This is a genomic window from Planococcus shenhongbingii, assembly GCF_030413635.1.
GTDB lineage: Bacteria > Bacillota > Bacilli > Bacillales_A > Planococcaceae > Planococcus > Planococcus shenhongbingii.
Genome location: NZ_CP129235.1, coordinates 1552492 through 1667834, shown reverse-complemented (window position 1 = coordinate 1667834; position 115343 = coordinate 1552492). Strand labels below are relative to the sequence as shown.

General features: G+C 46.6%; 115 protein-coding genes, 1 other RNA gene and 4 other annotated features (1 of these 120 running past the window's edge). Of the genes, 9 read left to right on the top strand and 107 right to left on the bottom strand.

The window, feature by feature from the left end; all coding sequences use genetic code 11:
• Nucleotides 1–759, top strand: partial view of a glycine--tRNA ligase gene (locus tag QWY16_RS08300; RefSeq protein ID WP_300992607.1) — the 3' portion only. 618 nt of this gene lie to the left of the window's left edge; the window shows 759 of its 1377 coding nt (coding positions 619–1377); its start codon lies off the left edge, out of view; its stop codon occupies nt 757–759.
• 194 nt (nt 760–953) lie between these two features.
• Here the strand turns inward: QWY16_RS08300 and recO are convergent, their stop codons facing one another.
• The 21 genes from recO to lepA all read right to left on the bottom strand — a co-directional run bounded on the left by recO (nt 954) and on the right by lepA (nt 22204).
• Nucleotides 954–1748 (bottom strand): DNA repair protein RecO, encoded by a 795-nt coding sequence (gene recO, locus QWY16_RS08295; protein ID WP_300992605.1) that lies wholly within the window; start codon nt 1746–1748, stop codon nt 954–956.
• 12 nt (nt 1749–1760) lie between these two features.
• Nucleotides 1761–2678, bottom strand: coding sequence for a GTPase Era (era, locus tag QWY16_RS08290; protein WP_300992602.1), 918 nt, complete (start codon nt 2676–2678; stop codon nt 1761–1763).
• Nucleotides 2662–3072 carry a cytidine deaminase gene (locus QWY16_RS08285; protein WP_300992600.1) on the bottom strand — a complete coding sequence of 137 codons (411 nt, stop codon included), beginning with the start codon at nt 3070–3072 and terminating at the stop codon, nt 2662–2664. Before QWY16_RS08285 ends, era begins: the two co-directional genes overlap by 17 nt.
• A gap of 19 nt (nt 3073–3091) precedes the next feature.
• Nucleotides 3092–3445, bottom strand: a complete 354-nt coding sequence (locus QWY16_RS08280; protein ID WP_300992598.1) for a diacylglycerol kinase family protein — start codon at nt 3443–3445, stop codon at nt 3092–3094.
• Complete coding sequence (gene ybeY, locus QWY16_RS08275; protein ID WP_300992596.1) at nt 3432–3914, bottom strand: rRNA maturation RNase YbeY; 483 nt, start codon at nt 3912–3914, stop codon at nt 3432–3434. The genes QWY16_RS08280 and ybeY overlap by 14 nt, the downstream gene beginning before the upstream one ends.
• A gap of 15 nt (nt 3915–3929) precedes the next feature.
• Complete coding sequence (locus QWY16_RS08270) at nt 3930–6053, bottom strand: HD family phosphohydrolase (protein ID WP_300992594.1); 2124 nt, start codon at nt 6051–6053, stop codon at nt 3930–3932.
• A gap of 121 nt (nt 6054–6174) precedes the next feature.
• Nucleotides 6175–7134, bottom strand: a complete 960-nt coding sequence (locus tag QWY16_RS08265; protein WP_300992593.1) for a PhoH family protein — start codon at nt 7132–7134, stop codon at nt 6175–6177.
• Nucleotides 7135–7277: 143 nt separating this feature from the next.
• Nucleotides 7278–7715: a YqfB family membrane protein gene (locus QWY16_RS08260; RefSeq protein ID WP_300992591.1), complete on the bottom strand. Its 438-nt coding sequence runs from the start codon at nt 7713–7715 to the stop codon at nt 7278–7280.
• 28 nt (nt 7716–7743) lie between these two features.
• Nucleotides 7744–8730, bottom strand: a complete 987-nt coding sequence (floA, locus tag QWY16_RS08255) for a flotillin-like protein FloA (protein WP_300992589.1) — start codon at nt 8728–8730, stop codon at nt 7744–7746.
• 3 nt (nt 8731–8733) lie between these two features.
• Nucleotides 8734–9720: an NfeD family protein gene (locus tag QWY16_RS08250; RefSeq protein WP_300992587.1), complete on the bottom strand. Its 987-nt coding sequence runs from the start codon at nt 9718–9720 to the stop codon at nt 8734–8736.
• 395 nt (nt 9721–10115) lie between these two features.
• The gene (rpsU, locus tag QWY16_RS08245) at nt 10116–10289 is read right to left on the bottom strand and encodes a 30S ribosomal protein S21 (protein WP_008431605.1); all 174 of its coding nucleotides are present in this window, start codon (nt 10287–10289) and stop codon (nt 10116–10118) included.
• A 95-nt stretch (nt 10290–10384) separates the two neighbouring features.
• Entirely contained in the window at nt 10385–11053 is a 669-nt protein-coding gene (deoC, locus tag QWY16_RS08240; protein ID WP_300992585.1) for a deoxyribose-phosphate aldolase, read from the bottom strand.
• A 30-nt stretch (nt 11054–11083) separates the two neighbouring features.
• A complete protein-coding gene (gene mtaB, locus QWY16_RS08235; protein WP_300992583.1) occupies nt 11084–12418 on the bottom strand; it encodes a tRNA (N(6)-L-threonylcarbamoyladenosine(37)-C(2))-methylthiotransferase MtaB in 1335 nt (444 codons plus the stop codon).
• Nucleotides 12419–12433: 15 nt separating this feature from the next.
• On the bottom strand, nt 12434–13171 hold the full coding sequence (locus QWY16_RS08230; RefSeq protein WP_300992580.1) for a 16S rRNA (uracil(1498)-N(3))-methyltransferase: 738 nt from the start codon (nt 13169–13171) through the stop codon (nt 12434–12436).
• Between the two features lie 12 nt (nt 13172–13183).
• The gene (gene prmA / locus QWY16_RS08225; RefSeq protein WP_300992578.1) at nt 13184–14125 is read right to left on the bottom strand and encodes a 50S ribosomal protein L11 methyltransferase; all 942 of its coding nucleotides are present in this window, start codon (nt 14123–14125) and stop codon (nt 13184–13186) included.
• A 15-nt stretch (nt 14126–14140) separates the two neighbouring features.
• Entirely contained in the window at nt 14141–15262 is a 1122-nt protein-coding gene (gene dnaJ, locus QWY16_RS08220; RefSeq protein WP_300992576.1) for a molecular chaperone DnaJ, read from the bottom strand.
• 293 nt (nt 15263–15555) lie between these two features.
• Nucleotides 15556–17373: a molecular chaperone DnaK gene (gene dnaK, locus QWY16_RS08215; protein ID WP_300992574.1), complete on the bottom strand. Its 1818-nt coding sequence runs from the start codon at nt 17371–17373 to the stop codon at nt 15556–15558.
• 21 nt (nt 17374–17394) lie between these two features.
• A complete protein-coding gene (grpE, locus tag QWY16_RS08210) occupies nt 17395–17982 on the bottom strand; it encodes a nucleotide exchange factor GrpE (RefSeq protein ID WP_300992572.1) in 588 nt (195 codons plus the stop codon).
• A gap of 18 nt (nt 17983–18000) precedes the next feature.
• Nucleotides 18001–19032 carry a heat-inducible transcriptional repressor HrcA gene (hrcA, locus tag QWY16_RS08205; protein WP_300992570.1) on the bottom strand — a complete coding sequence of 344 codons (1032 nt, stop codon included), beginning with the start codon at nt 19030–19032 and terminating at the stop codon, nt 18001–18003.
• A gap of 145 nt (nt 19033–19177) precedes the next feature.
• Entirely contained in the window at nt 19178–20317 is a 1140-nt protein-coding gene (gene hemW / locus QWY16_RS08200; protein ID WP_300992568.1) for a radical SAM family heme chaperone HemW, read from the bottom strand.
• 57 nt (nt 20318–20374) lie between these two features.
• On the bottom strand, nt 20375–22204 hold the full coding sequence (gene lepA, locus QWY16_RS08195; protein ID WP_300992566.1) for a translation elongation factor 4: 1830 nt from the start codon (nt 22202–22204) through the stop codon (nt 20375–20377).
• Nucleotides 22205–22422: 218 nt separating this feature from the next.
• Here lepA and rpsT point away from each other — a divergent pair, with 218 nt between their 5' ends.
• Complete coding sequence (gene rpsT, locus QWY16_RS08190; RefSeq protein WP_300992564.1) at nt 22423–22674, top strand: 30S ribosomal protein S20; 252 nt, start codon at nt 22423–22425, stop codon at nt 22672–22674.
• A gap of 506 nt (nt 22675–23180) precedes the next feature.
• On the opposite strand, the gene holA is transcribed toward rpsT, so the two are convergent.
• Nucleotides 23181–24215, bottom strand: coding sequence for a DNA polymerase III subunit delta (gene holA, locus QWY16_RS08185; protein WP_300992562.1), 1035 nt, complete (start codon nt 24213–24215; stop codon nt 23181–23183).
• Between the two features lie 156 nt (nt 24216–24371).
• Between holA and QWY16_RS08180 the strand changes: the two genes are divergently transcribed.
• Entirely contained in the window at nt 24372–24506 is a 135-nt protein-coding gene (locus QWY16_RS08180) for a YqzM family protein (RefSeq protein WP_036806444.1), read from the top strand.
• Between the two features lie 44 nt (nt 24507–24550).
• On the opposite strand, the gene QWY16_RS08175 is transcribed toward QWY16_RS08180, so the two are convergent.
• The 12 genes from QWY16_RS08175 to QWY16_RS08120 all read right to left on the bottom strand — a co-directional run bounded on the left by QWY16_RS08175 (nt 24551) and on the right by QWY16_RS08120 (nt 34018).
• Nucleotides 24551–26689 (bottom strand): DNA internalization-related competence protein ComEC/Rec2, encoded by a 2139-nt coding sequence (locus QWY16_RS08175; RefSeq protein ID WP_300992560.1) that lies wholly within the window; start codon nt 26687–26689, stop codon nt 24551–24553.
• A 134-nt stretch (nt 26690–26823) separates the two neighbouring features.
• Nucleotides 26824–27396: a ComE operon protein 2 gene (locus QWY16_RS08170; RefSeq protein WP_300992558.1), complete on the bottom strand. Its 573-nt coding sequence runs from the start codon at nt 27394–27396 to the stop codon at nt 26824–26826.
• Nucleotides 27397–27479: 83 nt separating this feature from the next.
• Complete coding sequence (locus tag QWY16_RS08165; protein WP_300992556.1) at nt 27480–28043, bottom strand: helix-hairpin-helix domain-containing protein; 564 nt, start codon at nt 28041–28043, stop codon at nt 27480–27482.
• A gap of 233 nt (nt 28044–28276) precedes the next feature.
• Complete coding sequence (locus QWY16_RS08160; RefSeq protein WP_300992555.1) at nt 28277–29002, bottom strand: class I SAM-dependent DNA methyltransferase; 726 nt, start codon at nt 29000–29002, stop codon at nt 28277–28279.
• Complete coding sequence (gene rsfS / locus QWY16_RS08155; protein WP_300992553.1) at nt 28999–29337, bottom strand: ribosome silencing factor; 339 nt, start codon at nt 29335–29337, stop codon at nt 28999–29001. Before rsfS ends, QWY16_RS08160 begins: the two co-directional genes overlap by 4 nt.
• Nucleotides 29334–29909 carry a bis(5'-nucleosyl)-tetraphosphatase (symmetrical) YqeK gene (gene yqeK / locus QWY16_RS08150; protein WP_300992551.1) on the bottom strand — a complete coding sequence of 192 codons (576 nt, stop codon included), beginning with the start codon at nt 29907–29909 and terminating at the stop codon, nt 29334–29336. The genes rsfS and yqeK overlap by 4 nt, the downstream gene beginning before the upstream one ends.
• On the bottom strand, nt 29887–30465 hold the full coding sequence (locus QWY16_RS08145; protein ID WP_300992549.1) for a nicotinate-nucleotide adenylyltransferase: 579 nt from the start codon (nt 30463–30465) through the stop codon (nt 29887–29889). Before QWY16_RS08145 ends, yqeK begins: the two co-directional genes overlap by 23 nt.
• On the bottom strand, nt 30462–30761 hold the full coding sequence (gene yhbY / locus QWY16_RS08140) for a ribosome assembly RNA-binding protein YhbY (RefSeq protein WP_300992547.1): 300 nt from the start codon (nt 30759–30761) through the stop codon (nt 30462–30464). Before yhbY ends, QWY16_RS08145 begins: the two co-directional genes overlap by 4 nt.
• Entirely contained in the window at nt 30748–31575 is an 828-nt protein-coding gene (gene aroE, locus QWY16_RS08135; protein WP_300992545.1) for a shikimate dehydrogenase, read from the bottom strand. The genes yhbY and aroE overlap by 14 nt, the downstream gene beginning before the upstream one ends.
• Before the next feature lie 10 nt (nt 31576–31585).
• Nucleotides 31586–32689, bottom strand: a complete 1104-nt coding sequence (gene yqeH / locus QWY16_RS08130) for a ribosome biogenesis GTPase YqeH (protein WP_300992543.1) — start codon at nt 32687–32689, stop codon at nt 31586–31588.
• Nucleotides 32686–33207 (bottom strand): YqeG family HAD IIIA-type phosphatase, encoded by a 522-nt coding sequence (locus QWY16_RS08125; protein WP_300992541.1) that lies wholly within the window; start codon nt 33205–33207, stop codon nt 32686–32688. Before QWY16_RS08125 ends, yqeH begins: the two co-directional genes overlap by 4 nt.
• Nucleotides 33208–33244: 37 nt before the next feature.
• On the bottom strand, nt 33245–34018 hold the full coding sequence (locus tag QWY16_RS08120) for a phosphatidylserine decarboxylase (protein ID WP_300992539.1): 774 nt from the start codon (nt 34016–34018) through the stop codon (nt 33245–33247).
• 95 nt (nt 34019–34113) lie between these two features.
• Between QWY16_RS08120 and pssA the strand changes: the two genes are divergently transcribed.
• Nucleotides 34114–34653: a CDP-diacylglycerol--serine O-phosphatidyltransferase gene (gene pssA, locus QWY16_RS08115; RefSeq protein ID WP_300992537.1), complete on the top strand. Its 540-nt coding sequence runs from the start codon at nt 34114–34116 to the stop codon at nt 34651–34653.
• A gap of 36 nt (nt 34654–34689) precedes the next feature.
• On the opposite strand, the gene mtnN is transcribed toward pssA, so the two are convergent.
• The 15 genes from mtnN to cymR all read right to left on the bottom strand — a co-directional run bounded on the left by mtnN (nt 34690) and on the right by cymR (nt 49826).
• Nucleotides 34690–35391, bottom strand: coding sequence for a 5'-methylthioadenosine/S-adenosylhomocysteine nucleosidase (gene mtnN, locus QWY16_RS08110; protein ID WP_300992535.1), 702 nt, complete (start codon nt 35389–35391; stop codon nt 34690–34692).
• 50 nt (nt 35392–35441) lie between these two features.
• A complete protein-coding gene (locus QWY16_RS08105) occupies nt 35442–36152 on the bottom strand; it encodes a YrrS family protein (protein WP_300992533.1) in 711 nt (236 codons plus the stop codon).
• A 130-nt stretch (nt 36153–36282) separates the two neighbouring features.
• Entirely contained in the window at nt 36283–36759 is a 477-nt protein-coding gene (greA, locus tag QWY16_RS08100; protein WP_300992531.1) for a transcription elongation factor GreA, read from the bottom strand.
• Between the two features lie 86 nt (nt 36760–36845).
• Complete coding sequence (gene udk, locus QWY16_RS08095; protein WP_436837170.1) at nt 36846–37469, bottom strand: uridine kinase; 624 nt, start codon at nt 37467–37469, stop codon at nt 36846–36848.
• A gap of 25 nt (nt 37470–37494) precedes the next feature.
• Nucleotides 37495–38115, bottom strand: a complete 621-nt coding sequence (locus tag QWY16_RS08090; RefSeq protein WP_300992529.1) for an O-methyltransferase — start codon at nt 38113–38115, stop codon at nt 37495–37497.
• 278 nt (nt 38116–38393) lie between these two features.
• Entirely contained in the window at nt 38394–39518 is a 1125-nt protein-coding gene (gene mltG, locus QWY16_RS08085; protein WP_300992527.1) for an endolytic transglycosylase MltG, read from the bottom strand.
• A gap of 224 nt (nt 39519–39742) precedes the next feature.
• Entirely contained in the window at nt 39743–40051 is a 309-nt protein-coding gene (locus QWY16_RS08080) for a DUF1292 domain-containing protein (RefSeq protein WP_300992525.1), read from the bottom strand.
• A gap of 13 nt (nt 40052–40064) precedes the next feature.
• Nucleotides 40065–40481 carry a Holliday junction resolvase RuvX gene (ruvX, locus tag QWY16_RS08075; protein WP_300992523.1) on the bottom strand — a complete coding sequence of 139 codons (417 nt, stop codon included), beginning with the start codon at nt 40479–40481 and terminating at the stop codon, nt 40065–40067.
• Nucleotides 40482–40483: 2 nt separating this feature from the next.
• Complete coding sequence (locus QWY16_RS08070; RefSeq protein ID WP_300992522.1) at nt 40484–40750, bottom strand: IreB family regulatory phosphoprotein; 267 nt, start codon at nt 40748–40750, stop codon at nt 40484–40486.
• Between the two features lie 89 nt (nt 40751–40839).
• Nucleotides 40840–43464 carry an alanine--tRNA ligase gene (alaS, locus tag QWY16_RS08065; RefSeq protein WP_300993348.1) on the bottom strand — a complete coding sequence of 875 codons (2625 nt, stop codon included), beginning with the start codon at nt 43462–43464 and terminating at the stop codon, nt 40840–40842.
• Between the two features lie 58 nt (nt 43465–43522).
• Nucleotides 43523–43733, bottom strand: a binding site (T-box leader).
• A 257-nt stretch (nt 43734–43990) separates the two neighbouring features.
• Nucleotides 43991–46432 (bottom strand): SF1B family DNA helicase RecD2, encoded by a 2442-nt coding sequence (recD2, locus tag QWY16_RS08060; protein WP_300992521.1) that lies wholly within the window; start codon nt 46430–46432, stop codon nt 43991–43993.
• Nucleotides 46433–46455: 23 nt separating this feature from the next.
• The gene (locus QWY16_RS08055) at nt 46456–47115 is read right to left on the bottom strand and encodes a tetratricopeptide repeat protein (RefSeq protein ID WP_300993345.1); all 660 of its coding nucleotides are present in this window, start codon (nt 47113–47115) and stop codon (nt 46456–46458) included.
• A 14-nt stretch (nt 47116–47129) separates the two neighbouring features.
• Complete coding sequence (gene mnmA / locus QWY16_RS08050; RefSeq protein ID WP_300992520.1) at nt 47130–48248, bottom strand: tRNA 2-thiouridine(34) synthase MnmA; 1119 nt, start codon at nt 48246–48248, stop codon at nt 47130–47132.
• Between the two features lie 14 nt (nt 48249–48262).
• Nucleotides 48263–49396, bottom strand: coding sequence for a cysteine desulfurase family protein (locus QWY16_RS08045; RefSeq protein ID WP_300992518.1), 1134 nt, complete (start codon nt 49394–49396; stop codon nt 48263–48265).
• Nucleotides 49397–49409: 13 nt separating this feature from the next.
• On the bottom strand, nt 49410–49826 hold the full coding sequence (cymR, locus tag QWY16_RS08040) for a cysteine metabolism transcriptional regulator CymR (protein ID WP_300993342.1): 417 nt from the start codon (nt 49824–49826) through the stop codon (nt 49410–49412).
• A gap of 135 nt (nt 49827–49961) precedes the next feature.
• Here cymR and QWY16_RS08035 point away from each other — a divergent pair, with 135 nt between their 5' ends.
• Nucleotides 49962–51248, top strand: a complete 1287-nt coding sequence (locus QWY16_RS08035; protein WP_300992516.1) for a replication-associated recombination protein A — start codon at nt 49962–49964, stop codon at nt 51246–51248.
• A 276-nt stretch (nt 51249–51524) separates the two neighbouring features.
• Here the strand turns inward: QWY16_RS08035 and QWY16_RS08030 are convergent, their stop codons facing one another.
• The 4 genes from QWY16_RS08030 to hisS form a co-directional block, all read right to left on the bottom strand.
• Nucleotides 51525–52289, bottom strand: a complete 765-nt coding sequence (locus QWY16_RS08030) for a tRNA threonylcarbamoyladenosine dehydratase (protein ID WP_300992514.1) — start codon at nt 52287–52289, stop codon at nt 51525–51527.
• Nucleotides 52290–52396: 107 nt separating this feature from the next.
• Nucleotides 52397–52583: non-coding RNA, 6S RNA (gene ssrS / locus QWY16_RS08025), on the bottom strand.
• 54 nt (nt 52584–52637) lie between these two features.
• Entirely contained in the window at nt 52638–54413 is a 1776-nt protein-coding gene (gene aspS / locus QWY16_RS08020) for an aspartate--tRNA ligase (protein WP_300992512.1), read from the bottom strand.
• A 475-nt stretch (nt 54414–54888) separates the two neighbouring features.
• A complete protein-coding gene (hisS, locus tag QWY16_RS08015) occupies nt 54889–56154 on the bottom strand; it encodes a histidine--tRNA ligase (protein ID WP_300992511.1) in 1266 nt (421 codons plus the stop codon).
• Between the two features lie 53 nt (nt 56155–56207).
• Nucleotides 56208–56454: a binding site (T-box leader), on the bottom strand.
• Nucleotides 56455–56570: 116 nt separating this feature from the next.
• On the opposite strand from hisS, the gene QWY16_RS08010 reads away from it, so the two are divergent.
• Nucleotides 56571–58127 (top strand): N-acetylmuramoyl-L-alanine amidase family protein, encoded by a 1557-nt coding sequence (locus QWY16_RS08010; protein WP_300992510.1) that lies wholly within the window; start codon nt 56571–56573, stop codon nt 58125–58127.
• Between the two features lie 538 nt (nt 58128–58665).
• Here QWY16_RS08010 and dtd read toward each other — a convergent pair.
• The 15 genes from dtd to ruvA form a co-directional block, all read right to left on the bottom strand.
• Nucleotides 58666–59103: a D-aminoacyl-tRNA deacylase gene (gene dtd / locus QWY16_RS08005; protein WP_300992508.1), complete on the bottom strand. Its 438-nt coding sequence runs from the start codon at nt 59101–59103 to the stop codon at nt 58666–58668.
• A 9-nt stretch (nt 59104–59112) separates the two neighbouring features.
• A complete protein-coding gene (locus QWY16_RS08000) occupies nt 59113–61305 on the bottom strand; it encodes a RelA/SpoT family protein (RefSeq protein ID WP_300992506.1) in 2193 nt (730 codons plus the stop codon).
• Nucleotides 61306–61385: 80 nt separating this feature from the next.
• Nucleotides 61386–61910: a type 1 glutamine amidotransferase domain-containing protein gene (locus tag QWY16_RS07995; RefSeq protein ID WP_300992504.1), complete on the bottom strand. Its 525-nt coding sequence runs from the start codon at nt 61908–61910 to the stop codon at nt 61386–61388.
• A 201-nt stretch (nt 61911–62111) separates the two neighbouring features.
• The gene (locus QWY16_RS07990; RefSeq protein ID WP_300992502.1) at nt 62112–63665 is read right to left on the bottom strand and encodes a glycosyl hydrolase family 28-related protein; all 1554 of its coding nucleotides are present in this window, start codon (nt 63663–63665) and stop codon (nt 62112–62114) included.
• A 76-nt stretch (nt 63666–63741) separates the two neighbouring features.
• Nucleotides 63742–64254, bottom strand: a complete 513-nt coding sequence (locus QWY16_RS07985) for an adenine phosphoribosyltransferase (protein ID WP_300992500.1) — start codon at nt 64252–64254, stop codon at nt 63742–63744.
• Nucleotides 64245–66587 carry a single-stranded-DNA-specific exonuclease RecJ gene (gene recJ, locus QWY16_RS07980; RefSeq protein WP_300992498.1) on the bottom strand — a complete coding sequence of 781 codons (2343 nt, stop codon included), beginning with the start codon at nt 66585–66587 and terminating at the stop codon, nt 64245–64247. The genes QWY16_RS07985 and recJ overlap by 10 nt, the downstream gene beginning before the upstream one ends.
• Nucleotides 66588–66673: 86 nt before the next feature.
• Nucleotides 66674–67018, bottom strand: coding sequence for a LapA family protein (locus tag QWY16_RS07975; protein ID WP_300992496.1), 345 nt, complete (start codon nt 67016–67018; stop codon nt 66674–66676).
• Between the two features lie 204 nt (nt 67019–67222).
• Nucleotides 67223–67441, bottom strand: coding sequence for a LapA family protein (locus QWY16_RS07970; RefSeq protein WP_300992494.1), 219 nt, complete (start codon nt 67439–67441; stop codon nt 67223–67225).
• A gap of 105 nt (nt 67442–67546) precedes the next feature.
• Nucleotides 67547–69826 carry a protein translocase subunit SecDF gene (gene secDF, locus QWY16_RS07965; RefSeq protein WP_300992491.1) on the bottom strand — a complete coding sequence of 760 codons (2280 nt, stop codon included), beginning with the start codon at nt 69824–69826 and terminating at the stop codon, nt 67547–67549.
• Nucleotides 69827–69892: 66 nt separating this feature from the next.
• Entirely contained in the window at nt 69893–70213 is a 321-nt protein-coding gene (locus tag QWY16_RS07960) for a post-transcriptional regulator (RefSeq protein WP_300992489.1), read from the bottom strand.
• Nucleotides 70214–70656: 443 nt separating this feature from the next.
• The gene (gene yajC, locus QWY16_RS07955) at nt 70657–70932 is read right to left on the bottom strand and encodes a preprotein translocase subunit YajC (RefSeq protein WP_300992487.1); all 276 of its coding nucleotides are present in this window, start codon (nt 70930–70932) and stop codon (nt 70657–70659) included.
• A gap of 35 nt (nt 70933–70967) precedes the next feature.
• The gene (tgt, locus tag QWY16_RS07950) at nt 70968–72110 is read right to left on the bottom strand and encodes a tRNA guanosine(34) transglycosylase Tgt (protein ID WP_300992484.1); all 1143 of its coding nucleotides are present in this window, start codon (nt 72108–72110) and stop codon (nt 70968–70970) included.
• On the bottom strand, nt 72107–73159 hold the full coding sequence (gene queA / locus QWY16_RS07945; RefSeq protein ID WP_300992482.1) for a tRNA preQ1(34) S-adenosylmethionine ribosyltransferase-isomerase QueA: 1053 nt from the start codon (nt 73157–73159) through the stop codon (nt 72107–72109). The genes tgt and queA overlap by 4 nt, the downstream gene beginning before the upstream one ends.
• Before the next feature lie 25 nt (nt 73160–73184).
• Nucleotides 73185–74183 carry a Holliday junction branch migration DNA helicase RuvB gene (gene ruvB, locus QWY16_RS07940; RefSeq protein ID WP_300992480.1) on the bottom strand — a complete coding sequence of 333 codons (999 nt, stop codon included), beginning with the start codon at nt 74181–74183 and terminating at the stop codon, nt 73185–73187.
• Between the two features lie 19 nt (nt 74184–74202).
• Nucleotides 74203–74799 (bottom strand): Holliday junction branch migration protein RuvA, encoded by a 597-nt coding sequence (ruvA, locus tag QWY16_RS07935; protein ID WP_300992477.1) that lies wholly within the window; start codon nt 74797–74799, stop codon nt 74203–74205.
• Between the two features lie 125 nt (nt 74800–74924).
• Between ruvA and QWY16_RS07930 the strand changes: the two genes are divergently transcribed.
• A complete protein-coding gene (locus tag QWY16_RS07930; RefSeq protein ID WP_300992476.1) occupies nt 74925–75458 on the top strand; it encodes a transcription repressor NadR in 534 nt (177 codons plus the stop codon).
• A 384-nt stretch (nt 75459–75842) separates the two neighbouring features.
• Here QWY16_RS07930 and pheA read toward each other — a convergent pair whose 3' ends face one another.
• The 29 genes from pheA to QWY16_RS07785 form a co-directional block, all read right to left on the bottom strand.
• Complete coding sequence (pheA, locus tag QWY16_RS07925) at nt 75843–76712, bottom strand: prephenate dehydratase (RefSeq protein WP_300992475.1); 870 nt, start codon at nt 76710–76712, stop codon at nt 75843–75845.
• Nucleotides 76713–76728: 16 nt separating this feature from the next.
• Nucleotides 76729–77181: an ACT domain-containing protein gene (locus QWY16_RS07920; protein WP_300992474.1), complete on the bottom strand. Its 453-nt coding sequence runs from the start codon at nt 77179–77181 to the stop codon at nt 76729–76731.
• Between the two features lie 54 nt (nt 77182–77235).
• Nucleotides 77236–78525 carry a GTPase ObgE gene (obgE, locus tag QWY16_RS07915; RefSeq protein WP_300992473.1) on the bottom strand — a complete coding sequence of 430 codons (1290 nt, stop codon included), beginning with the start codon at nt 78523–78525 and terminating at the stop codon, nt 77236–77238.
• Nucleotides 78526–78527: 2 nt separating this feature from the next.
• A complete protein-coding gene (locus QWY16_RS07910; protein WP_300992472.1) occupies nt 78528–79043 on the bottom strand; it encodes a Spo0B domain-containing protein in 516 nt (171 codons plus the stop codon).
• A gap of 341 nt (nt 79044–79384) precedes the next feature.
• Nucleotides 79385–79675 (bottom strand): 50S ribosomal protein L27, encoded by a 291-nt coding sequence (gene rpmA, locus QWY16_RS07905; RefSeq protein WP_204890370.1) that lies wholly within the window; start codon nt 79673–79675, stop codon nt 79385–79387.
• A 13-nt stretch (nt 79676–79688) separates the two neighbouring features.
• A complete protein-coding gene (locus tag QWY16_RS07900; protein WP_300992471.1) occupies nt 79689–80018 on the bottom strand; it encodes a ribosomal-processing cysteine protease Prp in 330 nt (109 codons plus the stop codon).
• 3 nt (nt 80019–80021) lie between these two features.
• A complete protein-coding gene (rplU, locus tag QWY16_RS07895; protein WP_300992469.1) occupies nt 80022–80330 on the bottom strand; it encodes a 50S ribosomal protein L21 in 309 nt (102 codons plus the stop codon).
• A gap of 14 nt (nt 80331–80344) precedes the next feature.
• Nucleotides 80345–80426: a sequence feature (ribosomal protein L21 leader region), on the bottom strand.
• 374 nt (nt 80427–80800) lie between these two features.
• Nucleotides 80801–81604: a septum site-determining protein MinD gene (gene minD, locus QWY16_RS07890; protein ID WP_300992467.1), complete on the bottom strand. Its 804-nt coding sequence runs from the start codon at nt 81602–81604 to the stop codon at nt 80801–80803.
• 1 nt (nt 81605) lies between these two features.
• On the bottom strand, nt 81606–82271 hold the full coding sequence (minC, locus tag QWY16_RS07885; protein ID WP_300992466.1) for a septum site-determining protein MinC: 666 nt from the start codon (nt 82269–82271) through the stop codon (nt 81606–81608).
• Between the two features lie 71 nt (nt 82272–82342).
• A complete protein-coding gene (mreD, locus tag QWY16_RS07880) occupies nt 82343–82885 on the bottom strand; it encodes a rod shape-determining protein MreD (RefSeq protein WP_300992464.1) in 543 nt (180 codons plus the stop codon).
• Complete coding sequence (gene mreC, locus QWY16_RS07875) at nt 82882–83766, bottom strand: rod shape-determining protein MreC (protein ID WP_300992462.1); 885 nt, start codon at nt 83764–83766, stop codon at nt 82882–82884. The genes mreD and mreC overlap by 4 nt, the downstream gene beginning before the upstream one ends.
• A gap of 14 nt (nt 83767–83780) precedes the next feature.
• The gene (locus QWY16_RS07870) at nt 83781–84809 is read right to left on the bottom strand and encodes a rod shape-determining protein (RefSeq protein ID WP_300992460.1); all 1029 of its coding nucleotides are present in this window, start codon (nt 84807–84809) and stop codon (nt 83781–83783) included.
• An 89-nt stretch (nt 84810–84898) separates the two neighbouring features.
• Entirely contained in the window at nt 84899–85591 is a 693-nt protein-coding gene (radC, locus tag QWY16_RS07865; protein WP_300992458.1) for a RadC family protein, read from the bottom strand.
• Complete coding sequence (locus QWY16_RS07860) at nt 85581–86192, bottom strand: Maf family protein (protein ID WP_300992456.1); 612 nt, start codon at nt 86190–86192, stop codon at nt 85581–85583. Before QWY16_RS07860 ends, radC begins: the two co-directional genes overlap by 11 nt.
• 495 nt (nt 86193–86687) lie before the next feature.
• The gene (locus QWY16_RS07855) at nt 86688–87443 is read right to left on the bottom strand and encodes a prepilin peptidase (RefSeq protein WP_300992454.1); all 756 of its coding nucleotides are present in this window, start codon (nt 87441–87443) and stop codon (nt 86688–86690) included.
• Nucleotides 87444–87637: 194 nt separating this feature from the next.
• Nucleotides 87638–88408 carry a pilus assembly protein PilO gene (locus tag QWY16_RS07850; RefSeq protein ID WP_300992452.1) on the bottom strand — a complete coding sequence of 257 codons (771 nt, stop codon included), beginning with the start codon at nt 88406–88408 and terminating at the stop codon, nt 87638–87640.
• Nucleotides 88405–89232 (bottom strand): PilN domain-containing protein, encoded by an 828-nt coding sequence (locus QWY16_RS07845; protein WP_300992450.1) that lies wholly within the window; start codon nt 89230–89232, stop codon nt 88405–88407. The genes QWY16_RS07850 and QWY16_RS07845 overlap by 4 nt, the downstream gene beginning before the upstream one ends.
• Before the next feature lie 3 nt (nt 89233–89235).
• On the bottom strand, nt 89236–90174 hold the full coding sequence (pilM, locus tag QWY16_RS07840; RefSeq protein WP_300992448.1) for a type IV pilus biogenesis protein PilM: 939 nt from the start codon (nt 90172–90174) through the stop codon (nt 89236–89238).
• A gap of 21 nt (nt 90175–90195) precedes the next feature.
• The gene (locus tag QWY16_RS07835; protein ID WP_300992446.1) at nt 90196–90654 is read right to left on the bottom strand and encodes a prepilin-type N-terminal cleavage/methylation domain-containing protein; all 459 of its coding nucleotides are present in this window, start codon (nt 90652–90654) and stop codon (nt 90196–90198) included.
• 133 nt (nt 90655–90787) lie between these two features.
• Nucleotides 90788–91999, bottom strand: coding sequence for a type II secretion system F family protein (locus tag QWY16_RS07830; RefSeq protein WP_300992444.1), 1212 nt, complete (start codon nt 91997–91999; stop codon nt 90788–90790).
• A gap of 1 nt (nt 92000) precedes the next feature.
• Nucleotides 92001–93047, bottom strand: a complete 1047-nt coding sequence (locus QWY16_RS07825) for a type IV pilus twitching motility protein PilT (protein ID WP_300992442.1) — start codon at nt 93045–93047, stop codon at nt 92001–92003.
• A 3-nt stretch (nt 93048–93050) separates the two neighbouring features.
• The gene (locus QWY16_RS07820) at nt 93051–94709 is read right to left on the bottom strand and encodes a GspE/PulE family protein (RefSeq protein ID WP_300992440.1); all 1659 of its coding nucleotides are present in this window, start codon (nt 94707–94709) and stop codon (nt 93051–93053) included.
• Between the two features lie 22 nt (nt 94710–94731).
• Complete coding sequence (locus QWY16_RS07815; protein WP_300992438.1) at nt 94732–96279, bottom strand: VanW family protein; 1548 nt, start codon at nt 96277–96279, stop codon at nt 94732–94734.
• Complete coding sequence (locus tag QWY16_RS07810; protein WP_300992436.1) at nt 96269–96799, bottom strand: hypothetical protein; 531 nt, start codon at nt 96797–96799, stop codon at nt 96269–96271. Before QWY16_RS07810 ends, QWY16_RS07815 begins: the two co-directional genes overlap by 11 nt.
• A 49-nt stretch (nt 96800–96848) precedes the next feature.
• Complete coding sequence (locus tag QWY16_RS07805) at nt 96849–98264, bottom strand: hypothetical protein (protein ID WP_300992434.1); 1416 nt, start codon at nt 98262–98264, stop codon at nt 96849–96851.
• A 13-nt stretch (nt 98265–98277) separates the two neighbouring features.
• Nucleotides 98278–98757, bottom strand: a complete 480-nt coding sequence (locus QWY16_RS07800; RefSeq protein WP_300992432.1) for a prepilin-type N-terminal cleavage/methylation domain-containing protein — start codon at nt 98755–98757, stop codon at nt 98278–98280.
• A 1-nt stretch (nt 98758) separates the two neighbouring features.
• Complete coding sequence (locus tag QWY16_RS07795) at nt 98759–99328, bottom strand: type IV pilus modification PilV family protein (RefSeq protein WP_300992430.1); 570 nt, start codon at nt 99326–99328, stop codon at nt 98759–98761.
• Nucleotides 99329–99551: 223 nt separating this feature from the next.
• Complete coding sequence (locus tag QWY16_RS07790) at nt 99552–101255, bottom strand: sensor domain-containing diguanylate cyclase (RefSeq protein WP_300992428.1); 1704 nt, start codon at nt 101253–101255, stop codon at nt 99552–99554.
• Nucleotides 101256–101302: 47 nt separating this feature from the next.
• A complete protein-coding gene (locus tag QWY16_RS07785; protein WP_300992427.1) occupies nt 101303–102499 on the bottom strand; it encodes a bifunctional folylpolyglutamate synthase/dihydrofolate synthase in 1197 nt (398 codons plus the stop codon).
• A gap of 72 nt (nt 102500–102571) precedes the next feature.
• Between QWY16_RS07785 and QWY16_RS07780 the strand changes: the two genes are divergently transcribed.
• Nucleotides 102572–103435: an ATP-grasp domain-containing protein gene (locus QWY16_RS07780; RefSeq protein ID WP_300992426.1), complete on the top strand. Its 864-nt coding sequence runs from the start codon at nt 102572–102574 to the stop codon at nt 103433–103435.
• The gene (locus QWY16_RS07775; protein ID WP_300992425.1) at nt 103432–104223 is read left to right on the top strand and encodes an ATP-grasp domain-containing protein; all 792 of its coding nucleotides are present in this window, start codon (nt 103432–103434) and stop codon (nt 104221–104223) included. The genes QWY16_RS07780 and QWY16_RS07775 overlap by 4 nt, the downstream gene beginning before the upstream one ends.
• Nucleotides 104224–104484: 261 nt before the next feature.
• On the opposite strand, the gene QWY16_RS07770 is transcribed toward QWY16_RS07775, so the two are convergent.
• The 10 genes from QWY16_RS07770 to ccsA form a co-directional block, all read right to left on the bottom strand.
• A complete protein-coding gene (locus tag QWY16_RS07770; RefSeq protein ID WP_300992424.1) occupies nt 104485–104799 on the bottom strand; it encodes a DMT family transporter in 315 nt (104 codons plus the stop codon).
• Nucleotide 104800: 1 nt separating this feature from the next.
• Nucleotides 104801–105142, bottom strand: a complete 342-nt coding sequence (locus QWY16_RS07765; RefSeq protein ID WP_436837168.1) for a DMT family transporter — start codon at nt 105140–105142, stop codon at nt 104801–104803.
• Nucleotides 105143–105161: 19 nt separating this feature from the next.
• Complete coding sequence (locus tag QWY16_RS07760; RefSeq protein WP_300992423.1) at nt 105162–105743, bottom strand: TetR/AcrR family transcriptional regulator; 582 nt, start codon at nt 105741–105743, stop codon at nt 105162–105164.
• A 151-nt stretch (nt 105744–105894) separates the two neighbouring features.
• A complete protein-coding gene (locus tag QWY16_RS07755; protein ID WP_300992422.1) occupies nt 105895–108546 on the bottom strand; it encodes a valine--tRNA ligase in 2652 nt (883 codons plus the stop codon).
• Nucleotides 108547–108811: 265 nt separating this feature from the next.
• Nucleotides 108812–109033 (bottom strand) — a binding site (T-box leader).
• 22 nt (nt 109034–109055) lie between these two features.
• Nucleotides 109056–110105 (bottom strand): AbrB family transcriptional regulator, encoded by a 1050-nt coding sequence (locus tag QWY16_RS07750; RefSeq protein ID WP_300992421.1) that lies wholly within the window; start codon nt 110103–110105, stop codon nt 109056–109058.
• Nucleotides 110106–110556: 451 nt separating this feature from the next.
• Nucleotides 110557–111843 (bottom strand): glutamate-1-semialdehyde 2,1-aminomutase, encoded by a 1287-nt coding sequence (gene hemL / locus QWY16_RS07745; protein ID WP_300992420.1) that lies wholly within the window; start codon nt 111841–111843, stop codon nt 110557–110559.
• The gene (gene hemB / locus QWY16_RS07740) at nt 111843–112823 is read right to left on the bottom strand and encodes a porphobilinogen synthase (protein WP_300992419.1); all 981 of its coding nucleotides are present in this window, start codon (nt 112821–112823) and stop codon (nt 111843–111845) included. The genes hemL and hemB overlap by 1 nt, the downstream gene beginning before the upstream one ends.
• Before the next feature lie 2 nt (nt 112824–112825).
• On the bottom strand, nt 112826–113521 hold the full coding sequence (locus QWY16_RS07735; RefSeq protein WP_300992417.1) for a uroporphyrinogen-III synthase: 696 nt from the start codon (nt 113519–113521) through the stop codon (nt 112826–112828).
• On the bottom strand, nt 113514–114443 hold the full coding sequence (hemC, locus tag QWY16_RS07730) for a hydroxymethylbilane synthase (RefSeq protein WP_300992415.1): 930 nt from the start codon (nt 114441–114443) through the stop codon (nt 113514–113516). Before hemC ends, QWY16_RS07735 begins: the two co-directional genes overlap by 8 nt.
• A gap of 17 nt (nt 114444–114460) precedes the next feature.
• Nucleotides 114461–115291, bottom strand: coding sequence for a cytochrome c biogenesis protein CcsA (ccsA, locus tag QWY16_RS07725; protein ID WP_300992413.1), 831 nt, complete (start codon nt 115289–115291; stop codon nt 114461–114463).
• Nucleotides 115292–115343 lie beyond the last annotated feature (52 nt).

Here is a 115343-nt window from a genome sequence, read left to right as displayed (position 1 = left end):
CCGGGCAACTTTACGTTCCGGACACGTGAATTCGAACAAATGGAGCTGGAATTCTTCTGCAAACCAGGCGAAGACCTGGAGTGGTACGCTTACTGGCGCGACTTCTGCAAAAACTGGCTGCTTGAGCTGAGTATGACTGAAGATAATATACGCCTTCGTGAACACGATAAAGATGAATTGTCCCATTACTCGAATGCTACAGTGGATATCGAATACAAATTCCCATTCGGCTGGGGCGAGCTTTGGGGCATCGCTGACCGTACGGACTTCGACTTAAAGCGCCATATGGAGCATTCCGGCGAAGATTTCAATTACATCGATCCGATTACAAATGAGCGTTTTGTGCCATATTGCATCGAACCGTCTTTAGGTGCTGACCGTGTAACCCTTGCCTTCTTGGTAGATGCATACAGCGAAGAAGAACTTGAAAACGACGATAAACGCACTGTCATGAGATTCCACCCGGCGCTTGCACCTTATAAAGCGGCCGTGCTTCCATTATCGAAAAAACTGGCTGACGGCGCAACTGAAGTATTTGCTGAACTGTCCAAGCATTTCATGGTGGACTACGATGAATCCCAGTCAATCGGCAAGCGCTACCGCCGCCAGGATGAAATCGGCACGCCGTTCTGCATCACATATGATTTTGATTCCGTAGAAGATGGCCAAGTAACTGTGCGCCACCGTGATTCAATGGAACAAATCCGGATGCCGATCAATGAAGTCCAAGCTTACGTCGCTAAACAGATTGAGTTTTAAATTATAATATAGAAGCCGCAGCATCCAAAGATGCTGCGGCTTTTTCGTTAGGAAAGCTAAAAATTAGTTCCGGACAGTATTTTCCTGATTCCGGACAGTATTTTAGCTCTGGGGACAGTATTTCAATTCAAACGGACAGTATTCTGCATCCTAAGGATAGTAAATGAAATAATTGGAAATAAAAAAAGACCCGCTCAGGTAATTTCATCCTGTTGCGGGTCTTCCACTGTTTTTTTAGGCAAAAATTCAGGTGTTCGTTCCAACTGTTCCAGAAAACCACGCGACTTCAAGCGAATGCCGGCTTGCTCTTCGTAAATCGTCCGGACAATCCCTTTCAGCAGCGTCTTGGATTCCTTTTTCAGCTTTAAGGAGCCAACACGCTCGATCGGCACAAAATAAAATGTGCGGATCAGTTTCACAAGTGCCGGACTCAGCCGGATGATATAGCGGTCGATATGGAAACAGCGGTGGCATAAGAATCCGAGTTCCTGGAATGAGAAAGCAAACTCCCCATCTGTCGCTCCGCAATGTGCGCATTGATGCAATGTCGGGGTCAACCCGGCATTCGGAAGCATTTTCCATTCCACGAACAGCGAAATCGCTTCCGGGTCATAGCCTTCTTCGATGGCATGAAGCGCCTGGAACAGCATTTCATAAACCGACGGCTGTGATTCATCCTGTTCTGTAAGCCGGTCAATCAGTTCGACAATATAACTGGCATAGGCTGTCTTCATAATGTCTTCCCGGATATGCCGGAGCGACTCCAGCGGATCTCCGCTTTGCAGCGTCCCCATGCCTTTGCCTTTGAAAATTGAGTAGCTGCCATGCGTGAACTGCTGCGTCACGGCTGCTAAACGGCTTGAAGGCTTCTTAGCCCCTCTTGCCATGCAAGTGATTTTGCCGGCGTCACGGGTAAATAAAGTGACAATTTTATTGTTTTCCCCGTAGGCCTGCGTCCGGATCACAATACCTTCCAATTGATTCAGCATGAAACCGACTCCTTAATATTCGTCGTCTCTAAAACCGAAATCACGCAAGTGCACTGCTTTGTTGCGCCAATCCTTCTGGACTTTGACCCATAACTCCAAATACACTTTCGAACCTAATAAATTCTCGATATCCGCCCGTGCACGGGAGCCGATTTCTTTCAGCAAAGCGCCTTTTTTGCCAATGACGATTCCTTTTTGGGAATCACGTTCAACCATGATGGTCGCTTGAACGCGGATCATGTCTTTGTTGTCGCTGTCCGGCGCAATCTTTTCGATGACTACGGCAATCGAATGCGGAATTTCTTCCCGTGTCAGATGCAGCGCCTTTTCGCGGATCAACTCGGAAATGATAAAGCGTTCCGGATGATCCGTCACTTGGTCAGCCGGGTAATATTGCGGCCCTTCCGGCAGGTATTCGGTAATTTTGGCAAGCAAGTTTTCTACGTTATTGCCCTGCAATGCCGAAATTGGAATTGCTTCTTTAAAGTCGAATTCATTGCGGTAACCCTCGAGGATTTTCGGCAAATTGTCCGGGTGTACCTGATCAATTTTGTTCAATACCAAAAAGACCGGCACGTCGATGCCTTTCAGCATGTCGAGGACAAAGCGGTCCTGTTTGCCGATGCGGTCATCTGCGCTTGCGACAAACAGCAGTACATCCACTTCGCGGAACGTGTTTTTGGCCACTTTCAGCATAAAGTCCCCCAATTTATGGCGAGGTTCGTTAATGCCTGGGGTATCAATGAAAACCATTTGGCTGTCATTGGTGGTAACGACACCCTGCACTTTGTTTCTGGTTGTTTGCGGCTTATCGCTCATGATGGCGATTTTCTGGCCGACCACTCGGTTTAGAAAGGTCGATTTGCCGACATTCGGGCGGCCGATGATGGAGATAAACCCTGATTTAAAGCCGTTATTTTCTAGCTGCATATTCTAAATCCTCCGTTGAAAACGCACCTGGCAACAGTTCGCTGACTGTAGTTTCCTGGACGTCCCCATTTAAATTTGTTAAGTAAACCGGCATATCCGGCGCACAGAATTCCGCAATTACTTGGCGGCAGGCACCACAAGGTGAAACTGGACCTTTTGTTTCTGCTACGACAGCGAGTGCCGTGAATTTTCTATCGCCTTCTGAAACCGCTTTAAACATTGCTGTCCGCTCTGCGCAGTTTGTCATGGAATAGCCTGCATTTTCAATATTGCAGCCATGGTATACTTTGCCGTCAGCCGTTAGAAGCGCTGCTCCGACCTTGAATTTCGAATAAGGCACATATGCCCGTTCGCGTGCTGTTTTTGCTTCTTCCATCAATTGTTCTTTCTCCATTACGAATCACCTCTGTAAGTTAAAACCATTTTGGTATAAAGATTAGTAATCCAATTATAGCACTTGCAGCGGCAAATACCAAAACGGCACCTGCCGCCATGTCTTTCGCTTCTTTCGCCAGCGGATGGATTTCCGGTGACGCCAGATCCACAACCCGCTCAATTGCAGAGTTCATGACTTCCAAAGCGATCATTCCACCGACCAGTAAAATAATGATGATCCATTCGCCTTTCGACAGCCCGCTCAAGGCACCAGCTATTAAGACCACAAGGGCCGCTAAAAAATGAATCCGCATGTTCTGCTCTTTTTTCCACGACGACCCGATTCCCTGAACTGCAAACTTGAACGAGTTAAAAAATCTACTCGCCTTCATAATTATCCCGGGTAATTCCGAGCGAAGAAAGTATTTCTTCTTGCTTTGCGAACATTTCCTTCTCGTCTTCTTTATTCATATGATCATAACCCAGCAAATGCAAAAATCCATGGACTGCCAAAAAGCCCAGTTCCCGTTCGAATGAATGGCCGTAATCGGCGGCCTGTTCTTTAGTCCTGTCAAGGGAAATGATAATATCGCCGAGCATGCGCGGTTCCAGGGCTCCGACAATTTCAACTTCCCCTTCTCCCATTTCTTCCATTGCAAACGAAATGACATCAGTCGGAACGTCCTTGCCCCGGTATTCTTTATTGATGCCCTGGATGACTTCGTTTGTCACAAACGTTACGGAAACTTCAGCAGCGCCAATGTTTTCAACTTTTGCAGCATGCTGCAATATCTGTTCCACAAATTGCAGCTCTCTGTCACTTAATGTGGCTGTTTCATCCATCAAATCGATCGACATCATCGCAGTTTCCTCCTTTCAACTTGTTTCTTTCGGATATTCAATGCGCGTATGGAAAATGCCATTCAGTGTTTCGCACATGATGTGCTTTACTGTTTTCAGTTCTTTCATCGTTAAATCGCATTCATCAAATTGCCCATCTTTAAGTTTATCTTCTACAATCGCGTCCACCAATTTTTTTATTTTTTCTGAAGTTGGTTCTTTCATGGACCTAACTGCAGCTTCAATGCTGTCTGCTACTGAAATAATGGCAATTTCCTTGGTCTGCGGCTTAGGTCCGCTATACCGGAATGCCGATTCTTCGATATTCGGATCGTTTTCTTTCGCTTTATGATAGAAAAACTTCAAAAGGCTGGTGCCATGATGCTGCGCCGCCACATCCACGATCTCTTTCGGCATTTTGTGCTTTTTCAATAGCTCTGCTCCGTAAGTGCCATGTGCCAAAATAATCGCGCTGCTGGTTTCCACCGGCAATGAGTCATGCGGGTTTGTAATATTGACTTGGTTTTCAATGAAAAACTGCGGCTGCTTTGTCTTCCCGATATCATGGTAATAGCAGCCGACACGGGCAAGCAGGCCGTTCGCGCCGATTGCTTCGCACGAAGCATCTGCCAAGTTTGCAACCATGACGCTGTGATGGTAAGTGCCAGGCGTTTCGGTCAGGATTTTCTTCAATAACGGATGGTTCGGATTGGACAGCTCAATCAGTTTCATGGTTGACAATAGCCCGAATGCCGATTCGAAAAATGGCAGCAGACCGATCGTCATGGCTCCTGACAGTAAACCGGAAATGATAGCCGCCGCAAAATAAAAACTGATTTCCGTCCAGTCATATTGGCTTTGGCCAATCAGCAAGTAAAAGCCGATAAACAATGCGTTAACTACTGCGACAGCCAGACTCGTCTGCAATAGGCGGGTGCGCCGGTCTGCCTGCTCAATCAAGTAAACGCCTGTAAGCCCACCGAATATGATATATAACGCGATATCCATCTGAAGCGTTCCCGCGTTTCCTTCTTGCAACATCATACTCCCAATGGCCCCTGTTAAAAACGTCAAATAAACTGCGGTCCGTTCGTTTAAAAGCATTCGGACAATCATGCCAGCCAAAGCTGTAGGAAAAAGAAAAGCGATCATCACGGCAAAATTACCGCTGACGGCGCTCAACAATTTCATAATCGTCAAGGAAATCGTGAGCACCGCCATTATAACCAACAGCGCTGTTGTTTTTTTCTGTTGAGTAGCGTTCGCCCGGTGAGTGACCACAATAAGAATCCCCAGCACAATCAAGACAAATAACAACAACCCGATAAACGGTTTATAGTCCTGGTGTTCTTCGGTCATTCCCGCCAGTTCGAGCTGCCGGTACACTTCTTTATCAACCACTTGGCCTTCCTGCACCAATACTTGCCCCTGCAAAATCCGTGTCGGTTCCACACTGGCTTTTGCCTGCTCAATCTGTGCTTTAGTCAATGCTTCATTGATCACTTCATTCGGAACAATGCTAAAACGGCCGATGGTGATCATTGCTTGAAGGACAGTAGCAGGAATGTTCTGGTTTTCACGCAATTGCTGTTCGACTTTGCTGCGGATACGTGAAACGTCTTCTTCTCTGATCGGTTCTTTCAATTCTCTTTCCACAATGCCGATTAGAACTTGCTCGACTTGAAGTAAAGTATCTTCAGGCAGCAGCAGCAATGCCTGCAGCATATCATCCGTTAACCTAAGGCCGTTGTCGCTTGTTTCCATCAGCCTTAGATTTTCACGCAGTGTATCCACCATCTTTGGGATATCCGGTTTTTTGTCCGACTTTTTACCTGTCGGTTGTTTAGCCTCAAGGATATATCCGAATAATGAATTGATAACGGCTGACTGGTTTCCAGCTAAGGAATCGTTAAATTGGTAACTTGGCGGAATTTCGGCTGCCACCCGCTGCCTCTCTTCTTCGGTTTTGATGGGATCTTCCACTGTTTTTGCTGATCGGATCGTTTCTTCGGAAAGCTGGAAAAGGCTTATGGAATATGTTTCGCTTTTTACTGAACTGTATAAGAAAGCATAAGCAATGAGGCCGATCAAAAAGATGATTGCCGTAGCCATCACTTTATACCCTGCTTTATCGTAAAGTTGTTTTGCCCGTTTTTGCATAGAAACACCCCACTTCTAGTACTTCTATCATACCAATTGTAAGTGGGTATTTCACGGACAATTACAAATTTATTGAAATTATTTACCAATATTTACAATGCTAATATAAAAAGACCAGCCTTTAAATAGGCTGGTCTTCGTATGCTTCAATAATTTTTGCCACAAGTGGATGGCGGACGACATCGCCGCGTTCCAAGTATTGAAAATGGATTCCGCGGACTTTCTGCAAGATCGTCTCTGTTGCAATCAAACCGGATTCGACTCCGCGCGGCAAATCAATCTGCGTTTTATCTCCTGTAATAATCATTTTTGAACCAAACCCCAGACGTGTCAAAAACATTTTCATTTGCGCTTTTGTTGTGTTCTGCGCTTCATCCAAAATGACAAATGCTTCATCCAGCGTGCGGCCTCTCATATAGGCTAGCGGCGCTATTTCAATGGTTCCGCGCTCTATCAAACGATTTGTCTGTTCCAAGCCCAACACGTCGTGCAGCGCATCGTATAGAGGACGCAGGTAAGGATCTACTTTTTCCTTCAGATCGCCTGGCAGGAACCCTAAGCTTTCGCCTGCTTCCACTGCCGGCCGCGTCAAAATAATTTTCTTCACTTGGCCATTTTTTAAAGCCTGTACAGCCATAACCACCGCTAAATAAGTTTTCCCCGTTCCGGCCGGACCGATTCCGAATACAAGATCTTTGCTTCGTACCGCATGGATATAATGGCGCTGGCCAATTGTTTTTGCACGTATCGCTTTGCCATGGGCATTGCGGGCAACTTCTTCATCATAAAGTTCAGCGAAATATTCAATGGTCCCGGCTCTCGCCATTTCTATTGCAGAAACGATATCGCGCTGATCAATATTGATTCCTTTGCGGATCACTTTCAATATTTGTTCAATCAGCACTTTTCCGACCTGTTTGCCTTCATCTGAGCCAGACAGCCGGATTACATCGCCGCGAGTAATTATTTGAATTTGAAATGCTTCTTCGATCAATGTCATGTGACTATCAGATATCCCGAGCAGCAGCACCGCTTCATTTGGATCTTTCACATGAAGTTCAAGTAATTGGTTTTCTGTCATGTACTCGCTCCTTGGAATCGCATTTTTACTATAAATTCACTGTATCATTAAGTGTGAATAGTTGTAAAACATTTTATATAGGATTTGTTTACATAATAAAATTATTTAAATAAAACCGGTCAGCATGGGCTGACCGGTTCATCTTATCTTCTTGATTTTGGCGGCGACAGAATTTCTGCCAGTATGATCCCCCGTTGGACATCGTTTGCATCAAGCGGCAATAACTCTTCGCTTCCACTTTCTTTTTCTTTCGCTAGAGGCTGTGGGTTATGAGCCGACAATCTGCCTGGAGACATCATTTCTTTTGCTTGTTTCTGCGCTTTTTTGACCGGTGCTTTCTCAGCTGCTTTTTCTACAGCGCGCTTGACCTGCTGAGTGCGTTCCGGGTGGTCGTTCATCTGGGTCTGCAATTCCCCGTAAATTTCTTTCGCGTAATCTTCAGCCCGTTTGAAAGTCCTTTGTCCAGCCTCTCTTCCAGGCACTTTGCGTTTAGCAGGCGCATCGGAATCGCCCGCTCCTTTTTTATTGTTGAAAAAGGCTCCGATTGCCATCACTATTAAACCGAATATGAGAGCTTCCATGCTTAAAACCTCCCTTTACTGCCCGGCATTACTTAACGTCTGCTTTTTCAGTACCTGTACGGGCAATTGAATCTCTCATGCCGGTATCGGATTGGATATTCTTATAGTTCACGTAATCCATGACACCCATATTACCGGAACGAAGGGCTTCTGACAAAGCAAGCGGCACTTCCGCTTCCGCTTCGACTACTTTCGCTCTCATTTCGACCACTTTCGCTTTCATTTCTTGTTCACTTGCCACGGCCATTGCACGGCGTTCTTCCGCTTTCGCCTGAGCAATCTTTTTATCGGCTTCCGCTTGTTCAGTCTGAAGCTCAGCACCAATGTTTTTGCCAATATCCACGTCTGCAATATCGATCGACAAGATTTCAAATGCAGTACCGGAATCCAGCCCTTTCGCCAAAACGGTTTGAGAAATCAAATCCGGATTTTCAAGCACTGTCGCATGGCTTGTACTGGAACCGAGCGTTGAAACGATCCCTTCGCCTACACGGGCAACGATTGTCGCTTCACCAGCACCACCAACCAGACGGTCGATATTGGCCCGAACTGTAATGCGGGCTTTTGCTTTCACTTCAATCCCATTCATTGCCACACCTGCGATAAATGGCGTTTCAATGACTTTCGGATTAACGGACATCTGAACCGCTTCTAATACGTCGCGCCCGGCCAAATCGATTGCCGCTGCGCGTTCAAACGGCAATTCGATGTTTGCCCGGTGTGCAGCAATCAAAGCATTTACTACCCGGTCGACATTACCGCCTGCCAAGTAATGGCTTTCGAGCTGATTAATGGTAACTGTCAATCCCGCTTTTGAAGCCTTGATCAACGGATTGACAATCCGCGACGGAATTACGCGGCGCAGCCGCATTCCAACCAATGTAAAAATACTGACGCGTACGCCAGCCGCCAAAGCGGAAATCCAAAGCGTAATCGGAACAAACGTGAAGAAAATAGCCAATATAACGATGATGGCGATTATTGCAGCGCCTAATCCAAGTGTTTCAATTCCCATTTCTTATTCCTCCCCTTCTTGGTCAATCTCCCGAACAACGATACGAGAACCTTCTACTTTAATGATTTTAACGCTTTTACCAGAATCCACGAAACGGCCATCCGATACGGCATCAATCCGTTCATCATTCAGTTTGATGGTTCCGGATGGGCGCAGCGCAGTTACCGTTACAGCAATCTGCCCCACCAGTTCCGGACGGTTGACAGCCGAGACATAGCCGCTTGCCGTATCCGTGGCATCCGTCAAGATTATCCGTTTGAATAAGTGAAGCCGTTTGCCGAAAAACTTCAATATGATCACCATCCCTGCTGTAGCTACAATTAATGCAATAAGTATTGCTATGGCAGTGGTTTTCAGATTTCCTCCTGCCAAGAGCACGCTTCCGAGTATAGCGGCAAGCCCCAAAAATCCTATTATACCACTCGGCACAAGAAGTTCGGCGGCCAACAAAGCAAAACCGATAATTAACAAGATGATCGATTCATACCCAGCCAGGCCTGCGACCAGATGCCCGTAAAAGAACAATAATAACGAGGAGAGCCCAAGCAGTCCCGGTACCCCAAGGCCCGGTGTGAACATTTCCAATAGCAATCCAAGAGCAGCAATCGACAACAAAACCGGCACGACGAATGGATTGGTTAGAAATCCCGCTAACTTTTCTGAGAAAGTTTCATCGGCATTGACGATTTCAGCTTCTCCGGCTTGATACTCCTGCAAATCACGATTGGCATTGGCCATTGCCAATGCATGCTGCGAATCACCGGAAGAAACGGCATCGTTTTCCATTATCGACGGCCAAGCCCTGTTCGCTTTGTCAGCGGCAGCATTGCCTGCTTGGTCCATTTCGAATATGACGGCTTCCATGTCGGCTGCTTCCGCTTGAATGGGCACTGCATAAACAGGGCTTCCGGCCGCATGGATAGCAGGAATCAGCAGCAAAAATGACAATAGAAAAAGACCAAAAGCCATAAAACCTTTAAGGCTGCGCAAAGGAATCTCTCCTTTCGTTTTACTGTTACTTTATTTACGGATGAATAAGCAAATGGTTTCATAAATACCCGCTCTTTTTATTATAAATGATTTTTTTCCATTACAGAAAGAATGCGCTTACATTTTCGGCAAAGTCTTTTGAGAATTGCTTACCTCTGACACATTTGCCCTTATCGTCCAAGGTCCTATTCATGGTTGAAAATTTGAAGAACCATGACTGTTCTTTTACATTAATAATAGAGAGAGTCACTCTTCCAGTACGTCTTTAAATATTATGCGCTTCGTAAATAATATAGTTATTTTAAGACAATAAAAAACCGGCTGCACGATTTCTCGTACAGCCGGTTTTAGCTGATCGTTCATATTTTTTAAAAGTCGATTTAAAGTAAAGTCAATTAAAATTTACGTTTACGCGCAGCTTCTGATTTCAGTTTGCGTTTTACGCTTGGCTTATCATAATACTCGCGCTTTCTTACCTCTTGCATTGTTCCGGATTTAGAAACAGTGCGTTTGAAGCGGCGAAGAGCATCTTCAATTGATTCGTTTTTACGAACAGTTGTTTTTGTCATCTCTTTTTCCCTCCCTCCGAACACACGTTGAAGCACATAACAACTAGTGTTATATATTAAGAAATTATACCGTATAACCTTCTATAGGTCAACAGTTAATAATCCGTATTTGAAGTTAGCCCCTGCATGATTTGAACACCCGAGCTTGCACCGATGCGAGTAGCTCCCGCTTCGATCATCGCTTCTACATCTTCCAGGCTTCTAACTCCACCGGAAGCTTTCACTCCAAGATCCGGTCCGACTGTTTCGCGCATCAATTTCACATCCGCTACGGTTGCCCCGCCTGTAGAAAATCCTGTTGAAGTCTTGACGAAATCCGCTCCTGCTTCTTTTGAGAGGCGTGAAGCTGTCGCTTTTTCTTCATCAGTCAATAAACTGGTCTCAATGATAACTTTAACAATCGCTTTGCCTTTTGCCGCTTCCACGACTGCCGCAATGTCATTCTTGACCAATTCCATGTCGCCGCTTTTAAGTGCGCCGATATTGATGACCATATCAATTTCGCCAGCGCCTTTGGAAATGGCATCTGTCGTTTCAAATGCTTTTGTTTCTGAAGTCGATGCGCCAAGCGGGAAACCGATGACGGTACAGACTTTTACCGTGCTGTCTTCCAGTTCTTTTGCAGCCGTTGCTACCCATGCAGGATTGACGCAAACAGAAGCGAAGTTGTACTCTGCCGCTTCTTTGCAAAGCTTGGCGATTTGTTCTTTTGTTGATTCAGGTTTCAGTAATGTGTGGTCGATATATGAGGCTAAGTTTGCCATGTAGAAAGCTCCATTCTGATTCTAAGTTTATTAAACGGTCAATTCTTCCATAACCCGGACAAATTGCCCTTCGTTATATGGATATCCCGCTTTGGTGATTTTCACTTTGACGATTTTGCCAATCAACGATTCGTCTCCTGGAATCACGACTTTTAAATAATTATCCGTATAGCCTTCCAGCAGACCGCTGTCTGGATTTTCTTTAAAACATTCTTCTGGAATAATTTCCAGCAATTCTCCTTCAAAATGCGAAGCATATTCTTTTGCCAACTGATCGTTTAAAGCAATCAGCCGGTGAACACGTTCATTTTTAATTTCTTCATCGATTTGGTCTTCCATCCGGGCAGCCGGTGTGCCCGTGCGTTTCGAATAAGGGAAAACATGAAGTTCTGAAAATTTATTGCCATTGATGAAATTGAATGTTTCCATAAACTCGTCTTCCGTTTCTCCAGGAAAGCCAACGATAACGTCTGAAGTGATGGCAAGTTCCGGCAATGCCTTTCGCAGCTGGACAAGCCGGTCCGCGAAAAATTCCATCGTGTATTTCCGTCTCATGCGTTTTAAGACCGTGTTCGATCCGGATTGGATCGGAATATGCAAATGGCGGACGACAATTTTTGAATCGCGCAGCACTGCAATCACTTCATCCGTCAATTGGCTTGCTTCAATGGACGAGATCCGCAGCCGCTTTAGCCCTTTGACTTCCGTCTCCAAATCGCGCAACAGCTGTGCAAGGTTATAGTTTTTCAGGTCTTCCCCGTAACCGCCTGTGTGGATGCCGGTCAGGACGATTTCCAGATAGCCGGCATCGACCAGCTGCTGTGCCTGGCGCACCACTTCTTGCGGGTCACGTGAACGCATAAGGCCGCGGGCCCAGGGAATAATGCAGAATGTGCAAAAATTATTGCAGCCTTCCTGGATCTTCAATGATGCACGCGTGCGGTCAGTGAAAGCCGGCACATCAAGTTCCTCATATATCCGGTTTTTCATGATATTGCCGACCGCATTGATCGGTTTCCGCTCTTCTTTATATTGTTCGATGTACCCAAGCAGTTTGGTGCGGTCCTGGGTGCCCACTACGATGTCGACGCCCGGAATCGCCATGATTTCAGCCGGGGAAGTCTGCGCGTAGCAGCCTGTCACACAAATGACGGCATCGGGATTTTTCCGGACGGCCCGGCGTATGACTTGGCGGCTTTTTTTGTCTCCTGTATTGGTTACAGTGCACGTATTAATGACATAAACATCGGAATGATGATCGAACTCGCCGCGCTCGTAGCCTTGTTCTTTGAACAATTGCCAGATTGCTTCTGTTTCATAATGATTCACTTTACAGCCTAAGGTATGAAACGCCACCGTTGACATAAGTGCCCACCTCTTTCATTCGAATTCATAGGACATTGCAGATAATGCATATAACGGAGCTGTTTCCGTGCGTAAAATTCGTGGCCCAAGAGATGTAAACAGTGCGCCGCTTTCTTTTAACAGTGAAACTTCCACTTCTGAAATTCCGCCTTCCGGGCCGAATACAAGGAGTATCGAGTCTTTATCATACAATGATTTCAATGTTTCGGCAAACCGCTTCCGGCTGCTATCCCGAGCTTCTTCTTCGTAAGCTACAATGACGGCATCAAAGGATCGTGCCGCTTCCATCAGCTGTTTGAACGTATGGATATTATGTATGTACGGGATATGTGTCCGATGTGACTGTTCAGCTGCTTCTTTTGCAATTTTTTGAAGCCGAACCCGTTTCTTTTCACTTTTCGATCCATCCCATTTGACAATTGAACGCTCCGCAGCAAAAGGAATCAAGGCATGCATGCCAAGCTCCGTGGATTTTTGTGCAATCAGTTCCAGCTTGTCGCCTTTTGGCAGCCCGCAAGCAATCGTCACTTGTTTGGGCATTTCAACATCTGCTTCGATTTCGTTGTCGATGTGGACTTCCACATCAAATTCTGCAGACAGAATGGTCGAAAGAAACGCTTTTCCACCTGCCACAACTATCAATTGGTCCCCTTCACTTTGACGCATAACTTTGGCGATGTGCTTCGCATCATCGCCAGTTATGGTCACTTTATGATTTTCGGGTACGTGGCCTTCAATAAAATATCTCTGCATCTCTGCACCCCGTTATTCCGGTTTTTTTGATATGATCGTTACCCAGTCTTCCATCATCATGACATCTTCGACAATAAACCCTGATGTTTCAAGCGCTTGTTTCACATCGTTTTTCTTTGCTGAAATGATGCCTGAAGTAATATAGCGTCCCCCTGGTTTGACTACATTGAACGCATCGTCTGTAAAGGAGATGATGATTTCAGCCAGAATATTGGCTACCACTACATCGCCTGGCTCATCAATCGTATCCAGCAGATTCCCTTGGACTACGTTGATTTTGTCCTGGGCTTTATTCAGTTTGACATTGATGCGGGCAGAACGTACAGCAACTTCATCCAAATCAAGGGCATGGACTTCTTTCGCTCCGAGCAAAGCAGCTCCGATTGCCAATACACCTGATCCAGTCCCTACATCAATCACGCGATGGCCCTGTTTAACCGTTTTTTCCAGCGCTTGAAGGCTCATCACTGTAGTAGGATGGGTACCTGTTCCAAATGCCATGCCTGGATCTAATTCGATGATCAATTCATCGCTTGATACCGGTTTATAAATTTCCCATGTTGGTACAACCGTAAAACGCTGTGAGATTTTAACAGGGTGATAATACTTTTTCCACGCTGTTGCCCATTCTTCTTCGTTCACTTCACTGATCGTCACCACATTGGACCCTATATTGATATCAAATTTCACCAAATTGCTGATGGCCAGTTTAATCGCCTCAACTGTTTCTCCCAAAAAGCTATTGACGGGCAAATAAGCCTTTAAAATAACGCCTTCATTTGGAAAATCATCTGGATCCAGTGCATAAATTTCTCCAAACTGGTCTTCACGTTCTTTCGTCAAATCTTCCGAGTCTTCTATCACAACGCCGCTCGCCCCTGCTTCGTGCAAAATATTCGACACAGGTTCAATCGCTTCGTTTGTCGTACGGACCGCTAGTTCTGACCATTTCATTTAAGACCGGCTCCTTTACTCACCTTTAATTGTTCGTTTAATCTTATCAAACAGCGAACTGCCTTGCTCTTCTGGAATATCTCCACTGATTTCCGCAAATTCACGGAGCAGCTGTTTTTGTTTTTCGTTCAGTTTCGTTGGTGTTTTTACCCGTACGATGATGTGCTGATCGCCCACGCCATAGCCGTGGACATTTTTGACACCTTTTCCTTTCAATCGGAAACGGGCTCCACTCTGAGTTCCGGCTGGTATCTTCAACTTTACTTTACCCGATACAGTAGGAACTTCGATTTCGTCCCCAAGTGCTGCCTGAGCAAAAGTGATCGGCAAGTCCAGATAAATATCGTCGCCTTCACGTTCAAATGTTTTATGCGGTTTTATGCGGAATACTACATATAAATCTCCCGCCGGTCCGCCGTTGACTCCTGGACCGCCTTGTCCGCTGACACGCAATTGCTGGCCATCATCCACTCCTGCCGGAATAGTGACTTTGATTTTTTTGATCTTGCGCACTGTTCCTTCACCGCGGCAAGTTGCACATTTCTCTTCGATGATCTGTCCCGTACCTTGGCAATAATGGCAGGCACGGCGGTTAACCATACGCCCGAATGGCGTATCTTGGGTAACATTCAACTGGCCGGAGCCTTCACAATGCGAACATTTTTTCGGTTTGGTTCCCGGTTTTGCACCTGAGCCATGGCAAGTTCCGCACGTTTCATCTTTCGGAATTTCCACTTCTGCTTCTTTTCCGAAAACTGCATCCAAAAAATCAATGGTCATGGAATATTGGAGATCGTCGCCTTTTCTTGGCGCATTCGGATCACGCCGTCTTGTGCCGCCACCAAAAAACGTGCTGAAAATATCTTCGAATCCGAAACCATCAGCGCCGCCTGCGCCAAAACCGCCAAATCCTTGGTTCGGATCTTGATGGCCGAATTGATCATATTGTGCTCTTTTTTGGTCGTCGCTCAACACTTCGTATGCTTCTTTTACTTCTTGGAATTTCTCTGAAGCATCTGCAGCTTTATTAATATCCGGATGGAATTGTTTTGACAATGTCCGGTATGCTTTCTTAATTTCTTCTTTAGAAGCGGTCTTGGAAACACCCAGCACTTCATAATAATCTCGCTTGTTCATAAGTCACTCTCCCTCTTACAGTCAACTGTAATTGTACACGGTTTAGAATAGGCTTGCAAAGACTCTAAGAAAAGCGGAAGCGCCCATATAGATTCGACGGGCATATGACACTTTGGCGAAGTGGCATGTTTTCAGCCACACAGCCAGCGTAGCTTATGACCCTAGGATCTGGGCGCTGGAGTCTAGACAAAAATCCGCTATTATAAAGCCGTTTAAACCATCCAAATAAAAATCATTTATACGCGGGAAAAAGCCAAAGCATGTTGCTTTGCTTTGACTTTTCCCGGTCTTGCTTATTTATCGTCTTTTACTTCTTCGTATTCAGCGTCTACAATATCATCGCTTCCTGGCGCTCCGCCTTCAGCTCCCTGTTGGGCTGCCGCAGCTTGCTCATAGGCTTTCATTGCCAATCCTTGAAGAATTTCGTTCAATTTATCTTTTTTCTCACGGATTGCATCAATGCTGTCGCTTTCTAGAGCAGCCTTCAATTCATCACGTGCTTCTTCCGCTTGGCGTTTTTCTTCGTCTGTTACAACTTCGCCAAGGTCTTTGATCGTTTTATCTGTTTGAAAGACAGCTTGGTCCGCTTCGTTGCGAAGTTCAACTTCTTCTTTCACTTTCGCATCCGCTTCTGCATTTTCTTCCGCTTCTTTGATCATGCGTTCGATTTCATCTTCAGACAATGATGTGTTGGATTGAATTGTGATTGTCTGTTCTTTTTGTGTTCCAAGGTCTTTCGCTTTAACGCTGACAATACCGTTTTTATCAATATCGAATGTCACTTCGATTTGCGGAATGCCGCGTGGTGCCGGTGGAATATCCGACAATTGGAAACGTCCAAGCGTTTTGTTGGCTGCTGCCATCGGACGCTCTCCTTGAAGTACATGGATGTCTACAGCTGGCTGGTTGTCAGCCGCAGTTGAGAACGTTTGTGATTTTGAAGTCGGGATTGTCGTATTGCGTTCGATCAATTTCGTGAACACGCCGCCCATTGTTTCAATACCAAGAGATAGTGGAGTTACGTCAAGAAGAACAACGTCTTTCACGTCACCAGTCAAGACAGCGCCTTGTACTGCTGCTCCCATTGCTACGACTTCATCCGGGTTAACGCCTTTATGCGGGTCTTTGCCAGTTTCTTTCTTAACTGCATCTTGTACAGCCGGGATGCGAGTTGAACCACCCACTAAAATTACACGGTCAAGTTCAGATGGCGAAATGCCTGCATCTTTGATCGCCTGACGAGTTGGGCCCAATGTACGCTCAACAAGAGAGTGAGTCAATTCATCAAATTTCGCACGAGTCAATGTCACTTCCAAGTGAAGCGGTCCAGCTTCTCCTGCAGTGATGAATGGCAGCGAAATTTGTGTAGAAGCAACGCCTGAAAGGTCTTTTTTCGCTTTTTCAGCAGCATCTTTCAAGCGCTGAGTTGCCATTTTGTCTTTCGACAAGTCAATGCCGTTGTCTTTTTTGAATTCCTGCACCAAGTAATCGATGACAAGCTTATCAAAGTCATCTCCGCCTAGACGGTTGTCGCCGGCAGTTGATTTTACTTCAAATACTCCATCACCAAGTTCAAGGATGGAAACGTCGAACGTACCGCCGCCAAGGTCATAAACAAGGATAGTTTCGTCAGTTTCTGTTTTATCCAGGCCGTATGCAAGTGCAGCTGCAGTCGGCTCGTTAATGATGCGTTCCACTTCAAGTCCCGCGATGCGTCCAGCGTCTTTTGTCGCTTGGCGTTGTGCATCGTTAAAGTATGCAGGAACTGTGATAACCGCTTTCGTTACTTTTTCACCTAAGTATTCTTCAGCATAGCCTTTAAGATATTGAAGGATCATCGCAGAAACTTCCTGAGGCGTATAGTCTTTGCCTTCAGCTGAAACGGTTTCCTGTGTTCCCATAAGGCGTTTAACCGATTGAATTGTATTCGGGTTTGTGATGGATTGGCGTTTTGCAACTTCGCCGACTTGGCGTTCGCCGTTTTTAAATGCAACGACAGAAGGAGTTGTACGGTTGCCTTCTGGATTTGGAATGATTTTTGGTTCGCCGCCTTCTAGAATTGCGACAGCTGAGTTTGTTGTTCCTAAGTCAATACCAATAATTTTGCTCATTTAAATTCCTCCATTACTCAATTATTCGTTAACTTTTACCATTGACGGACGAAGCACTCTGCCTTTTAGGGTATACCCTTTTTGAAGTTCCATTAACACGGAACCCGACTCGGCGTTTTCGTCTTTTTCCTGCATAACTGCCTGATGGAAGTTCGGGTCGAAAGGTTCTCCAAGCGCCTTAACTTCTTCGAGGCCTTCACGTTTAACAGCTTCCAGCAAGTTATTCCGGACCATTTCCAGCCCTTTCAAAATAGAAGCGGCTTCTTCACTTTTCGCTTCAACAGCCAATGCGCGGTCAAAGTTATCCATGACAGGCAATAAATCCGTCAACAGCGACTGGGCACGGAATTTTTCTGCATCTTGTTTGTCTTTTTGAGCGCGGCGCTTGAAATTATCATAATCCGCCATAAGACGAAGATACTTGTTTTGTTCCGCTTCTAATTGCTCCCGGAGCGCAGCCGTTTCATCAACTTGTGCTTCTGCCGCTTCTTCGGACGCTTGCCTTCTGGCAGTTTCTGTTTCAGAATCTGTTTGCGCCTGGAATTCCTCGTCTACTTCCACTTCGCTTACAACATCTTCAGTTTGTTGAGGTTCTTTTTCTTTAGACAAATCTGTTCCTCCTTTATTTCACTTACCCTGGATCATTCGGGTCAATTGTTTCGATAATTCGCCGCTTAGTGTATCCAATAAAGTAACGACACGTTTATAATCCATGCGTTTTGGGCCTACTATAGCGATTGAACCCGTCTGTTCTTCTCCGATATCGTACGAAACGGTGATTACGCTGCAGTCTTCCATTGCAGACAAAGCGTTTTCTGAGCCAATCCGTATATGAAGCCCTTGGCTGCCGACAGGCAAAATCATCGGAATGTGCTTGGATTCTTCCATGACATTCATCAGATCCCTGATTTTGTGAAGATCATGGAAATCAGGCTGTCTCAGGATGTTCAGCTTGCCGCCGTAATAGACATTATCCTCATGAGGGGAAATGACCGCTTTCCGGAAAGTGGAAAACAATTCACCATAACGATTGACATGCTGTTTGAAAACAGTCAACGTTTCTTGTTCCAAGCGCAGATGCAGCTCGTTCAGCGACACACCTACAAGACGGTCATTCAAAATATTGACCATCTTTTCGATATCTGCAGGATCAAGCCCCTCAGGTATCGTGAAGACCCGATTTTCCACATGCCCATTGTCAGTGACGATGATAGCCACTGCGGTATCCATGGTCAACGGGACAATCGACAGTTTTTTTACGGTATGCTTCCGGACATCCGGTCCTAGCAGGATGGACGTATAATTCGTCAGTTCTGACAAAATCATCGCCGACCGTTTGATGATTTCTTCGGTCTCCGCAATTTTATCTTCAAAAATAGACTGAAGCTGCTGGATGTCTTGTTTCGGAAGCGGGCGCGGCGTCAGCATATGGTCAACATAATAGCGATACCCTTTTTCAGAAGGGATGCGTCCGGATGAAGTGTGGGTTTTTTCTAAAAAACCCAACCCTTCGAGGTCAGCCATTTCATTGCGAATCGTTGCCGGACTAAATGGAAGTTCGGATTTTTTTGATAGTTGGTTCGATCCGACCGGCTGAGCTGATTGAATGTAATCATCTACTGTCACTTTTAAAATGAGTAACTGCCGTTCTGTTAACATGATCATCACCTCTGTTAGCACTCTATGTGTGCGAGTGCTAATACTATATTAAAATTAACAAATTCCATTTCCCTTGTCAACGGATGCGCCTTTTTTTGTGTAGACTTATTTACCTACCGAAAAGGCATGCTGCTTTCCCTTTCGTTTAGCCCAGAAGAAATTGTTCGAACACTTCATTGCCGACAAAGCGCCCTTTCTTGGTCAGCTTTACTCTGTCGCCTTCAATAGCCAGATTTTCATTGGCCACTTCTTTAGCCAATATCGCTCCATATACTTGTTCCAGAGATTGCTGGAATTTCTCTTCAAAGCCGCTGATGGAAACACCCGCTGTTTTGCGCAAGCCAAGAAACATTTCTTCTTCCATTTTTTCGTTGACCGGCACTTCGTGTGTATTTAAAATCGGACGGATTCCTTCGTCAAGCGGTGCCATGTATTTTTTCAACGGCCCCGCATTTGAATAGCGCACGCCATTTACATAGCCGTGGGCTCCTGCTCCGACTCCGATATATTCAGCATTGTCCCAGTACAATAAATTATGGCGCGACTCGAAACCGGGCAACCCGAAATTGGAAATTTCATATTGCTGCAGCCCTCTGGCTTCCATTTCATGCATTAACTTTTCGTACATATCCGCTTCCAGATCCTCGGTTACTGTATTGAGCTTCCCTTTCGTCATCAAGTTGTAAAAAACAGTTTTCGGCTCGATGATCAACGAATAGGCAGAGAAATGCGGCAAACCGAATTCAAACGCCTGCGTTAATGTATCTTCCCATTGCGCCATTGTCTGGCCAGGCAATCCATACATCAAATCAAAGCTCAAGTTCGTAAAGCCGACTTCCCGCGCTTCTTTAACTGCTCTTTTGACGTCGCCATTGCTATGGGTACGGCCCAGGCGTTTTAAAAGGTCCGCATCAAATGACTGGACGCCCATCGAAAGGCGGTTGACGCCGCCATTGAACAAGACCTGCATTTTTTCTTTTGTCAATTCATCTGGATTTGCTTCAGACGTCCATTCCAGGTTTTCTGCCATCGGCACGTATTGATGAATATACGCGAGCAATTTCTGCAATTGTTCTGGGGTCAAAGACGTAGGTGTCCCGCCTCCAAGAAAAATGGTTTCAAGCGGATGATCGAGCGCGCCTTCCTGTTTCCAAAGCGCCAGTTCTTTTCCGAGGGAATCGATATAGGCATCCACCGGCTGGTCTTTGAAGAATACTTTATTGAAATCACAATAATGACAAATCTGATGGCAGAATGGGATATGGATATACAACCCTTTAACCATGCTATTCCTTCTTTCTAATAAGAAAAGGAGGCGCAAAGTCGGCCTCCTCTTTTTTGTTTATTTTGATTGGTCATCCATTTTCAGGATGGCCATGAATGCTTCCTGAGGAACTTCTACAGAGCCCACTTGCTTCATGCGCTTCTTGCCTTCTTTTTGTTTATCAAGAAGTTTCCGTTTACGGGAGATGTCTCCGCCGTAACATTTAGCAAGAACGTTTTTGCGCATAGCACTGATGGTTTGGCGCGCAACGATTTTTTGTCCGATCGCTGCTTGGATCGGCACTTCAAATTGCTGGCGCGGGATTAAATTTCTTAATTTATCAACAATGGCTTTTCCGCGCTCATATGCAAAGTCTCTATGGACGATGAAGCTTAGCGCATCCACTTGTTCACTATTCAATAGGATATCCATTTTAACCAGTCTGGATTCTTTATAGCCAATCAGTTCATAATCGAACGAAGCATAGCCTTTAGTGCCGGATTTCAGCTGATCAAAGAAATCATAAACAATTTCAGCCAGCGGCAATTCGTAGATGATGCTGACACGCGTCGCATCGATATAGTCCATTGTCATAAAGTTGCCGCGTTTCTTCTGGCAGATTTCCATAACCGCTCCGACATAGTCGTTCGGAACCATTACAGTCGCTTTGACATAAGGTTCATTTACTTTTTCAATCTTTTGTGCATCCGGCATCATGGCCGGGTTATCAATTTTCAGCACTTCACCGTCTGTCATATGAACATCATAAATAACGCTTGGCGCCGTGGTAATCAAATCAATATTAAATTCACGTTCGATCCGCTCCTGGATAATTTCCATATGCAAGAGGCCTAAGAATCCACAGCGATAGCCGAAGCCCAGAGCCTGGGAAGATTCCGGTTCAAATTGTAGTGCGGCGTCATTAAGTTCCAATTTTTCCAATGCATCACGAAGATCATTGTATTTGGATGTATCAATCGGATACAATCCGCAGTACACCATCGGATTTAAACGGCGGTAACCTGGCAAAGCTTCAGCCGCCGGATTATCAGCCAGTGTAATAGTATCGCCGACTGTGGAATCTCCGACGTTTTTGATGGCAGCAGTGATAAAGCCGACATCCCCAACAGTCAATTCTTCCTGAAGCGCTGCATGCGGCGTGAAAACTCCCGCTTCGATGACATCGAATTCTTTGCCGGATGCCATCATTTTGATGCGGTCGCCCGGTTTGATTGTCCCTTCCATAATGCGGATGTAGGCAACTACACCGCGGTACGGATCGTAAAGCGAGTCGAAAATCAGCGCTTTTAAAGGTGCGCTTGGATCGCCGGTTGGTGCAGGAACTTTTTCAACAACTTGTTCCAAGATTTCTTCGATGCCGATGCCTGCTTTTGCAGAGGCAAGAACGGCTTCCGAAGCATCCAACCCGATCACTTCTTCGATTTCGCCTCTTACGCGTTCCGGGTCAGCTGCCGGCAAATCGATTTTATTGATGACTGGAAGAATTTCAAGTTCGTTGTCCAGCGCCAGGTAGACGTTTGCAAGCGTCTGCGCTTCAATTCCTTGTGCAGCATCCACGACCAGGACAGCGCCTTCACAAGCTGCGAGACTGCGGGATACTTCATAAGTGAAATCGACGTGTCCTGGAGTATCGATCAAGTGCATAATATAGGTTTCCCCGTCTTTTGCTTTATAATGCAATTGAACAGCATTCAATTTGATCGTAATGCCGCGTTCCCGTTCAAGATCCATGGAATCCAAAGATTGAGCTTTCATTTCCCGGGAAGTCAGAGCTTCTGTTTTCTCCAAAATACGGTCAGCAAGCGTAGACTTTCCGTGGTCAATGTGCGCAATGATGGAAAAGTTGCGTATTTTGCTTTGGCGTGCTAATCGTTCCTCATGATTCATTCTCTTCACTCCTATATAAACTACTCTGAATTATAACAGCACCGCTTCTAATGAGCAATCATGGGCTATTTAAAACGTTTCGCTGTCAAGGAAAACTTCTTTGCACATATCTATTGCATTCTTTTCCATGATTTGATAAAATAACTGATGTTGTATAGAGACATAAAAGAGTTGAGATGATCCCATCTCTGTTCCTATTTGTCTAGGAGGTGAAATACATGCCAAACATTAAATCTGCTATCAAACGTGTTCGCACGAATGAATCGAAAAACGCTCAAAACTCACACGTGAGATCGACTATGCGTTCTGCTGTCAGAAAAGCTGATCAAGCTCTTTTGAGCAACGAAGAAAACGCTAGCGATACAGTAAAAGCGGCAATCAAACAAGTGGAAAAAGCGGCTTCTAAAGGGCTTATCCACAAGAACACTGCAGCTCGCAAAAAATCTCGCTTGATGAAAAAACAAGCGTAAAACGCAAAAGGCCGATTCCTTAATGGAATCGGCCTTTTTACTTTGTTATCATGTTTTTGGTTTGTTCTGAATAAGTTGGAAAACAATTAAATTTCATCACTTTATGATATTCCGCCAACCAGCTGCGAAGCTATTGGCCGAATCATTTCGGTCAATAGCTTTGCGACGAGCTTGCGCAGGAGCAGCGCACTTTCATGTCTCGAAGCTAGCGAAGCGATGCAGAGACAGTATGTTTTCCTCCGCAGTTTGGCTCCATATCTCTCGTTAGAAACCCAAAATATATAAAGTCGCCTATTTTTCAAAGAGCTTATCCAGCGTAGGCGCGTTCAGGGGCGAGACGGAGCAATGAGACGGGTGGTCTTCTCGGCTCATTGCGGGAGTCCTGCCCAAAGCGGCCGAAGCGGCATGTAAAAAGATAATTCTTTAATTCAACTTGTGTAGCAAGAGATTCTCCTCGACCTAAAAAGTTAAGTGATCGCTTGAAACTTATTTTTTCCCTCTTGCCGCTAGACCGGCGTATTCGTTTTCCTTCCTTGTTTCCGTTTCATCAAAAAGAATTCGAGAATCCGTTCGCGGTTGCCGCTTTGGGTTTTCAGCTGCAGATCAATCTCCGCCAAATCGTTGAGCACTTCGAGCAAACGCTGTTCAGGAATTTGCTGGCGTTTTTCAACCAGAAGCTTTACCCGGTAAGGATGCGCTTTTAATTGTTTGGAAATCTGCTGGGCATGGTAGCCTTTCTTCTGCAGATAATAAACGTGCACCATAAAACGGATTTGCGACGCAAGCAATGCCGTCAATGCGACCGGCTCTTCTTTTTGGCGGATCAAATCGTAATAGACGCTCAATGCTTCACTGATATTCCCGTCCAAGTAAGCCTGCAGCATTTTAAAGGCGTCCTGCTCAAGTGTCCGGGCGGTCATCTGCTCAATCAGCTGTTCCGTAATTTCTTCTTCGGAACCCAGGTAAAGCGACATCTTTTCTATTTCTGAAGACAATAAAGTCAAATTCGTGCCCGCTACCTCAATCAAGCGCTGTGCTGCCAGCTTTTCGATATGCTTGCCGAAGCTTTTTGCTTCGTGCTGCACCCAAACTTCCAAATCGTTGGCTTGCAATGCCTTCGCTTCCACCATCACTGCATGCTGCTTGATCAGCTTGGTGATTTTCTTACGCTCATCCAGCTTTTCGTAAGGCGCTACAAAAATCGTGACCGAACTTGAAGGCGGATTTTCCAGCCAAGCCTCCAGGGCTTTTAAATTATGGTCAATTTTTTCTTTTCCGCGTTCAGCCGCTTTCAAGAAAGAAGCATTTTTGGCGATAATCAATTTTCTGTCACTGAAAAACGGAATGGTATCCGCTTCTTCTATTACATTATCGACAGGAACCTCTTCCAAATCGAAATTAATGAATTCCGGTTCCCCATCCGTCATTTTCGATTTCAATAAATCCAGCGTTTTCTCAATAAAATAACTTTCCGTTCCGGTAATAACATAGACAGGGTCTATTTGTCCGTTGCGAATGGCTTTCCATACTGAAGTGATCATGAAACGCACCTCCTCTCTCTACTATATCGGATTTCGCCGCTGTTTGGTATTTCGACATTTTTGTGTCAGTCCTGAATATCCCCGGATAATATTCAGTTCAATCTAGATTTTTAACTTTCATTCGCTTATAATAAGAGGGAATTAGGAGGGATAGCAATGAATGAATTTGAACAGAATGTACAGTCGAAGCGCAATGACGCTATCGACGCAGGAATGGGATTTGTTGTATCATTCGTATTTTTTGCAGCTATCTTTATTATTGCGGCAGTAGTGCAATTTGTAGCTCGCTAAATAGAAAAAAAGGTTCCCGCCTAATGGCAGGAACTTTTTTTTGTTTAGCGCATGGTTTGAAACTTTACGTCTCCATCTTGAAATTGAAATTTAATCGTCCCGGTTTCTGCAGTATTCAAAGTCGGAAGCCCCAATTCATCAAACCTCTCCACAACTTCTTCACTCGGGTGGCCGTACCGGTTGTCAATGCCTGTTGAAAAAATCGATACTTCCGGCTGTACAAGCGATAGAAATTCTTTGCTGCTGGAAGTCTTGCTGCCATGGTGCCCCACTTTCAAAACACTTAAAGCTGTCAGGCTGGTGCCGAAAGTTTCTAACAAGTCCTGCTCTCCAGCCGTCTCCAAATCTCCTGTAAATAATACACGGAAATCCCCGCTCTCCACGAGCAGCACCAAAGAATCATTATTGCCTTCATATTCAGCATCGCTAGGAGATAAATAGCTGAAGCTGACTCCACTTTCCTTCCATCCTGCGCCTTTTCCCGGAAACAGCACTGGCGCTTCTCCTGCAAAAGGAGCGAGTGCTTGCATGATATCTGTAGCCGCTGAGCCAGGCGATAAATGCAGTTCATTGACTCTAAAAAGTGGAAACAATTCTTCGGCCCCTTCTGCATGGTCAGCGTCTGCATGGCTCAGCACCAATATATCAATAGTTGAAATGCCGTTGCCTTTTAAATAAGGAGCCACCACTTGCCTGCCGACTTCATACGGCTTATTCCGTTTTTTGAATGCTTCTGTGTCAAAGCGGAGCAGACCACCGCTGTCAATCAGATAAACTCCTCTGCGGTAAGGCAGTTCAATCACCGCACTGTCTCCTTGGCCGACATCCAAAAAAGTCACTTTAAGCGCCGGATCAAAATAAGGCAATGCACTGAAACAAATCGCAGGAGCCAATAATACCAGCAATTGCCTGAGGCGAAAACCGCGTTCTGCTAAACTGTAAAAAGCCATCACACTTGTAAATAAGGCAAGCATCATTAAAGGGCCAGGCTTTCCCGGATTCCACATTTGATAAGGAAGGCCTGACAGCCAATGCATGACTGTTTCGATAAATCCGCGCACCGGCACATAAAAATAAAAAACAAAATCCGCTGCAGGCTGAAACAAAAACGTCAAGCCGAGCAAAACCAAATTTACCGGCAATATGAACAAAGTGTAGAGCGGCACGAATAAGCTGTTTACCAGGAAGGCAGACAGTGAAATTTCATAAAAATGATGCAATAGCAAAGGATAAAGAGTCAACTGGGATATGGCAGTAATGATGAGCCCGTTTTTAACGGCTGACCCTTCTCCCGATAGAAAACGGGTTGAGTAAATGATTCCAAAAGAAGCCCCGTATGATAATTGGAAGCCGATATCGTACATTATATAAGGGTCCCATAAAATAAACATGGCAAAGCTGGCTAACAGAATATGCGCAATCGATAGCCGGATTCGGAAAAGCCGAAAAACCATAACGGCGCTCACCATACAGATTGACCGCAAAACCGACGGCGCCCCTCCTGCAAGCACACCATACATCGGGAGAATGGCTAATAGTAGCAGCAAAGCCGTTTCTTTTCGAATATGCAGGCGGACCAGAATAAAATATCCAATACCAACGATAATGGCGACATGAAGACCCGAAATGGCAAATAAATGGGTGATGCCAAGCGTTTGATACATGAGTCGATCTTCATTTGTCATGTTTTCCTGTTCGCCAATCAGCAATGCTTCCGCTTCAGCCGCCAAAGCCGGAGGAAAAGAAGCTTGTATATGCCGTTTAAGCCATTTCCTGCGCTCATATAGCTTACTGAGCATCGTCGGGGCCGCCTCTACCCCTTTAACCGTCTGGATGGCTAAAATATAGCGGGAACCGTTATGATTCAAATACTTCTGCATATCAAAAGAAAATTCATGTGACGGCGGAGAAGGCTTTTCGAAAACTCCCGTAATATAAAGCTTGGATTTATACAGGCTTTCTTCCATGGCCGCTTTTTCTTCCGGAGACTCCAGCTGGTACTTTGCATAAACGACCGTGCCGTCTGCCAGTCGGGCAAAGCCTCTTAAGCCGTCTCCATCAATCACATAATTCCCATTAAATTCCAATTCACCTGCATAAGGCTTTGCGTAATCAAATGCATCCTGAGCTCTTAATTCCTGCAATAGAAAGCAACCGCCGGCAATCAAAGCAATAATTGCCATGTGCTGATACGACTCCCTTTTCCAGACCATCCAACAAAAAAGCAGCGTCATGAACACGAGCTGAACCGCTGTATCATGCGCTGCAAAAGTGGCAATTACGATTGCCGTTGCTATATAAATCCAACTATTTTCGTTTAAACTTCGACTTCTCCGAATAATTGATCCACCCGCTTAGTGTAATAGGCCAATTCTTCTTCAGTGCCGCCTTTTTCCCGCAGCGTCTCCAGCATTTCCATGTACAGATTGGCTTTTTCAGCGCTTAAAAAGTCGATTTTGCGTTCATCAAATATGACTTGTACCACTTCGACTCCTGCCTGTTCAAACAACTCGATGGCATAGGCATGATTTTTATAGTCCGCCGCGTAATAAAGCCGCGAAATCCCTGCTTGGATAATCGATTTTGAGCATTGTAGGCATGGAAAATGGCTGACGTACATATCCGCCCCATTGACGCTGACGCCGTATTTAGCGCATTGCAAAAGAGCATTCATCTCCGCATGGATGGTCCGGACGCAATGGCCGTCGACAACGTAACAGCCTTTATCGATGCAATGGTCGCCGCCGGAGATGGATCCGTTATAGCCGCCTGCCATAATCCGCCGGTCACGTACAATGGTCGCGCCTACCGCAAGCCGTGTACAAGTGCTTCTGAGTGCTAGTAAATGGCTTTGCGCCATGAAGAATTGATCCCAAGTTATTCGCTTCATCTAATTGCCTCCTGCTATTTTGTCTAAAATAAGTGTAGCAGAGGGGGATTATTCGTCAACCGTCCGTTCGCCTCATCTGCCGGTCAGTTGACAGTGATGCTGTCTTTCAGTTTTTCAAAGGTTTTATCGCCAATGCCGGTAACATTGGTGAGATCCTCCACTTTTTGAAAATTGCCGGTTTCCGTCCGGTAAGCGATAATCGCAGCCGCTTTGGATGGACCGATTCCCGGCAATGTCATCAAATCGACATCGGCAGCAGTGTTTAAGTTCACCAAAGCTTCTGCAGCGCCGGCAGAAGCGGCGGCGCTTGGCTGAATCGCCGGCAGAACGGCTTCTTCTCCAACTGCCGGTACATAAATCACCATTTCATCTTGAACTTTCATGGCCAGATTAATGGCTTTTGGTTCTGCCGTGCCCAAAAAACCGCCCGCTGCATCGATGGCGTCTTTCATTCGGGAATCTGGCGGCAGCTCATAAACGCCAGGCTTTTCAACTTGCCCTTTAATATCAACCATTAAAATTGTTGGTACTGGATTTTGAGTGGGGGTTTCCGTCTGCTGAGGGGGTTCAGCTTGGATTAATTCAAGAGATGTTTCCAGATCAGAATCTGTTTCTTGTTGAGGAAATAAAAAATAAACAGCTAACAAGACAATGGCAACCGCCGGAATTAGCAGCCAGCCAAATTTGCTTCGAAGTTCTGAAAAATTCAGCGGACATTCCTCTTTTCTTCAGAAGGCAATTAGATAGGAAGCTGTCTGAATTGTACATTAATTAATGAGACTTGTCTAATTGATTTTCATACAGGATTTGCTCGATTCGAATAATAGGCTTAATCCAAAAAAAGCCGCCCGCAAAAATTGCGGACAGCTTCTAGTTTAATTTAGTTTTTCTTTGCGTGGAAAAAGATGCGTTCGCTTTCTTCGTCCGGTGCTTCACCCGTAAAATCGGCTGTGACCGATTCCACTTGGAACCCAGCTGCTTCCAGCCAAGCTGCATAATCAGCAACTTCAAAAGTGCGCTGTTCATGCGTTTCCTCGAAGCGTTCAAACAATTGGCCTTGCTGAATGAAAAACGTAATATCGTGGATCACGCTATGGGCATAATCGCCAGGTTCAGTATGCCAAATATAGGCAATGTCTTCCCCATCGTAAACAAACGGGCTGTCCATATAAACATGGTCCACTTTGTAGACAGAATGGACATCAAAGAAAAAACGCCCGCCTTCATTCAAGGCCGCGAAAACTTCCTTGAATGTCTGCTGCACTTGTTTTTCAGTGTCCAGATAATTGAGGGAATCAATTGCGATAGTGACCGCGTCAAAGCCTGACAGCCCTTCCAGGTTATCCATCGACAGCTGAAGCACAGGGATGTGCTGGCCTGCTTCCTGGAATCGCTGGCTGGCAATTGTCAGCATTTCTTCTGATAAATCGCTCGCCGTCACTTCAAATCCCATTTCGCTGAAAAGCTGGGAAAGGGTTCCTGTCCCGCAAGCCAAATCCAGAATTTTTCCGGACTGGATCTGGGAAGCAACCCATTCTACCCATTTTTCATACGGAACATCTTCCATCAGTTCATCATAAACTGATGCAAATTTTCCGTATCTCATATTTCCATTGTCGGCGCTTCTCTCCATAGGCGCTCTAAATTGTAATATGAACGCTCATCTTTATGGAAAACGTGAGCGACAACGTCTCCTAAATCGACCAATATCCAGCGTGCCGCGTCGAATCCTTCAACGCTTTTCACCGTATTGCCGGCTTTGTTGGACTGATCGATCAACTCTCTGGCAATTGCCTGCACTTGGCGATCGGAATTACCGCTGCAAATAATGAAATAGTCAGCAAGCAACGAAATGCCTTCCATATTCAAGACAACGATATCTTCAGCTTTTTTATCCTCGGCAGCATTGTATGCCATTTGTAATAATGTTTGTTTAGTCATTCTTTCACTTTCCCTTTCTGTTGCACGAAGTATTGGTAACACTTCAGTGAATCCGGATAAACCGGTTGATTTTTTGATACCAGGAATTCGATGGTATGTTTAACGCTGGCTTCCATCATAACATCCAATCCCTGATCTGCTAATTGTCGCAATTCTTCAACTCCTGAAAATTTGCGGGTCGGTTCGATAAGATCAGCAATATAGATGATTTTCTCCAGGTCAGACATTCCTGGGCGGCCGGTCGTATGGTATTTGATGGCATTCAGCACATCTTCATCGTCAATGCCAAATTCCGTTCGGGCCATATACGCTCCAACAGGGGCATGCCATAATTCGGCATGGTATTCAAGCAATAATGGATCCATGTTTTCAGAAATAAGGATCGATTTCATCCATTCCCGGTCCGAAAATTTCGCTACGTCGTGCAAAATAGCAGCGACACGCGCTTTCTCCACCGGCACATTGAATTTTTCTGCCAAGACAGTTGCCGTCTCGACTACCCCTCTCACATGGTTATAGCGATTTTCAGGCAGCCGTTCCTTCACTTTCTCAATCATCATGCTTTGATCCATATAACCGCTCCTTTCGAATAAAAGCTTCCACTTTTTCAGGTACTAAAAAAGAGATGGTTCCACCTTCTGCGACGCGGTCCCTGAGCATTGTCGACGATAGATGCAGCTCCGGCGAGTCGATCAACAGCACCGGATAAATGGTATCGTGCAAGTAGCCTGGGCGCCTGATGCCGATGAAACGGATAATTTTAGCCAAGTCATCGATGCGGTACCAAGTCGGCAGCCCTTCGATACTGTCTCCGCCGATAATAAAATAAAATTCAGCATCCGGTTCCCGTTCAATCATTTTTTTTACCGTATCAAATGTATAGGATACGCCGCCTTGCCTAATTTCAAAATCCTCTATCAGAAACTTATCATGTCCCATGACGGCAAGCCGTGTCATTTTAAGACGATGTTCTGCAGTGGCGCCGCTGACTTCTTTATGGGGAGCAATATAATTGGGCATAAAGCGGACTTCATCCAATCCTGTCGAATGGAGCGCTTCATTGGCCATAATAAGATGGCCGAGATGAGGAGGATTGAATGTTCCGCCTAAAATCCCGACTTTCTTCATCTTTTTACCGGCAGCACAATCTTCTTATTATTGACTGATGGTTTATATAGAACCACTGTGTGGCCGATCAACTGGACAAGTTCTGCATAAGTGCCTTCGGCCAGCTGTTTGGCGACGTCGTGTTTGTTATCTTCGTTATTCTGCAGAATGCTGATTTTCACTAATTCTCTTGCTTCCAACGCTTCTTCGATCTGGCGCAGCATCGTTCCGCTGACCCCGCCTTTGCCGACTTGGAAGATTGGATCTAGATGATGAGCTTCGCTTCGCAAAAAGCGTTTTTGTTTACCTGTTAACATAATTGCCTCCTAATTTTTCTGTAATGATTTCAATCATTTTTTCAGTGTCCGGTTTAATTCCTGTCCATTTCTCAAAAGCGATTGCGCCTTGATAGACAAACATTCCCACACCATTCATAATTGTACAGTTTTTTTCTTGTGCCGCTTTCAAAAACGGCGTCTCAAGCGGATTGTAGATGATATCCGCTACGAGTGATCCCATGCTTAAATTTTCCAATGAAATCGGCAATGCCTCGTCTTTCGCTAAGCCGACAGAAGTGGTCTGGATAATAATGCTGAAGTCCGCAAGCGACAATTCCGCATCTTTTATCGTCAATGCAGAACTGCCGGACGCTTCCGCCAGTTCTTTTGCCCGGCGATACGTTCGGTTTGTGATGGTGACATCTTTATAATTGGCACGTTTTAAAGCAAAAGCAATGCCTCTTGCGGCTCCGCCGGCACCAATAATCAGCACTTTTTCATTCAAGGTGACCGGCTGTGCAGACAATGACCGTACAAAGCCATCGCCATCTGTGTTCCAGCCGATGTATTGGCGGCCGTTAAAAGTGACCGTATTGACCGCATTCATCACGACCGCCGTTTCATCAAGTTTACTTAAAAAAGGAATAATGGACTGTTTATGCGGCAATGTAATGTTAAAGCCGCTGATCCCTAAAGTTTTCATCGCATTAAAGGCATTTTCCAGTTCAAAAGGCTGGACATGAACCGGTATATACGTGGCGTCAATGCCATGTTCTTCAAACCAATAATCGTGCATGAAAGGCGACAGGGAATGCGCAATCGGGTCGCCTATTACCGCATACCATTTCTTCATCAAAATCCCCCTAGATCAGTGATGGTCTTAAAAACACTTCTACTCCTCTAGGAGCATATGCAGCGATGACTACATTCGGGTGCTGAACGGTAATCCAGCCTAAGCCTGAATAGACAATATCTGTCTTACCTTCTTTTACCCGAAATTCGTGCCGCACTAACTCTGGAAAATCATCTTTATACTGAGTAGTTGGCGGTGACAGCATTTCACCGAGATGCTGTTCATAAAGTGCATCTGCATTTTCCAATTTGGTGCGGTGAATCTGCAAGTCGTTCGCTACATGAATGGTGAACGAAGAGCGGTCTCCCTGGATAAAGTCGAAACGGGCAAGGCCGCCAATAAATAGTGTCTGTTCGGCGTTCAATTGGAACACCCGCGGCTTTAATTCTTTTTTCGGCATGATCATTTTCAACTCTGAAGAATGCAAATGATGAGCTAATTGATGATGATTGATGATTCCCGGTGTATCAAAAAGTGATTTTTCATCATCCAATGGAATCTCGATCAAATCGAGTGTTGTTCCTGGAAAATGGGAAGTGGTGATGATATCCGATTGGCCAGTCGCTTGTTTAATAATGCGGTTGATGAACGTCGATTTGCCGACATTTGTTGAACCCACCACATAAACGTCCTGTCCTTTGCGGTACTTGTCAATCGCCTCCATCGCTTCTACGACGCCGGTTCCTTTATGCGCACTAACCGTCAAAACGTCAATCGGCTTTAAGCCCAGTTTTTTCGCTTCTTGCTTCATCCAATTGATGAGCTTCGCCTGTTTGACTGATTTTGGCAGCAAGTCCGCTTTGTTGGCAATCAATAAAATATCGTTGTTGCCTACAAAACGGTGCAGTCCTGGAATCCAGCTGCCGTTGAAGTCAAAAATATCAACGATTTTCACAATCAGCCCTTTGCGTTCTCCAAGCCCGTTTAAAATTCTTAAAAAGTCGTCGTCAGTCAGAGATACCGGCTGAAGCTCGTTGTAATTTTTCAAACGGAAGCAGCGCTGGCAAATAATTTCTTCTTTATCTAAAGATGATACCGGTGCGTAGCCAAGTTCCCCTGGCCGTTCTGTCTGGATCTGTGCTCCGCAGCCGATGCATGTTGGCATTTCGTTCAATTTTCTTCCTCCCATGTCAATTGTCCTTTTTCTTTTAACTTCTTCATGATGCGGCGTTCCATTAGTCGGTTAAAACGGGTAAAGAACCCGTCTGACTGGGCTACCGGCAAAACTAATATCGTGTGCAGTTTATTTAAATTCCCGCCAAAAATGTCTGTCATCATTTGGTCACCGATAACCACGACTTGATCGCGTTTCACATTCATCAATTTTAACGCTTTTCGGAACGCCCTGCCCATTGGCTTGCGCGCTTGATAAATAAACGGGATGCCAAGCGGATCTGCAAAAGATTTAACTCGTAATTCATTGTTATTCGATACGATAACCACTTGTATTCCCGCCACTTTCATTGATCTTAGCCAATCAATCAGTTTCGGTGTTGCATCTGGACGGTCCCATTCAACCAATGTATTATCTAAATCCGTAATAATTCCCCGGACACCTTTTTCAAGCAGCGCTTCCGGGGAAATATCAAAAACGCTTTTTACATATTGACTCGGTATAAAATATCGATACATCACAAACAACTCCTGTTTTCCAACTTAATTCTATTGATTATACCATATGTGCAAGGGCTTCTCCCACCTTGATCTGTTCTCCGCTTTTCGCATTTCCACAAAAATCAATGCGATTTTCTTCAAAGAACAGCACAACGGTGGAACCAAAACTGAAATAAGCCACTTCTTCGCCTTTTTCCCATGAGTTTTGATTGTTCGTCAATTTAATGGAATTGATGAACATGGCACCGACTTTCACTACCAGCATACTGCCGAAGGCCGTTTCAAGCTCTGTGATCATGCGGTAATTGCCGCTGATCGGAGACTTGCCGTACATAAGCCCTGGACCATTGACAGGATAAGATTTTTTTCCCAGAACATATTGTTTGAGGATATTCCCGGATGCGGGGCTATGGATTCGGTGATAATCGGCAGGTGAAAGATAAAGCACAATGTATTTGCCGTTTTGATACGCATCAGCCAGCCCGTTATTGCCCAAAAGATCGGCTAATGAATATTGCTGGTTTTTCACCAGAAAACGGATCCCTTCATGCATGTCCCCTAAGATTTCAATTTTGCCGTCTACCGGGGAAACAACCGGCAGTCCAGCAGTTGGCCTGCTTTCCGCTTTTAGCTTACGGATAAAAAAATCATGCAGCGTCGGAAAAGAATTTACATGATTTTCAATATCTGCCGTAGCTATTTTGTAAGTTTTGATATAATTTGGAATCACCCATCGGCTTGCCGAAGATTGGGCAAAAGAGCGGATTAAGCTTGATGTGACTGGTCCATTCGTCAATTCAATCGATCGCTGATAAAGCTTTTTCTTCACACGGACACCTCCATTGCTTAAAATAGTCTACCATTTTTTGTTCTTTCACAGTATAATGAAGTGAAGAAGTTTACAAAAAAAAGGAGTGTCTTCCATTGCTGATACTAGAACGAATGGATCACACAATTAAAAAACTCAGATCACAAGCAGCAAATGTGCTGACGATCGGCAATATGGCTTTCGGCGGTGCCTCTCTAATGGCGGCACTCAACGAATTCTACAGCTATAGTGTGCTATTTATTTTTATTGCTGCATTTTTGGATCGCTTTGATGGCATGGTTGCCAGGAAATTCAATCAGGAGTCGGAACTCGGCAAACAATTGGATTCCATGAGCGACATTATATCGTTCGGCATTGCACCGGCTATTTTAATTTATGAGCTTGTGCTGGTCGATTTCGGAGTCACCGGAATGGTATTCACGGTCATTTATATTGCGAGCGGCGCTTTTCGTCTTGCACGCTTTAATATTTCTGAAGCGAACGGTTACTTTACCGGCTTGCCGATCACGGCAGCAGGAACTGTTGTAACTTTGTCTTATTTCGGTATTTCAACTATTCCGCCCGTTGCCTATATGTTCCTCTTTATATTATGTTCTTTATTAATGATCAGCACTTTTACATTACGGAAAGTATAAAAGCTGGAAGCGTTCAATACAACGCTTCCAGCTTTTTTATTTTGCAGCGAGACGTTCTACGACATTTAAAACAATTTCCGTAGAATGTTTGGCAGCTACCGGCAAAAATTCGTCAAAAGAAATATTCGATTCTTTGCCGGCAATGTCAGATAATGCCCGGATGACAACAAATGGCACATTAAATTGGTGGCATACTTGTGCAACGGCTGCTGCTTCCATTTCAGAGGCCTTCATGTCCGGGAAGAATCCGCGTACTTTCTCTACGCGTTCCGCATCATTCATAAAAGAATCTCCGGTAGCAATCAGCCCGACTGCATAAGGATGCTCTCCCAGTTCTTCAACTGCTTTAACTGCAATGGAAACGAGTTTTTCATCGGACCGGAAAGCGGCAGGCAATTGCGGCACTTGGCCCATTTCATAACCGAAGACCGTAACGTCAACATCATGGTGGCGGACTTCATCTGAAATAACAATGGCACCGACTTCAAGTTCTTGATCGAATCCTCCAGCCGATCCCGTATTGATCACCATATCCGGTTTATATTGCTGAAGCAAAAGAGTCGTCGACATTGCTGCATTTACTTTGCCGATGCCGCTTTTTAAAAGAACGACTTCCTGTCCTTTGTATGTACCTGAGGTAAATTCACAGTTTGCAATTTCCTCAACCCGAGCGTTTTCCAGGCTTCCTCTTAATAATTCCACTTCTTCTTCCATTGCACCGATTACACCGATTTTCATCTGTCTATCTTCCTCTCGCCTATGAATTTTATTCAAAAAAAAGACGCCTTTTAATAGGCGCCTTCCAGTGTTTTCAATACATCCATCTTCACGGGTTTCCAGCCTTTTCCGTCAATCCATTCCAAATGGACACGGTATTTTTCTGATTGATCTTTAGACTGGACGACACCAATCGACTTTTGAGGGCCACCGCCATTTTTTATCATCATAACATACATATTGTCTTCAGCTAGACCCGTCGCATATGTAATAGCTTTGATTTTTTCTTTCCAATCGATTGAATCTTTTTCATAAACCGAAACATGCTTGCCCTTTTGAGTAGTGCCTACCGGCTCCCAGCTCGTATTGATGATCGACTCTGCCACGATGGGATCATTTGAAGCTTCCCGTGTAATCGTGCCGCCAACAGTCACTTTGCCTTCTTTTGTTTTTTCGGCTTCTTCAGCTTTTTCTTTTTCTTCTTTAGCAGCTTCTTCCGCTTCTTTTTCTTTTTCGGCTTCAGCTTCAGAATCCTTTTCTGAGTCTTCAGCAGCGTCAGCTTCTTCAGTGTTGCTTCCTTCTTCACTCGTTTGCTGTTCCGTATCTGTTGTGATTTGGACAGATTCCGGTTCCTCGGCGCTTTGTTCGCCATTATCAAAGAATATAAAAGCTCCGGTAATAATAACTAAAGTAAACACCAACCCAATCATCATATTTAGAATGGAATTCGACCGGTTCTTTTTATTCAAACGAGAAGGATAAGGTTTTTTTTCATCATTCATATTCTTGCCTCCTCTTCAAATTATTTTAGCATAATGCTATGTTACAAATTTGACGTTTTAGCAAAAGAAATGTTTCATTATCGGCCTTTTTTAAAAAAACAGCCATTCTAACTAAGAATGGCTGTCCGAATTAGGTAATTGAAACTATCTTAATTTCCATTTCGCCGCCTGGAGTCAAAACTTTAACATTTTCACCAATTGAACGTCCAATCATGCTTTTGGCAATAGGCGAATCATTGGAGATGCGGCCTTCAAGAGGATCCGCTTCTGCCGACCCGACGATTGTATATGATTCTTCTTCGCCGTCCGGAACTTCCACAAAAGTTACGGTTGTGCCTAAACGGACGATATCTCTATCTAATTCATTTTCATTTATGATAACTGCATTCCGGACCATCGATTCCAACGTAGAAATACGGCCCTCCACAAATGCTTGGTCTTCTTTAGCCGAATCATACTCAGAGTTCTCGGATAAATCCCCAAAACTGCGAGCTACTTTAATCCGCTCAACGACTTCTTTCCGTTTTACAGTTTTTAAGAAATCCAGTTCTTCCTCCAACTTCTGCTTTCCTGCAGCTGTCATTGGAAATTGTTTTTCGTTCGCCATTATTCCCCACTCCTTAAACTGCTGACTTTGGATGATTTTTGGTAAACACCCGCCAGTCTGGTCTCATCATATTATAAACTGTCAATCTATTCAAGAATTGTTTTAATTTTTGTAACCATTAAATCAATTGCTACTTCGTTTTGCCCGCCTTCTGGAATAATCACATCCGCATATCGTTTTGTCGGCTCGATAAACTGGTTATGCATAGGGCGCACAACGCTTAAATATTGATCAATTACGGAATCGATGGTCCGTCCCCGTTCGTTGATGTCGCGCAGCAACCGGCGAATTATGCGCAAATCCGCATCCGTATCCACAAACAGCTTAATGTCCATCAAATCGCGGAGGCGCTGATCTTCCAGAACCAGAATGCCTTCAAGAATGATGACGTCTTTTGGCTCAATCAATACAGTTTCATCAGAACGCGTATGTAGCGCATAATTATAAACCGGTTTTTCTATCGGCTGCCGTTGCAGCAATTTGTTGATGTGTTCAATCAGTAAATCTGTATCAAATGCCAGCGGATGGTCATAGTTCGTTTTCAAACGTTCTTCAAACGCTAAATGGCTTTGATCTTTATAATAATAATCCTGTTCGATCACCACTACCGAGTGATCTTTGAATACTTCATAAATGGAATGCGTCACGCTCGTTTTACCTGAGCCCGAACCACCTGCAATTCCGATTACGACCGGACGGTTTTTAGACATGCTTTCAAGCTCCTTGCAAACTTCATTATTTTTCCTGCGCTTTTTTTCTGCAAATCATGATTCCATCTCCTGCAGACAGCAGCGTCGTTTCGTAAGACGGGTGATTTAACATATATTCTTTAAATTTTCTTAAATTCCGGATCATCGTCCGTTTTCTTCTCGGAACCTCTGAAATTTCCTGCTCTGACAAACCGTGCATATGCATATTGTCGCAATAAATAATTCCACGTTCAGACAAAAGCTTTTCATATTTTTCAAAAAACCGTTCGTATTGCCCTTTAGCGGCATCTATAAAAATAGCGTCATATGCCGGTTTTAAAAGGTCCAAATCCAGCTCAAGCGCATCTCCATGAAAAATCCGTATTTGGTTTTCAAGACCGGATTGCCCGATGAATTCCACTGCTTTATTATACCTGCCGTCATCACGTTCGATGGTATCGACTGTGCAATCCGGCAATTCAGAAGCCATTTTGATGGCTGAAAACCCAATTGCGGCTCCAATTTCCAGAATCGATTTCGGCTGCTGGCTTTTCAAAAGCTCGATGAGTTCGCTGATTCCTTGTTCTTCCATGATCGGGACATGATGCTGTTCCGCATAGTTTTTTAATGCCGCCAATATTTCCGGCAGTTGTTGATGATCTTCCATTCCTAAAAGCTCCTTTTTACCTGCAGCAAAAATTACTTCCTATACTAACATAAAACAAGAAGGAAAGCGAGACCGCCTCCTTCTTGTTTTATTCACCTTGCGTCAGCAGGTCCTTATAACTGCCATGCAGCAGAAACAAAAGACCCGGCTTCTTTATCCCGCTTTAACGGGCAGTATGACTCCCGCTTTTTTAAGCGGAAGCTCCACTGTCCGTAAAAGTCCGATTGGTTCAACTAGCAATCCGCGGGGGTGAAACTCCCGCGGATTGCAGTTTCACTTTATTGGCCGATGTATTTGTCGCGGTTCGCTAAATGCTCGTCATAAGTTATAGCAAAATGATTTTTGCCGGTAGAATCAGCAAGGAAATATAAATATTTTGTATTGGCTGGGTCTAATACGGCCTGGATGGACGACGCTCCGGCTGAAGCAATCGGGCCGGGCGGCAAACCTTTATTGGTGTAAGTGCTATAAGGATGCTCAAATTGATAGTCTTTATTGAACAAACGTTCTTTGTGTTCTCCCATCGCATAAATGACGGTCGGGTCTGTCTGCAGCGGCATATCCGCTTCCAGGCGGTTATAGAACACGCTGGCAATCGTCTGCCGGTCGGACTGTGCTGTTGCTTCTTCTTCCAGCAGCGACGCGAATGTCAGGAGCCAATGCGGCGTTTCCCCCATCTCTTCGAGTACCGCTTGATATTGTACGACATTTGCCTCTGTCGCTTCAAGCATTTGCTCAATTATTAAGTTCAGCGATGGATCTTCTTCATAAAATGCGTAGGTGGCAGGGAACAAATAGCCTTCTAACGCATAACGGACATTCTCGCCTTTGATTTCATCTGTCAGCAAAGTCGGGTACTTGACCATCAATTCATCAATGTACTGTGGATCCTGCACTTTAGCCAAAAATTCTTCAGCAGTGAATTTTGTCTTTTTGGCAATGACATTTTCAGCGATTTCGTCTATTGTCAGGCCTTCAGGCACCGTAATATTGAACAGCGGTTCACGGTAGACTTTTCCGGTTTTCAAGCTTTCGGTAATTTCATCAAGAGTCATAGAAGGCAGCAGCCCGTATGTCCCGGCTTGGAAATCAGCCTGGTTCTTGAATTTCACGTAATACTTGTAGATGCGCGCATCGGCGATAAGGCCGTTTTCTTCCAGCAGTGCGGAAATGCTGTCCAAATTCGAGCCGATCGGCACTTCGATGTTCACCACTTTTTCTGAATCCGGGTCTACCGGCTTCAATGCATCAGTCACATAATTATAGGCTTGAAATCCTGCAATGCCCACAACAATCAAAAGGACCAATGTGATGATCAACACAATCCGACGGACGATTTTCACTTCTTTTTTCTTTTCACTCATCCGGTCGAACATTATTTCTTTTTTCGACTGCTTGTCCACGGGTTCCCCCCCTTAGCTTTTTGCTTTCCCCCGTTTCAAAGGCCAGTATGTCCCCCGCTTTTAAAGGCGGAGGTCCACTGGCCGTTAAAACCCGATTTGTTCATCTAATCTGCGTAAAGATAAAGAAGCGCCACTGAGTGAAGTTTCTCCTTATCAGTATACCTAATTCCAGACAAAAGAAAAAGGCGGAATCTGCTTTCAATTCCGCCCCTTGCTCCATTAGATTAAAGCTCTTCGTTTTCTTCTTCTTCGTCAAGGAACGTGTTCAGCATTTCTTCGATCATGTCCCATTCTTCGTCAGTTTCAACAGGGCGAAGTTCGCCGCCAGCAATTTTGCCGTCTGTGTCTTCGTTTTCAGTGAATGAAGAAGCTTGGATTTCAATTTCACCATCTTCATCTTCTTCAGCGCCTACCGGGTAATACAATACATACGATTTCCCGAATTGTTCTGAGTCAAATGTGAATAGTACTTCAAATAGCTGCTCGTTGCCGTTTTCATCAACGACTGTAATGTGTTCTTGTCCGTGTTCCATTTGCGTCACCTCATTATTTTTTAAAATCAAGATAGCCTTGCAAAATCATGACCGCTGCCATCTTGTCGATCACTTTTTTGCGGTTTTTCCGGCTGACGTCAGCTGAAATCAGCATCTTCTCCGCCGCCATTGTCGTCAGACGTTCATCCCAAAGGACCACCGGTATAGCATACGCTTCTTCCAGCAAAGCTGCAAACTTTTCCGATGCCTCTGCTCGCGGACCAATTGAATTGTTCATGTTTTTCGGATAACCGACTACGACCTGGGTGACTTCATAAGACTTGATCAATTCGCCTAAGCGCTCAAATCCATACTCTCCTACAGCCTCGTTGATTTTAACCGTCTCGATGCCTTGGGCTGTCCAGCCAAGCGCATCACTGATGGCAACTCCGATTGTTTTTGAACCGACATCCAGTCCCATTATTCTCATGCTTATTCCTCATTATTCTTTTTGATATAGAACTTTACAAGCTCTTCCAGAATTTCATCCCGCTCGAGTTTGCGGATCATATTGCGTGCATCCTGGTGGCGAGGAATATAAGCCGGATCACCTGATAATAAATATCCGACAATCTGATTGATCGGGTTATAGCCTTTTTCCTCAAGTGCAGCATGGACTTGAAGCATCACTTGCTTCACTTCCTGCTCCATCGATTCATCAGACGGATTGAATTTCATAGTTTGATCAAATGAACTCACGACAAGCACCTCGCTTTCGGATCTAGATAGGAGAAAACCGCTCTCGCTGTCTGAATTATATTATATACGATTTTGGGTATTTATTAAACCTATTTGAGCAAGTTGTAGACAGATTCCAAAGCTTCGCCCAGTTTTTCCGGGTTTTTTGCGCCTGCCATCGCCATATCTGGACGGCCGCCGCCCTTGCCGCCGCACTGTTCTGCTACGTGTTTGACGATTTGTCCGGCATGATAGTTCCCGCCAGTCAAATCTTTTGTGACGCCGGCAATCAGCATCACTTTTTCGCCGTCTGTCGCACCGAGAACGATGACCGCTTTTTCAAACTTCTGCTTTAAGTCATCCATGATCTGGCGCAGCTGGTTATTGTCTTTCGCTTCCACTTTCGTGGAAAGAACCGTAATATCGCCGACTTGGCGTGCAGAACTCAATAATTCGGAAGACTGTGCATTTGAAATTTTCGCCATCAGCGACTCGTTTTCACGCTGCAGCCCTTTCATTTCCTGCTGGAACGTCTGCACTTTCTGGACCAGGTCTTTTGAAGATGTTTTCATCAGGCTTGCCGCTTCTTCAAGCGTCCGCTCGCTGTCTTTCAAGTTCTCATATGCCCCTTTGCCGGTGACCGCTTCGATGCGGCGGATGCCGGCACCAATGCCGCTTTCTGAAACAATCTTGAAGACGCCGATTTCTGAAGTGTTGACGACATGGACACCGCCGCAAAGTTCTAGTGAGTAGCCGCCGATTTCAACCACACGGACAACGTCGCCGTATTTCTCGCCGAATAACGCCATCGCTCCCATATCTTTTGCTTCCTGCAAGTTATGGTAGCCGGTTTGGACGTCAATGCCGCTCCAAATTTTCTCGTTGACGATTTGTTCAATCTGCTCGAGCTCTTCTTTTGTTACTTGCCCGAAATGCGAGAAGTCAAAACGCAGACGGTCTGGCCCAACGTATGATCCCGCTTGGTTAACATGCGTTCCAAGAATATCTTTAAGCGCTTGGTGCAATAAGTGTGTCGCTGTATGGTTTTTCACCGTATGGCGGCGTTCGCTTGCGTCAACTTCTGCAAAAACAGCTGATTTTGTCAATTCACCCGAATCAACACGCACCGAATGCAGGTTTTGGCCGTTTGGCGCTTTTTTAACGTCAAGCACAGATACCTGCACCAAATCATTGCTCAAGGTTCCGCGGTCGGCAATCTGCCCGCCGCTTTCCGCATAAAATGGCGTCTGGTCCAACATCACTTGAACTTCTTCGCCTTCTTGAGCACTGTCAGCCAGTTCGCCGTCTTTGATGATTGCCAGCACATTCGCTTCAGCTGCCGTTAAGCTATAGCCGATAAATTCGCTTGGCTCTGTAATACTGCCCAGCACTTCGGATTGCGTCTGCATCGAATTGACGCTGTGGCGCGCTTTTCGTGCCCGGTCGCGCTGTGCTTGCATTGCCGCTTCAAAGCCCGCATGGTCGATTGCCATGCCGCTTTCTTCCGCATACTCTTCCGTCAGTTCCACCGGGAAGCCGTACGTATCGTAAAGGCGGAAAGCATCTTCACCCGGAATTTCCGTATGACCTGCCGCTTTTTGCTGTTCGACAACCGACGATAAAATCGCCAGTCCGTCGTGAAGCGTTTCGTGGAAGCGTTCTTCTTCCAATTTCATGACACGGATAATAAAATCCTGTTTTTCATTGACTTCAGGGTAAAAGTCTTTCATGATATCGCCCACAACCGGCACCAATTCATACATGAACGGTTTTTCAATGCCCAGTTTCTTCGCATAGCGGACAGCGCGGCGCAGCAGTCTTCTTAACACATAGCCGCGGCCCTCGTTGGATGGCAATGCGCCGTCGCCGATTGCAAAAGCAACGGTGCGGACATGGTCAGCGATGACTTTGAATGCCATGTCGGCTTCCCCGTCTTCCCCGTATTTCTTGCCGGAAATCTGTTCGGTTTTCTGGATAATCGGCATGAACAAATCGGTATCGTAGTTTGTCGGAACGTCCTGCACAACCGAAGCCATGCGCTCAAGCCCCATTCCGGTGTCGATGTTCTGCTTCGGAAGCGGTGTGTAAGTATTGTCCGGGTTGTGGTTAAACTGCGAGAACACCAAGTTCCAGACTTCCAGGTAACGGTCATTCTCGCCTCCCGGATACAATTCAGGGTCGTTCGAGTCGCTGCCATACGATTCACCGCGGTCATAGAAAATCTCGGAGTTCGGGCCACTCGGACCTTCACCGATATCCCAGAAATTCCCTTCCAAGCGGATGATGCGTTCAGCCGGCACTCCGACTTCGTTGAGCCAGATGTCATATGCTTCTTCATCTTCCGGGTGGATCGTCACGGACAACTTCTCCGGTTCGAAGCCCATCCAACGGTCATCGGTCAAGAATTCCCAAGCCCAGTGGATCGCTTCTTTTTTAAAATAATCGCCGATTGAAAAGTTTCCGAGCATTTCAAAAAATGTATGGTGGCGGGCTGTTTTCCCGACGTTCTCGATATCGTTTGTCCGGATCGATTTTTGGGCGTTGACGATTCTCGGGTTTTCCGGAATCACACGGCCGTCAAAATATTTTTTCAGTGTTGCCACACCGCTGTTGATCCACAGCAAAGAAGGATCTTCAAATGGCACAAGCGGTGCGCTCGGCTCCTGGTCATGGCCTTTTTCTTTAAAGAATTCGAGATACAATCTTCTGATGTCTGCAGCTTTCATCGTCTTCATGGTTTTCATCTGTCTTCCTCCTTAAGCATAATAAAAAGCCTTCATCTCTTGCGCTTGCGCAAGGGACGAAGGCTTTATTTCGCGGTACCACCCTAATTACACAGGCAACTTTCACCCATGTCTCTCATTACGCCTTAACGCGGCTTTACGGCAGGGATTAGCTGCACTCCGGAGTAGCTTTCTAAAATTGCATGGCGAAGGTTCTTTCAGCCGAGGAACCTCTTTCTAAGCGGATGCGGATTTTATACTGTCTCCATCTGTGTGTTGTTTATTTATATAGATTGAATTATATAGAAAAACGCTCTGCTGTGTCAATAGAGACGATTGGACTGGCGCTTTCTGTGAATTAAATATATTTTTCGGCATGCAGAGTGCGTGATTTTGAAATACGCTCGATAAATGCAAAAATACGCTCCATTGCGGCCGAAATACGCCCAGTTAAAGTTAAAATACGACCAGCAGCCAACAAAATACGCTTCTATCGGAAAAATCCCCGAAAAAAAAGCGCCCGCGGAGGACGCTTGTTTTACGCTTCGAGAAAATCCTGCGGCTTGATGCCTTCCATGCCGATCAGCGGATGGATCGTGTTGGCGTTTTCCGCCGTCAAGCTCACCGAGCCGGCCGGTTCTTTAACTTTTTCACTGGCTACGGTGCTCTCTTTTGTTTCAGCTTCAGTTTCCGCGGCAGCCGTTTCTTCTTCAGGCAGCTGCAGCCGTTCTCTTAATGTGGTCATGCGCTGGACATCATCTGTCCGTTCAACACCGTAGCGGAACACCTGCGGATCGCCGCAAAGAATCAGGAAATCTTTGCTTCGCGTGATTCCCGTATACAATAAATTGCGCCGCAGCATTTTCATATAGCTGCGGACAACGGGCATGATGACCGTCGGAAATTCCGAGCCTTGTGCTTTATGGATCGAGCAGCAATACGCGAGCGTCAGCTGGTTCAAGTCGCTGCGCTGGTATTCCACTTCAATGCCGTCAAAAGAAGCCACCAGCATGTCCTGCTTCTCGACCGTTTCTTTCGCTTTCATAATGGCGACCACTTCCCCCATGTCGCCATTAAAAACATTGCTTTCCGGCTGGTTGACGAGCTGCAGAACTTTATCGCCGATGCGGTATGAGATATCGCCGAAAACCAGTTCTTTCCGTTTGCCGTCCGGATTCGGATTGACCATTTCCTGGATCATGCGGTTAAGTGCATCAATGCCGGCCGGTCCTTTGTACATCGGCGCGAGCACTTGGATGTCTTTAATGGAATGGCCTTTAGCAAGAGCGCTTTTCACTACTTTTTCGACCACTTCCGGAACTTGTTCAGGTCCCGCTTTAATGAACGAACGGTCCGCTGTTTTCGCCGTGATATCGGCCGGCAACTGGCCAACTTTCATTTGGTGGGCCAGTTCAATGATCGATGATCCGGAGGACTGCCGGTAGATATCAGTCAGTTCGACGGTCGGGATGCGTTTTGATTCCAATAAATCGCGCAGCACTTGGCCCGGCCCGACTGGCGGCAATTGATCTTGGTCCCCGACGAAAATGATCTGGGCATCTTCAGGAACGGCTTTCAGCAATTGATGCGCCAGCCACGTATCAACCATCGACATTTCATCGATGATGATCAACCGGCCTTCAATATCGCGTTCGGTTTCTTCTTCTTTTTCCTGTCCATTAAAGCCGAGCAAACGGTGGATCGTCATCGCTGGCAGGTCCGTCGATTCACTGAGCCGTTTCGCTGCCCGCCCTGTTGGCGCCGCCAAAATGATGGGGAACGGCTCTTTTTTCTTGGCATAGTCTTTTGGATCGAGCGACAAGCCGTGAAGTTCGGCATACACTTCGACCAAGCCGCGGACGACCGTCGTTTTGCCGGTTCCCGGCCCCCCGGTCAAGATCATGACCGAAGAGTTGATGCTGTTTTCAATGGCTTCCACTTGCGTTTCGGCATAATTGACCTCGAGCCGTTCTTCCGCTTCCCCAAGCGCCCGCCGCACTTCCGAGGCAGGAAAACGTTCGCGCTTCGCTTGGGAAGCCAGCATCGTTTCCAGTTTCGTTGCAATGCCCAGTTCTGAATAATAAAGCGACGGCAAATAAAGCCGGGTTTTTTCCCCTGCCACTTTGCCTTCTTCATTCAATTCAATCATCGCTTTTGAAATCAATTCAATCGGTATTTCATCTCGCGGATTGATTTCAAGCATTTCTTTAACAAGCGGAATCAGCGTTTTGGCATCGACATAAACATGGCCTTCCGACAGCGAAGCCTGGTTCAATAAATGAAGAATCGAAGCTTTGATGCGGTCCGGATGGCTTCCCGTAATGCCGAGTTTCGCGCCAAGTTCATCGGCGCGCTGGAACCCGATTCCTTCAATTTCTTCGATCAACCGGTAAGGGTTCTTCGTTAAAATATCGATCGTTTCTTCCCGGTACGCCTGGTAAATGCGCATGCCGACTTGAGGGCCGAATCCCCAGTCATTCAACTGGATCATGACTCGCTCCAGCCCCAGGTTCATCTGCAGCGTCGAGCGGATCGTATCTTTTTTGTCATCGGATAAACGCGGCACTGCATCGAGCGCTTCCGGGTCTTCCAGAATCTTTTTGATGGCCTCTTTACCGAGTTTTTTGACAATCGTCTCCGCTGTTTTGCGGCCGATGCCATTGAACATATCACTCGACAAATAATGGATGATTCCTTGTTCGGTTTCCGGAACTTCTTTTGTAAAAGTTTTCACTTGGAACTGAACACCATATTTCGGATGATTTTTCACAGCCCCCGTAAAACGGTATTGTTCCTCAAGCGACAGTTTCGGGAAATAGCCAGAAACGATGATTTCCTTTTCTGGATAGGAGGTGTTGGTTTCCTGGATTTTCACTTTGGCGATGGAAAATAAATTTTGGGGATTGTGAAAAATCGAGACGACGGGCCGGCCTAACACGAATTGTGCTTCTTCATGGAATAAATCAATTTGTCCGGTCATATCTGCCGTCTCCTTTCACAGTTTTATTGTAGTTTTGTAGCAATCATATCATACGCATAACGCGCCATTTCATTGCGGTCATCAAGTGTATAAGCTTGTTTCAAATGGTGCATGGCATCTTGGACGCGGTCTGTGGATACCGCGTAAAGAACACCGAGGTTATAATGCGCATCCGCGTGATCCGGATCCTGCTCCAGAACCTGCAAAAACTGCGGTTCCGCCAGCTCGAACAATTCCATGGAAGCAAGCGTTATGCCGTAGCTCAGGCGCGCTTGCACATCAGCCGGGTCTAATTCGACCGCACGCTGAAGGTACGGAAGCGCCAGTTTCGGCTGCTCCAATTTCTCGAAGCATTTGCCGATCATGAAATGCGCGTCCGCTCCTTCAAGGCCGTATTGCACTGCTTTTTCATATAATTTCAATGCTTCCGCATAGCGTTCCCCATTGAAATACAAATTGGCCAGGCCGTAATATGCGGTAGCCGAAGTTTCATCCAGCACAATCGCTTTTTGGAAAAAACGCTCTGCCCGCTCTACATCGTCCATAGACGTCAATACATGGCCGAAGTTGATATAGCCTAGCGGATTGTTCGGTTCTTCTTCAATCGCCTGCGTAAAAGCTTTGATCGCTTCTTCGGTATTTCCTTCTTGAAGGGCTTGAATGCCGATTTCGTTATAATTCATCATTGTCTCTCCTATTAACCTACATATTCCAGACGAGCGCCGTTTTTAAAGACGCGGTCGATGGTTCCGCCGCCCAGGCATTCTTCGCCGTCATAAAAAACAACCGCTTGTCCTGGTGTAATAGCACGGACGGGCTCGTCAAATGTCACAATGGCTTCTTCGCCTTTAAATTCAACTGTTACGCCAACATCTGCTTGGCGGTAACGGAATTTCGCTGTGCATTTTAATGTTCCCGTCGGTGCCGTATCAGATGTAAAACTCAAGTTCACTGCAGTCAAGCTGTCAGAGAACAGCGCTTCATGATTGATATTCTGGCCGACATACAAAATATTCTTTTCCAAATCTTTGCCGATCACAAACCACGGATCTCCTGCTCCGCCAATGCCGAGGCCTTGACGCTGGCCGATGGTGTAATACATCAAGCCATCATGGCTTCCTTTTTTCACGCCGTCAAGCGTTTCCATTGAGCCAGGCTGTGCCGGAAGATATTGGCCGAGGAATTCCTTGAAATTGCGTTCGCCGATAAAGCAGATGCCGGTTGAGTCTTTTTTCGTAGCTGTGGCAAGCCCTGCTTCAAGTGCGATTTCACGCACCCGTTTCTTTTCCATATGGCCGATTGGGAACATGACTTTCGACAATTGCTCCTGGTTTAATTGGTTCAGGAAATACGTCTGGTCTTTGTTATTGTCTTTGCCGCGCAGCATTTTTGTTTCGCCGTTTTCCATATGCTCGACTTGTGCGTAATGGCCGGTCGCCAAATAATCCGCACCGAGGCTAAGGGCATGCTCGAGGAATGCCTTGAACTTGATTTCTTTATTGCACATCACGTCTGGGTTCGGCGTGCGCCCGGCTTTGTATTCTTCCAGGAAATAAGTGAACACTTTGTCCCAATACTGTTTTTCAAAGTTGACGGCATAATACGGAATGCCGATTTGGTTGCAGACACGGATCACATCTTCATAATCATCCGTCGCTGTGCAGACGCCGTTTTCATCGGTGTCGTCCCAGTTTTTCATGAAGATTCCGATGACGTCATAGCCTTGTTCTTTCAATAAATACGCGGCAACCGAAGAGTCGACCCCTCCGGACATGCCGACGACAACACGTATATCTTGTGGTGCTTTCGCAGTCATTTATAATCACCTTTTCATTTTAGCGCCAAGCGCTTACTGATTTGAGCTGTTTTTTCAGCAGCTTCTGTTATTTGTGCTTCGGTCAAGCCGATGCCGAAACTGAAGCGGATCGAATTCCGCAATTCTTCCGCCTGGTCGCCGTACATGGCGACCAGAACATGCGACGGGTCGATCGAACCCGCTGTACAGGCGGATCCGCTCGACGCCGAAATTCCGGCAAGGTCCAAGTTCACAAGGAACGACTCGATTTCGATCCCAGGCAGGCTGAGATTCAGGATATGCGGCAAAGGGTTGATGCCGTTTTCCTTGAATTCTACGCCTTCCTCCCGGAGAACGTTTTTGAAGATTTTTTTATATCCCTGATAGGCAGCTTGTTTCTGCTCCATCGTTGCTAGTGAAATTTCCACCGCTTTGGCGAACGCTGTGATCGCCGGAACATTTTCGGTTCCTGCGCGGCGTTTCCGTTCCTGTTCCCCGCCATATAATAACGGAGCGAGCGGCGTGCCTTTGCGCTGGTATAAAAAGCCGATGCCTTTCGGTCCATTCAGTTTATGGGCGGATACGGACAATAAATCCACATGCAACTGTTCCACATCAACCGGCAAAACGCCATACGCCTGGACGGCATCGGTATGGAATGTGACATCGGTGTCTTTCAAAAGCTCCCCGATTTCCGCAATGGGCTGGATGGTCCCAATTTCATTATTGCCCAGCATGATGGTCACTAAAATTGTATCGTCCCTCAAAGCATTTTTCACGTCTTCTGCTCGCACTAAGCCGTTTTTGTCAACCGGCAAATACGTGACGTCATAGCCGTCGCTTTCCAATTTAGCGCAGGCATGGAGAACAGCATGGTGCTCAATCGTAGAAGTAATAATGTGTTTTCCCTGCTTTTTGGCAGCCGTTCCGAAAATCGCGAAGTTGTCCGCTTCCGTCCCGCCGCTCGTGAAAATGATTTCCGGGTCGTTGGCGTTGATGCTTTTCGCAAATATGCGGCGTGCATCATCCAGCGCTTTCCGTGCGATTCTTCCCGTTCCGTGGATGCTCGAAGGATTGCCGAATACAGTCCCGAGCGCTTGTGAAAATACATCAGCCACTTCCGGATGCATCGGAGAAGTGGCCGCATGGTCCAAATAAATTCGATTCATTTTGACTGACTCCTTATATATAGAACATATAGTTTTCGTTATCGGTGTCTTGCGTTTTGGTTAAATCTTCAATCGTCGTGGTATCCAGCACATTTTTTACCGCGTCCCGGATGCGGACCCATAATTCCCGCTGTGGCTGTGCTTCGTCTTCAATGCCTTCAACTGGCTGAATCGGCCCTTCAAGGACACGGATTACATCACCGGCTGAAATTTCTTTCGGTGAACGCGTTAGCATATAGCCGCCGTAAGCCCCGCGTACACTTTTGACCAGGCCGGAATTTCGAAGCGGCCCGACAAGCTGCTCTAAATAAGCTTCAGACAAATCATAGTCCGCTGCAATTTTGCGGAGCGGAATGGGCCCTTCTCCGTAATGTTTTCCTAACGCAATCATAATGGTTAAGCCGTAACGGCCTTTTGTTGATATTTTCATCATTACACCCCTGAATCAGATTCCAATTATTCTTCAAAATAGTATATCATACGTTACATGAAATGGACTTGCAATGACTTTTATTTGTCAAAACGATATACTGATAGAACGAATGTACGGAAGGAGTTTTTTGATTTGCAGAACGAACCTTTAGCTTTTCGTATGCGTCCGCGGACAATCGATGAAGTTGTCGGACAACAGCACGTCATCGGACCGCATACGGCATTATATAAAATGATACAGAACGGCCATGTGCCATCGATCCTGCTTTACGGCGAGCCGGGAATCGGCAAAACATCCATTGCCCACGCCATCGCCGGCACTTCCAAACTGCCCTTCATCGCGCTGAACGCAACGACGTCCGGCAAGAAAGACGTCGAAGAAGTAGTCGCTGAAGCGCGCATCACCGGCAAAGTCCTGCTGTTTCTGGACGAAATCCATCGTTTCAATAAACTCCAGCAAGACGCGCTATTGCCGCATGTTGAAAGCGGCGCCATCGTGCTGATCGGTGCCACGACGGAAAATCCCTTCCATGACGTCAACCCGGCAATCCGTTCCCGCTGTGGCGAAATCAAGCAGCTGAAACGGCTGAAGCATGAAGACATCGTCCAGCTCTTGAACAATGCGTTGTCCGATTCGAAACGCGGACTGGGCAATTATGAAATTGAAATCTCACCGGCGCAAGTCGAACGCATCGCGGAAGGCACCAACGGAGATGCCCGCAAAGCATTGACGATGCTCGAATCGATCGTTGTCGCATCGGATGAGCGTGATGGCAAATATATCGTCGAAGACCAAATGGTCGAACAAATGATCAAACGCGTCGGCGTTTTCGGCGATAAAAAAGGCTCCCATTTTTACAATCTGCTGTCCGCGCTGCAAAAATCAGTGCGCGGCAGTGACGTCAATGCTGCCATGTATTATTTGGGGCATCTTTTGGAAAATGGCGATCTTACAGCTGTGACGCGCCGCTTGCTGGTCATGGCTTATGAAGATATCGGCCTCGCTAATCCGCAAGTCGGCGGCCATGTGCTGGCTGCCTGCCAAGCGGCAGACCGGCTCGGCTTGCCTGAAGCCCGCATCCCGCTCGCGCAAGCGGTTGCCGAGATGTGCTTATCGGAAAAATCCAATTCCGCCTACAAAGCAATCGACGCAGCCATGGCGGCGATCAATAAAGGCGACACGGGCGATATCCCGATGCACTTGCGCGATGGCCATTATGCCGGTGCAGCCGAACTCGGCCACGGCGGCTATAAATATCCGCACGACACGCCGCTTGGATCGTACGGCGGCTGGGTCGACCAGGATTATTTGCCGAAAGAAGTGAAGTCTGCGGAGTATTATCAGCCGGTGATTGCTGGCGCGGAGAAGAAATACGCTGGAATCTACGAGAAATTGAAATCATTCCGGAAGAAAAAATAAATAGTCGAAGCCATTTCCGTCCGCGGAATGGCTTTTTCTTTATTTATTTGCGCTTAGCTAATTTTATTTGCGTTCGTGGATGGTTTATTTGCGTTTAAAAACTTTTATTTGCGTTCGTGAAGAGCTTATTTGCGTTCACCATAATTCGACATCCGAAAGCAAACTCTACGACCGATTTTGATGCTTTGCGCCAGCGAAAAGCGCTCTTTCTTTTGGCATCCATTTTTTTAAATTCCCCACACAAAAGCCGGCTCGCAAGATGAGCCGGCTTGTTCTTTAATTATTTCTGACGCGTTCGATGGGAATCGAGCGGGTGATATCATTGACTACCCAGCTGGCGCAAATCAAGCCGACAGTTGACGGTGTAAAGGCGTTCGAACTTGGCGGCATTTTCGCTTTGCGGATAGCTGCATCCGGCTTGCCGACTGTTTCTACCACGTCTTGGCGAATCACGATCGGGCTTTCGTCCGAAAACACGACTGGAATGCCTTTGCGGATACCCGCTTCGCGCAATTTTTTGCGGATGATTTTTGCCAGTGGATCCGTATGTGTTTTGGAGATGTCAGCAATCTGGAAACGCGTCGGGTCGGTTTTATTGGCAGCACCCATACTTGAAATGATTTTGACGCCGCGTTTATAGCATTCCTGCATCAAGTGAACTTTATAAATCATCGTATCCGATGCATCAATAACATAATCCGGTTCGTAGCTGAAAAATTCTTCATACGTTTCTTCGGTATAGAACATATGTAAAGAAATCACTTCACATTCCGTATTGATATCCGCGATCCGGTCTTTCATGACGCCGGCTTTCGATTTGCCGACGGTCGATAAATTGGCGACCAACTGGCGGTTGATATTGGTGATGTCGACATCGTCTTTATCGACCAGTATAATCCGTCCTACGCCGCTTCTGGCACATGCTTCAGCAGCAAAAGAACCTACTCCGCCAACGCCCAGTATAGCGACGGTTGTACCTTTCAACAATTCGATTCCTTCTTTGCCTACTGCTAATTCATTTCGTGAAAATTGATGTAACATGATTTCCCTGCCCTTCAAATTCAAAGATGATACGTCTGTCTAATAGGAATTATACACAAATAAAAACCCTCCGACAAATTGCCGAAGGGCGTAAAGTTAAAATAATGGAGAATCCCAATCGTGCCGTCCTTGTGTTGCATATCGTTTTTGAACCCGCTTCAAGCAGGTGGGTGACCGCTTTATCACTTATAACTTCCCGCTAAAGAGGCATGTTAGCCATGATAAAATTTGGTCTCCCGACGACAAAATGTTGGGTCAAAACTGAATAGCTTAAAACGAACACATCAGGATTCTCTACTACTTGTATGTTAGCATACCTTATTTATTTGCACAAGATATTTACTCTAGTTATTTCTCATTATTCTGAATACTAACCGATAGGCTTAATTCTTCAAGCTGCGCTTGTGAAACCGGGCTTGGTGCATCCGTCAATAAATCGCTGGCGCTCGCCGTTTTCGGGAAAGCAATGGTGTCACGCAAGTTCGTGCGGCCTGCCAATAGCATTACGAGACGGTCCAGACCAAAAGCAATTCCGCCGTGCGGTGGCGTTCCGTATTCAAATGCCTCCATCAGGAAGCCGAACTGTGCACGGGCTTCTTCGTCAGTGAATCCAAGCATCTGGAACATTTTTTCCTGGATATCGCGGCGGTAAATACGCAATGACCCTCCGCCCAGTTCATAGCCGTTCAATACAAGGTCATACGCTTGTGCACGGACTTTTTGAGGTTCTGTCGTCAAGATCTCAAGGTCTTCTTCAAACGGCATTGTGAACGGATGGTGAGCTGCATAATAGCGCCCTTCTTTTTCATCGTATTCAAACAACGGCCAGTCTGTGATCCATAGGAACTTAAATTGTGTGTTGTCGATCAAGCCGAGTTCCTTGCCGAATTTCAAACGTAAAGCTCCGAGTGCATCCGCGACTACCGCTGAAGAATCCGCTACGAATAAAAGAAGATCTCCCGCTTCAGCTTCTGCACGTTCAGTTAAAGCAGCCGCTGCTTCGCCTTCAAAGAATTTCGCAATCGGCCCTTTAATGCCTTCTGCTTCCACTTTCAGCCAAGCCAAACCTTTTGCTCCGTATACGGCAGCGAACTCACCAAGCGCGTCGATATCTTTGCGTGAATAATTTGCCGCTTGCCCTTTGACGTTGATCAATTTCACTTGTCCGCCGTTTTGGACTGCTCCGGAGAACACTTTGAACGAAGAATTTTCCACTAAATCGGAAACGTTGACCAATTCCAGGCCGAAACGCACATCCGGCTTATCTGAACCGTAACGGTCCATCGCTTCGGTATAGTTCATGCGCTGGAACTTCGGTTCAATGTCGATGCCTTTGACATCGCTCATCATCCGGACCATCAAACGTTCGTTCATCTCGATGATTTCTTCCATTGATTTAAAGCTCATTTCCATATCGATCTGTGTGAATTCCGGCTGGCGGTCAGCACGCAAATCTTCATCACGGAAACAGCGGGCGATTTGATAATATTTATCGAAACCGGAAACCATCAGCATCTGCTTGAACAATTGCGGTGATTGAGGAAGCGCATAAAATTCGCCATCATGCACACGGCTTGGCACCAAATAATCGCGCGCGCCTTCAGGAGTCGATTTCGTCAAAATCGGCGTTTCCACTTCCAGGAAGCCTTCTTCATCCAGGAATCGGCGAACCGATTTTGTAATGTCCGAACGCATTTTGAACGTTTCAAACATTGCCGGCCGGCGAAGGTCCAAATAGCGGTATTTCAAGCGCAAGTCTTCACTGACCTCTGTGTTGTCGTCAATTGCAAACGGCGGGTTTTTCGCTGCGTTGATAATCGTCGCATGGTCCACTTGCACTTCCACTGTCCCGGTTTTCATCGTTGGATTGACTTGGCCTTCTGATCTGGCAACGACCAATCCTTCAATATGCACCACAAATTCGTTGCGCAATGTTTCGCCGATTTTTGCTGCTTGTTCGGAAATTTCAGGGTTGAACACCACTTGGACGATGCCGCTTCTGTCGCGGACATCGACAAAGATCAAGCCGCCTAAATCGCGCCGCTTTTGCACCCATCCTTTTAATGATACGCGCTGGCCAATGGCCGATTCGTTGACTTCTCCACTATAATGCGATCTCGACATATCTATTCCTCCAAAATTTATAATCGTTATTCTTTATTTAACTCATTGAAATGTTAAATTCATGTACTAAGTTGAAATAATATTTTTCACCAGTCGATATTCCGCTAAACAGCTACGCTTTCCTGCGGGCGGGCGCCAAGCCTCCTCAGTCGCTTCGCTCCTTGCGGGGTCTCGGCTGTCTCGTCGCTTACGCTGCCCCGCGGGAGTCTCGGCTGTTTTGCTCCATATCTAAGTGAGCAATCATCAAAGAGCTATCTCAATAATTCTCTCTTTTCTAAAAAGCTTATCCAGCGAAGGCGCGTCCAAGGGCTAGGCAATGAAACGACCCAAAAGTAGTTTGGGTCATTTCATTTGCGACGAAGCTAGCGCAGCGATGCAGGAGCAGGAGGTTTTTAGCTACGAGACGAGTGTTCTTCTCGGCTCATGGCGAGAGCCTTACCCAAAGCGGCCGAAGCGGGTAAAAATGGCGGACCACTTATTTTTTCTTAATCGTTTCAGCAATATCTGCGAATGAAACCTGTTGCTGTTCACCAGTCGCCATTTCTTTCAAGGCCACTTGTCCGCTTTCCATTTCCGTCTCGCCGATGACAATTACATAGCTTGCGCCTTTGCGGTCAGCGGATTTCATCTGGGCTTTCAGTTTCCGGCCGGTATAGTCCATATCTGCAGAAATGCCATTCAGGCGCAGCTCTTGGATCATGTTGAATGCTTTTTTCTTGGATGCGTCGTCCATGGCGATTACATAAACTTCGAGGTTCTGTGACTGGCCAATTTCGACTTTTTCCATTTCCAGAGCCAATAATAAGCGCTCGATGCTCATCGCAAAGCCGATTCCCGGCGATTCCGGTCCGCCCAAATCTTCAACGAGCCCGTTGTAACGTCCGCCGCCGCAAAGCGTGGTAATGGCGCCAAAGCCTTCCGCATCGCTCATGATTTCAAAAGCGGTGTGGTTGTAATAATCCAGCCCGCGCACCAAGTTCGGATCCACGACATATTCAATGCCCAGCTCTTCCAGGTACATTTTGACTTGGTCGAAGTATAGCTGTGATTCTTCGTTCAAATAATCCGCCAATGAAGGTGCAGTCGCCATCAACGGGTGGTTGCGGTCCACTTTGCAGTCAAGGATGCGCAACGGGTTTTTCTCAAGGCGCGTCTGGCAATCGCTGCAGAACTCCTCGATGCGCGGTTCGAAATGCTGCACAAGCGCTTCTCTGTGTGCAATGCGGCTTTCAGTATCTCCAAGAGAATTCAGGACTAAGCGCAGCTGTTTCAAGCCGACTGAACGGTACAGTTCCATCGCCAATGAAATCACTTCGGCATCGATTGCCGGATCTTTGGAGCCGATCGCTTCCACGCCGAATTGCACGAATTGGCGCATGCGGCCAGCTTGCGGACGCTCGTAGCGGAACATCGGGCCAGTATAGAAAAGTTTAACCGGCTGGTCCGGCAAGCCGAATAGTTTATTTTCCACAAAAGAACGGACAACAGAAGCTGTACCTTCCGGGCGCAGTGTCAAGCTGCGGTCGCCGCGGTCCTGGAATGTATACATTTCTTTTTGTACGATGTCAGTCGTGTCGCCGACACTGCGCTGGAACAATTCCGTGTGCTCGAAAATCGGCGTGCGGATTTCCTTGTATTGATAAAGCCGGCATAGTTCATTGATTTTCTGTTCGACTTCCTGCCATTTGGCGGACTGGTCCGGCAATACATCGTAAGTGCCTCTTGGTGCTTGAATATTCATCGATTTCACTCCTTTATTTTTTCCATACAAAAAAGCCCCCGCCCCTTGCTTACGCAAGGGACGAGAGCTTTTATATCAGCTTCCGCGGTTCCACCCTAGTTGATGCCAAATATCCCGGCATCCTCTCATTCCGGGTAACGGCCGGTTCCGTTTTTTCCTAATAAGCGAGAAACTGCGCCTTTCAGAAAAAAGCCTCTAAAGTGTTTTTCATTACAGATTTCTGCAGGAAAGTTTACAGCCCAGGACTTCCCTTCTCTTTTCAGCCAATCTTGCAATTACTTTCTTCGTCATCAGCAAATTTATATAAGTATAATAAACTTAATCTTAAGGACTCCCCCAAAACTTGTCAACCTTTTTTGACAAATGGCCGGATTTTTTTAATAATACAAATAGAACAAATTTTAAGGAGGTGCATAATGAACCGCAAATGGCTTATTGCTCTTATTTTATTTATTTTATTGGCATCGGGATTGTTTCCTGCCCCTGCTGCCGACGAAGCTCTTGCGGCAACCGGGAATGTTGAAATTACAGGATCGACCGTCAACATACGGTTAGGGCCTGGACTTTCATATAATGTTTCGGGTTCACTTGCAAAAGGTGAAAAGGTTTCTGTTGTGTCCCAGAGCGGCGACTGGCTTGAAGTTAAAGCCGATGGCGAACAAGGATGGATTGCTTCCTGGCTGACTGCCAGTGCTGAAGCCGGCAATGCTGAATCTGAAGCTGCAGGAAAAACCGCCGTTTCTGCCGTTGACCGCTTGAATGTCCGGTCACAGCCCGACCTTTCCGCTTCTGTCCTCGGACAAATGAATGCTGGAGACCAAGCGGCGGTGATCAGTGAAGCAGGTGAATGGATTGAAGTTGATTTCCGGAATACACGTGGATTTGTGTCAAAACAATACATAAGCACTTCCGAACAAACAGCCGAAAAACCGGCTCCGGCAACAAGCAGCGTTTCTTCTTTTGAAATTGCCGTGGATGCCTTAAACGTCCGAGAGAAACCGGATCTCAGCTCGTCAGTCGAAGCGACCGTCCAAAAAGGCGAGGTCTTCACTGTAGAATCAATGGATGGCAACTGGGTGGAAATCCGGATTTCCAGTGATCAAACCGGCTGGGTATATGCCTTCCATGGACATCTGTCCGACCAGTCCGCTCAAGCGGTGGAAAAAACTTCGGCAGAGTCAGGAAATACCGTCACGGTCATTACCAACGGCACGAATCTACGTGCTGAACCGTCAACCGCTTCCTCCGTAGTAAGTCGTGCGGATGCCGGCGACGAGCTTGCGGTCGTCCAGCAAAACGGCGACTGGTACCAAGTTTCATTGCCTGATGGCAGTTCCGCTTATATCGCAACTTGGGTTGTGACAAGCGATGAAACTGCATCCGAGGAAAGTGAAGAAAAAGAACAGCCCGCCCGCAAAAAAGGCACATTGAACGGATTGACGATTGTCCTTGATCCGGGCCACGGCGGCAATGACGGCGGTACGGTCGGCGCCAGAAAGACGAAAGAAAAAGATTTGACGCTTCAAACGGCCGAGACGCTGTCGCATCATCTGCGTTCTGCAGGTGCTGACGTCATCTTGACCAGACAATCCGACACTTATGTCGATTTGCGGAAACGGGTCTCCGCTGGGCATCAAGTAGCAGCTGATGCATTTATCAGCATCCACTACGATGCTACGGAAGATAATAGCGTCTCCGGGTTTACTGCCTACTATATGCACGATTTCCAGGAACCTTTGGCCGAAGCCATCAATACAGGGCTCAGCCGAAAAATCGACTTGCGCAACCGCGGCGTCCAGCAAGGAAATTACTTGGTGCTCCGCGAGAACCATCAGCCGGCTGTCTTGATCGAACTCGGTTATTTAAGCAATTACAACGACGAGCGCATTGTGACGGCAACGAAATTCCAGGAACAAGCGGCACTCGGTTTGTATACCGGGATCGTCAATTATTTTGATGGACAAGCAGAATAGTAAAATAAAGCAGCACGGTAGAATTCGTTCTCCCGTGCTGTTAGCTTGTTGAGAAATTCTGAATTTGTAGTAGTGATCCTCACTTAACCGATATTCCTCCAACCAGCTGCGCTTGCCGCGGGCGAGCGCCAAGCCTCCTCAGCCGCTTCGCGTCTTGCGGGGTCTCGGCTGTCTCGCTATCCCGCAGGCGTCTCCGCTGTTTGGCTCCATATCTAGAGAGTGGGAAACAACAGAAGAGAGCTTGCTCAAACTGTCACACTTTTAGAGAGTCTCTAAAAATGGTAAAAGAAAGTTGAATGTAGCGGAAGGCGGCGACTCCTGTGGGAATAGGGCGAGTCCTGAGACCCCGCAGGGAGCGCCAGCGAGCGAGGAGGCTCAGGCCGCACCCCACGGAAAGCGTCCGTCCTGGAGCGAAATGGGAAAGTCGTTCTCCCTTGCTGCTTTTTTGTGATGTCGGCTTCATGCTTATTTCCAAAAAAAAAAAATGGAAACGCAAAAAACCGGCACAGGAAACCACTTTCCTGTGCCGGTTTTATTATTATGATTCGACTAAGATCGTAACAGGCCCGTCGTTAACCAGCTCGACGTCCATCATGGCGCCAAACACGCCGGTTTCAACCGTAAGCCCGTTGCCGCGCAAAGCATCGTTAAACATATGCCAAAGCAGTTCTGCAGCTTCCGGCCGTGCGGCTGATGTAAAACTCGGGCGGCGCCCTTTTTTAACATCGCCGTAAAGCGTAAACTGGGAAATCGACAAGATGTCGCCGCCATTTTCCAAAATGGACCGGTTCATCTTGCCTTCTTCATCTTCAAACAGCCTGAGGCCGGCAATTTTATCCGCCACATACTTGGCGTCTTTTTCTGTATCTTCATGTGTGATGCCGACAAGCAGGACGTAACCGGAATCGATGGCTCCCGTTACATTGCCTTCAACTGTCACACTTGCTTTTTTTGAACGCTGTAATACGACTCGCATAGCTCCTCCTTAATTCGTCACACGTTTGACCGAATAGACATCCGGTATTTGCTTGATCCGCTCGACAACCCGGTTCAAATGTGAGATATGCGGAATCATGATCGTCATATTGATGGTCGCAATTTTATCCGAGTTTGCCCGGCCGCTGACCGCCGTAATGGTGGTTTTCGTCTCGCTGACCATATGCATGACTTCGTTGATCAAGCCGGTGCGGTCGAAAGCTTCCACTTCAATATCGATATGGTAATCCTTTTTATCCGGAGCGCCGGCATTTTCCCATTCCACCGGAATCAGGCGGTCGGTCTGGTTGGACTGGACATTCGGACAATCCGAACGGTGCACGGAAACTCCGCGCCCTTTTGTAATAAACCCGATGATGCTGTCGCCGGGAACCGGATTGCAGCAGCGGGACAGGCGGATCATCATATTGTCGATGCCTCGGACTATCACACCGGATTCGGTTTGTTTAGCTGGGGTGTTCGTTTTCATTTCCACCGTCAGTTTTTCAAGAGCTTCTTCTTGTTCACGTTTTTTGCGCTGTCTTTCTGCCAGGCGGTTCACTACTTGCTGGGCGGTGATGCCTTGGAATCCGACTGCTGCGTACATATCGTCTTCTCCGGCAAAATTGAATTTCTCACAAACGCGTTTGATGTTCTCATTTGTCAGTATTTCTTTCACGGGGAATTCCTGGGATCTGATTTCTTTTTCAATCAATTCTTTGCCTTTTTGGACATTGTCGACGCGCAATTGCTTTTTGAAGAACTGCTTGATCTTATTTTTTGTCTGCGTCGATTTGGCAATTTTCAGCCAGTCGCGGCTTGGGCCGAATGACTGTTTCGAAGTCAGAATTTCGACAATGTCACCGGTTTTCAATTCAGTATCAAGCGGCACCATCTTGCCATTCACTTTGGCGCCGATGGTTTTATTGCCAATTTCCGAGTGGACGCGGTAAGCGAAATCGATTGGCACCGAACCTGCCGGCATCTCGATGACATCGCCTTTTGGCGAGAATACATAAACCATATCCGAGAATAAATCGTATTTCAGCGATTCCATGAATTCTTCCGCATTGTCAGATTCGTTCTGGAAATCCAGGATTTCACGGAACCAAGTCAGACGGGAATCCACTGTGTTTTTCGGCATATCGACTTTTCTGCCTTCTTTATATGCCCAGTGGGCGGCTACGCCGTATTCTGCGAGCCGGTGCATTTCTTCTGTGCGGATCTGCACTTCAAGCGGGTCGCCTTGCGGCCCGATAACAGTCGTATGCAGCGACTGATACAGATTTTGTTTCGGCATGGCAATATAATCCTTGAAACGGCCAGGCATCGGCTTCCACGTCGAATGGATAATGCCGAGTACAGCGTAGCAGTCTTTGATGCTTTCGACTGTAACCCGCACTGCCAACAAGTCATAAATTTCGTTGAATTGCTTATTTTGCAGGACCATTTTCCGGTAAATACTGTAAATATGTTTGGGACGTCCAAAAAGATCCGCCTTTATGCCAACTTCGTCGAGCTGCGTGCGAATTTCACCCATCACATTATTCAAGTATTCTTCCCGTTCCGTACGCTTCTTTTTCATGAGATTAACGATGCGGTAATATTGCTGCGGATTCAAATAGCGGAGAGCCGTATCTTCCAGCTCCCATTTGATCGTATTGATTCCGAGGCGATGTGCAATCGGCGCAAAAATTTCAAGCGTCTCGTTCGCTTTCATGCGCTGTTTCTCAACCGACTGGTATTTCAAAGTCCGAAGATTATGCAGACGGTCTGCCAATTTGATCAAAATGACGCGAATATCCTGTGCCATTGCGACAAACATCTTGCGGTGATTTTCAGCCTGCTGTTCTTCTTTTGACATATACTTGATTTTGCTCAATTTGGTGACGCCGTCAACCAGCATCGCCACTTCTTCATCAAAATCACGGACAATGTCTTCCCGGCTTACTTTTGTATCTTCCACGACATCATGCAAAAAACCGGCTGCAACTGTTGCAGGGTCCATTTGCAATTCAGCCAGGATTCCGGCAACTTGAACAGGATGGACAATATAAGGTTCACCGGATTTCCGGAATTGTCCCTCGTGGGCCTCCAATGCTACTTGGTATGCCTTTTTTATCGTTTCAACATGATCGGCATTCATATAAGACGCAACCATTTCGAATACGTCTTCAGGTGTCCTAACTAGATCTTTCGCCATAATTGCCCACCTTGCTTCTAATTTTTCGAAAAGTATATCTTATTATTATAAAAAACAATGGGCATAAAAGTAAAGCTTTGTTACTGCTGCTCCATCACTTTAATAAACGCCCGCATATAGTCAGGCAGATCCGGCGGACGCTGGCTGGATACTAAATGGCCGTCCACGACTACCGCGCTATCCACCCATTCGGCACCGGCATTCATCATATCGTCTTTGATGCCGGGGGTGCTTGTCACTTTTTTGCCAGTTAAAATCCCGGCAGAAATGAGCACCCAGCCGGCATGGCAAATCTGTCCGATCGGCTTTTTATGCTCGTCCATAAATTGGACAATATTCAGCACTTCCGGAAAACGGCGGATCTTATCAGGCGCCCATCCGCCCGGCACCAGAATCGCATCGTAATCTTTTGGGCTGATGTCTCCGTAAGAAAAATCCGATTCTGCCGGCACTCCGTACTTGCCGATATATTTTATATGGGCTTCTTCTCCAGCCAAATCCACTTGGGCGCCTTCTTCACGGAGCCTCAGAATCGGGTACCACAATTCCAAATCTTCAAATTCATGATGGACAAAACTTAGAATTTTCTTGCCGTCTAATGCCACCGCCGACTCCCCCTTTATGGTTTGTTATCTTATATTTTAACGTTATTTACAGTAAATTGCTGATTTTACAGCTTCTTTTATTGAATAAATGGCGAAAATTCGACATTTTTCTCCATTGATTCGACAATCCTCTATTGCTTTCCTTTGTTTATTTATATAAAACTTGTATTCTTTTGCAGGCTGGCGAATCCGCTCAAAATATCAAGTCTGGTAAACTTTTTCCCGCTTGACGTTTTCCACAACCACTGACGTATGGCCTTTGCCGATTTTCACCGGCTTTTCCGCGGAACCGATGCACCGGATATTTTGTATAACTACCCGGTCTGCACCTTGTTTGCCGCCTGCCACATAAATATCAGCAGAGGACTTTTTAAAGCCCGCCACTCGGCCATTCGCTAATGAAACCCTTGCCGCTTTATACTGGATAGCTGCAGCCGGATTGCCTTGATAATCGTAATCCGGGTCACCGATAAACAAAAAGCGGTTGATCGCCACGTTTTTGAATCCCGATACCACGAGCGCACGCGGTGCCGAGCCCGCATACATATCCGTAAACACCGGCGCCACTGATACCAGCCGCTGGGCGGCAATATTAAATGCCGACAGCGACTGTGGATCTTCTGCCAAGTGATGGCCGATATGGCGGAAATTGAACGACCGGTTGTCATTGACCGACAAATGGCCGGATATGAAAACGCCCGTTGCAGCAGAGCTGGTGGCATGCGCTTTGATTTCTACACCGCCGAAACAGCGCGCCGTCGAATTATTGAGCAGCCAAACAAAACGGGAGCCGTCATCAATTTCAATGCCGTTCGAATTGGAAAAGCCTTTCTTATGCGACCGTCCGCTCGGGTCGCAGAAATGAGAATTGGAGATGAATATGTAATCGCTGTGATGGGTCGTAATGCCGTCGTCTCCAAAGCCATAGCCGTTCACCCGGTCAAGCCAGACATAGCGGCTGCCGCCACGTGCCCGCCGGCCATCGCCACCGTAATTGTAAATGGTAGAAGAGATATCAAAGCAATGCAGCCCCGGATTAACCGCGGCCACTTGTTTTACCCAGCCATATGTAACATTGGCAAATGTAAGGCAGCTGGAGAAATTGTTGCCGGCACTCGTATTGGCCGCATCGCCCAGCCGTTCGACGTTCCAGTCCAGCCCTAAATTTTCCACAGAAATATGATGGTTGCCTTTCACAAAGTTTTGGTTCGCCAACAAGCGTTGCCTTTTTGGTGCGTGGCCGTGCAGTTTGATCACCGTGGCACCTTTTCCGGCGCCGGCAATACGGGTCCAGGAAGGCAGTTCGAGTTTTCGCACGACATAAACTCCCGCCGGCACAAACACATCAACCTGCCCATTGCCAAGGGCTTTTTGGAATGCCGCCGTACAATCTGTCGCACCGTCTCCGACCGCTCCAAAATCCACGACATTCACCCGCCGCACCATCGCTGTTTCAAGTTCTTCATACTGCTTGTCAAGGCCTGGCTTCCATTCCGGCACAACGTCATCGCCTTCAACCCGTTCAGAGTAATGATGCGGATCTTCAATTGAATGGTCTTCTGCAAGCAGCGACCATAGCCGCTCCAGCCAGTTCTTTTTGCAGATCGTATTTTGTTCCGAAGCTTCTTCCTGTTTTATTTGGCGAAAAAGTTCCTGGGTTTCTTTTGTTGTTTCCCCAATTGACATCGAATCGTTTAAAATCGCTGCCAGCAATTCTTTATTTTTTGCAGGATCGTGGTATTTGCTTAACTGCATTTTCCATCACCTCTCCTATCCATACCCACCGGACAATAAAAAAAATCCCTCCGCCTGGAAAAGCGGAGGGAAGGATTTAATATTGCATAAGAGTCATAACATCATAGCCGTCCAAATTCTTGCGGCCGTCCAAGTAAGTCAGCTCAATCAAGAATGCACAGCCGACTACAACGCCGCCCAGCTGTTCCACCAAATTGATGGTAGCGCCGATTGTGCCGCCAGTTGCCAATAGGTCATCTGTGATAAGCACTTTCTGGCCAGGTTTAATCGCATCTTTGTGCATCGTCAATACATCTGTACCGTACTCAAGGCCATATTCAGCGCGAATCACTTCACGCGGCAATTTGCCTTCTTTGCGGACAGGTGCAAAGCCGATTCCAAGCGCATATGCAACCGGGCAGCCGATGATAAATCCACGGGCTTCAGGTCCGACAATAATTTCAGCGCCGACTTGCTTTGCATATTCCACCATTTGGTCTGTCGCGTATTTATACGCTTCGCCGTTGTCCATGATGGTCGTGATGTCTTTAAATTGAATGCCTGGTTTTGGCCAGTCTTCAACAATTGTTACGAACTGCTTTAAATCCATAATTCTTCCTCCTTGGCAGATACCTTCGCATCAAACCACTCTTTTAAGTCTTTATAAGATGCATACAAGAGCTTCTGCTCCAAATCGATTTGCTGCTGGCGCTTTTTATAAATCGGCGCTTCCGACAAATCACGTTTACTTGGAGTTTCCGCAATCTCTGTAAGTCCATTGTTAAGTGTAACAAAACCGAGTTCAAAAAACACCTGAAGCATGAAAAATAATGCTTCGCGCGTCCAGCCTTTATGTTTCGCCAGCTCATCACAATGCTTTTTAAAATCAAACGAACCTCGTTTTTTAATGAAAGAAAACAGCCACGCGAATTGGTCCCGCGTCGGAATCTGCTCAAAATACTGCGATTCTTTTGCATAGAAATGTGCATAAATCCGTTTCGGCTTGATATGCGCCAAAACGCTTGCCAGCTGTTCTTCCGATTCCGGCAAATCAAGCAGCACCAGATGGTGTTTCAGCGCCTCCTGATCTTTCAGCGTCTCCAAGTTGTGGATCGGCTGCTGCAGAAGCGTTTGGAAAACTGCAATCGTTTCGGGCTTGAACGCCAAATACACTTGATCTTTTTCTGGAATCAGTTTCGACCAGCGCGATACTTGCCGGATGCCCCGGATATCGAAGAGCTGCCATTCGTCGGTTCGGACGTCCTCAATCATCAATTGCGGCTTTTTGCGGCCGTTCCATTCATTGATTTGCAAATCACCGATGACATCAATTTTCACGTCCGGCGTCAGTTCATCGCCAATCGAGCCTATGCCGAATCCGACCGCATCAATCGTTGCCGCATTTTGCGCCAATTCCATTTTCAAATGGTTCTGGGCAGATCCGATTTTCCGGATTGACGCCACCGTCACTTCATCCAGGAAAAACTTCGGTTTGGCAAAGCCCATGCCGAACGGCGCCAAATAACGCATCGATTCAATCGTCTCGATATCGATTTCCTCCAAGCGGACCGGAATATCAATTTCCACCACCGGCACCAAATCTTCTTCCGTCAAACTTGTTTCCGCTTGTTTGTTCAAGCGTTCGCGCAGTTCATCAACATCGCTCATTTCGAGTGTCATGCCGGCCGCCATCGGATGCCCGCCGAAATGCGGCAGAATATGGCGGTTCGCCGCCAGTTCATTATACAAATGGAAGCCTTCGATGCTCCGCGCCGAGCCTTTCGCTTTGCCGGTTTCCGGATCCAGCGACAACACAATCGTCGGCCGGTAATATTTCTCCACTAATTTTGACGCCACGATTCCGACGACGCCCGGGTTCCAGCCTTCCTGCGCCACGACTATGACGCGCGGCGCGCCTTCCGGATAGCGCTGTTCCACTTGCGCTGCCGCTTCCTCGGAAATCTGTTTGACGATGCCTTGCCGCTCTTTATTGAGTACATCCAGCCCGCTGGCCAGACTCCGCGCTTCAGCTGCATCGTCCGTCAAAAACATTTGCACAGCAGGATCCGCATCCTGCAAGCGCCCGATGGCATTGATGCGGGGACCGAACATAAAGCCGATTGTCTCTTCCGTAATTTCCCGCTGTTTGACTCCCGATACTTCCGACAATGCACTGATTGCCGGCCGCGGTGAATCACGAAGCGCTTCAAGGCCCGCTTTTACGAAAATACGGTTTTCATCATGAAGCGGCACCAAATCGGCAATTGTGCCGATGGCCACCAGTTCCAGAAGATGATCCGGCATTTCTTCATAAAGCGCCTGAGCGATTTTAAAAGCGACTCCAACGCCTGCCAATTCACCGAAAGGATAATTCCCTTCCGGATGGCGCGGGTGGACAATCGCCAAAGCATTCGGCATGACTTCCCCGATGTCATGGTGATCGCTAATGATCACATCGATGCCTAAGCTATTGGCAAAATCGACTGCTTCCATGCCGGAAATCCCGTTGTCGACAGTGATGATCAATTTCGCGCCTTCGTCATAAGCTTGCTGGAACAGCTCTTTATTCGGGCCGTAGCCATGCTTAAAACGGTTCGGGATCTTAAATGAGGCAAGAGCCCCTAAATCTTCCAGAACCGTCATCATGACGGTTGTACTCGTTACTCCATCCGCATCATAATCGCCGTAGACAACGATTTTCTGTTGCTCTTCAATTGCCTGGCGGATGCGCTGGACGGCTACATCCATATCTTTCATCAAATAAGGATTATGTATTCCTTGTGCGTCCATGTTCATGAAATTGCGTGCTTCTTCAGCGGTCGTGATGCCCCGCGTCACTAATATTTTGGCCAAAACGGATGAAATGGATAATTCTTTCTGGATGGCTTGTACCAGTCCCGTGTCAGGAGTTGTTAAGCGCCATCTCTTTTTGGATTCTATCATCAGCATTCACTTCCTTACCCGTTCATTATACAGAATTTCTGCGCAGACAAAAACCTTTCGGATTATTCTCCGAAAGGTTTGTTTTTTTACCGTATCTGCCGATCATCCGTAACCACCATCGGTTCAGGGTGTACGTCGGCTTTTTGGTATTCCGCGATTTCATTTTGCTGAGTGGCGATCAACGATTCTTTTACGGCAATTTCTTTTTGGAGCGCTTTGACTTTTCGCTGCAAAGTGAACGTCCGGATAATGGCGACTGTACCGCTGAGAAGGAAACCTAAAAGAGCTGAGACAAGAATAACGAGAATTAGCGGCCACCGGTCTTGCCCGAAAATGTAGTTAACCGGTACCGGATCTACGTTAGCGACGGCAAAAACCGCGATAATTACGGCAAAAACAAAACCTAGTATAGCGAGCCATTGATATTTCATGCTGTTCATCTCCTTTCGTTCAAATTAAAAATGGAACAGGGTCATAAGTTCTATACCCTGTTCCATTTCCTTTATAAACTTATCTCAATATGAGGGGCACTAAGTCTCCCACTTCTGCGAGCGGATAAACAACTGTCCCTAAAAGTCTGAATAGATCACGTCATTGAGAAACGAGAGGATTGCAGGGACACTCACCTGCCGCAGTCAAGACTTCGATTTCTTTCGGGCTACTTTCTGCCACGCAGAAAGTAACGCCGATATAAGAAAACCTAAAAGAGCCGAGCCAAGAATAACAAGAATAAGCGGCCACTGAGCTTCCCCGAACAAGTAATTTACCGGTACAGGATCGATGTTAGCCACGGCAAAAACAATAATAATCACCGCGAAAATCAAGCTTAGTATAGCGAATCCCCGATAATTCATACTGGACATCTCCCTCCGTTTAAATAAAAAAATGGAACAAGGTCATAAATTATATACCCTGTTCCATTTCCTATATAAACTTATCCCACTGTGTGAAGTTTCTCTTTAAACAACAGGCTCGTCAGAACCCCATTTGTTCTTCTCTTCCAGTTTTTCGATATCGATCGGACCTTTTTTCTTCAATTCGCGTTTTTTCAGCACAAACCATAATTGAGCTGCGATGAAAATGGAAGAATACGTACCGGCCACTAAACCGATTAACAAGGCAAGCGAGAAGTTGGTGATTGACGGCGCACCCCAGATTAGTAACGCAATAACAACCAGCACAACCGTCAGAACGGTGTTTACTGAGCGCCCCAGCGTCTGGCGGAGTGACTTGTTGACGATGATTGCCAATTGCTCCGGCGAATCCACTTTTTTCATGCGCTTCAAGTTTTCACGGATCCGGTCAAACGTTACGATCGTATCGTTGATGGAATAACCGACGATGGTCAGCACAGCCGCGATAAATGTGATATCCACTTCAAGCCGCAGCAAGCTGAATACGGCGACTATGAAGAAGGCATCGTGCAGCAAGGCCACAATGGAAGCGACACCCATGCGCCATTCGAACCGGAAGGCGACATAGATGACGATGCCGATAGAGGCGATTGCCAGCGCATATACTGCATTTTTAGCCAATTCCTGTCCGACAGTCGGCGACACGGTCGAGATATTCGGTTCGTTGCCGAACTCGTCCATTGCCGCAGCTTTCAAATTATTGATTTCTTCCTGGCTAAATTCATCCACATAGCGGGTTACGCCGATATTGGATTGGTCACCCGAAATGACAACATCATCTGTCGGGTAACCATTTTCTGTCAGGAAGGATTCGACTTGCTCTTTGGTAACCGCTGAATCTGACGTGATTTCAACGCGCGTACCGCTCGAGAAGTCAATGCCGAGATTCAAACGGAAAATTCCGATGACGGCCATCCCCGCAATGATCAAGGCAATCGAAGCGATAAAGAATTTATTGCGGTGCTTCACAAAATCATAACGGTCAAAACGAGTGGACAGATCCAGGATTTCCAAATTCTCTTCCGGTTTATGGACAAGTGATTTTCTTAAGCCGAACAAACTTACTTTGCCGTCCAAAATACCGCTATTGACCAATAATCCCAGCAATACGCGTGAACCCCAAATCGCTGTCAGGAAGGATACTAAGATCGAGATGATCAATAGCGTCGCAAACCCTTTAACGGAACTGGTACCGAAGATGAACAAGACGATGGCCGCAATCAGCGTCGTCACGTTGGCGTCCAGAATCGCTGAGAACGAAGAAGCTGCCCCGGCTTTAAAGGAATCTTTGACGCTGCGGCCAATGCGCAGCTCTTCACGGATCCGTTCATAGGTGATGATATTGGCATCGACTGCCATACCGACACCAAGAACGATCGAAGCAATACCTGGCAGCGTCAGAACGCCGCCGATCATTTCAAACGTCAGCAATATCAGGTAAACGAAGACAGCAAGTGTAATTGCTGCAATGACACCCGGCAAACGGTAATAGATGATCATAAACAGCAACACAAGCCCGATACCAATCGTGGCTGCCAGAATCGTCTGGTCAAGTGCCTGGGCACCAAATTGCGCTCCGACAGAAGTCGAGTAGATTTCTTCCAGGCTGACCGGCAAAGCACCGGCGTTCAAAATACCAGCCAAGTTCTGAGTTTCTTCTACTGTGAAAGAACCGGAAATTTCAACAGAAGAAGAGTTGATGCGTTCGTTCACTTGCGGAGCAGAAACGAATTTCGGATCCGGCTTCATGAGTTCCTCGGCATATGAATCAACGCCTTCTTCAAAATCCAGCCAAATGACCAGCACATTAGCAGGCGGTGGCAATTGAGAAATTTCACCGGTAACTTCCGCGAATTTCCCAGGATCATTCAATTCCAGAGTCACTACCGGCTGGCCGTTCTGGTCAAATGTCCCTGCCGCTCCGCCTTGCTTCAAATCGCTGCCGTCCAGCATGACTTCGTCTTCCGCATTGCGGAACGTCAAATTGGCTTCTGTAGACAATAGCTCACGGGCAGATGCCTGATCTTCTACGCCAGCCAGCTGCACACGAATGCGATTTTCCCCTTCAATCTGGATGACCGGTTCGCTGACGCCAAGAACGTCGATCCGGCTCATCAAAGCTTGAGAGGTATCCGCCAGAACTTCTTCCGTGATTTCCATCTCCGTGCCTTCAAGCGGCTTGACTTCATAGAGAACTTCGAATCCGCCCTGCAGATCCAATCCCAGTCTGATGTCTTTTGCAATGGGTAAACTCGTGGGAGCCATAATTCCTATTAATGCAATGACAATTAGGAAAAAGGCGATTAAACGGCCTCTTGCTTTCATATGTAACTATTCCTCCTCAGTGTGAAAAACACAGCACTATCATTATGAAACAGCATCTTTATAGTGTCAAATAGAAGTAGGCTTTTTAGGAGTTGGCCTCAGCAGCTGCTCAAGTTCAGCCAAGTTCCCTTCTGAAAAGAAGTTGGCCCCCCGCAGTCCCTCGATTTGATGGAAAGCCACGAATTCCGAAGCGGTCATTTCCATGATGTCGTTGACCATTTCATGGAGCCTCATTTCGCCGATGTTTTTTTTCTTCCACTTTTTCTTGATGCAGTATTGCCACAATTCTTCAGGAGTCACAGTGTCGTATTGCAGATAATGAAATTCCGCACATTTGCTTTCCAACGCTGGCAAAACGATATCGTATTGATCGGTAAAATTTAACATATTTTAACTCCTTCCAACTGTTCTTTTCCATTGTATCCCATTGAAGAAAAATTGAGAACAACGGCTATTGCTTTTATTCCGGTTATTTTTCGTTGGAAATTTAAAGTTAGTGGTTTGGATTGCTAAAGCTTTAGAAAAAATTTTCTCTACTAGATATATTGAGCTTATCTAATAAAAGCTATCTAACTTAAATAAGTGAAAGCCTTACAGAAGACTTTTATTTATCTTCTCATACATTTATGTTTTTGTTTACTGTTTCTCTAAGATATGAAGCAAAACAGCGGAGGAAAACCGTACTACTCCTGCGCAAGCTCGTCACAAAGACATAGCCTCACAAACCGCGGCCAATGTCTTCGTAGCTGTTTTGCGGAATATCGACATTAGAACTCAATGACATTTTTATTCAAAAAAAATCGCCTTCAAAGTCGAAGGCGAGCTTTTCTTTAGATAGTTGTTTTAGATGAATCGATTACGCGTGCAATTGCCTGGCGTTCGAACTGCAGACGAGTTCCATCAGCAACAGTCAGGTAGATCGTTGTGTCATCCACAGCATCCACTTGGCCATGAAGGCCTCCGATTGTTACTACGCGGTCTCCACGGCGTAATTCCGATTGCATTGTAGCTGTCGCTTTTTGACGCTTCTGTGCAGGACGGATGATGAAAAACCACATTAACAAGAACATTAATAGTAAAGGTGATAATGCTACCAAAGTATCCATTTTTCAAATTCCCCCTTTCACTGTCTCTTTGTCTTTTAGAAATTCTTAGCGTTAGGCTTATTGAAACCATAAGCTTCAAAAAATTCTTCGCGGAAATCTCCCAGGCGGTCCTCACGAATCGCTTGGCGTACCTGACTCATTAAGTTTAACAGAAAACGGAGATTATGATAACTAGTAAGTCTGATTCCGAACGTTTCATCTGCACGAATCAAGTGATGGACGTATGCACGCGTATAATTTGTGCATGTATAGCAATCGCATTTTTCATCGATCGGACCAAAATCACGTTTAAAAGCGGCGTTTTTGATGTTTAGACGACCGGTGCTCGTCATCAACGTGCCGTTGCGCGCGATGCGGGTCGGCAGCACACAGTCGAACATGTCGATGCCGCGGATTGCTCCGTCAATCAATGAATCCGGAGAACCGACGCCCATTAAATAACGCGGTTTATCTGCCGGCAGCAGCGGCGTTGTAAATTCCAATGCGCGGTTCATGACATCTTTCGGTTCACCGACAGACAAGCCGCCGATTGCGTATCCAGGGAAATCAAGGGAAACCAGATCCCGGGCGCTTTGTTGGCGGAGGTCTTCGTACTCGCCGCCTTGGATAATGCCGAACAAGCCTTGGTCGTTTTTGCGCGCATGCGCTTCCAGGCAGCGTTCTGCCCAGCGGGACGTGCGTTCGACGCTTGACTTCATGTATTCATGCGACGCCGGGTAAGGCGGGCATTCGTCAAACGCCATCATGATGTCAGAACCGAGATCATTTTGGATTTCCATCGCTTTTTCAGGGCTCAAGAATAATTTGTCGCCGTTCATGTGGTTGCGGAAATGGACGCCTTCTTCTTTGATGTTGCGGAATTCGCTCAGTGAAAACACTTGGAAACCGCCGGAATCCGTCAAAATCGGACGATCCCAGTTCATGAATTTATGCAAGCCGCCAGCTTCCCGGATGACGTCATTGCCGGGACGCAGCCATAAATGATACGTATTGCTCAAAATAATGCCGGCTTCCATCGATATCAGTTCTTCCGGTGACATCGTTTTAACAGTCGCCTGCGTGCCGACCGGCATAAAAGCAGGTGTTTCAAATGAACCGTGCGGCGTATGGACAATCCCTAAACGCGCACCGGTTTGTTTACAAGTTTTAATGTGTTCATACCATACTGCTTCAGTCATTGGTGAGTCTCCTTTTTCTGTGGTTCAATGAACATCGCATCTCCAAATGAGAAGAAACGGTAGCGTTCATTCACTGCTTCGTTATAGGCGTTCAAAATCGCATCTCGGTTTGACAGCGCACTGACTAGCATAACCAATGTCGATTTCGGCAAATGGAAATTGGTGATCAAGCCGTCAATGGCTTTGAATTCATAGCCCGGGAAAATGAAAATATCAGTCCAGCCGCTGTCTTCCTGCAGCTCGCCGCCAAATTTATCCGCCACGGATTCAAGTGTCCGCGTGGAAGTGGTGCCGACAGAAATCACACGGCCGCCTTGTTTTTTAGTAGCGTTGATCAAATCAGCCGTTTCTTGCGTAATGCGGTAGAATTCCGCGTGCATTTTATGGTCGTCGATGGAATCGACCGATACCGGACGAAACGTGCCAAGGCCGACATGCAGCGTAATAAACGCAATATTGACGCCTTTTGCCCGGATTTCCTCCAGCAGTTCTTCAGTAAAATGAAGGCCGGCAGTCGGAGCCGCCGCACTGCCCCGCTCCTTGGCAAAAACGGTCTGGTAGCGGTCCTGGTCTTCCAGCTTTTCACGGATATATGGAGGCAACGGCATTTCGCCCAGTTGGTCCAGTATTTCGTAAAAAATGCCGTCATAAATCATTTTAAAATGGCGTCCGCCGTGGTCAAGAAGCCCTGTGCATTCCGCTTTCAAAAGTCCGTCGCCGAATGAAATCACAGTGCCGACTTTGACTTTTTTCGCGGGTTTCACCAGCGTTTCCCAAACGTCTTCCTCGATCTGCTTCAATAGCAGCAATTCGATATGGGCGCCTGTTTCTTCTTTGACCCCCATCAAACGCGCCGGCAAGACGCGTGTATCGTTCAACACGAGTGTATCCCCTGCCTGCAGGTAGTCTTTAATGTCGCGGAAATGGCGGTGTGTGACATCGCCCGTTTCTTTATTCATCACAAGCAGCCGGCTCGACGTACGGTCAAGCAGCGGCGTTTGTGCAATCAATTCTTCCGGTAAGTGAAAATCAAAATCGTTAACGTTCATGTCTAAAAACTTCCTTTATCTAGAATCATTCCGGCATTTCCATATTGAAATGCTCATAGGCCATCTGCGTCACGACACGGCCTCTAGGGGTCCGCTGAATAAAGCCTATTTGCAGCAAATACGGTTCGTAGACGTCTTCGATCGTCGTCGACTCTTCACCGATGCTTGCCGCAATGGTATCCAGTCCGACAGGGCCGCCGCGGAAACGCGTCATCATGCCGGTCATCAATTTATGGTCAATATGGTCAAGCCCGAGCGGATCGACTTGCAGCATCTCAAGTGCCTGGCTGGCAATGTCTTCCGTAATGGTGCCGTTGCCGCGCACTTGTGCAAAATCACGGACACGCTTCAGTAAGCGGTTTGCAATACGCGGAGTCCCGCGGGACCGGCGCGCGATTTCAACAGCTGCAATCGGGTCGATTTCCGCTTCAAACAGTTTTGAACTGCGCACCACGATTTCCGTCAGCGATTCAGTGTCGTAATAATCGAGCCGCGCATGGACGCCGAAGCGGTCGCGCAGCGGCGCTGATAACGCACCAGCGCGCGTCGTCGCCCCGATCAATGTAAACGGCGGCAAATCGAGCCGCACCGAACGCGCAGTCGGCCCTTTGCCGACCACGATATCCAAAGAGAAATCTTCCATCGCCGGATACAGCACTTCTTCAATCGAGCGGTTCAAGCGGTGGATTTCATCAATGAACAACACATCCCCCGGCTCCAGTGACGACACAATAGCCGCCAAGTCGCCCGGACGCTCAATCGCCGGTCCGCTCGTCATTTTCACATTGACTTCCATTTCATTGGCGATCACCGTTGCCAATGTCGTTTTACCGAGTCCGGGAGGCCCGTACAAAAGTACATGGTCCAAGCTCTCCTGGCGCATCTTTGCCGCTTCGATAAAGATTTCCAAATTATGCTTCACTTTCTGCTGGCCGATGTACTGTGCCAAAAATTGCGGCCGCAGCGACTGCTCAAAGCGCTCGTCAAATTCGGAAATCTCGCCTCCGATTACCCGTTCCTCCATGCCGTTCGCCTCCTTTTCATCAGTTTTGTTTCAATAATAATTGCAAGGCTTTTTTCATATAGCCTTCCGTATTCAAATCGAGATCTTTCAATTTCGGCTTCACTTTCGCTATTTCACGTTCGGAATAGCCCAGTGCGCCAAGCGCGAGCATCGCTTCTTCAAGCTCCACATCATCATGCGCCAACAAGCCATGCGCCACGTCGGTTTCGAACGGTTCGCCGAAAAACTCCGACAGCTTGCCTTTCAAATCGAGAATCATCTGGCGTGCCGTCTTTTTGCCGACGCCCGGGAATTTCACGAGATACGACTCGTCTTCCCGCTCAATCGCTTCAATGACGTGCTGCGGCTGCCCGCTTGCTAAGATCGCGAGAGCCCCTTTCGGCCCGATTCCGGATACCGAGATGAGCTTGCGGAACAATTCCCGCTGCTCAAGTGTCGGAAAACCGAACAGCAGATGTGCGTCTTCTCTTACGTGATAATGGACAAAGACTTGCAGTTCCTCTGTTCCGAATGAGTATGGATTCGGCGCAAAAATCTGCCAGCCGATCCCTTGCTGTTCCACTACTAGATATTCAGGCGTCACTCGTGTGACAACCCCTTTTATGTAATCGTACATGTACGTCGCCCCTTCAATTTAACCTATTGATTATAGCATATTTGTTCGCCTTATACGAAATAAACCCGTTTGGAAAATAGGCATGTTAAAATAGAAATAACATTTAAGAAAGCTGGGATTCCATTATGACAAAACTCTACGGCGAACAACGCCGGCAAATCCTTCTGGAAAAATTAAAATTCTCGAGTGATCCATTGACCGGCGGCGAACTGGCGGCCTTTGCCGGCGTGTCGCGGCAAGTGATCGTCAGCGACATGACGCTCTTAAAAGCGCGCAATGAACCGATCATCGCGACGAGCCAAGGCTATCTGTATCTCCGCGAGCGTGGCACCGAAACAATCAGCCGCCGCATCGCCTGCCGCCATGAGCCGGAAGAAACCGAACGCGAATTAAAAATTCTCGTTGCAGCAGGCGTTACCGTCAAAGACGTATCGGTCGAGCATCCGGTTTACGGCGAACTGACAGCCGGCATCCATGTATCAAGTGAAAAAGATGTCGACTCGTTCATGCAGCGGGTCCGCGACACCGGAGCGAGCTTTCTGCTCGAGTTGACCGAAGGCACACATCTGCACACAATTACCGCGCCAAACGTCGCCATGCTGGAAAGCGCGATAGCCGCCATGCGGGAAAACGGCTTTTTGCTGGAAGACAACGAGTAGAATATGTGAAAAAACCCTGAAACCGGATCGCGGTTTCAGGGTTTTTGTTCGGTTAGAGTGTTTATGCGCGTTCGGGATTTTTTCTTTAATTACTAAGCTTTTCGCTGGAGAAAAGTTCCATATTGCTCTTAAAGAAAGCCATTCGCCGCGAATGGCTTTTGCTCTGTTAAGTTATTTAAATTCAAACCCTTGAATGCATGCTTTTCGCCGGCGAAAAGCGGACTTTCTATACTTAGTTTCTGTAAAAACTTTTATTTGCGTTCGTTCAGATTTATTTGCGCTCATGCGAATTTATTTGCGTTCAGCGACTGTTTATTTGCGTTCACCATTTTTCGACACTCGTCCAGACAAAAAATTCCGCAGCTCGCATGCTGCGGAATCTCTTTACTCGCTTCGGTACGTAAAATACGAGCCCAGCGTCTTCACTTCACAGCCGATGGCGGCCAGCTCTTCGAACGCACCGCGCATCATTGTGGCGCTTTCATCTTCCAAAACGTCGATGATGAAGAAATAATTGCCGAGTCCGGTTTTCAGTGGACGCGATTCGATTTTGCTTAAGTTCAGCTGTCGCCATGCAAACACAGACAGCACTTGATGAAGCACACCTGACCGGTCGTCTTTCGGCGGCGAAATCATCAAAGTCGTTTTGACTTGGCCTTCGTGATTCGCCACTTCCAATTTATGATCGGTTTTCGACAGCACAAAAAAGCGTGTGTGGTTGAAATGGAAATCATGGATGTCCCGATGCAGAATCGTCAAACCATATTTCTGCGCCGAAAATTCATTGCCAATGGCCGCAATCGGGCGCTCCGGCAGTTCAGATACCATCTTCGCCGCCGCTGATGTTGAGCTGTATTGCTCAAGCGGTGTGTTTTTATATGTATAATATAAAAATTTATGGCTCTGTGCCAAAGCTTGCGGATGCGAATAAATCGCTTCAAATGAATCGGCATCGGCATTTTCCGGATGCACCAGAAAATGCTGCCCAATCGGCGAAAGCACTTCAGCCGTGACGTATAATTGCGCTTCATGGAACAGATAATCCACCGTCAGCGAGACAGACCCTTCCAATGCATTTTCCAGTGGCACGACAGCGTAATCAACGCTGCCTTCCGCCACTGCTTCTATGCATTCCGGGATTGTTGCGAACGGAACTTGTTTGCCTTCCGGGAATACCCGGAGCGCCGCCAAATGAGTAAACGATGCTTCCGGTCCCAAATATGAAATACGGTTATTAGCAGTTTGTCCAGCCATCCAACCACTCCTCTATTTATGATGATCCACTTGATACAACTTCAGCTGACTCGACAAAATCGAGTTTTTTCAACTGTTGCAGAAAAGCATCCAAATCCATTTCCATCGCCGTTACGTCCAAAGACAATGTCACATTGGCACGGCCTTGGATCGGAATCGTCTGATGGATGGTCAAAATATTACAGCGGGCTTCAGCAACCGTTTGAAGAAGTGTCGCGAGCGTGCCTGAGCGGTCTTCCAATTGCAGGAATACCGTCAGAATCCGCTCTCTGACGATTGAATGGAATGGGAATACCGCATCTCGATATTTATAAAACGCAGATCGTGACAGACCGGTCTTATTGACCGCATCCAAAATCGACATGCGGTCGCGCTGCAGAAGCCGTTTGACTTCAAGCGTCTTCACCATGGCCTCGGTCAAAACGTCCTCCCGCACCAAATAAAACCGTTGTTCCGATATATCCTTCATTCATCAGCCCTCCAGATAAAGTGAAACTAAGGCTAACAGGGGTTCAACTCCCTATTAGTCCATAAATTCGAATTCAAACTCAAGCAAACGGACCGTGTCTCCGTTTTCCGCTCCGCGTTCGCGCAAAGCGTCATCAATGCCCATGCCGCGCATTTGGCGGGCAAATCGGCGAATCGAATCTTCCCGTGAGAAATCGGTCATTTTGAACAAACGTTCAATCGCATAGCCACTCAATACAAACGAACCGTCCGGATCGCGTGTGATGTCGAATCCATCGGCATCCGATTCGTGTTTGTAAAGAACTGTATTTTCTGATTCTTCGTCCACTTCGTCGATCAATGGGAACTCTGCAGTTACTTCCAACAAATCCGCAATCGCGAATAATAGATTTGACAAGCCTTGGCGGCTTAATGCAGAAATCGGGAAAATGCGTGCGTCTTCCGGCAATTTCTTGCGGAATTCTTTCAAGTTTTCTTCCGCATCCGGCATGTCCATTTTATTGGCTACAATCAATTGCGGGCGTTCAGTCAAGCGCATATTGTATTGCTTCAATTCTTCGTTGATGGTTACATAATCCTCATACGGATCGCGACCTTCCATGGCAGACATATCGATGACATGGATAATGACTCGTGTGCGTTCAATATGGCGCAGGAATTGATGGCCAAGCCCGATACCTTGGTGCGCGCCTTCAATCAATCCAGGTAAATCCGCCATAACGAAACTGCGCTGATCGTCTGTTTCAACCATGCCGAGATTCGGTACGATTGTTGTGAAATGGTATTCTGCAATTTTCGGTTTGGCAGCGGAAACGACTGATAAAAGAGTCGACTTTCCGACACTCGGGAATCCGACTAAACCGGCATCCGCCAATACTTTCAGTTCCATAATGACATTGCGTTCAAATCCTGGCTCTCCTTTTTCCGATAATTCCGGAGCCGGGTTTTGAGGAGTGGCAAAACGGGAGTTCCCGCGCCCTCCACGGCCACCGCGTGCGATGACTGCAGTTTGGCCATGTTCCACCAAATCGGCAATTGTTTCGCCTGTTTCGGCATCTTTTACGACTGTGCCAGGTGGAACTTTGATGAATGTATCGGTTGCTTTCGCTCCGTGCTGATTTTTGCTCATTCCGTGTGTTCCACGGTCAGCTTTGAAAATCCGTTTGTAGCGGAAATCCATTAATGTGCGCAAGCCTTCTTCAACGACAAATACGACATCGCCACCTTTACCGCCGTCCCCCCCTGCAGGACCGCCATCTGGTACATATTTTTCGCGGCGGAACGCAACCATTCCGTCCCCGCCGTCGCCACCTCTAACATAAACTTTTACGTGATCGACAAACATAATTATCCCTCCATCTGTGCGCGTACAGTCAGTTTCATACTGTCCGAATCGCACTCTTTTACTGCATATAACCCTGAAACTTCCGGAAACTCAATCTCCGTCCAATTTCCGTTCAATGTTATTTCCATCATCAATGACTCTTCCTCATTCGCTAACCTGACGCAGCATTCATGCTCCGCATACGGGTCCATTTGCGGCAGCGCCGTCGCCACAAAAAGCTCTAGCAGACGGGTAAAAGCTGCATCCAGTTCCACCGGCGCCCGGTGTGCCAAACATTCCACATGAAAATGAAACTCCGGATGCTGCCATTTTGCGAGCAGCAGCCATTCCTCTGTCAAGGGCATCTTCAAACCGGCAAGCCGGCTGAGATGCACAGCCGCTTCGGCATGCGAGCGAATAATCGCTTGAGCCTCTTCCTGCCGACCAAGATCCAAATACATATTGATCAACTGCAATTCATTCAAGAAGTCATGGCGCGCATGCCGCAGCGATTGTGCCACCGTTGTCATTTCTTTCATAAGTCACGTCCCGTGTCAGCTTCTTTGCCCCCGCTTTAACGGTCAGTTCGATCTCCGCTTTTCAGCGGAGTTCTACTGTCCATAAAAGCCCGATTGGATCAACTAGCCACCACCGGATAGTGCCCGGTGATGACAGTTTCTCTTTACCCCGCTTTAACGGTCAGTTCGACCTCCGCTTTTCAAGCGGAGTTCTACTGTCCATAAAAGCCCGATTGGATCAACTAGCCATCACCGGATAGTGCCCGGTGATTGCAGTTTCTCTTTATCCCAGTATACCAATATTTCTTTGGAATTTCTCGAAAAAGAAAAAGGGCTGCAAGCGCAGCCCTTTTCGTTTTGTATTAAGCTTCTTGTGCTACAGGGTATACGCTCACTTTTTTTCTGTCGCGTCCGTAACGTTCGAAACGTACGATTCCGTCAACTTTTGCAAAAAGTGTATCGTCTCCACCGCGTCCTACGTTTTCGCCAGGGTAAATTTTAGTACCGCGTTGACGGTATAAAATTGAGCCGCCAGAAACGAGTTGGCCGTCTGCACGTTTTGCGCCAAGGCGTTTAGATTCTGAGTCACGTCCGTTTCTCGTTGAACCTACACCTTTTTTGGATGCAAAAAACTGAAGATCTAATCTTAACATTCTGTTCCACCTCCTAAGCTGTGAAGGTTATTTTGATATATTTTCCGTAATCATGTTCAATCGTTTTTAAGGAAACGATCATGGCACGCACGAGCAATTGAACTTGCTCTTCTGTTTTCTCATCAAGGCCTTCGGGAAACACGACTTTCAAAAAGCCGCTGCTTTCCTGCTGGATTTGGGGTTCAATTTTCGTCAGCTCCATAATGGCATTCACCGCTCCAAATGAGACAGCGGATGCTCCAGCACATACGAGGTCTTGCCCGTGTTCAGCAAAATCCGCATGACCCGACATTTCGAAAGACAAAATGCGGTTAGACGTTTCTTTTACGTTTACTCGTATCATTTCTTACAGGTTGATCGCGTCGACAGTCAATTTCGTGTATGGCTGACGATGACCTTGTTTTTTATGGTAGTTCTTTTTCGCTTTGTATTTGAAGACCGTGATTTTTTTCTGTTTGCCGTGTTTTTCAACTTTAGCTGTAACAGTAGCTCCTTCAACAAAAGGAACACCCACTTTAGCGTCTTCTCCACCTACGAATAAAACTTTGTCAAATGTGATGACGTCACCAGCTTCTCCGTTCAATTTCTCAACGTAGATCTCTTGGCCCGCTTCAACTTTGATTTGTTTACCACCAGTTTCAATAATTGCGTACATATCCTTGCACCTCCTCTTAGACTAAGACTCGCCTATTCAGGTGATCGCATTGCTGCAGATTCTTACATGACCTGATTCGAGCGGTTGTAGCACAGGTGCGCTACAAACATAACATTAGAATAATACCATATGCTCAGTGCTGCGTCAACAGTTATTCGGATATTTGCAGGAATGGAATAAAGAAAACTTCGATCCGCTGCAACTTATTTCTACTAATTGTTAATTACCCTGGATCAAGATTTTATAACCAGTGTAATAAAACCCGTTTATTGTCGGGATTTTTGGTGAATGATCATAGAACCGTCGTGAATGCTCTTAGAACTCTCCTGAGTGATCATAGAACCGCTTCGAACGCTCTTAGAACTTCCCCGAGTGATCATAGACTCCCAAATATTGCTCATAGAACTGCCCCAAGTGATCATAGAATTTCCCCATACAAAAACCCCCGCATCTCTGCGGGGGCCAAGCTATCAGGATTTCGCGAAAATCGCTTTGATTTTTGAAAAAACGCCTTGGTTCTTTTTATCCATCGTCATCAGCGGCACGGATTCACCCAGAATCCGGCGGGCAATGTTGCGGTAGCCAAGAGCGGCACGGTTGGTCGGATCCATCACAACCGGCTCGCCGCGGTTCGAGCTTGAGATGACCGTTTCGTCATCGGCTACGATTCCCAGCAAGTCGATGGAAAGATGCGTCGTGATTTCATTGATATCCATTGAATCGCCGGCATTCATCAAATGCTGGCGAATACGGTTGATGATCAATTTTGGCGGTTCGATTCCTTCTTCAAGTTCCAAAAGGCCGATGATGCGGTCGGCGTCGCGCACTGCTGAAATTTCAGGAGTGGTTACGACAATTGCTTTGTCCGCACCAGCAACGGCGTTTTTATAGCCTTGCTCGATACCAGCCGGGCAGTCGATGATGACGAAATCGTACTCTTTTTTCAGTTCAGTGACGAGTTCCTTCATCTGTTCCGGATTGATCGCGTTTTTATCTGTCGTCTGCGCAGCAGGCAGCAAATACAGCATATCATCAAAACGTTTATCTTTAACAAGCGCTTGATGCACTTTGCAGCGGCCATCGAGGACGTCCACCAAATCGTAAATGATCCGGTTTTCGAGCCCAAGAATAACATCTAAATTCCGTAAACCTATATCCGTATCGATCAAGCATACCTTTTTCCCTTGAAGAGCCAATGCAGTGCCGAGATTGGCGGTTGTCGTCGTCTTTCCGACGCCTCCCTTACCTGATGTAATCACTATTGCTTCTCCCACATTAGCTTCCTCCTTTAAACGTTGAAATTTCAGGCCGCAAGAATCGCAATTCCTGCAAACGGTCGATAATGATGCTGCCATTTTTATGTAAATAAGCACATTCCATTTCCGGCTGTTCCGATAACACTGTCAACTCATCTGTCATAATTTCCAATTCGTCATCGATCTGCAAATGCGTTGCTTCGAGCCATGAAGCGGCAATGACCGCCTCCCGGTTGCCGTTCGCCCCTGCATGCGCGATGCCTTTCAAACGGCCCAGCACATAAATATTGCCGCCGGCGACGACGCGGCCGTTCGGATTGACGTCCCCGACAACGACGAGGTCGCCTTCCGCTCTGACGATTTGGCCAGAGCGTACGATGCCGACATACGTTTCGGACTGGCGCTCCAGAATACGGCGATTGCTTTCTTCAACCGTAATCACATCGCTTTTCACACTAATGACGCGCAACTCCGTATCTTTTTGCGTGATGTTGGTAATTTCTTTGATCTGGGCTTCCGTGCAATACCGGTTGCCAAGGTTAATCTGTACTTCTGCACTGCCTTCAAGCGCAGGGTCCGACACCTTTGCCTGCAGCTCTTTTAGCAGATCGGTGTAAGAACACTGGTCGTCGAGCTGCAGCACAAGCCCCTGTTTCGTCCCTTTGATATAGACAAGATTCTTCAAAAATGTGTCACCTGCGCTTCCATTATAATAAATTAAAACTTGAACCACCAAGTTTTACCGCTTTTAAATAGCTATCCGTTAAAGCGTGATAAACTCGGATTTTTCCGCCGTGCTTCAAACCGGCCGACAATCATTGATCTGAATGCCCAGCCGAGAATGACCAAGAACATCGAGTTTGCAATCATCGTCGGCATCAGCCGTGTATCGAAAAATGTGCCTATCGGAATCGACGTCAACGAGATCAAGGAGAAAAACTGATACAGGATAAATTCAAATGCAGCAGTCAATACCAAGGTCACCATCGTCGTGATGTATAAATTCCGTTGCAGGTTTTTCACGATGTATCCAGCCAGCACACAAATCGCCGGATACAAAAAAGAATATAGACCAATTATATCGATGAAAAAGACATCATACAAGAGGCCGAAAAATAATCCGTAAAACATTGCGTGTTTTGTGTCGAAATAAACCGACACAAAAATCAAAAACATAATCAGAAAACGGGGGACGACATAATAATATTCCCCGCCGATCTGTAATGGCGAAAACAAGCCGAATACCGGTTCCAAGTAAAACAGGAAAAGCCCGATCAACGGAATCAGAAATCTCATCATGATTCCTCATCTCCGACTTCTCCATTATCTTCCCCGTCTACTTCCGGTAAAACCCGATCCGCAATCACGACATGATTCAGCAGCGAAAAATCAGCCGCCGGTTTAACATACACCAGCTTCGTCAAACCGAATTCATCAATGGCGATTTCCGTAATTTCCCCGATGACGATGCCTTTCGGGAAAATGCCGCCGAGTCCGCTTGAAATGACTTGCTGGCCTACTTTCAAGTCGATATCTGCATCAATCCGTTTCAGCAGCAATTCGCGGCGTTCCACGTCATAGCCTTCGATCAAGCCGAAAACATCTTTTTTGCCGCCGATTACCATGGCCGATACCCGGTAATTCGGATTCTGGGTCGAAATCAATTCAACAGTGGAAGTGAACGGCGTAGTCAAGACCACTTTGCCGATAAGGCCTTGAGCAGTCATAACGGCCATATTTTCCTTGACCCCGTTCGTCGATCCTTCATTGATGATGATTTTCTCTTCCCATTGATCCGGATTGCGGGCAATGACGGTGGCATGGATCGGGTTGTAGCTGCGCAAATCTTCTTCTTTGCCGACAAGTGCTTTCAGTTCGTCGTTCTCAGAACGCAGATTGGTCGCTTCCGCTTGCACGCTTGCAAACTCTTCTAAACGCGATTTCAAATACTTATTTTCTTCATATGTATTTAAAAGAGAATCTATGCTGTCAAAAATCCCAGTGACGAAATGAGCGGGTCCGGAAAAGACCATTTGGCCGGCTCCGACGCCATCCTTGATGATTTGCTCCGGCAGCGACACATTATCGCGGTCCCGGAGAGAAAAAGAAATTAAAGCAACAAGCAGGATGACGCCCAACAGCAGCAAAATAAGCCGCTTGTTTGTAAAAAAATGGAACATTACGGCAATCCTCCTTATTTATGTGATTGCTGGCGTCGAACCTGTTCTATATTATCTAAAGCTTTACCAGTTCCGATCGCTACGCAGTCCAATGGATTTTCTGCGATGATCACTGGCAGACCCGTTTCATCCGCAATCACTTTGTCCAGGTTCTTAAGCAAAGCTCCGCCACCTGTCAACACAATTCCGCGCTCCATGACATCCGCTGACAGTTCAGGCGGCGTCTTTTCAAGCGTGGATCTGATGGCGACCATAATCGATTCGATCGCTTCTTTCAGCGCTTCAGAGATTTCTGCTGCAGTGATTTCAATCGTTTTCGGCAGCCCAGTAAGCATATCACGTCCACGGATTTCCATTTTAGCATTTTTCTCTTCTTCTGTTACAGTGCTGGCAGAACCAATTTCCATTTTAATCGCTTCTGCTGTCCGTTCACCGATCATAACGTTATATGTTTTGCGGATATGCTGGGTAACCGCAATATCAAATGCATCCCCAGCAACGCGGACAGACTGGCTAGAGACAATTCCGCCAAGTGAAATGACGGCCACTTCAGTCGTACCGCCACCAATATCGACGACCATACTGCCGGTAGGTTCCCAAACAGGCAGATTTGCGCCGATTGCAGCTGCAAACGGCTCTTCAATAGTATAAGCTTCGCGGGCTCCAGCCTGGCGAGCGGCATTAATGATAGCGCGGCTTTCCACGGAAGTGATGCCATAAGGCACACAAATCATGATGTTCGGTTTCTGCCAGTTGCGGCCGGACGATTTCAACGCTTCCCGCAAATAATATTGGATCATCGCTGCAGTCGTATCGAAATCAGCGATCACTCCGTCTTTCATCGGACGGATCGCGACGATTGACCCAGGTGTACGGCCCATCATTTTGCGTGCTTCGTTCCCGACTGCAAGGATCTCACCCGTAATGGTGTTCTTAACAACAACAGACGGTTCACGAAGAACAATCCCTTTATCTTTAATGAAAACCAGCGTATTAGCCGTACCTAAATCTATCCCTACATCTTTCGATCCAATTCCAAACACGTAAATTCTTCCCTTCTTTATATGCCAAAGTGCCATAGAGTCAATACAATACCTTTCATTATAGCCGAAATGAAGAGAAAGTAACAGTCCTACATAAATCCCTTTTCGTTCAAGGAAGTGAACTGATGGTCGCCTATAATTATATGATCCAATAGCTCTATGCCGATGATGCTTCCCGCTTCCATCAAACGCTTGGTAACAGCGATGTCTTCAGGGGAAGGCGCCGGATTGCCGGACGGGTGATTATGGGCACAAACTATTGACGCAGAAGAACGCCTCACCGCTTCCCGGAAAATTTCGCGCGGATGGACGATGCTGGCGTTCAAACTGCCGACAAATATGGTCTGTTTATGCATGACCTGGTTTTTGATATTGAGGAACAATACGACGAAATGTTCCTGTTTGAGTGAAGTCATATCCGCCATCAAATACGAAGCGGCATCTTTCGGGGAACGGATGGTGAATTTCGTATCGGTCTGTTTCGAGGACAGACGCCGGCCAAGCTCAACCGCCGCGAGGAGCTGCACCGCTTTTGCCTGGCCGATGCCTTTGATGGAAATCATTTCTTCAATCGTCGCGTCTTTCAATCCCTGAATCTGTTCAAAATAAGTCAGGACCCGGTTCGCCAAATGCAAAACCGATTCCTGTTTCGTGCCGGTGCGCAGCAAAATCGCGATGAGCTCCTGGTTCGATAAGCTCATCGCGCCTTGGTTGACCAGCCGCTCTCTCGGGCGGTCAGCAGCATGGACGTCCCGGATCATCAATGCCTGTTCAATCTGCATGGACGCGGCTCCCTTCCAGTGCAATATAACCCGACAGCAGCAGCTTTTGTGTCAAGCTCGCTATCGGCAAACCGACGACCGTATTGTAATCGCCGTCAATTTTTCTGACGAATAAGCCGGACATTGTCTGGATGCCGTATGCGCCCGCTTTGTCGTACGGGTCATCGGTGCTGGTATAAGCCTCGATCCAGTCTTCAGGCAAGTCGTAGAACGTCACACGGGTCATTTCATGGAACGACTGCTCGCTATTGCCTTTGACGATCGTGATCGCTGTGATGACGTCGTGCGTCTGGCCTGACAGCCGGTGCAGATATTCCTGGGCTTGCTGTTTGCTCTGCGGCTTGCGCAAAATCTCACCGTCCAGTACGACGACCGTATCCGAACCGATGACGACCGCTTCCGGATGTGTTTTCGCGACGTCTTTCGCTTTTTGCATCGCGCATTCAATGACGTAGCCCATCGCCGTCTGGAACTGCGACGGGTCCGGCTCTTCTTTCAAACTCGGGATGATCGAAAAGTCGATGCCGATGCCTTCCAATAATTCTTTTCTGCGCGGTGATGCTGAAGCCAGGATGACCGGCTGAGTGGCTTTGAATTTCATAACTAAATTCCTCCCTTTTTTAGCATCATACCCAAAATCCGAAAAGATGAAAATTGTAGGCAAATTCGCAAAAATTATTTTTGCCGGGAAATGCGCATATCAAAAATGAGATTTGGCGGTGGTTTTCTGCGAGAAGCGATTAGCTGCACCGCTCAAATTAATATTTTAATGAAATATTGTTTGTAAGGTAAGTGCTTTAAAATCGAATTCGCTCCAGGCGGACGCTTTCCGCGGGAGGCCCGCGAGCCTCCTCGAGCTTCGCTCTCCGGGGTCTCGCCTGGACCTCTTTTTCCGCTGGAGTCGCCGCCTTCTGCTAATTCAATAGGTTATCTGTTTGTACATCGTAAATAAAATTTAATCTACTCTTAATTATTTCCACTTTGTTTCAAATCAAAAAGAATATGTATCTTGATCAAACTTGTCAAAGGAAATTACAGATGTATGTAAAGCCTGACATGAAATTTTAATCAACAAAAAAAGATGAAGCCATTAGCTTCATCCCCAGAAATTCATATACCAGTTCAATAACGTGTCGCCCCAGAAATAAGTGATGACGGCGCCAAGTGCAATCGACGGACCGAATGGCACCGGTGTCTTGCGGTCTTGGTTGTTGATGCGCAGCTGAATGATTCCAGCAATCGCTCCAATGAGCGAAGCAAAGAACAAGGTCATTAACGTGCCACTCGTCCCGAGCACCAAACCGATGACGAAAAACAGTTTGATGTCGCCGCCGCCCATGCCGCCTTTTGAAACAATGGCAATCAATAATAAAATACCGAATCCAATAGCAGCACCGAGCAATGCATCCCACCACGGGTCGAGCGGGATGAACAAACGCAATGCCAATAAAACGATACCGACTGGTAAAAGCACCTTATCCGGAATCAGCATATAAGCGATATCCGAGACCATGATGATGACCAGAAGCGATACGAAAATGAGCGCAACAATCAGTTCAGGCGTAAAACCCAGCTGCCAAAACGAAATGGCAAATAACGCGGCTGTGATTGCTTCCATCAACGGGTAGACCCAATGGATCTTTTCTCCGCATGAACGGCAGCGCCCTCTCAAGAATAAATAAGAAAATACCGGAACCAAGTCGAGCGCCGTCAGCTGGCGGTCGCATTTCGTGCAATGGGAAGGCGGAAAAGCGATCGATTCGTTTTTCGGCACGCGCAATCCTACGACATTATAGAACGAGCCGAACACGAGCCCAAATATTGAAAAGAAAGCTGTATAGGTGATAAACATAGAAACCCTTCTTCACTTTTAAATTTTTATACATACGTTACTTCAGTGTTGATATTCCGCAAAACAGCTGCGCTTGCCGCGGGCGTCTCCGCTGTTTGGCTCCATATCATAAAATAGACTAACAATAGGAAATTAGAATACACCTTATTAAAAAAGGAGAAATCACAATGATTTCTCCTTGCCTGTTTTATCCATTACTGGCTGTCAGTTGCTGATTGGTCGGCTCCGACATTGACTTCAACGTCTACATCAACGTTCGTCTCGTCTTCGACAGGTATGGCTACCTCTTCCTCAACTAAAGCCGTGCCGTCGTTTTGCGGCAACGGATTCATCTTGCCGGCTGGCGGCGGTGCATCGACTTTCGGAAGTGTGTCAGCTAAAGCGATCAGATCCGGACGGAAATATGCGGAAAAGCTCAGCGTGACGTCAAGCGGTTCTTTTACCGCTTCCACAGTCGTCACTTCATCATTGGCGCCAAAGTCGATCGAGTCAATGACCAGGATGCGGTCCATCGCTTCGATTTCTTTGATGAATGTCGTAATGCCATGATAATCTGCTGTCTGAAAAGCGACAGTGGTTTTGACTTGCTGAAGATTTTCCAGGCCTTCGACCGGCACCGGCAATGTTACCGGCTCTTCCACAATGCCGATATCCGTTATAAGCGATTCTGAAAGCAGCTCTGCTTGTTCAATCTGCAAAACAAGCAGTTCTGATAAAGGTTCGATTGAGACTTTCTGCTGCAGTTCGCTGGTGCTAATTTTCTCGCCTTCTGGCAATTCTTTCAATTGCGTCTGAAGTGAGATCAAGACGTCGCGTTCAGAGCTTAAAGTTTGTTCAGCCTGTAAGCGTGCATCTTTCGTCGGTGCATAGACCATAAAATAGGAATAAGCTCCAAGTGCCAATAAAAAGACAATCGCTAAAATGATCAGGCCTTTTTCTTTCTGGCTTTTCGTCATACTGCTCATTGTCCATTCCCCTCCGTTCCTTCTGGAGTGGCAGGTGTTTCCTGGTTCACTTCTACATCCACATCAACCTTCGCAGCCGGTTCGGTTGCTGGTGTTTCTGTTGTTTCAGCTGGTGGGGTTTCTGTAGCTGGAGCATCTGCTGGAGTCTCAGCAGGCGGCGTTTCGGCAGCTGGCTGTTCTGCAGTACCTTCTGCCGGCACTTCGCCTTCAACCACTTCCGCCGGAATCCGGTCATCAACAAACAACAAAGTGTAAGTTGCCAGGTAACGAGGATTTTCAACTACTACATCTTCCTCTTCAACCACTACAACCGTTTCACCAGTAGTCGGTGCTGCATCTGCTTCCAGCTCCTCTTGAGTCACAGAATCTAAAGTAGCTGATTTAAGCAATTCAGAAGTTTTTAACTGAGCTAAATAAAACGCAGCTTCACGGGCGGTATCGAACTGCACGGTCAAGACAGCTTGATCGAGTCCCACATAAGAGAAACTATCGAAAAATCCGCGAGCCGGCAATTTGGATACCAAGTCCTTTAAAAGCGGCAAAGTATCAAATTGATAGCTTTCCGCCCAGTCGACGGTGACTTTCAATTGCTGTTCTTCATTCATGCCTTGCTTTGCTTCCAATTGCTCGCGGATAGCCGCTTGTTCTGCTGCTACTTGCGCTGTTTGGGCTGTCAGTTCAGTTTGTTCGTTTTCATTGGCATTCGCCAAAAACGCAAAGACTGCCCAAAGAATGACAGCAAGCAATAAAATAGAAATCGCCGCAATGATAAAAGCGGGGCGGTCCCGCTCTTTCTGCGGCAATAAGTTAATATCGACAAGCATGGATCACACCTCTTTCAGCGCAAGACCGATGGCGCGGTTAAAACGTCCGGGTACAGCTTCCGAATTGTCGGAAGGGATGGCATCGATGACAACCGGCAAAACAGGCAAAGAAAAACGCTCTTCCAAACGTGTCCGGAACGCGTCCCAATCGCTGTATTCACCGTTACAAATCACTTTCGTAATGCCGACTTCGCCGCCGTTCATATTATAGCTATAAAAATTGGCAAGCTTTTCGGATTCCTCTTCGATCACTTCCATCACCGCTGCAGGGTCTTCAGAAATCGTCGATGACACTTCCAGATCGACCGGCCGCATAAACAGAGGAAAATGCTCATGGAAAATGGAAATTGTCATTTTCTTCGACTGCAGATCGATCAGCATGACATGCTCGTCTTCCGTGAAATCATGCTGCAGATAAGCCAGCCGGTATAAAGCGAGCGGCGTGATATCAGCTACAACCGCTTTTAACTTCACATTGTCTATTGCATTTTCATAATCCTGGATGACCGATTCTTTCGAAGCGATGATGATCACTTCCGGTTCTTCGGTATCGGTATGGTACGGCACCACATCAAAGACGGGATCTTCGAAGGGCAAGTAAAGCGTTGAACCGATTTCGATGAAGAAATGGCCTTTCAGTTCATCGGTTTCAACATCTTCGGGGTATGGTACTTTGCGGATAATAACGAATTCGTCAGGGGCGAGGAATCGGACTGACTTCTTAGAGAGACCCCACTGATTGACAGCCTTATCGAGTATCGCTTCCAGCGCTTCGGTGTCGATGATTTTCCCGTCTTCAATGATGCCAGCGGGAAGAGCAAGCTCTTCCGCACAGCTTAATTGAAGCGGTGAATGGGATTTCAAATCGACATGACGAATCGCGTCTTCTTCTATAGTTATTGTCGCGACTCGCGCTTTTCTCGATAAAAACGATAAGGCCATTTTTTCAGCTCCTATTTATAATTATTTCTTTGTTGCAACTACTGTTCCCGTAGTATTATCACGCGTACTATTAGCATAGTCCGCAATGTGTTTTTTAGTTGCTTCATTAAAAGTAACTTCGATTTTTCCATCTATTGCCGGAGTTGCTGTTTTAATAGTATTTAAAGCACTAGATGTTCCAAAAGTAATAACCGCTGCAGGTGGTAATTTACCAGCAGAATCAAGATATTTTGCATCTAAAAGTTGCTGCACAGTAACACTTCCAGTCGTTGCTGGGATATCTAATTTGTAAAGCTCCGCAGCACTAAGTGCATTTGTAGCATCAGATTTAATAGCACCCACACGTGAATTATCAATTATTCCTCCAATTGCCGGAATAGCAATCGCTGCGATAATAGCGATAATAACGATAACTGCCAAAAGCTCGATCAACGTCATACCTTTTTCATTTTTCAACTTCTTCTGAAGATATTTCTTCATTGTGTTTTCCCCCTATAATTTGTAAATTAAGTACTACCTTGAGTACATCTTAATTATAACAATAGTCGCAGATTATACAATAGCATTTTTCAATTTTTTTAGAATTATTTTCATTTATTTTTGATATTTAGCCCTACATTTTGTCTACATTCTGGAACATTTCAAACATCGGCATCATAATGGATAGTATTATAGTCCCGACTAATGCAGCGAGCACAACAATCATTAAGGGTTCTATCAACGCTTTCAATCGGTCGGTCTCCGCTTCCACTTCTTGCTCGTAGAATTCGGCCACTTTCGCCAGCATATGGTCCAGCGATCCGGTCTGTTCGCCGATTGCAATCATATGCGGGATAAGGGGCGGAAACGCCCAATGGTTCTTCATCGGTTCTGTCAGAGAACCTCCGCGCTCGAGTGAATCCCGGGATGCCAGGATGACTTTTGACATCACCGCATTGCCGACCACTTTCTCCGTCATGGTCATTGCCTGCAGAATCGGCACTGAACTGGAAAACAACGAACTCAATGTACGAGTAAGGCGTGCCAATGCTGATTTTTTCAGCATTTGGCCAAACAGTGGGATTTTTAATACAATCGTATCCAGTATGAACCGGCCTTTTTCACTTCGCTTCATGAGCCAAATGATTCCAAAGAAAAGAAGGGCTACTAAAACGAGAATATACCAGTAACCTTTGACAAAATCACTGGCGCCCATCACCACTTGCGTAAGCATTGGCAGTTCCCCGCCCATCCCTTCAAACATCTCAGCGAACATCGGGACGATTGAAGACAGCAGGAAAATCACAACTCCGATTGCAATAATGCCTACAACTACGGGATATGACATCGCGGAAATCACTTTTTGTCTTGTCTGATAAGCCTTATCGTAATGCGTCGCCAAACGGTCGAGCGAATCATCGATGGTTCCCGACAGTTCTCCGGCACGGATCAAGTTGATGGTCAGCGGTTCAAAGATTTTTGGGTACTTTGCGAAAGAATGGGACAATGAATTCCCTTTTCGCAGTTCATCGTCCACTTCGCTTAAAGTTTTACGCAGCGCTTTGGATTCGACTTGCTGGGACAGGATTTTCACCGCATCTACGATAGTCACCCCTGCGCGCATCAACGTCGAAAACTGGCGCAGGAACATGATGAATTGATCCCGTTTTACCGGATTACCGAATGAGATGTCTTTTTGAAGAGCCGTAGCCGGGATTTCACGGATATCGATGACGCGCACGCCTTCATCCCGCAGTTTTTCAACTGCAGCCCGTCGGCTATCGGCCATAATGATGCCCGACCTAATTTTCTTGCGGTCTCGCCCTTCATATTTGAAACGGGCCATATTAGTCTTCACCTACCATGAATGCTGATGCAATTTGGCGTGTAATGATGCCTTTTTTCAACAACTCCTGGACAGAAGTTGTCATCATATGCATGCCCGCAGCCCGGTTGGTCAAAATAATGTTCGGAATTTGATGCACTTTCGACGTGCGGATTAAGTTGGCAATTGCCGGGTTGTTAATCAGAATTTCAGTGGCGGCAATCCGGCCTTTGCCGTCGGCCGTTGGCAACAAGCGCTGTGAAATAACAGCTTTCAAAATTCCACCGAGTTGTGTCCGGATTTGGGCATGCTGTTCCGGCGGAAATACGTCGATGATCCGTTCTACGGTTGAAGCGGCGCTCGACGTATGGAGCGTTCCCAAAACCAAGTGGCCTGTTTCAGCTGCAGTGATCGCGGTCGTGATCGTCTCCAAGTCCCGCATCTCACCGACCAGGATCACATCAGGATCTTGGCGAAGTGCCGCACGAAGCCCGTTTGCGAACGAATTCGTGTCAAAGCCGACTTCCCGCTGGTCGATGACCGATGTACCGTGCTTATGCATATATTCAATCGGATCTTCCAGCGTGATGATGTGCTTTGTCAAGTGTTCGTTCATGTGGCGGATCATCGCTGCAAGCGTTGTCGACTTGCCTGAACCGGTCGGCCCGGTCACCAGTATCAAGCCTTGATGGGTATCAGCCAATTTTTTCAATGTATCCGGCATATTCAAGTCATCGATAGTCGGTATCTTTGACGGAATGGAACGGAATGCATGTGAAATGGATCCGCGCTGGTGGAATGAGTTGACACGGAAACGGGCCACTCCAGGAATGGAGTAGGAATAATCCATCTCGCCTTTTTCCAGGAATGTATCCCATAACGATTCCGGCATCAAAACGCGGGCAATTTCTTTTGTAACTTCCGGCATCAATTTTTCATCGCCGTATTGTTTTAATGTTCCGTGCATCCGGAATACCGGAGGAATGCCGGTCGTCATATGGATATCGGAAACTTTCATATCGATGGCTGCAGTTAAGACGGTATCGATAAAATTTAATGTTGTATTCATAGGTTAATCTGTCATGGCAACGCGCAGCACTTCTTCTGTCGTTGTCAGACCCTCCTTCACTTTTAATAAGCCGTCGTCAATCAGGAAAATCGTCTTGTTTTTAACGGCGACTTCTCGGATTTCCGCTGCTGTGCCGCCGCGGTTGATAATCGTTTTGATGTCTTCGTCGACAACCAGCACTTCGTGGATCGCCATTCGGCCCCGGTAGCCGGACATATTGCAGCGCGGACAGCCTTTGCCGCGCGCTACGACATCGATCGCCAGCCCGCGTTTTGCGAATATCTCTTGTTCCCGGACCGTAGCCGGCTGTGCTTCTCGGCAGTCCCGGCAAACCCTGCGGATTAATCGCTGCGCCACCACGGCATTGAGTGAAGCCGTCACCAGAAACGGTTCGATCCCCATATCCATCAATCGTGTGATGGACGCAATAGAGTCATTCGTGTGGATCGTGCTGAGTACCAAATGGCCGGTCAATGAAGCGCGGATTGAAATATCAGCTGTTTCTTTGTCACGGATTTCCCCTACCATGACGATGTCAGGATCCTGACGTAAAATCGAACGCAGCCCCACGGCGAACGTCAAGCCGACATTTGAATTCACTTGGATTTGATTGATGCCTTCCAATTGATACTCAACGGGGTCTTCTACCGTGATGATGTTGACTTCTTCACTGTTCAGTTTATTGAGTGCTGCGTATAGCGTTGATGATTTGCCGGAACCGGTCGGACCGGAAATCAGAATGATGCCGTTCGGCTTGTCGATTTCACGGAGAAACCGCTTCATGTTCGTTTCGTTAAAGCCCAGTTTGTCGATATCGGTCAAGTTTGCGCCAAGGTCCAATATCCGCATAACGATTTTCTCACCGAATACGGTCGGCAGCGACGATACCCGCAGATCAATGGCACGCAAGTCAACGGTTGTCTTAATCCGCCCGTCCTGTGGAACCCGGTTTTCCGTGATGTCAAGATTCGCCAGGATTTTAATACGCGCAGTCACCATTTGCTGCATCGTTTTCGGCAGAATCTTTTCCGTGCGCAATGTGCCGTCAATGCGGTAGCGCACCAGAATGCGGTTTTCCTGAGGATCAAAATGCACGTCACTTGCTTTCAGTGATACAGCGTTCGAGAGAATCTGGTTGACGAGGCGGACAATCGGTCCGTCAATGTCATCCAGGTCTTCTTCCTGCGATGTGTCCTGCGGCATTTCTTCCAGCATGTCGTCGTATGATTCTTCTTCGTAATATTTGGCGATTGTTTTCAAGATATCTTCTCTGGAAGCGATTGCCGGTTCGATCTGGAATCCTGTTGTCAGCCGCAAGTCATCGATCGTGATGAAATCCGTCGGATCGGTCATCGCGATAAACAGCCGGTCGCCTTCCGCTCTCAGCGGTACCAGCGATTTCCGTTTCGCGAATTCCTTCGGCACGACGTTGAACAGTTTCGGATCAAATGGATACCGGAACAGCGTGACGTGCGGAATGCCGAGCTGCACTTCAAGCGTTTCGATCAATTGCTGCTCCGTGATCAGGCCGCGCTGAACCAATGCGTCCCCCAATTTTTGATCCGACGTCTTAGCATCCAACGTGCCTTGAAGGTCTTCTTCTGTAAGAAGACCTAATTCTATTAAAATATCACCTAGTCTTTTTCGTGTTGCTCTTGCCAAATCTTTTCCCCCTCAAAACTCGTTAAGGATTGATCAAATTTCCGCCCTTGTCATACACCGGTTCTTCAGCAGGATTTGTTGGGTCATCCTGCGTTGTATCTGTTTCTGAATCCGCTACCGGCTCGTCGTGGACGCCGTCGTCATTTTCATCAATATATCCTGGCTGTCCTGGCAGCGGCGCTGCAGGAGTTGCTGCCGGTGTGTCATGTATTCCATCACCATTCGCATCGGTAAATCCGGGTTGCCCCGGAAGCGGTGTTGTTGTCACCGGTGTATCATGAACGCCATCTCCGTTTGCATCGATGAATCCAGGCTGTCCTGGAAGCGGTGTTGTTGCCGCAGGTCCATCATGGACACCGTCACCGTTCGCATCGATGAATCCTGGCTGTCCTGGAAGTGGTGTCGCAGCGCCAGCGGCAGGAGCTGCCTCTGTTTTCGTCAATGGATAAATTTCAATCCGGTGGACCGGCGGGTAGAAATCAGTGGAAACCGGATCAAGCTCCAGCTCTTCCCCGTTTGCTCTGATCGAACGGAGTACGTTGATACGTATACCGTCACGGCCTTCTTCTTCAACCGCTACGCCTGAAGTTACAAATGCGCTGTATTGCTTCACTAAACGCGGCTCTACTTTTTCTTCGCCGCTTGTCATCGTTTCGTATTCATAGATGAAAGGATAGCCGCTGATCATAGCCGTCAGTTTATCGCTTTCCATCGAAAGGTTTAAAAGGAATGTGCTGTTATTGGTATTGGTAAAAACAAAATCGATGCCTAGCGGACGGTTGATCGCCGCTTCCCGGCCAAGTGGAACAGCCGTTGGTGCAGCCGTTCCAATGCTGCGTTCTTCTACGGAGAAGTTCGTCTGCAGGATTGCCGCATAAATAGATGAAGCAATTTGCGTGAGTTCGGAATCCGTTACATTGGCGAGTTCAAGCCCGCTTATAAAGTCCAGGAATGAAAACTGACTGCCCGGCGCAAACTCAATGCCGTTCAATGCATTGACGACCGCCATGGCATCGCCGCCTTTCAAGCTATGCGAAATCTCTGCTTCAGACACTACATCACGCGCGACTTCCAGTGTATCGTCACTGATGGTTACACGCGTCTGTGTCTGGCCAGCCGCCAAAGCTGTTTCTAATTTGGATGTGATGTTCTCCACATCCGTGTCCGAGAAAGAAGCCACTGGGAATTGCTGCTTCAAGAAAGTCTGGGTCGTCTCCCGTGACAATTGGAAGACGAAAGTATTTTGCGTACCGGTTTGGGCTTGTCCAACCGTTTCATCCAGCAGAATTTCCGCGTTATCAAGTGGATAAGCGGCTGTTGCATCTTGGTAAGTCACCAAAAGTTCCGCTGTAGCGCGCCAAGTATCTGCCTGGCCGACAAAAAGCTGTTTTGCCTGTTCGTGTTCCATATTGGAGACATCTGTTGTCCCGATATACGTATTGTCGCCGAATTCTTCTGTCGGGAAAATCCACGTGTCGACTGCCATCGCTCCCGCGTTGGCGACGCCGAAAAACAGCAGCGCTGATGCGAATATGGCTGCAAAGGTAATTCCGAAAACTTTATTGTTCACGTTGATCTTCCTTCCCGACTGGTTTAATCGATTGCATGCCGAATGGTTTTGCACCGACAAGTTCCGGTTCTCTCTCTGGTTCCGGCTCTTTTTTCAGTTCCGGCATTTTCACCGTTTCCGGCATGATTACTTTTTCCGGCACTTTAATCGTTTCGCGTTCTTTAATTGTTTCCGGTTCTTTTACTGCCTTTTTTGCCTCGATGATTGACGATGTTGACGGTGCTGCAGAAATCAATTCCTGCCGGCGCGCTTTGCGCTCTTCGGCTTCCTGCTCTTTTTCTTTTTCTTCTTTTTCCAGCAGCTTCATATAAACAAGGCTGGATACAAGAGAAATCGCTACCAGTGCGAGCACCGGCATATACCAGGCAAAACTGGATTGCATCAGCAGCGCGACTGCAGCTGCAGCAAGCGCCCCTCCGGCTACGGTCATTTTGCGCGCCAGCGGTATGGTTTTAAAGCCAATATAGGCAAGCACCAAAACCACTGTTGCGATAATGATTAAAAATAGTAAGCGTATCAAAACATAACCCCCTGATTTTCACGAAACTTTTGTAACATATTTTCCCGATTTAATACTTAACATCAAAATCAAATCCAGTATCGATTATATTCGGTACTGTATGCGAGCCTGAAACGGTAACTCCACACATTTTCAAAAAGTTCGAGTAATTTGGTTCTACTTTGACTCTTGAATTTGATGCCGCATCCTCAAGTGTAAACTTCTTTTTTCCAGCTTCCGCTGCAGAATAATTACTGTGGCTTGGATCTTGCGTAGAAGTATAGTAGATAAGCGAACTAGTGTTGTCGATTTTTATTTTTTTCCTTAACGACTCTAAATCCACTTGCTTAATCAAATCAATATCCATACAAATCCGGGCATTGCTTTTCATACTGATATTATTTCCTACTTCGAAGCTGGCGATGTTTGGCTGGTTTACATAGCCTAGTACAACTAGTGTCGTCATTTCCAAGCTCTGGATATTATTGCGAATCACCAGTTCTTTAAGCGCCATGACGTTTCTTTCTGCATTATTCAAGTTGCCGTCTATTATTAACTTGCCGCTAACATACAATTGGAAATTGGTTAATCCATTCATATTTGCAGTAGTAGTGCCACTGGAATTCACTACAACACTGATTCCTTGGAAATCATTGCTGTTGCAATTGCTGCTGCCACCAGGCGGATTACAAACATTCTCTAAATACTTATCGGTATAGACCCGAAAATCGACCGGCTTTAAATAATAGGGGTCACTTTTAATTTTTGTTATCAAATCTTCAAGTTTTTGGTTGTTTCCTAATTTGCACTCGTATGGCTTTTCTAAAGTTTTATATTTTTCTCCTACAAAAAGCTCATCACACGTCATAGTAGGAGTAGCTCTGTAAACATCGTCGAATGTAATATGGTTAGACGTCACAAGAAAAGAGTCAGGTACTTCCACATCAAAAACAACACTCAAAAGGCTATTTGAATTTGATTCTCCTTGTTTTGCTATTCCTTTCAAATTAAGAGTGATTTCGATAGCTCCCGTTTTATCTTTGGCTTTTGCGGAATCAATCATATAATTCATGCTTCCATCAGCGGAAGTGTTGTTTTTATAGAACGCTTCATTATTGTCAGCATCCATATGGCTTACTTTTGTTTTAATAGAAGAAATGTATTCCGATTTTATCCGTGAATTGAGTAGTGATTTCAATGACGTACTATCACAGCCGTTACAGGAAGAGATGATATCCAGTTCGTCCTGCATATTACGGACCAGTTTATTGCGCAGGAGCTCCAGAAATCTTTCAAAATCTTCTGTATAGAAAACAACACCCATTTCAGCAGATGCTACAGCTTGGTTGGATGTGTCCACTGTTCTTTCCTGCTTGGAATGGTTTAAAGAACCACCGATAAAAGTGGCGGAAATACTTAAGAACAAGGTAACTAATAAAAGCACTATTACTAGCGCGTACCCATTTTGAGTCTTAATATATTTCACGGTTTTCGCCTCCTCACTTCATTCCGGTAATAATTCTAGTCAAGGTGGTTTTTACAGTGACCGTATTATTAAGGGATTTTATTTTCAGGACTAACTCCGTGTGGTTTTCTTTCGGTTTAACCACCACTTCTGGAAAAGTTCCACCATCATATATTGCCCCATTAATCGTTGTGTCAGTATAATCGTAATTATTGTCTATAACACGTGTAAAAGTTGATGTGGCCGGACATGCAGTAATATCTTCACACGTTTTGATCATCAATTGCTTATTCGCATCAAACTTCAATGTATAGGTATCGTTGCGACGATGGGCAGCTGAAAGAGTCGAGACGATTAGATTAGCATCTTGCTGCAAGCTGGTTTTATTCGTTTCGACCGCAGTGTGCTTAAAACCGATTGACAATGCGGTCCAGGCTATGCCTGCTACCAGCGAAACCAATACAAGCGCAGCGAGTAGTTCCACAAGTGTTATCCCTTTTTGATTTAGTTTCATCTTATCCACCCAGCTTTTCTACAATGAACTTTATATAGGAGTATGTCTCACTGCTCAATTGGTTGCCTTTAAAGACTTTCAAATGTATTTTATACAACTGTGGCAAATCGGGATTGTCGCAAGGAAGTACTCCGGTTGAGGTTGTCGTTTTATAAGGCTCACATTGTAAGTAGATATCCACTTCATATGTGTAACCATCGTTCTTTTTGTATCGAACAAATCCTGCTGATGCTGGAATGGAAGAATCGATCGCATAGGCGCTTCGGCCAGGAGTTACCGGAATAAGCGGTAAAACTTGAGGAACTTTTTCTTTGAATGTCTGATAACCTGTTACCGGATAAACGGCGGCATCTCTTTTCCCCACCCATTGCAGCGGACTTTTGGGGGTTATAATTTTCGCCATTTCCTGCCTCGCTAAATTCATCGTGTCCAGCTTTGCTTCTGTCTTATTATTAAAAAGCGTCATCTGCGGAAAGATGGTCATGATGCCGGCAAATACAATGCCCAGTATGGCAAGCGCAGCGAGCACTTCAACTAAAGTGAAGCCTTTTTCATTGTCGATTCTTTTCATTTCCACCATCCCACTTTATTAAGTAATAACAAGATGTATATTTTTTACTTTTAAAACTCTCTTTTAGTCTATTCGATATTATAAGCTTATTATTACATTTTATCTACAAAGATGCACCGTTTATTTGCAGTAAAATCTATTCTTTTTACTAATTTTTTAAAGTCGAATGGTCGAATGCATAGGAAAAAAGGCCGTGAAATGAGTTACCCCTCAATTCACAGCCTTATTTTACGTATGCAGCTACTTTGTTTCGCCCGGCTTGTTTCGCGCCGATGTATAAGGCTCGATCCGCGTTGCGGATTAATGCGTTCGGCTCGTCACTGTCATCAGGTGCCGTCGACACGCCGATGCTCAACGTAATATGAACGTTTTCAGTTGAGCGTTCCTTATCCAAATCTCTTTGCAGAAGGAATTCATGCTTCTCGATTTTTTTGCGAAGGGATTCTGCAAACAATAAGGCCAGGTCTTTGCTGTAGTTCTCGAACATGATGACGAATTCTTCTCCGCCGTATCGTGCTACAATGCCTTCCCTGCCTACTTCGGCTTCTAGGATGCGGGCCAATTCAATCAGAATGTCGTTGCCGCTTTGATGGCCGTATTTGTCGTTGATTCCTTTAAAATGATCAATGTCCATCATGACAAGCGACAAATTATCGATTTTTCCAGTGTTCACTTTTTCCATGCTTTTCTCTAGCGCTTTATCCAAGTAACGGTAATTATAGAGTTTCGTCAATCCGCAGCGTTCGCTTTTGGCAATGGCTTTTTGGACGTAGCCTGCTTTTTCAAGCGACACGGCAAAATACGTGCTCAAGATATCCAAGATTTTTAATTGGTGGCTGACAAATGCGTATTTTTTGCGGGAAGCGAGCAATAAGACACCTTCGATTTTATTGTTCCGGGCGATTGGTGTGCACATGATGCTTTCCGTATCGATTGGAATATAGCCGGTTACAATATCTTTCCATTCGCTTTTCTTCCTATATATAACGGGTGTATTTGTGACAATCACATTTCCTGCAATGCCTTTATGATAGCGGACAGGCGGAACGGAGAATTTCTCGAACTCCTGATTTTCATACATGCGCAGCATCAAGAGATTGCCATCGCGGTAATCGATGACGTAGGCATAATCCGCCTTAAACATTTTGGATACCTGGATGACAAACTGATCGAGCACTTCGTCGGTTGACAGCCGTTCTGCCAGCTGGTGGCCGATTTCCCCCGCTTTTTTCAAGTCGCTGGTAATCTGCTCGGAGTTGTTATACATTTTCATGACGAATGTCATGATTAGGAATGGAATCCCCAGCAGCAATAGCGCTGGAATGCCGATATAGGCTTCTGAAATATACAAAGCGATGGCATAAGGGAACACGAGAAGTGTCAAGGCGAAATCCCACATGGCATCAACCGAAAAGAATTTCGCTTTGCTCCCTGTAAAGCGGTCATAGGAATAATAAATGATCTGGTTAGCAATGACCGAAACGATCTGGAAAATCAAGCCGTAGAAAATAATATGGACTAGGTTGAGCGAACCGATCTGGCCGCCTGCTGCGAGATAAGCTAGTCCCGAACAGCAGGAAATCAGGAAAAACATCGTAGAGTTGAAAGGAATGCGCATGGAAAGGGGTTCATCTGTACGGCTTCTCGTTAAAACAATCAGCATGGTCAGCTGGGAAATCAAGATTTCAACGAATATTCCGTATTTTAAGAACACAGCAATGGTCACCCATTGCACCAGATAAGTCGAGGCCCCGTTGATGTTCATCGGCATCAAACAAGTGATGACAAAAAACAGGACATAGGCGGTTAAATGCCACGGATCGATTTCAGGAGGAGGAAAAGTCTGATAGACCAGGAACAAGCCGGGGGGCACAAGCAAAAGCCAAAGAGCCCAGAGTGCCATTGTTCTTTTGCTTAATTCTCCCATTCCATCAACTCCCCTGATTTAATTGGCATTTATAGTGAACCGCTCTGTTAGTTTTTCTGGATCTGATAGTTTTCGAACATCTCAAAATGGTTATTTCGAAGATTTGACAATAAATAGAGAGAACCTGTGACTATGGTCACTTCTTTTTTATTTGGTACAGGTAATATATCATAATATTTGGCAATTGTCTTTATTTTACTTCTATTTTCTGAAAATAAAATTTTCGCTGAGAGGGCACGTTCGTTTTCGAAATCAACGAATGTGAAATGATCACTGACCGTTTCCAAATGGCGGAGAATCTTTGTGTATTCTTTATCTTTCAGGATTCCCATGACAATATGGATCGGCCTGCCGGGATATTGTTCTTTGATCGTTTCCACTAATGCTTTGATGCTCGCTTCGTTGTGGGCTCCGTCCATAACGAGATTCGGATAGATTTCTTCAAAACGGAACGGAATGGTAGCACCGGCTAGCGCATTTTCTGCCATATCATGATTGAACTTCAGCAGCAGAATTTCTTTTGCTGCTTCAAGCGCCAGTTTGGCATTTTCTTTTTGGTGTCTGCCTTTTAGTTTTAATTCGATATCGATTTGCTTTTCCGGCAGAATCAGTTCTGCGTGAAGCATCTTTGCTTCATTTTCAATAATATTTCGGGCTTCTTCCGGAAGTTGACCGATAATAATTGGTTTCCATTTTTTTACAATTCCTGCTTTATGCCAAGCAATATTTTCCAGTGTATTGCCCAAAAAATTTGTGTGCTCATAGGAAATCGAGGTGATGATAGCGAGTTCAGGATCAATGACGTTCGTGCTGTCGAACCTGCCTCCCATCCCCGCTTCCATAATCGTGATGTCCGGCTTTTTTTGCTCGAATATCAAAAAAGCTGCCGCCGTCAGCAATTCGAAATCTGTCAGCGGCGTTTCGAGTTTCGATAAACGCGCCATGGCGCTGTCCATTTCTTCTTCCGTTACCGGTTTTCCGTCCACTTGGATCTGGTCGTGCAGGTCTTCTATGTTTGGCGAATAGAAATTGCCGACTGTCAGCCCATGCTTCCGCAAAATGGCGGCTAGAAAAGCACCAGTCGAACCTTTGCCGTTAGTGCCGGCGATATGTATAAAGTAACCTTTTTGATGCGGGTTGTTTAATTCCTCTAATGCGGCCGTAATGGCCTGCAAGCCTGGCTTGATCGATCGATCCGTTTCGATATTCCATTTCTTTTTATAAATCTCAAGTCCATTTATCATTATATAGCCTCCTTTCCGCGTTAAACGTGATACACTTTTTAAGTATAATTATAGCACGAAGGTGGCGTAGAAATGACAACATGTTGGGTGATTTACAACGGGAGTTTGGTTTCCGATAAATTCGCAGACCAGGCGCGCCTTGTTGCTGAAGCGGCAGAACGCGCCGGCGTTGCGGTCCATATAATGAAGAATCATGATATCCTGATGGACTTGAAGAACGATGCAGAAATGCCGGACTTTGCCGTTTTGCTGGATAAGGATATCCTGCTCGGATATTTCCTGAAAAGCCGCGGCGTGCCAGTGTATAACGACCCGGCGATCATCGACTTGTGCGACAATAAAGCCACACAGTATATCCGCCTGGCGTCAGCCGGCCTGCCTATGCCGAGAACGATTGTGGCGCCGAAAGTGTATCCCAACTTCTCTATTCTGGAATCAGGTTATTTTGAACGGATTATGGAGGAATTAACATTTCCGATGATCATTAAAGAAGGCCACGGCTCGTTCGGGGTGAAAGTCTATTTGATTGAAAATGAAAAAGAGTTTTATGATAAAGTCGAAGCACTGCGCGGCATCGATTTTGTGTTCCAGGAGTTTATCTCTTCCAGCCGCGGTCGGGACATCCGGGTGAATATTGTCGGCGGAAAAATCGTTGCGGCGATGTACCGCCATTCCGAAACGGATTTCCGCGCCAATATCACAAATGGCGGAGTCGCCTCTCCTATCGATTTGACCGAAGCACAAAAACAGATGGCATTGGAGGCAGCGGAAGCTGTCGGAGCGGTGTTCGCCGGAGTGGATTTGTTGTTTGATGCGGATGAACAGCCGCTTGTCTGCGAAGTCAATGCGGCGGCGCATATCCGCAACATCCTGAATGTGACAGGCGTCAACGTAGCGGACGCCATGATCGCCTATATATTGGAGGATTTGCGATGATCGTTTTGTATGAGTCGGCAGATGCCCAGCGCAATATCGGGTTTATCCGCGAATTGCAGCGCTTTAAAGGGTTTCGTTTGGTGGAATGGGATGACTGGACTGTAGACGGGCTGGAGCGTTTGGCCGGGGAACTTGCGGATGAGCTGGTGCTGTTTCGCGTGCGCCGGCCGGAAGCTGCCCGCTTTCTGGAAGACCGGGGTATTTTTCTGGTGAACCGGGCGGAAGTGAACCGCGTGGCGAATGACAAATGGCAGAGCTTTCAATTGATGCTGCTGCTCGGCATGCCGGTCGTTCCGACTTTCCGGCAAGCTCCGGAGTTTCCTTGTGTCGTAAAATCCGCAGATGGCCACGGCGGTACTGAAGTCGAGATGGTTGAATCTCTGGATGACATTTCATTTGAATCGGAATCGCTGATCTTTCAGCCAATTGTGGAACATACCGCGGATGTGCGGGTCTATGTCATTGGCAACGAAGTGGTTGGCGCTGTTAAAAGAAGTTCTGCTGATTCATTTAAAGCCAATTACTCGCTCGGCGGTTCGGCAGAGAAATATGTGGTTTCAGCGGCACAGGAAAAAGATGTGCTGAAAATAGCGCGGTCTTTGAATAGCGACTATATCGGAATTGACTTCTTGCTGCTGCCGGACGGCCGGCATTTGTTCAATGAAATCGAAGATCCCGTCGGAGCGCGGTCTTTTTATGAAACGCATGAAGCTAATATCGCCGAATTGCTGGTCGGACATTTGAAGAAGCTTGAAAAAGAACGGCCTTTCCGGCCGAAGAAGGAATAGAAGTTTGAACAGTCTGCTGGTTGCAGGCTGTTTTTTTAATTGCCTTGCGGAAATTTGGAAACACCGTTAGAAAGCTTTGAAACGTCGTTTGAAATCGTTGAAACACCGATTGAAAACGGCAAAACGGCGATAGACTAGTTGTGAAACGCCGATAGAGATGCCATTATGTAGCATGTCGTAAGTTTAGATGTTTAATATTTCCTCGATAGTAATGATAAAAAAGCGCTCCTGAATTTCATTCAGGAGCGCTCTGCTATTTTATTAAGAAGTCAGTTTCAGCCCGATCACAGCTGCCACAATCATGGCGATAAAACCGATCCGCTTCCAGTCTTTTGATTCGCCGTAGATGAACATGCCGACCAGTGTGCCGCCGACGGTTCCGATTCCGGTCCAAACAGCGTAAGACAATCCCATCGGCAACGTTCTCATCGCCAAGCCCAGTAAGCTGAAGCTGACCACGAATCCGCCGACCAAGATGACGTAGGCGTCGAGCGTCTTGTATTTAACGACCCGGTTCATGCCGATTACCCCTAATACTTCAAAACAGCCAGCTAATATCAAGTATATCCAAGCCATATTACACTACCTCTTCTTTCTTGTCCGGATCTGCGGTAACCAGCTTCAGCCCGATGACGCCCGCCAGCAATAAGCTGATGAAAAATACTTTCGTCCAGCTGAACGGTTCTCCGAATACAACCATTTCCACAATGACCGTACCTGCTGTCCCGATGCCTGTAAACACCGCATACGCTGTGGCAACCGGCACTTTTTCCAAAGCTTTCAACAGCACAACGAATGAAATATATATAAGGACGGCGACGACCACCCAGGCCATCACGCTGGAAGCATACTTCAATCCGATTGCCCATAATATTTCAATGATCCCTGCAACAATGACCAGCATCCAATGCATATTCATATCATTTCCTCGACTTTCATCAATCTTTTGAAACTCCACGCCAGTAATAATGCCAGGAAGCATCCAGTCTTTTGTTCAACCGTTCCGGTCCTCCGTACAGCATTTCCACAAATATACCGTCCAATACGCCTAGAAAAGCAGCGGTTGCCCGCTGAACATCGATTTTGGTGCTGAGCTGTTTTTCATCTGCTGCCTTTTCCATGATCGGTTCCAGCAGCTCTTCCATTTTGTCCAGATAGGCATATACGTTTTTCATCACTTCATCGTAAAGATGCGCTGGCGGGAAAAACGAAATGCGCAGCCAAAATTTGGTGTCGGCGTTCTGTTCATAGCGCTCTTTATGGTGTATAAGAAAATCATATAAAAAGCTCTCAATCGAGCGGGTCTTGTTTTGTTCAATAAAACCGACGACTGTCGTTATTTCATTTTCCATGACTTCGTTGAATACTTGCAGAAAAAGTTCATCTTTTCCTTTGAAGTAAGTATAGATCGATTGCTTTTTGATGCCGATGTCTTCAGCGATATGTGCCATCGAAGTTCCATCATAGCCATGTTCCGCAAAGCGGTTCAATGCAGCTTCTTTTAATTGTTGCTGAGTCACGTTATCACCCTTCCGACCGTTCGTAAGGTAAATATAACATGTCTGTTTATGGGTGTCAATTGGAGGGGGCTGATTGGGGAAGCGACGATAAGAAAACCATTTAGCTTTTTAAATATAAAAAAGCCGCTCCCCGAAGAGAAGCGGCTGCTTTTTATAGGTTCTGCAATTCAACCATGCGTTTTTCGACTGTCGCGTGTTTTTCCAAGTAGTCGGCTTCTTTTTTGCGTTCTTCGGCCACTACAGCTTCCGGTGCTTTGGAAACAAAGCGTTCGTTTGATAGTTTGCCTTGAACAAGTTTGACTTCTTTTGCCCATTTCTCGAGTTCTTTATTCAAGCGGGCAAGTTCTGCTTCCACGTCGATCAAGCCTTCAAGTGGCATGAACAATTCAGCACCTGATACAACGGCTGACATTGATTTTTCCGGTGCTTCGATGTTTTGGCCAATCGTCAACGTTTCCGGGTTGCAGAAACGCTCGATGTAAGCGGCATTCGCTTCCAGAACTGCGTGTGTTTCAGCGTCTTTCGCTGAAATCGTCAATGGCACTTTCTTGCTCATCGGCGACTGAACTTCCGCACGGATGGTGCGAACCGCTGTGATGATGTCCATCAACAGCTTCATGCTCGTCGACTGGCTTTGGTCTGACAATGACTCATCAACCGTCGGCCAAGCGGCAACTGTGATCGAGTCGCCTTGATGCGGCAGGTTCTGCCAGATTTCTTCTGTGATAAATGGCATGAACGGGTGCAATAAACGCATCGTGTTGTCGAGTACGTAAGCAAGAACCGAACGCGTCATTTTCTTCGCTTCTTCGTCTTCGCCGTATAGAGGCAGTTTCGCCATCTCGATGTACCAGTCACAGAAATCATCCCAGATAAAGTTGTAAAGCGAGCGGCCCACTTCGCCGAATTCGTAGCGTTCAGCCAGACTCGTCACTTGTTCGATGGTTTCATTCAAACGAGTCAAAATCCATGAATCGGCAACCGAGCGCTTGCCGGAAAGATTGATTTCTTCATAAATCATGCCGTCCATGTTCATCAATGCGAAACGGGAAGCATTCCAGATTTTATTGGCAAAGTTCCAGATGCTTTCGACTTTTTCCATCGAGAAGCGAAGGTCCTGTCCTGGAGATGATGCAGTTGCCAGGAAGTAGCGAAGCGAATCCGCTCCGTACTCGGCGATGACATCCATCGGATCGACACCGTTGCCAAGCGATTTCGACATTTTGCGTCCTTCGGCGTCACGAACCAGTCCGTGGATCAATACGTCCTTGAACGGTTTTTCGCCAGTAAACTCTAGCGCCTGAAAAATCATGCGTGATACCCAGAAGTTGATGATGTCGTAGCCAGTAACTAACGCATCCGTTGGGTAATAGCGTTTCAAATCGTCACTGTCTGCCGGCCAGCCAAGTGTCGAGAACGGCCATAAGGCAGAAGAGAACCACGTATCAAGAACGTCTTCGTCCTGCGTCCAGTTTTCGGCGTCCGCCGGCGCGTCCATTCCTACGTAAATCTCGCCGGTTTCTTTATGGTACCAAGCTGGAATCTGATGGCCCCACCATAATTGACGGGAAATACACCAGTCGCGGATGTTTTCCATCCAGTGCAGATACGTTTTTTCAAAACGGTCTGGAACAAAGTTAACGGCATTTTCGCCTTTTTGCAGATCAACCGACTGCTGTGCCAGCGGCTTCATGTCAACAAACCATTGTGTCGACAAGTACGGCTCAACTACTGCCCCGCTGCGTTCTGAATGCCCAACCGAATGCAAATGCTCTTCGATTTTGAATAAAACATCCATTTCCTGCAAGTCTTTAACGATTTGCTTGCGGCATTCGAAGCGGTCCATGCCTTCGTATTTGCCGGCGTTTTCATTCATCGTACCGTCTTCGTGCATGATCAGTACGCGCTCTAAGTTATGGCGGTTGCCGATTTCAAAGTCGTTCGGGTCGTGAGCCGGCGTGATTTTCACTGCACCGCTTCCGAATTCCATGTCTACATAATCATCCGCAACAATTTCCATTTCGCGGCCGATAATCGGCAATGTTACCGTCTTGCCGATTAGATGCTGGTAGCGCTCGTCTTTCGGATGAACCGCTACCGCCGTATCGCCAAGCATCGTTTCCGGGCGAGTCGTCGCGATTTCAATATGACCGGAGCCGTCAGTCAACGGATAGCGCATATGATAGAACGCACCTTGTACGTCTTTGTAAATAACTTCGATATCCGAAATCGCGGTTTTGGTAGCCGGGTCCCAGTTGATGATGTATTTGCCGCGGTAAATCAATTTCTTCTCATACAGCTTAACAAATACTTCTTTAACGGCATTCGACAAGCCTTCATCAAGCGTAAATCGCTCGCGTGAGTAATCCAGGCCCAACCCTAGTTTCGACCATTGCTGGCGGATATGGCCTGCATACTCATCTTTCCATTTCCACGACTCTTCAAGGAATTTCTCGCGGCCAAGGTCATAGCGGGACTTCCCTTCCTCTTTCAGCTTGCCTTCAACTTTCGCCTGTGTAGCGATGCCGGCGTGATCCATGCCCGGCAGCCATAAGGCGTCAAATCCTTGCATGCGTTTCATACGTGTCATGATGTCTTGAAGCGTTGTATCCCAAGCATGCCCCAGGTGCAATTTACCCGTAACGTTCGGCGGCGGAATCACAATGGTATACGGCGTTTTGCCGCTTTCCGGTTTTGCTTCAAAGAATTTGTTGTCAACCCACCACTCATAGCGTCCTTTTTCAATCGATTGCGGATCATACTTCGTCGGCATTTGCTGGGTTGTTGGCATTTGTTCAGTCATTGAAATTCCTCCTTTTTTAATTAGCTATGTTGTATATCAGAGCTGATTATTCACGAATAAAGATATGAAGCAAAACAGCGGAGACGCCTGCGGGATAGCGAGACAGCCGAGACCCCGCAAGGAGCGCTAGCGACTGAGGAGGCTTGGCGCTCGCCCGCGGCAAGCGTAGCTGTTTTGCGGAATATCAACAAGAACATTAAACATAGCCTTAAAGTTTATTCTTGAGAGAAGGTTTTCCCGGAAAACAAAAAAACCCCTTCGTCTGTAAAAGGACGAAGGAGTTGTTCGCGGTACCACCTTTATGCACAAGTCAAAATAAACCTGGCTCTCAAGTTCGATAACGGATTTCACATCCGGTTTCCGCTACTCGAATTTCACGGGAACTGCTCCGAGGTGACATTCAAATGATTGTTCATGAAAACCTCTCACCACTTGGTTTTCTCTCTGAAATGTACGCACATTCTACTATCCTCATCAACGCATCAAATATATACTTTCGTTCATTATACTCAAGTTCCGCTTTTAGCGTCAAGCCTTTTGACAATGTAAGTGACAATCGGTGATGCTACCAGCAGAATAAAAAACAGCCGGAACAATTGAAAACTGGTGATGAGTGCTACATCGCCGCCAGTTGCCAGCGCCGTAATCGCCATTTCCGCAATGCCGCCAGGCGCCGCGCTTAAAAAGAAATCAAGGAAAATATAGTCCGGCAGCCAATTGCTCAGGATATACGCGATGAATACCGTAAAACTGATGAGCAACACATTATTGAGGACAATCGCCGCACCTAAACGGAACGTCAGCTTATCACCGATCTGTTCCATCTGCAGTCCGAGACTGGCGCCGATGCAAATCTGTGCAATGGCAATGAGCCAATACGGCATATCGATTAAAATATCCCCTGTTATCGTCTGGACAATTGCCAGCGTCAATATCGGCGCCAAGAGTTCCGCAGCCGGAAAGCCGATTCGTTTCATTCCGAAATACAGCACCAATCCAATCAAAAGCCCGCCAAGAGATGCCACCGGAGCAAATGTGAATAACTGCTCAGTCAGTTCGCTCTGTTCCCTGCCTGTCAAAAACACTGTTAGAAACGGAACGATTGTGACGACCATAAAAATCCGGATGGTCTGCATCATCGTCACCACCGTAATATTCGCTGATTTTACATCTTCCGCAATGACCACCATCTGCGCAAGCCCCCCTGGAATCGATCCCAGCAGACTCGTCGCCAAGCTTTCATTGACCATCTTTTTAAACAGCAGGCCGAGCAAGATGGACAAAATCACGACGGACAAAGTCATGAACGCCATATACGGCAAATCGAACCACATCAATAAAACCGCATCACGTGTAAACGACGAACCGATTTGCACACCCAATAGCACGAGCCCGGCTGTCCGCAGCGATTTTGGCCAATACAGCTTGATGTTGGTGAATTGGCTGACCAGCAATAGCGTAAACATCGGCCCGAGCAGCCACGGCAGGAAGATGCCCAGCGTTTCAAACAACCAGCCCGCCAAAGCTGCAATCAGCGCTGTTCTAAAGAATATGGACATCTCCCCACCTGCCTTTCGTTCTCCGAAATATCAATTAATTCCATGTTACCGCATCAAGCGGCTAAAATCTTCTGATTTGGAATAAATCTTTGTGAAGTACAGGGGTTTTCCCTTTTATTCAGAAAGTGCAAGAATAGTGATGCCGGCTTTTCGCAAGCGAAAAGCGAAAGTGCTTTTTTACTTGTAGGAAACGGAAGTTTACTTTCAGCAGCGCCCAGTTGTCGGCAACATCTTCTCTTCTCGAATTAATTCTTCATAGTAAGGCAGCTTTGCGTGGTTCTATGAGCACTTTTTGTGGTTCTATGATCACTATTTCATTTCTATGATCATTCAACTCGCTTCTATGGTCACTCCTAGGATTCAATGATCACTCTACGCACTTCTATGATCACTCACCCACAAATCTGCACAAAAAAAAACCCGGCCACCAAAATAGCCAGGTCTTTAAGAATTATTTAGCTAATTTCGCAAACACGGTATGGAAGGCTTCCACTGTTTTTGCAATATGCTCTTCCGTATGCGCTGAAGACAAGAACATGCCTTCAAACTGAGAAGGCGGCAGGAAGATGCCTTCTTCCGCCATCAAACGGTAGTAGTCAGCAAACAGTTCCGTATCCGATGTTTTTGCTGTTGCAAAGTCAACGACAGGTTCATTCGTAAAAAAGAAGCCGATCATCGAGCCTGCACGGTTCACGGTGTGCGGGATGTTGTATTTCTCAGCCGCTGCACGGAAACCGGCTTCCAGCTGATCGCCGCGTTTGACGAAAGTCTCATAAGTTTTTTCATTTAAACGGGATAATGTTTCGTAGCCGGCAGTCATCGCAAGCGGGTTCCCTGACAAAGTCCCAGCCTGGTAAATCGAACCGCTTGGCGCCACTTGCTGCATGATTTCACGCTTGCCACCGAATGCGCCGACAGGCAGTCCGCCGCCGATCACTTTTCCAAGGCAAGTCATGTCCGGTGTAACGCCGAAATGGCCTTGTGCGCAGTTGTAGCCGACACGGAAGCCTGTCATGACTTCATCAAAGATTAAAATCGTGCCTGCTTCATGCGTCAAGTTGCGCAATTCCTGCAAGAAACCTTCGCTTGGAGGAACAACGCCCATATTGCCTGCAACCGGTTCTACGATGACTGCTGCAAGGTCGTCACCGAATTCCTTGAATGCCAGACGCACACTTTCAAGGTCGTTGTAAGGAACCGTAATGGTGTTTTTCGCAACCGATTCCGGCACTCCCGGTGAGTCCGGCAAGCCTAATGTCGCAACACCGGATCCTGCTTTGATCAGCAAGCTGTCGGCATGGCCATGGTAGCAGCCTTCGAATTTCAGGATTTTGCTGCGGCCGGTATAGCCGCGCGCCACACGCAAAGCACTCATTGTGGCTTCTGTACCGGATGAAACCATGCGGATCATTTCAATCGATGGCACGCGTTCCATGACCAGTTTCGCCAATTTGTTTTCGAGTAAAGTCGGAGCTCCGAAACTTGTTCCGGATACTGCCACTTCCTGGATCGCCTTGACGACTTCCGGATGTGAATGGCCCAAAATCAGCGGCCCCCATGACAAGACATAGTCGATATACGTATTGCCGTCGATGTCGGTAATCGTGGCTCCGCTTCCGGAAGCCATGAAAATCGGATCCATATTGACCGATTTGAATGCACGCACCGGCGAGTTAACGCCGCCCGGCATTAATTTTTTTGCTTCTTCAAATGCTGCAATCGATTTTTCGTATCCCATTATTTCTCCTCCAGCCAACGTGCCGCGTCTTTTGCGTGGTACGTCATAACGATGTCTGCTCCTGCCCGTTTCATGCTAAGCAACGTTTCAAGAACCATTTTCTTTTCATCCACCCAGCCGTTCAACGCTGCTGCTTTAACCATGGCGTATTCGCCGGAAACGTTGTAAGCAACAATCGGAATATCAAAATTGTCGCGTACTTCGCGGATGATATCCAAGTAAGAAAGAGCCGGTTTCACAATCATGAAATCCGCGCCTTCTTCAATATCAGACGTTGCTTCACGAAGTGCTTCCAGGCGGTTTGCCGGGTCCATTTGATAAGTTTTGCGGTCGCCGAATTGCGGCGTTGAATGCGCCGCTTCACGGAACGGTCCGTAATAAGCAGATGCATATTTCACACCGTAGCTCATGATCGGCGTGTTTTCAAATCCAGCTTGGTCAAGGCCGTAGCGGATCGCCGCAACAAACCCGTCCATCATATTCGATGGAGCGATGATGTCTGCTCCAGCTTTCGCCTGTGATACAGCGGTACGCGCCAAAAGGTCAAGCGATTCGTCATTTAAAATCACACCGTTTTCAATAACCCCGCAATGCCCATGATCTGTATACTGGCATAGGCAAGTATCCGCGATGACCACAAGGTCCGGATGGCGTTCTTTTGCAAAACGGATGGCTTCTTGCGTGATGCCGTGGTCGTGGTAAGCCTGCGTTCCGACTGCATCTTTTTCATTCGGCACACCGAACAAAATAACGGATGGAATGCCCAGTCCGACGACTTCATCAAGTTCTTCACCCAGTCTGTCCAATGAAAAATGGAACACGCCCGGCATGGAAGAAATTTCTGTTTTGACGTTTTCGCCTTCTACGACGAAAATCGGGTAAATGAAATCTTCTTTCTGCAAGCTGGTTTCACGGACCATTGAGCGGAGATTCGCAGTAGTGCGCAAGCGGCGTCCGCGGTTGAAATTCAATTCATTCATTATTAAAAACTTCCTTTCACGATTTCGTTGATGATTTCGGTATACGTATATTTCTCAGGAATAAAGTCGACCGTTCCGCCTTCTTGGCGGATGGCATTTTCCGTAACATGCCCGATGGCAGCAACCCGGATGCCGGACCAGTCCCCGCCTGCTTCCCGGTATGCGGAAACGGCTGAAGGGCTGGCGAATATCACAGTGACGCCGTCCAGGGCTTTTAATTTCTCGGCATTCTCTATTTTAAAGGTGGTCTCATAAATAATCCATTCATCCACCTTCATCGGCATCGATGCGATGGTGTTTCTGGCAAGCGAGCCTTTGATGAATAAACAGTTGGCTTCACCGGCAACAGCAGGAAATTCCTTTACAAACACATCGGCGCTGTAAACGGATGGCATAAAGCTCACTTTATAGCCATGCTGTTCGAGAACTTCCGCTGTCTTTTCTCCGACGGCAGCAATTTTGGCGTGCGTTGCTAAATGCAATTGGCAAAATGCTTCCGCACTGTTACCACTCGTGAAAATCAACCAGTCGTAACGTTCGAAATCCGGCAGTTGCGACTGCCGGACTGAAGTTTCTATGAGCGGATAATACAAAGTTTTGCCGCCAAATTTTTCAACAAGTTCGACCGCTTCTTCCGGCTGGTTAGAGCCCGTAAAGACGATGGTCTCGCCCGTCAATGGAAATTCAGGATCAAACATGGTTCTCAGCTTTTACTTTTTGGATTAGTTCATAGCCGCCCTGTGAGCTGATGCGTTCAGCCACCGTACTGCCTGCTTCGATCGGATCGCGGCTGACAATGGATTCTTTGAAAATCACATCGGCATCCGGTGATGAAATCAAGCCGGTAAACGATATTTCACCATTATTCACCGTGGCATATCCGGCAATCGGCACTTGGCAGCTGCCGTCCATGTCTTTTAGGAATTTACGTTCTGCAGTAACCGCTAAAGCTGTATTTTCATCGTTGACTTTCGCCAATTCCGCAAGCAATTCTGCATCGTCTTCACGGCATTCAATGCCGAGTGCGCCTTGGCCAATCGCTGGCAGGCATTCATCCACTTCAAGGAATTCCGTTACAATCTCGTCTTTCCAGCCCATCCGTTTAAGGCCTGCAGCTGCAAGAAGAATGGCATCAAATTCACCTGATTTCAATTTTTCCAAACGTGTATCGATGTTGCCTCGGATCCATTGGATATCCAGGTCAGGACGCATCAACAGCAATTGAGAACTGCGACGCAGGCTGCTCGTTCCCACCACCGCTCCTACAGGAAGATCCATGAATTTCACATGGTCATTTGAAATAAACGCATCGCGCGGATCTTCGCGTTCAGGCACACAGCCGATGACAAAGCCTTCAGGCAAAACCGATGGCATGTCTTTCATGCTGTGGACAGCGAAATCAATTTCTTTATCGTGCAAAGCTTGCTCGATTTCTTTTACGAACAACCCTTTGCCGCCGACTTTAGAAAGCGTTACATCCAGAATGCGGTCGCCTTTTGTCACAATTTCTTTTATTTCAAATTCAAATGGCGCTCCCGCCGCTTTCAACTTTTCGATGAATTGATTGGTCTGCGTTAACGCAAGCTTGCTTCTTCGTGTACCTACAATAATTTTTCTCAAATGAATCCTACCTTTCCTTAATACCAAAAATGAAATTCCGATAACCGGCTTCCTAAAAAGAAGTTGATTAATAATAGTAAAAACGCATAGATATGGGCCATGGCATACGACATGCCGTTCATAGCACCTTTGCGGTGTCGGTACAACACTACGCTGTAGACGATCAGCAAAACAAAGGACCCGATGATTTTAAAATCAAGCAGCGAGAATTCCGCCAGTGAAATATATGCCCATTGCAGCCCTAGAACAAGCGACACGAACAGCAGCGATATTCCGACCAGAATCGAAATCGTCATGCCGGTCTCCGTTTGGCCGAGTGACGGCAAATTGCTCCATTGCTTTGTCCACTTTTTCTTTTTCAGCAGACGGTACAGCACCATATGCAGCGCTGAAAAGACAAATGACAAAGAAAATGCGACATACGATAAAATCGCGAATGTGATATGGATAAATAATAATTCCGATACAAGGTCCTGCCCGGCCGGGGACTTTTCAATCTGAACCGGTGCAAATGTATGGATAGTCATGAATATGAAGCCGATGATGTTGATGAAAAATACCGCAAAATCAAAGCGGTAGAAAATCCGCAGGACCAGTGACAGGGTCACTAACAGCCAGGCATAAAAGTAAATCCCTTCAAACAGCGTCAGGATCGGGAAGCGCTGCGTTTCGATGATATATAACACCAGGAAAACCGTTTGCATGACCCACACCACACCGAGCAGCGTCATGGCAATGCGGCTTGCTTTTTTCTCTTTATATAAGTAATCAATAAAATAAAAAACAAGGCTGACAGCATATAGAATAACCATAGCTTCGTGCAGCCTTGCCATTGTTATATCAGCCATCCCATTCCCCTTCGTTTCCATAATTAAAGGCGTTCCGCATCTACATTTTAGC

Bases quoted from the DNA above. Each gene is read 5' to 3' on its own strand.
- QWY16_RS07735 (WP_300992417.1), bottom strand. From the start codon at position 113,521: ATGTTTGATCCTGAATTTCCATTGACGGGCGAGACCATCGTCTTTACG.
- QWY16_RS07975 (WP_300992496.1), bottom strand. From the start codon at position 67,018: ATGAAATATCAATGGCTCGCTATACTAGGTTTTGTTTTTGCCGTAATT.
- QWY16_RS07985 (WP_300992500.1), bottom strand. From the start codon at position 64,254: ATGGATTTAAAGCAGTTCGTAACAATTGTTGAAGACTGGCCAAAACCA.
- ybeY (WP_300992596.1), bottom strand. From the start codon at position 3,914: ATGATGTCGATCGATTTGATGGATGAAACAGCCACATTAAGTGACAGA.
- QWY16_RS08125 (WP_300992541.1), bottom strand. From the start codon at position 33,207: ATGTATCGATATTTTATACCGAGTCAATATGTAAAAAGCGTTTTTGAT.
- yqeK (WP_300992551.1), bottom strand. From the start codon at position 29,909: ATGGATCAAAGCATGATGATTGAGAAAGTGAAGGAACGGCTGCCTGAA.
- radC (WP_300992458.1), bottom strand. From the start codon at position 85,591: ATGCAGATTGAACAGGCATTGATGATCCGGGACGTCCATGCTGCTGAC.
- rplU (WP_300992469.1), bottom strand. From the start codon at position 80,330: ATGTACGCAATTATTGAAACTGGTGGTAAACAAATCAAAGTTGAAGCG.
- mnmA (WP_300992520.1), bottom strand. From the start codon at position 48,248: ATGACTGCGAAAGCACCACAAGATATACGTGTTGTCGTCGGCATGTCC.
- QWY16_RS07835 (WP_300992446.1), bottom strand. From the start codon at position 90,654: ATGAAGAAATATCTTCAGAAGAAGTTGAAAAATGAAAAAGGTATGACG.
- ccsA (WP_300992413.1), bottom strand. From the start codon at position 115,291: ATGGCTGATATAACAATGGCAAGGCTGCACGAAGCTATGGTTATTCTA.
- dnaK (WP_300992574.1), bottom strand. From the start codon at position 17,373: ATGAGCAAAATTATTGGTATTGACTTAGGAACAACAAACTCAGCTGTC.
- mreD (WP_300992464.1), bottom strand. From the start codon at position 82,885: ATGATGAGATTTCTGATTCCGTTGATCGGGCTTTTCCTGTTTTACTTG.
- QWY16_RS08175 (WP_300992560.1), bottom strand. From the start codon at position 26,689: ATGGCAATTATTGCTTTGATTGCCGGCGGTTGCTTTCTATTGCAGGAA.
- mtaB (WP_300992583.1), bottom strand. From the start codon at position 12,418: ATGTCAACGGTGGCGTTTCATACCTTAGGCTGTAAAGTGAATCATTAT.
- lepA (WP_300992566.1), bottom strand. From the start codon at position 22,204: ATGAATCATGAGGAACGATTAGCACGCCAAAGCAAAATACGCAACTTT.
- QWY16_RS07770 (WP_300992424.1), bottom strand. From the start codon at position 104,799: ATGGCTTGGATATACTTGATATTAGCTGGCTGTTTTGAAGTATTAGGG.
- QWY16_RS07845 (WP_300992450.1), bottom strand. From the start codon at position 89,232: ATGCTTGTCGATATTAACTTATTGCCGCAGAAAGAGCGGGACCGCCCC.
- QWY16_RS08270 (WP_300992594.1), bottom strand. From the start codon at position 6,053: ATGCAAAAACGGGCAAAACAACTTTACGATAAAGCAGGGTATAAAGTG.
- QWY16_RS07900 (WP_300992471.1), bottom strand. From the start codon at position 80,018: ATGATACGAGTAAACGTAAAAGAAACGTCTAACCGCATTTTGTCTTTC.
- aroE (WP_300992545.1), bottom strand. From the start codon at position 31,575: ATGAAGAAATGGTATGCGGTAATAGGCGACCCGATTGCGCATTCCCTG.
- QWY16_RS07785 (WP_300992427.1), bottom strand. From the start codon at position 102,499: ATGATAAATGGACTTGAGATTTATAAAAAGAAATGGAATATCGAAACG.
- hemL (WP_300992420.1), bottom strand. From the start codon at position 111,843: ATGGGATACGAAAAATCGATTGCAGCATTTGAAGAAGCAAAAAAATTA.
- hemW (WP_300992568.1), bottom strand. From the start codon at position 20,317: ATGGTTAAAGGGTTGTATATCCATATCCCATTCTGCCATCAGATTTGT.
- rpmA (WP_204890370.1), bottom strand. From the start codon at position 79,675: ATGTTAAGATTAGATCTTCAGTTTTTTGCATCCAAAAAAGGTGTAGGT.
- QWY16_RS08260 (WP_300992591.1), bottom strand. From the start codon at position 7,715: ATGGAAGCTCTCATATTCGGTTTAATAGTGATGGCAATCGGAGCCTTT.
- QWY16_RS08045 (WP_300992518.1), bottom strand. From the start codon at position 49,396: ATGAATCGAATTTATTTGGACCATGCGGCCACTTCTCCGATGCATCCG.
- QWY16_RS07775 (WP_300992425.1), top strand. From the start codon at position 103,432: ATGATCGTTTTGTATGAGTCGGCAGATGCCCAGCGCAATATCGGGTTT.
- dnaJ (WP_300992576.1), bottom strand. From the start codon at position 15,262: ATGAACAAGCGAGATTATTATGAAGTGCTGGGTGTTTCCAAGACCGCT.
- QWY16_RS08000 (WP_300992506.1), bottom strand. From the start codon at position 61,305: ATGGCGAAAGATCTAGTTAGGACACCTGAAGACGTATTCGAAATGGTT.
- QWY16_RS07830 (WP_300992444.1), bottom strand. From the start codon at position 91,999: ATGGCCCGTTTCAAATATGAAGGGCGAGACCGCAAGAAAATTAGGTCG.
- ruvB (WP_300992480.1), bottom strand. From the start codon at position 74,183: ATGGAGGAACGGGTAATCGGAGGCGAGATTTCCGAATTTGACGAGCGC.
- mreC (WP_300992462.1), bottom strand. From the start codon at position 83,766: ATGTTCCATTTTTTTACAAACAAGCGGCTTATTTTGCTGCTGTTGGGC.
- obgE (WP_300992473.1), bottom strand. From the start codon at position 78,525: ATGTTTGTCGATCACGTAAAAGTTTATGTTAGAGGTGGCGACGGCGGG.
- QWY16_RS08080 (WP_300992525.1), bottom strand. From the start codon at position 40,051: ATGGAACACGGACAAGAACACATTACAGTCGTTGATGAAAACGGCAAC.
- hemB (WP_300992419.1), bottom strand. From the start codon at position 112,823: ATGAATGAATTGAATTTCAACCGCGGACGCCGCTTGCGCACTACTGCG.
- QWY16_RS07790 (WP_300992428.1), bottom strand. From the start codon at position 101,255: ATGGGAGAATTAAGCAAAAGAACAATGGCACTCTGGGCTCTTTGGCTT.
- QWY16_RS07860 (WP_300992456.1), bottom strand. From the start codon at position 86,192: ATGAAATTCAAAGCCACTCAGCCGGTCATCCTGGCTTCAGCATCACCG.
- udk (WP_436837170.1), bottom strand. From the start codon at position 37,469: ATGTCTAAAAACCGTCCGGTCGTAATCGGAATTGCAGGTGGTTCGGGC.
- QWY16_RS07755 (WP_300992422.1), bottom strand. From the start codon at position 108,546: ATGACTGAACAAATGCCAACAACCCAGCAAATGCCGACGAAGTATGAT.
- yajC (WP_300992487.1), bottom strand. From the start codon at position 70,932: ATGGATACTTTGGTAGCATTATCACCTTTACTATTAATGTTCTTGTTA.
- QWY16_RS07960 (WP_300992489.1), bottom strand. From the start codon at position 70,213: ATGTTAAATTTTACCGATCAATACGATATCGTTTTGCCAGCGTTGGAA.
- secDF (WP_300992491.1), bottom strand. From the start codon at position 69,826: ATGAAAGCAAGAGGCCGTTTAATCGCCTTTTTCCTAATTGTCATTGCA.
- queA (WP_300992482.1), bottom strand. From the start codon at position 73,159: ATGAACGTTAACGATTTTGATTTTCACTTACCGGAAGAATTGATTGCA.
- yhbY (WP_300992547.1), bottom strand. From the start codon at position 30,761: ATGTTAACAGGTAAACAAAAACGCTTTTTGCGAAGCGAAGCTCATCAT.
- QWY16_RS08160 (WP_300992555.1), bottom strand. From the start codon at position 29,002: ATGAGATACGGAAAATTTGCATCAGTTTATGATGAACTGATGGAAGAT.
- rpsU (WP_008431605.1), bottom strand. From the start codon at position 10,289: ATGACAAAAACAACTGTTCGTAAAAACGAATCAATTGAAGATGCTCTT.
- QWY16_RS08180 (WP_036806444.1), top strand. From the start codon at position 24,372: ATGAATGAATTTGAACAGAATGTACAGTCGAAGCGCAATGACGCTATC.
- greA (WP_300992531.1), bottom strand. From the start codon at position 36,759: ATGGCGAACGAAAAACAATTTCCAATGACAGCTGCAGGAAAGCAGAAG.
- pheA (WP_300992475.1), bottom strand. From the start codon at position 76,712: ATGGCTGGACAAACTGCTAATAACCGTATTTCATATTTGGGACCGGAA.
- rpsT (WP_300992564.1), top strand. From the start codon at position 22,423: ATGCCAAACATTAAATCTGCTATCAAACGTGTTCGCACGAATGAATCG.
- QWY16_RS07990 (WP_300992502.1), bottom strand. From the start codon at position 63,665: ATGCAGTTAAGCAAATACCACGATCCTGCAAAAAATAAAGAATTGCTG.
- QWY16_RS07780 (WP_300992426.1), top strand. From the start codon at position 102,572: ATGACAACATGTTGGGTGATTTACAACGGGAGTTTGGTTTCCGATAAA.
- deoC (WP_300992585.1), bottom strand. From the start codon at position 11,053: ATGGCAAACTTAGCCTCATATATCGACCACACATTACTGAAACCTGAA.
- QWY16_RS08265 (WP_300992593.1), bottom strand. From the start codon at position 7,134: ATGACAGAAAACCAATTACTTGAACTTCATGTGAAAGATCCAAATGAA.
- hisS (WP_300992511.1), bottom strand. From the start codon at position 56,154: ATGAATATTCAAGCACCAAGAGGCACTTACGATGTATTGCCGGACCAG.
- hrcA (WP_300992570.1), bottom strand. From the start codon at position 19,032: ATGTTAACAGAACGGCAGTTACTCATTTTAAAAGTGACAGTAGATGAT.
- pilM (WP_300992448.1), bottom strand. From the start codon at position 90,174: ATGGCCTTATCGTTTTTATCGAGAAAAGCGCGAGTCGCGACAATAACT.
- holA (WP_300992562.1), bottom strand. From the start codon at position 24,215: ATGATCACTTCAGTATGGAAAGCCATTCGCAACGGACAAATAGACCCT.
- QWY16_RS07825 (WP_300992442.1), bottom strand. From the start codon at position 93,047: ATGAATACAACATTAAATTTTATCGATACCGTCTTAACTGCAGCCATC.
- QWY16_RS08030 (WP_300992514.1), bottom strand. From the start codon at position 52,289: ATGTTACATCAATTTTCACGAAATGAATTAGCAGTAGGCAAAGAAGGA.
- prmA (WP_300992578.1), bottom strand. From the start codon at position 14,125: ATGAAATGGTCAGAACTAGCGGTCCGTACGACAAACGAAGCGATTGAA.
- tgt (WP_300992484.1), bottom strand. From the start codon at position 72,110: ATGACTGAAGCAGTATGGTATGAACACATTAAAACTTGTAAACAAACC.
- mtnN (WP_300992535.1), bottom strand. From the start codon at position 35,391: ATGAAAATCGGTGTAATCGGTGCAATGGAAGAAGAAGTGGAATTATTA.
- QWY16_RS07795 (WP_300992430.1), bottom strand. From the start codon at position 99,328: ATGAAAAGAATCGACAATGAAAAAGGCTTCACTTTAGTTGAAGTGCTC.
- era (WP_300992602.1), bottom strand. From the start codon at position 2,678: ATGCAGCTAGAAAATAACGGCTTTAAATCAGGGTTTATCTCCATCATC.
- QWY16_RS07970 (WP_300992494.1), bottom strand. From the start codon at position 67,441: ATGAATTATCGGGGATTCGCTATACTAAGCTTGATTTTCGCGGTGATT.
- QWY16_RS08280 (WP_300992598.1), bottom strand. From the start codon at position 3,445: ATGAAGGCGAGTAGATTTTTTAACTCGTTCAAGTTTGCAGTTCAGGGA.
- cymR (WP_300993342.1), bottom strand. From the start codon at position 49,826: ATGAAAATATCAACAAAAGGCCGTTACGGCTTAACCATTATGATTGCG.
- QWY16_RS08170 (WP_300992558.1), bottom strand. From the start codon at position 27,396: ATGAAGCGAATAACTTGGGATCAATTCTTCATGGCGCAAAGCCATTTA.
- recD2 (WP_300992521.1), bottom strand. From the start codon at position 46,432: ATGACCGGACAAATTGATTTATTCCATGAAGAAGCACAATTCGTGTTA.
- QWY16_RS08145 (WP_300992549.1), bottom strand. From the start codon at position 30,465: ATGAAGAAAGTCGGGATTTTAGGCGGAACATTCAATCCTCCTCATCTC.
- recJ (WP_300992498.1), bottom strand. From the start codon at position 66,587: ATGATAGAATCCAAAAAGAGATGGCGCTTAACAACTCCTGACACGGGA.
- QWY16_RS07910 (WP_300992472.1), bottom strand. From the start codon at position 79,043: ATGAAAGAAATGACAACGGTGGCACAATCGCTGCGGCATGCGCGCCAT.
- floA (WP_300992589.1), bottom strand. From the start codon at position 8,730: ATGGGAATTGAAACACTTGGATTAGGCGCTGCAATAATCGCCATCATC.
- QWY16_RS07920 (WP_300992474.1), bottom strand. From the start codon at position 77,181: ATGAAGGATATATCGGAACAACGGTTTTATTTGGTGCGGGAGGACGTT.
- QWY16_RS07765 (WP_436837168.1), bottom strand. From the start codon at position 105,142: ATGAATATGCATTGGATGCTGGTCATTGTTGCAGGGATCATTGAAATA.
- QWY16_RS08285 (WP_300992600.1), bottom strand. From the start codon at position 3,072: ATGGAGAAAGAACAATTGATGGAAGAAGCAAAAACAGCACGCGAACGG.
- recO (WP_300992605.1), bottom strand. From the start codon at position 1,748: ATGCTGAATCAATTGGAAGGTATTGTGATCCGGACGCAGGCCTACGGG.
- QWY16_RS07750 (WP_300992421.1), bottom strand. From the start codon at position 110,105: ATGTCCATATTCTTTAGAACAGCGCTGATTGCAGCTTTGGCGGGCTGG.
- aspS (WP_300992512.1), bottom strand. From the start codon at position 54,413: ATGTCGAGATCGCATTATAGTGGAGAAGTCAACGAATCGGCCATTGGC.
- QWY16_RS08055 (WP_300993345.1), bottom strand. From the start codon at position 47,115: ATGAATTATAACGAAATCGGCATTCAAGCCCTTCAAGAAGGAAATACC.
- QWY16_RS08010 (WP_300992510.1), top strand. From the start codon at position 56,571: ATGAACCGCAAATGGCTTATTGCTCTTATTTTATTTATTTTATTGGCA.
- ruvX (WP_300992523.1), bottom strand. From the start codon at position 40,481: ATGAGAATAATGGGACTGGATGTCGGTTCAAAAACAATCGGAGTTGCC.
- QWY16_RS07855 (WP_300992454.1), bottom strand. From the start codon at position 87,443: ATGTTTATCACCTATACAGCTTTCTTTTCAATATTTGGGCTCGTGTTC.
- dtd (WP_300992508.1), bottom strand. From the start codon at position 59,103: ATGCGAGTCGTATTACAGCGTTCAAAAAAAGCAAGTGTGACAGTTGAA.
- rsfS (WP_300992553.1), bottom strand. From the start codon at position 29,337: ATGACTAAACAAACATTATTACAAATGGCATACAATGCTGCCGAGGAT.
- ruvA (WP_300992477.1), bottom strand. From the start codon at position 74,799: ATGTACGATTACATAAAAGGGGTTGTCACACGAGTGACGCCTGAATAT.
- alaS (WP_300993348.1), bottom strand. From the start codon at position 43,464: ATGAAGACGATGAAAGCTGCAGACATCAGAAGATTGTATCTCGAATTC.
- QWY16_RS08090 (WP_300992529.1), bottom strand. From the start codon at position 38,115: ATGGAAGATCATCAACAACTGCCGGAAATATTGGCGGCATTAAAAAAC.
- QWY16_RS07800 (WP_300992432.1), bottom strand. From the start codon at position 98,757: ATGAAACTAAATCAAAAAGGGATAACACTTGTGGAACTACTCGCTGCG.
- QWY16_RS07850 (WP_300992452.1), bottom strand. From the start codon at position 88,408: ATGAGCAGTATGACGAAAAGCCAGAAAGAAAAAGGCCTGATCATTTTA.
- QWY16_RS08105 (WP_300992533.1), bottom strand. From the start codon at position 36,152: ATGAATGATGAAAAAAAACCTTATCCTTCTCGTTTGAATAAAAAGAAC.
- QWY16_RS08230 (WP_300992580.1), bottom strand. From the start codon at position 13,171: ATGCAGAGATATTTTATTGAAGGCCACGTACCCGAAAATCATAAAGTG.
- QWY16_RS07930 (WP_300992476.1), top strand. From the start codon at position 74,925: ATGACAAAACTCTACGGCGAACAACGCCGGCAAATCCTTCTGGAAAAA.